This is a genomic window from Sphaerisporangium corydalis, assembly GCF_025506355.1.
GTDB lineage: Bacteria > Actinomycetota > Actinomycetes > Streptosporangiales > Streptosporangiaceae > Sphaerisporangium > Sphaerisporangium corydalis.
Genome location: NZ_JANZYP010000047.1, coordinates 1 through 82,429, shown reverse-complemented (window position 1 = coordinate 82,429; position 82,429 = coordinate 1). Strand labels below are relative to the sequence as shown.

Below are 82,429 nucleotides of genomic sequence, written 5' to 3'. Positions count from 1 at the left end.
TTACCGCCGAGCGGCTGCTGGGTGATCATGGAGTACGGGCCGGTCGACCGGGCGTGGATCTTGTCGTCGACCAGGTGGAGCAACTTCAGGATGTAGATGTAGCCGACCGAGATGGGGTGCGGGAAAGGCTCCCCCGACCGGCCGTCGAACAGCCGTGCCTTGCCGCTGACGCCGACCATGCGCTCGCCGTCGCGGTTGAGCAGCGTGTTGTCGAGCAGGCCGGTGAGCTCCTCCTCGTGGGCACCGTCGAACACCGGGGTGGCGACGTTGGTGCGCGGCGCGACCTGGCCGAAGCCCTTGTCGCGGAGCCGCTCGGCCCAGGCCTCCTGCACGCCGGTGATGTCCCACCCCCTGGCGGCGATCCACCCGAGGTGGGTCTCCAGCACCTGGCCGACGTTCATACGGCCGGGCACGCCCAGGGGGTTGAGGATGATGTCCACCGGAGTGCCGTCCTCGAGGAACGGCATGTCCTCCACCGGGAGGATCTTGGAGATGACGCCCTTGTTGCCGTGACGCCCCGCCAGCTTGTCCCCGTCGGTGATCTTGCGCTTCTGGGCCACGTACACCCGGACCAGCTCGTTCACGCCGGGGGGGAGCTCGTCGCCCTCCTCGCGGCTGAACACGCGGACGCCGATGACCTTGCCCATCTCGCCGTGCGGCACCTTCAGCGAGGTGTCACGCACTTCGCGGGCCTTCTCACCGAAGATCGCGCGCAGCAGGCGCTCCTCGGGGGTCAGCTCGGTCTCGCCCTTGGGCGTGACCTTGCCGACCAGGATGTCGCCGGGCACGACCTCGGCGCCGATGCGGATGATGCCGCGCTCGTCCAGGTCGGCCAGGACCTCCTCGGAGACGTTCGGGATGTCCCGGGTGATCTCCTCAGGGCCCAGCTTGGTGTCGCGGGCGTCGACCTCGTGCTCCTCGATGTGGATCGAGGAGAGCACGTCGTCCTGCACCAGACGCTGCGACAGGATGATCGCGTCCTCGTAGTTGTGCCCCTCCCACGGCATGAACGCCACGAGCAGGTTCTTACCGAGGGCCATCTCACCGGTGTCGGTGCACGGGCCGTCGGCGACGACCTGGTTCACCTCGACGCGGTCGCCCTCGCGGACGATCGGCTTCTGGTTGAAGCAGGTGCCCTGGTTGGAGCGCTTGAACTTCGCCACGCGGTAGGTCGTCCGCGTGCCGTCGTCGTTCATGACGGTGACGTAGTCGGCCGAGACCTCCTCGACGACCCCCGCCTTCTCGGCGGTGATGACGTCGCCGGCGTCGGTCGCGGCGCGGTACTCCATGCCGGTGCCGACCAGCGGGGCCTCGCTCTTGAGCAGCGGCACCGACTGGCGCTGCATGTTGGAGCCCATGAGCGCGCGGTTGGCGTCGTCGTGCTCCAGGAACGGGATCATCGCGGTCGCCACGGACACCATCTGGCGTGCCGAGACGTCCATGTAGTCGACCTCGTTCGGCCGGATGAACTCGACCTCGCCGCCCTTACGGCGGACCAGGACGCGGTCCTCGGCGAACTGGCCGTCGGCCTCGAGCGGGGTGTTCGCCTGGGCGATGACGTGCCTGTCCTCCTCGTCGGCGGTCAGGTAGTCGATGTCCTCGGTGACGCGGCCCGCCACGACCTTGCGGTAGGGGGTCTCGACGAAGCCGAACGAGTTGACGCGGCCGAAGGACGACAGCGAGCCGATCAGGCCGATGTTCGGGCCTTCCGGCGTCTCGATCGGGCACATCCGGCCGTAGTGGGACGGGTGCACGTCGCGGACCTCGAAGCCGGCCCGCTCACGGGACAGACCGCCCGGGCCCAGCGCGGACAGACGCCGCTTGTGCGTCAGGCCGGCCAGCGGGTTGGTCTGGTCCATGAACTGCGACAGCTGGGAGGTGCCGAAGAACTCCTTGATCGACGCCACGACCGGGCGGATGTTGATCAGGGTCTGCGGCGTGATCGCCTCGACGTCCTGGGTGGTCATCCGCTCGCGGACCACGCGCTCCATACGGGCCAGGCCCAGGCGGACCTGGTTCTGGATGAGCTCGCCGACCGTGCGCAGGCGCCGGTTGCCGAAGTGGTCGATGTCGTCGGTCTCGACGACGATCTCGCCGTTCGACCCGGGCATCGAGGTCTCGGCGGCGTGCAGCCGCACGATGTACTCGATGGTGGCGACGATGTCCTCTTCGGTCAGCGTCCCCTGGTTGATCTCGGCGTCGACACCGAGCTTCTTATTGATCTTGTAACGGCCGACCTTGGCCAGGTCGTAGCGCTTGTGGTTGAAGTACAGGTTCTCCAGCAGCGTCTGGGCCGACTCCTTGGTCGGAGGCTCACCCGGGCGCAGCTTGCGGTAGATGTCCAGCAACGCGTCGTCCTGGCCGGAGGTGTGATCCTTCTCCAGGGTGGCGCGCATCGACTCGTACTGGCCGAAACGCTCGAGGATCTGCTCGCTGGTCCAGCCCAGCGCCTTGAGCAGGACCGTGACGGCCTGCTTGCGCTTGCGGTCGATGCGCACACCGACGCTGTCCCGCTTGTCGATCTCGAACTCGAGCCAGGCACCGCGCGAGGGGATCACCTTGCAGCCGTACAGGTCCTTGTCGGAGGTCTTGTCGACCGACCGGTCGAAGTAGACGCCCGGGGAGCGCACCAGCTGCGAGACGACGACACGCTCGGTGCCGTTGATGATGAAGGTGCCCTTCGAGGTCATGAGCGGGAAGTCGCCCATGAACACGGTCTGGCTCTTGATCTCGCCTGTGGTGTTATTGATGAACTCCGCCGTGACGAACATCGGGGCGGAGTAGGTCATGTCCTTGTCTTTGCACTCATCGACTGAGTACTTGGGAGGCTCGAACCGGTGGTCGCGGAACGACAAGGACATCGTTCCGGAGAAGTCCTCGATGGGACTGATCTCCTCAAAGATCTCTTCGAGACCGGACTGGGCCGGAACGTCCTTGCGCCCGGCCTGGCGAGCCGCTTCGACCCGCGACCGCCATTTCTCGTTGCCGAGCAGCCAGTCGAAGGACTCGGTCTGCAGGGCGAGAAGATCGGGAACTTCGAGCGGCTCCTGAATGCGCGCGAAAGATACGCGGCGGGGACCAGCGGGTACGGCGAAGGCGTTGCGCGAGGCTGCCAACAGATGTCCTTCCGAGGGCTCGCGGACTGACTACACGCACGCCAGACGACCATGCATCAAAGTTACCTAGAGAAGCGGGTCGTCAAAGGGCAGCGCAAAGGGGCAGTGTAGCCGATGGGCATACACCTGTCCACTTCAGTCTCGCTCTGCGCTCCACGTTGGACGCAGCATCGCCCGTCAGCGGCGAAACGTCAAGCCCGTGAAGCCGGATTCGAGTGAACCCATGGCCGTCACGCTGGGTTTTCTTCCCCTCGGGAGACTGAGCGGCCAGCCGGATCCAGACGATACCCGCGAAGGTGATCGGCTAACGCTCAGTGACACGGAGGGTCGAAGGCTTACCGCCCCACGACGCTGTCGTGCCGTTTGTCATCCCCTGCACTGCGTTCCGCAAACCCAAGCTTTACTAACAATTTAATAACGCGCCACGCCGGTTCCTGTCCAGAGCCCTGGTCAGGAGATCCTCATCCGTTGGGAGCGTTGCCGATCAGCGTGGACAACTCGGACACCAGCCAGTGGCCTTGGCCTCTGACCAGCACGAACCGGGCGCGGTTCTGAACGACCTGCTTTTGGGGTTGCTTCTCGCCCGGGAACACCTTGGTCGTTCCCATGTTCATGAACAGCAACACCTGAACGCGGTCGGGAGTCGCCGATTCCACCGCCGCGGCGGCCACGACCGCCTGCTGGACGGTCTGCTGCCGCCTCACCTCCGGCGCCAGCACCGTCGCCAGCTCGCGGTAGTGGTCGGCGAGGTCGCCGGTGGCGTATCCTCGCGCCCGCGCGAGGTCGGCGTCGATGGTGCGGTAGTCGTAGGAGAGCATGTCGGGCGCGAACGTGCGGGCGGCCGCCAGGGCCGCCGCCGCCGAGGACTCGCTGTCGCGCAGCTCGCGCAGGCGGAGATGGCCGACCGCCGCCAGAACCGCCAGAACGGCCGCCAGAAGCCCGAGCAGCACGACGGCGGCAATGTGGCCTCGGGAGCGCCGAGGACGCCGCGGACCGCCTTCCAGGGGCTCCAGAGCCCGCTCGCCCGTCATGTGACCTGCTCCAGCTTCGAGACCCACCACGCCGCCCCGAGCTTGGTGACCTGGATGCTCCAGCGGTAGTAGCGGTCCTGGGGAGGGGTTTTGGCGCCGTCCCAGCGGATCACCGAGTCGGCCACCACCAGCACGCGCGCCGAGCGCCGCAGCGCGTCGATCGAGACCAGGCCGGCCGCGCGCACCACCCCGGTCTGCACCGCGTGGTTCAGCCGGGTCGCCGCCTTCAGCCGTTCGGCGTCCCTGGCGTAGTCGACCTTGGCCTCGCCCGTGGAGGTGGCCAGGACCCGGTCCACGTCACGGTCGACCGTGCGGTAGTCCACGGCCATCAGGGTCAGGGCGTAGCGCTCGGCGGCCTGGACGGCGGCCATGCGGTCGCGGGCGGCCGACCGCGCGTCGTCGAGGTCGCCGCCGACGCGGATCCAGGCGGTGCCGAGGACGGCGATCAGCACGAGGAGCAGCACGACGACCAGGGGAAAACGCGATCTCCGAGGGGATCGAGCCGCGTGGAGCGCCACCAGTTCCCCCCAATCGTCCGGTGGCCGCCGCGCGGCGCCACGGGGACACGGGCGCGCTCGGGGGCGGAGGCCAACCGGTCAGCCGGTCGCCGGATCATAACCCGGTATAAAGATCCACATCGGCGATCATCCGCTTTCCGGGCAAACCAAAAGGGACGGCCACCCGGCACCTGGGTGGACCGCCCCTTTTGGTGTGGAGCTTCAGACGCGAGAGGTCACTTGACGGTGACGGTGGCGCCGGCGCCCTCCAGGGCGGCCTTGGCCTTCTCCGCGGCTTCCTTGTTGACCTTCTCCAGCAGCGCCTTGGGGGCACCGTCGACGAGGTCCTTGGCCTCCTTGAGGCCCAGGCTCGTGAGCGCGCGGACCTCCTTGATGACCTGGATCTTCTTGTCGCCTGCGGCCTCGAGGATGACGTCGAACTCGTCCTGCTCCTCGACCTCCTCGGCGGCGGCGCCTCCGCCGGCCGGGCCGGCAGCGGCGACGGCGACCGGGGCGGCGGCCTTGACGTCGAAGGTGTCCTCGAAGAGCTTCACGAAGTCGGAGAGCTCAAGAAGGGTCATCTCCTTGAACGCGTCGAGCAGCTCGTCGGTGCTGAGCTTCGCCATGGTGGTGGTTCCTCCGTATTAAGTGCAAAACTTGGAAACTGACCGCGGTATGCGCCTGAATCCCCTGATGTGGTCGCTTTCGCGCCCGACCTACTCGCCGGCCTCGTCGCTGGGCGCCGCGTCCGCGGGCTCGGCTCCGCCGGTCTCATCGCGCTTGACGCGCAGAGCCTCGACGAGCCGGGCCATGGTGGTGGGCAGCGCGGCGAACGTGGCGGCGGCCTGAGACTGCTTCGCCTTCATCGCGCCGGCCAGCTTCGCCAGCAGGACCTCGCGCGACTCCAGGTCGGCGAGCGTCGAGATCTCAGCCGGGGTCATCGACTTGCCGTCGACGACACCACCCTTGATGATCAGGAGGGGATTGGCCTTGGCGAAGTCACGCAGACCCTTGGCCGCCTCGACCACGTCGCCGTTGACGAACGCGATCGCTGTCGGACCCTGGAACAGGTCGTCCAGGGAGGTGACCCCGGCCTCGTTGGCCGCGATCTTGGACAGCGTGTTCTTCGCCACGGCGAACTTCGCATTCCCACCGAGAGTGGTGCGCAGCTGCTTGAGCTGCGCCACGGTGAGACCGCGGTACTCGGTCAGGACAGCGGCGTTCGAGCTCTCGAAGTTGTCCTTGAGCTCGGCTACCGCGGTCGCCTTTTCCGCCCTCGCCATGGGCCTCCTTCCAGATGTGCCACCGGCGAAGGGCCCAGGGACTCCCGAGAAAGAGAACAAGCCCCGGCGCGGGCGCACGGGGCTCTCATACGGACGAAATCAACCATCCAGATGGAACTCACATCACACCTACGCGGGCCGTCCACTCTGGTGGATCCTTGGGCCACTGAGCCATTAGCAGCTCAGCGACGACCGGCGGTCTTCGGCGTTAACACTGTACGGGTACTTTCCGCCCGGCGCCAAATCGGGGCACCGGACAGGCCGGCGCGTCCCCCGCGATCGGGCCGCGGGGGACGCGCCCCCCCGGCCCCAACCGGGGCCCCCCCCCCCGGGGGGCCCCCCCCCCGGGGGGGGGGGGGGGGGGACGCGCCGGAGGGTCAGCTCGCGGTGCCGGTGGCGCCCAGGCCGTCCAGGCCCTTCATGTCACCGAGGTTGTCGGGCAGGTCGCCCACCTGGTCGGCGGGCGGCGCCGTGACCTCGGCGGACTCGTTGAAGGCGGTGAACAGCGAGGTCAGCTTGAAGGTGCCCTCGCCGGCGCCCCCGTTCATCTCGACCTTGCGCGGCAGGCTCTGCGCGTCGATCCAGGCGTCGAACTTCATGTCCTTGACGTTGGTGAGCTGGCCCTGCAGCTTCTGCTGCAGCTCGGGGGTGAGCTGCTTGACGGCCTCGGCCACGGTGAACGTGCCCTTGTAGTGCGTCGTGCCGACGCCGCCCACGGTCTCCTGGCCCACCTGGACGACGTCCTTGGAGGTGGTCAGCATCTTCACGCTGCTCTGCAGGTCCATCTGCTGGGCCTGGCTGAGGAACTGGCCGACGTCGACGCCGGCGCTCTGGCCCGCCTTGGCGAGGTCGATCTTGATCCACGGCTTGGCGCTGCCCATGAGCTTGGTGAGCAGGTCGACCTTCACGTACGCCGTCTGGCCGAGAAGGATCACCCGCACGCCGCCGGGGACGTTCTGCCCGCTGACGTCGATCTGGTCGAGCGTCACGTCGGAGGCGACCTGGGGCTTCTGGTGGTAGACCATGGTGCCCTTGACCGACCCGGCGCCCTCCTTGGGGGCGGAGAAGTCCAAGGCGAGCTGAGCGGTGTACGAGTCGACGGTCTCGGTGTTCTTGGCGCTCTGCTGCAGCGTCTCGGCCGCCGAGAGCTGCACCGCGCCGAGCGATGTGGTGCCCTGCTGAGTGGTCTGGCCGCATGCTGATACCGCGATCAGCATGGCCGAGCCCACGGCCGCCATCGCGGGTGTCATTCGACGCTTCACTTGGTATCCCTTCGTATCCCCCGGAATTGCTTCCGAGCCTACGTTCCGGCACTACCCCGTGCGGGGGCTTATGCTCATCGGTTCGGCCGCCCCGGGTGCGGCGACATGGGGCAAAACGGCCTCCACCAGCGGAGAACGCGTCGCAAAGGAATGTGAAAAAGGGCCCTCGCCAGGAAGGCGAAGGCCCTTTTCACGATCTGCCGGCCGCCGGGATTCCCGTCGCCCCGCAGGGGGCCGGAACCCCGATGTCCGAAATCAGGCGTCGAGCTCGGCGGTGATGCCCCGCGTCACGTTCGGGTCGACCGGAATGCCGGGGCCCATGGACGTGGAGAACGTCACCTTCTTGAGGTAGCGCCCCTTGGCCGCGGACGGCTTGAGACGGATGACCTCGTCGAGCGCGGCCGCGTAGTTCTCCAGGAGCTGACGCTCGGGGAACGACACCTTGCCGATGATGAAGTGGAGGTTCGCGTGCCGGTCGACCCGGAACTCGATCTTTCCACCCTTGATCTCGGTCACGGCCTTGGCCACGGCCGGCGTGACGGTGCCGGTCTTGGGGTTCGGCATGAGACCACGGGGACCGAGCACGCGGCCGAGGCGGCCGACCTTGCCCATGAGGTCCGGCGTGGCCACGACGGCGTCGAACTCGTTGAGGCGGTTGCCCTTGGCGATCTCTTCGATCAGCTCGTCGGCGCCGACGATGTCGGCGCCCGCGGCGCGGGCCTCCTCGGCACGGTCACCGGTCGCGAAGACCAGGACCCGGGCGGTCTTGCCGGTGCCGTGCGGGAGGTTGACGGTGCCACGGACCATCTGGTCGGCCTTGCGGGGGTCGACGCCCAGCCGCAGTGCCACCTCGACGGTCGCGTCGAACTTGGTGACCGAGGTGCCCTTGGCCAGCTTCGCCGCGTCGACCGGCGCGTACAGCTGCTCGCTGTCGATCGACTCGGCGGCCTTGCGGTAGCCCTTGCTGCGCTTCACGTTTCTCTCCTTGTGGAGTATGTGGTCATGGGCCAGCGCCTGGCCCTCCCACGGTCTGCTTTGGGTCAGTCGGCGATCGTGATGCCCATCGACCGGGCGGTGCCGGCGATGATCTTCTCGGCGGCCTCGATGTCGTTGGCGTTGAGGTCGGGCATCTTGGTCTCGGCGATCTGGCGGAGCTGCTCCTTGGTGAGCTTGCCCACCTTGTCGCGGAGCGGGTTCGCGCTGGCCTTGTCGAGACCCGCGGCCTTCTTGATCAGCTCAGGCGCCGGCGGCGTCTTCGTGATGAAGGTGAAGCTGCGGTCCTCGAAGATGGTGATCTCGACGGGGATGATGTTGCCCCGCTGCGCCTCGGTCGCGGCGTTGTACTGCTTGACGAAGTCCATGATGTTGACGCCGTGGGGACCGAGGGCGGTACCGACCGGCGGCGCGGGCGTGGCCTGACCAGCGGGAAGCTGGACCTTCACCAGGGACGCGATCTTCTTCTTAGGAGGCATTGTCCTACTCCGGGTCCTTAACTCCTACGGAACTCCCACTGAGGTGGGAGCCCCCGGGGCATGCGACGGCCAGGGCGGCCATGCTTTCCCGGGGATACCCCCACAGGCCGCGCTGGGCTGACCCGTGGGGACGACTTATCAGTGTATGCGGGCCACGGGAGCACCGGGACCGGGTTGTCGTCAGATCTTGGAGACCTGGTTGAACGAGAGCTCGACCGGGGTCTCACGGCCGAAGATCGAGACGAGCACCTTGAGCTTCTGCGACTCGGCGCTGATCTCGCTGACCGTGGCGGGCAGGGTGGCGAACGGGCCGTCCATGACCGTGACGGACTCGCCGACCTCGAAGTCGACGGTCGCGGCGGCGGCCTTGGCGGCGGTCGTCTTGGCCTGCTCGGTCGGCTCCGGCGCGAGGAGCTTGGCGACCTCGTCGATGCTCAGCGGGCTGGGCCGGTTGGACAGGCCCACGAACCCGGTCACACCCGGCGTGTTGCGCACCGCGGACCAGGACTCGTCGGTCAGTTCCATGCGCACCAGCACGTACCCGGGGAGCACGCGCTCCTTGACCGGGGTGCGCTTGCCGCCCTTGATCTCGGTGACGGTGTGGACCGGCACCTCGACCTGGAAGAGGTAGTCCTCCATGTTCAGGGACTGGGTGCGGGTCTCGATGTTGGACTTCACGCGGTTCTCGTAACCGGCGTAGGAGTGGATGACGTACCACTCGCCGGGAAGGCCGCGCATCGTCCGCTTGAACTCGTCGACGGGATCGACGTCGGGGATGAGGTCACCGTCTTCGTCAACGGCGGGAGCCTCGGCTACCTCGCCGGACTCCTCGGCATCACCGGAGGCGCCGGCGTCGCCGGACTCGTCGGTCTCACCGGAGACCTCGGCGGTGCCGGGCTCTTCGGTGGTCTCGACCGCCTCTTCCGGCTCGCCCTCCCACTCATCGTGGGATGCGCCAGCCGACAGTGGGGACTCGGACACGGTGACTCTTTCTTCTCTCGTCGATGGGGCGATCTTCTGCCGCCCGGTCGTGGGCGGCTGTCGCGTGGCGGCCGGCTCAGGCTCCGCCGAAGACCGCCAGCACACCCTTCGTGAGCAAGAAGTCTATCCCGGACACGAGCCCGACCATGATCAGGACGAAGACGAGGACCACCGTGGTGTAAGAGATCAGATCCTTGCGCGTCGGCCAGATCACCTTGCGAAGCTCGGCGACCACCTGCCGGTAGAAAAGTGCGGGAGAGGTGCGCTTCTTAACGGCCTGGCCGGACGGCTTGCTCGGCCTGTCAGCGGCCTCGCCGCGCGTGTCGATCGCCACAGTCCTCACCTGATCCGTCGTTCCTACGCAACTTTCGGCGGCATACACGCCATCGGTGCGCGGACCGCACTCCGCAGGGCACGAGGGACTCGAACCCCCAACCGCCGGTTTTGGAGACCGGTGCGCTACCAATTGCGCTAGTGCCCTATGCCGTGAACCACCTTACCCCGAGCAGCCGGGGGCGCGTCGCTCACTAGTTGCAGAAGTGTACGGGGGAATGCGCCTCACGTCGAACCAACTCGTCTGCCACGTCACGGCATTCTCGCCCTTGTCCACATCATGGATATGCGGCGGCAGCGGTCCGAGACGTCTGGAAACATGGAAGGCATGACCCGTCCTCGCATCTCAGCGCGCATATCCGCGATCTCCGAGTCCGCCACTCTGGCCGTGGACGCCAAGGCCAAGGCGATGAAGGCGGACGGTCGCCCGGTCATCGGCTTCGGCGCCGGCGAGCCCGACTTCCCGACGCCCGACTACATCGTCGCCGCCGCCGTCGAGGCCTGCGGGAACCCCAGGTTCCACAAGTACACCCCGGCGGGCGGCCTTCCAGAGCTCAAGCAGGCCATCGCCGACAAGACCCGGCGCGACTCCGGCCTGGAGGTCGAGGCGTCGCAGGTCCTGGTCACCAACGGGGGCAAGCAGGCCGTCTACGAGGCGTTCGCCACCCTGCTCGACCCCGGTGACGAGGTCCTGGTCGTCGCCCCCTACTGGACGACCTATCCCGAGGCCGTCAAGCTCGCCGGCGGCGTCCAGGTCGACGTCGTGACCGACGAGACCACCGGCTACCTCGCCTCTGTCGAGCAGCTGGAGGCGGCGCGCACCGACCGCACCAAGGTCCTGCTGTTCGTCTCCCCGTCCAACCCCACCGGCGCGGTGTACTCCCCCGAGCAGGTCGGGGAGATCGGCCGCTGGGCCGCCGGGCACGGCCTGTGGGTGGTCACCGACGAGATCTACGAGCACCTCGTCTACGGCGAGGCGACCTTCACCAGCATCGCGACCGCCGTGCCCGAGCTGCGGGACCGCGTGGTCATCCTCAACGGCGTCGCCAAGACCTACGCCATGACCGGCTGGCGGGTGGGCTGGATGATCGGGCCCAAGGACGTGATCAAGGCCGCGACCAACCTGCAGTCGCACGCCACCTCCAACGTCTCCAACGTCGCCCAGGCCGCCGCCCTGGCGGCCGTCACGGGCGACCTGTCGGCCGTGGCGGCCATGCGCGAGGCGTTCGACCGGCGCCGCCAGACCATGGTCCGCATGCTGAACGACATCCCCGGCGTGGTCTGCCCCGAGCCGTTCGGCGCCTTCTACGTCTACCCCTCGATCAAGGGAGTCCTGGGCAAGGAGATCCGCGGCAGGCGCCCGGCGACGTCGGCCGAGCTGGCCGAGCTGATCCTGGAGGAGGCCGAGGTCGCGCTGGTCCCGGGCGAGGCGTTCGGCACCCCTGGCTACTTCCGCCTGTCGTACGCGCTCGGCGACGACGACCTCGTCGAGGGCGTCAGCCGCATCGCAAAGCTCCTCGCCGAGGCGCACTGATCCGGGCTCTCCCCGCGATTCCGGCCCTGTCCGGACATCGCGTGAAACGTTCGGACACAGCAGGCCCGGGGCACGCCGCCCCGGGCCTTCTTGTACCGCCGTACCGCCGTACCGCCGTATCGCCGTATCGCCTGGAACCTCCGTGCGCGTCCGACCTCCGTGCGCGCGGACCGACGCGTGGAGCGTCCCGTTCGCGGTCAGTCCGTCACGCCGACCCCGTTGGCGATCTTCTTGAGCTCACGCCGGGTGTCCTTGGCGCCGAGTCTTTCCGCCAGGACCGGGCTGATCATGACCTCGATCGCCAGGTCCCGCTTGGGGAACCACACGATCGTCGGCGTTCCGCTGTTGTCCTCGGTGACCTCCGACCCCTCCCCGAGCGCGGCGAGCGCGCCTTCGGCCCCGTGGACGGAGACGCGGCGCTCAGAGGCGGCGCGGTAGGTCCGCAGCAGGGGCTTGACGCGCTGCGCGGCCTGGCCCTCGAAGACGACGACCTGCACGCCGTACACGCCGTCCTTGGCGCCCGGCTCGTCGAACGTGGTCGTGTAACTGGTCACGCCGAATCCATTTTTGCCCGACCATCCACCCCATTTGAGGAAGTCGGGCAGATAGCCCAGCCGGATGCCGCCGAACTCCCGCCCGTCCCCCAGGTCGCCGAGATCCTGCGGCATGCCCGTCGGCCGGTCGTTCGGGGCGGCGGTGAACGCGTCGCTGGGCATCGGCTCGGGCGAGGCCATGTCCACCCCGTCCGGAGGGCTCTCCGACGGCACCCCCGGAGAGAAGCCGGTCGTCGGATCCCCCGACGGCACCCCCGGGGTGAAGCCGGTCGTCGGGTCCCCCGACGGTGTGACGGGCGGAGCGTCCGAGGGCGGGACGAGCGATGCGTCCGAGGGCGGGACGGCCGGCTCCGTCGGCCCGGCGGCCGGGCCTCCCCCGAGCGAGGACGGCCCTGAGGTCAGCGCCGTGTAGGCGGGGAAGGCGCCCGCGACGACCACGGTGAGCGCCGCCGCGCCCGCCGTGCGGAACCGGACCACGTGCGAGCGGTGCCTGCGGCGTACGGCCGCGCCCATCATCGCGGGCGCGCGCACATCGGCGACGCGGGCCGCCATGGCTTCCTTGAGCTCTTCCTCGATGCTCATACCGACATTCCCTTCAGGGCGCCGACGCGCGCCCGCATCCTGGCCAGACCCCGTGCGGCCTGGCTCTTCACCGTTCCGAGCGAGCACCCGAGCAGGGCGGCCGTCTCGATCTCGGAAAGGTCCTCCCAGTAGCGCAGGACGACGACGGCGCGCATCCGCGCGGGAAGCCGCCGCAGCTCCTCCAGCAGGGCGTCCCGCAGGTCGAGATCGGACTGCGGGGCCTCGGTCTCAGGGGGGCGCGCGAAGGTGATCTCGTTGATCACCTTGCGGCGCCGGGACCGGGAGATCGCGGCGTTGACCACCACCCGCCGCGCGTACGCCTCCGGCGTGCCGGATCCTCGGCCAGTGCCGGTAGACCTTCTCCAGGGCGCCCTGCGCCAGGTCCTCGGCGTCGTGCGCCGACGCGCCGCAGACGAGGATGGCCGTGCGGAGCAGAGCCGTGCTCCGGGCGGCCAGGAACTCGTCGAAGGCCGCTTCGTCTTCTTCCGTCATGGCAGGTCCCCTTTCGCCCCTCCCAACGCACCAAGGTGCGCGGAGGTTGAGTGGCGGAGTCGCCGACGGCGCGCGGATGGCATACGGCAGGATATGGAGATGGCACGCCCGCTCGACGAACTCCCAAAAGCCCACCTCCACCTGCACTTCACCGGATCCATGCGGCATTCGACCCTTCTGGAGCTCGCGCGGGACCAGGGACTGCACCTGCCGGACGCGCTGGTGCAGGACTGGCCGCCCCGGCTGCGGGCGACGGACGAACGGGGCTGGTTCCGCTTCCAGCGGCTGTACGACATCGCGCGCTCGGTCCTGCGGCGCGAGGCGGACGTGTACCGGCTGCTGCGCGAGGCCGCCGAGGACGAGGCGGCCGAGGGGTCGCGGTGGCTGGAGATCCAGGTCGACCCCTCCGGGTACGCCTCGCGCTTCGGCGGGCTCACCGCGACGCTGGAGCTGGTGCTCGACGCGGCGGGCAAGGCGGGCAGGTCGGCGGGCGTCGGCATCGGCGTGGTCGTGGCGGCCAACCGCACCCGGCACCCGCTGGACGCCAAGACCCTCGCCCGCCTGGCCACGCAGTACGCCGACAAGGGCGTCGTCGGCTTCGGGCTGTCCAACGACGAGCGCCGCGGCCGGGCGCGGGACTTCGACGGGGCGTTCCGCATCGCCAAGCGCGCGGGGCTGCTCGCCGTGCCGCACGGCGGCGAGCTGTCGGGGGCGGCGAGCATCGCCGAGTGCGTGGACGACCTGGACGCCGACCGCATCGGCCACGGCATCCGGGCCGCGGAGTCCGAGCGGCTGATGGAACGGCTCGCGGACCGTCAGATCGCCTGCGAGGTGTGCCCGACGTCCAACGTGGGGCTCGGCGTCGCCGAGCGCATCGCCGACGTGCCGGTGAAGCGGCTGTTCGACGCGGGGGTGCCGATCGCGCTCGGCGCCGACGACCCGCTGCTGTTCGGGGCGCGGCTCCTGCCCCAGTACGAGCTGGCGCGCGACGTCTACGGCTTTCGCGACGCGGAGGTGGCCGAGCTGGCCCGCCAGTCGATCCGGGCCTCGACGGCGCCGGAGGCGGCCAAGAAGGAGATGCTGACGGCCATCGACTCCTGGCTCGCCACCGAAAGCTGAGGCCGCTCCGGCGAGACCACGTGGTCCCGCGAGAGCCGAACCGCACCTCACGATCCCCGGAGCCGGGTCCCTGGCCCGGCACCGACAGCGTCCCGCGAGACCCCGGAACGGACGAACGCCCGGCGGAGTGGGGGTTCTCCGCCGGGCGTCCGCCTGGCCGTGGCCGTCCGGTGGGCGGCGCGCCCGCCCACCGGAGGCCGATCACTGGGAGTGGATGTAGACCTCGTCGAAGACCTCGGCGAGCTTGGAGAGGTCCTGCGTGATCCCCTTCTCGGGGTCGCTGGCGTCGAAGGTGACCGACAGGCGGCCGAGTCCCTTGCGCGCCTGCAGTGCCTTCCACATGGTGTTCGTCGCCAGGCCCTGGTCCAGGAGCCGCCAGGTGCTCCCGTCCCACTCCTGCCGGTGGGTCCACAGCATGACCGTCTGCACGCCCGCCTGCAGGGGCAGGTCGACGCGCAGCTTGGCGGCGGCCTCGGCCTGGGCGGCGGTCAGCTTGTTGGCGCCGCTGTGGGCCAGGCCCACCTCTCTGGCCCCGATGTGGACCCGGGTGTCCCAGCCTCGGGCGCGGATCGCGATCCACTGGTTGCGCAGCGCCTTGTCGGCGGTGATCTTGTACTTGGCGTACTCGCTGGCGAACAGGCCGCTGGAGACGTTGACGTGGTCGACGTCGCCGGTCAGCACGTACTTCTCGACGTTGGACCGGGTGATCAGCGGGTACTTGCCGCGCAGCGCGGCCTGGCAGGGCTCCGACACCCCGCAGCCCATCTCGGGCACCACGACGTCGACCGCGAGCTGCTTGCCGGCCGGCATCGCCGCGCGCAGGGCGGCGGAGGAGTCCTTGACGAACTTGCGGACGTCGGTGGCGGACTTGAAGCCCCAGTAGCCGAGGTCCTGGGCGAACTTCACGCCCACGACGCCGGGCCTGCTCGCCTGCGCGGCCATGGAGGCGACCGCGGCGTCGAACTGGTCCTTGCCGGCCGTCCACGCGGGGGCCAGCTCGCTTTCGATCCACACCCGCATGCCGAGCTTGACCGCCGTGGCGGCGGCCTTGCCGGTGGCGTCGTTCGGGGCGGCGATTGGCTTCTTGGAGGCGGTCGGGGTGGCGCTCGGCTCGGGGTCGGCCGGGGCGCTGGGCTCGGGCTCGGCGGACGCGGTCGGCGCGGGGTCGCCGGCGCTGGCGCTCGGGGTGGCGACCTCCTGGGTGCCCTCGGGGGCCGTGGAGGTCTCGACCATCGGGGCCTGGCTGCCCTGCGGTGCGGTGCTCGGCTGTCCGCTTGAGTTGGGCTGGTTACGGCGGTTGGTCTGGTTCTGCGTGGTGTTCTGGTCCTGGTTCTGGCTCACCGGCTGGTCCTCGGCCTGCGGATCACCGACGGTCGAGGGGACCGCGCTGGCGGTGGCCCGCCCGGAATTGGTCGTCGGCGCGGCCGAGGCGCTCGAACCGCCTCCCGAGCAGTCGAACTCACCGCCGAGACAGGCCTTCTCCGGCGGCTTGGTGATGTTGCCGCTGGTGTCCTTGCAGACGTACTTGCCGGCGCTCTGGTCGTACTTGCACAGCACCTGATCCTTGTCGGCGCAGTCCTGCATGCCCGGGCCCTTGTTGCCCGCGTCGGTGCAGAACAGGACCGGCCCCGGGTAGGGCACCGCTTCCTTCAGCTTCTCGCCGTCGTTGCGTGCCCAGAAACGGACGACGTCCAGCGCGTCCTTGGGGGTCTTGGCCATCCAGGAGCAGTACATGAACTCGGGCGTACCGGTGCCTAAGATGTCGTCACACTCGCTGTTGGACACATCTGTGGCGCCAGGGTCGGCGAGTGCCATGCCGGTAGGGATGCCGATGGTCAGGGTGAAGAGCACCGCTATGAGCGCGATGATCCACTCGCGTTTGCGGAGTCGGGGCATTCGCGGTCTCTCCTCGTGAGGGGGGTCGGCTAGCAGGGTTTCGAATAGGAGATGTCCACCCCGATGGTTCCGGAGCCTTTGGTGCCTTGGTTGTCGCCCGACCAGGAGATGGACATGTAGGCCTCGCCCGTTTTGCCGCAGCCCGACACCGTGAACGAGATCGTCGAGCTCTGGCCGCTCCCGGTGCTCCCGCTGCCCGGCGAGACGATGATGTTCCTGCCCACCGCCTTCCAGGTGATCGATCCGGCGCCTGAGCGCACCGAGACCGAGCCCTGGTAGCCGCCGGACGGCACGGTCACCGACGTGCTGGACGCGGCGAAGGACGGCGGCGGCGGGGGTGGCGGAGGCGGCGGCGGCGCCGAGGTCGACTGCTTGGTCTGGGGCTGGGAGCTCTGCTTGGGCGAGGACTTGGGCGAGGAGGACGCCGTCGGGCGCGAGGTCTTGGGCGGCGGCGGCGGGTCCTTGGGCCCGTTGTTGGTCGTCGGCGACTTGGTCTTGCTCTTGGTCGGCGACGCGGTGGGGCGGGAGCTGGTGGGCGGCGGGACCACCGGCACCGAGCTCGTCGGCTGGGCCACGCCCGGCCGGGTGGCGCCAGGCAGCCTCGGCACCGTGCTGACCGGGGCGCTCGTGCCGCCGGGCGGCGGCGGGGGCGGGGAGTCGACCAGGGGCGGCAGCGAGTCGCCCGGCGTCACGACGACCGTGCCCCCCGCGGCCTCGACCTCGACGGGCTTGCCGCCGCTGGGGTTGAACAGCAGCGACCAGATGACCGCCGTCGAGGCGACCGACACCAGCGTCACCAGGCCGACGCGTCCCCATCGGATCCGGCTCTCGGGGTCGTCGGCCTCGGGGTCGGGCTCCCAGAACTCCGGCGGCGGCTTGGCGCCCGCGGGCCGCTCGGGGGTGAAGCCCTCCTCGACCGTCAGCGGCGCCTCCGGCGGGGGCGGGTCCTCAAGGACGTCGGGCTGCACGGGGAACCCGTCGGGGTGCCAGCTCTCGGTGCGCGTCTCGGCGGCGGTGAAGGAGGAGTCGGCGCCGGCGAAGAGGTGTTCCGAGGGCGCGGGGCTGGCGAGGATGGGCATGCGCGTCATCAGGGCGGTCATGGTGACGCTGGGCGGCGCGCCCTGGCAGTCCTTGCACGAACGGACGTGCCGGCTGATGTGGGCGCGCAGCAGCCGGGTCGGCGAGTCGGCCCACGACTTCACCAGGTCGGGCAGGACCGAGCACTTCGGGGTCTCGCCCCGGGCGTCCATGACGGCGGCCAGCCACTGCTCGGCGTGCCGCCGGCCCAGCCGGGCGGCCGACTCCACCCCGTCCACCGAGATGTCCAGCACGCGGGCGACCTCGTCGGACTTCAGGCCGTGCCGCAGGGTCAGGTCGAGGATCTCGCGTTCGCGCGGTTCCAGGCAGGCGAGCACCTCGACCGCCAGCTCCGGCGATCCGCCGCGTCCCTGCCGGGCGTAGGAGCCCTTGTGTGCCACGCCGGCGAGGCGGGATTGGCTCTCCGCCCTGGCCAGGGCGTACAGCCAGGCACGCAGCCGCGTCGCGTCGTACAGCCGGTCGGTGTGGGCGACGGCCCCGTAGAGCGCGCCCACCGTCGCGGAGATAGCGTCGTCGTCGTCCAGCAATGACCGGCAGTAATCGTAGAGATGATCTCCATACTCTCGGCACAGGCGTTCCAGCGCGGCAGGATCATCCCTCCTCGACACGGGGCTCAGCTCTCCTGACATAGTTGCAAATGATAAATCTGGTACTAGCAAAGCAGTCAGAAATATACGGGAGGAAGGGCAAGAGTCTGATATCACTTTTGTTACATAACAAACTTCTATACTGTGTTGACTGCCTAGTGGTCTTTACCCACACATGAATGCACATGCAGTGACGTTCGTGGCGATGTGCACCGAGTAGCAGTCGATCCCGCGCGCACCGAGTAGCAGTCGATCACGCCCCCGGAGACGAGCATCCGTGCCAGACAACTGGGATGATCCACCCTCACCACGACGCCGTCCGCCATATGCGAAGGAATCCCCTGGAAGTGAGCCTCGGGGCGACCGGTGGCGCACGTGGGAGACCTCGATCGACATGGACGATGACGACGACGAGCCGACGCGGCGCCGGCTCGGCTACGACCGTCGCGGTCCGATAGTGGTCGGCCTGGCCCTGCTGGTCGCGGCGGGCGCCGGCCTGTGGTTCGCCTGGCCCAGCCCCTCGGACGAGGGGTCCGACGTGCCGGCGGCGATCCAGTCCCCCACCGGCCCCCGGTCCAAGGCGTCCCCGTCCGGCCTGTCCGCCGGGGTGGAGTCGCCCCCGCCGCCGCCGGCCACCGAGCCCGCGCCGAAGCGCACCAAGAGGACCACGCCTCCGATCGCCCGCCGGACGGCCCTGCCGCCTCCGCCGTCGTCCTCCAAGGCGCCTTCGCCGAAGGCCTCGGTCAAGCCGAGCAAGAGCGCGCGCCCCCAGACGGGCCCGACCGCTCCCCCGCCACCGCCGTCCTCGTCCAAGCCGACGTCCGCCCCCTCGACCAAGCCCCCGGCGAGCGACGACACCCAGACCGGCCCCACCCTTCCCCCGCCCCCGCCGGGCGGCTGACCCGGCGGTGCCACCCGGCACGACGACCGACCCGCCGGACGTTCCGGCGCGGCGGCCGGCCCGGGCGGCGTGCGGCCCTAGCGGAGGGACTCGGCGATCTTCTTGGCCCTGGCGGGGTCGGCCACTCCTTCGAGCCGGTAGCCGACCACGCTCCGCTGCCAGATCAGCGTGGGACCGGCCACCCGCTCGACCGTCTCGGTCTCGCCGCCGCTGGACGGGATGTACGTCAGGCCGTGCGGCCCGGTGATCCACCACCCCGGCGATGAGCCGACCGTGACCTGCTCGGGCCAGGGTTCGCCCAGGTCCTTGCGCCAGACCACCTCCAGCACCCCGTTGTAGGCGTCCATCCGCACGCCGGGCCAGAACAGGGAGACGACGCGTCCCCCGTCGGCCACCCGGACGTCGCGCGGCTCCCCGAGCTCCGCGGGCACCATGATCGGGAAGCCCGCCGTCTCCCGCGCCTTGCTGAGGGAAACGCGGGTCTCGCCGGGCAGCGGCCTCGGCATTCCGGTGGGCAGCGGCCCGGGCTCGTCGATGTGGATCTCGATGCCCGCGAACCGCAGGACGTGCGCCACCGCGGCCTGCCCCTGCGGGGTCAGCCCGACCAGCGCGACGAGGACGGCCGCGACGCCCGTGGTGATCCACCGCCACCTGGGCACCCTCCGCCGCTCAGACCCCGGCCGCCACCATCCGCGCCCCAGCGGCCCGCGCGACGGCGCCGCGTCGCTGACCGGCCCGTGCGACGGCGCCGCGTCGCTGACCGGCCCTGCTTCCTCCAGGCGGGCGCGTACGGCCCTGGCCACGTCGGAGGGCGGCGGCGCGGGAAGGTCGAGGGCCTCGCCGAGTGCGAGCAGCTCGGCCTCGAAGTCGTCAGGAGAGTTCACGGCCCACCTCCTTCCGCAACCTGGCCAGTCCCCGGGACGTCCGGGACTTCACCGAACCGAGAGGGCACCCGAGCACCTCCGCGGTCTCCGCTTCCGACAGTTGTAGGAAGTACCGGCAGACCACCGCCTCGCGTTCCCGCTCGGGCAGGGCCCGCACCGCGTCCAGCAGCCGGGCCCGCCGGTCGGTGGCGATGACGGCGCCTTCGGGATCGTCGGGTACGCGCAGCTCAGGTTGGGCGCCGATCCTCAGCGTCAGCTCCCCGCGGCGCCCGCGCGCGCGGGTCGTCGTATGGGTCTGGTTCGCCACGATGCGCAGGAGCCACGGCTTGAACGCGGCGTCGCGCCGGAAGCCCGCGAGGTGGCGGAAGGCCTTGACGAACGCCTCCTGGACGACGTCCTCGGCCTCGTCACCGGCCCCGAGCAGGGCGGCCGTACGGTGAGCCACCGCGCTGTAGCGCGCGACCAGCACCTCGTAGGCGGCGACGTCACCGGCCAGGGACCGGGTTATCGCCTCGTCGTCGTCCGTCGGGGGCTCCTTGGCTCATCCTTCAGCGACACAACGTAGTTTCCCCGGCTCTTCAGCGCAAAGGGGCGGCAAGCGGGCCGCCGGTTTACCGCACCCCTCCTGGGGAAGTTGGAGCCCTCGCAGAGGACGGGCGGCTAGACTCGGACCCCATCCGTGACCGTGGTTCCCCGAGGACCGCGGTTTTTGAGTGAGCGAAGCTGGGCGGGACGCATGTCTGGGTATGACCGCGTGGTTCAACCGGCGGCCGGTGACGAGGCCTTGGAGAACCACCTTGGTGGCGATGAGGCCAAGAACTACCGGCAGTACGAGTTCGACATGGTCGCCCCGCACGTCGGCCGGTCGATGCTGGAGATCGGGTCGGGCCTCGGCCACTTCGCCGAGCAGTTCCTGCCCCGGCTCGACCGGCTGGTGGTCAGCGACTTCGACCCCTACTGCGTCGAACAGCTCGGAAAGCGTTTCGAGGGCCGGGACGACATCGACGTGCTGCAGTTCGGCCTGCCCACCGACATCCCGCTGGCCGACCCGGTGGACACCGTCGTCATGATGAACGTCCTCGAGCACATCGAGGAGGACGTCGAGGCCCTGCGTTCTTTGGCCAGGGTCACCCAGCCCGGCGGCCGGATCATCATCTGGGTGCCCGGCTACATGCAGCTTTATGGGGACTTCGACCGCAAGGTGGGTCACGTCACCCGCTACACCCCGAAGACCCTGGCCAAGACCGTCGCCGAGGCGGGCCTGACGGCCGACGTGCTCAAGCCGATCAACTTCCTGGGCGGCATCGCCTGGTGGGCGGCCGTGCGTCGCGGCGGCGTCGGCTACCCCGACCCCCGGCTGGTCAAGATCTACGACCGCACGGTGGTGCCGACGACCCGGTTCATCGAGCGGTTCGTCCGGCCCCCCTTCGGCCAGACCGTCTTCTGCGTGGCCCGCGTCCCCCTCTGACCCCCGCCACCCGCCGATCCCACGACCGCCGACCCGGTGCGCGCCGCGTCCGCCGACCCGTCACCCACGGTTTCTCCGGGTTATCCCAGGGTTTCCTCGCCCATCTCCTAGCCGGGGAAGGTGATCTGGAGACATGAGAAACCTATCCAAAGCGGTGATCGGCAGCGCCCTGGCCGGGACCCTGGCCGCGGGAGTCCTCGGCGGCGTCGCCGTGGGCCGCCAGTCACAGTCCGGCGGCGTCCCCTACGAACTGCTGTCCGCGGACTCCGCGGCGGACGAGGCCGTCAGCCTCACCCAGGCGCCGAAGGACAACCCGAAGCTGCGCATCGGGATCCGCCGGGGCCTCATCGGCATCCACGGCGACACCACCGTCCGCGCCCGCGGCGACTTCGCCACCTACACCTGGCAGCGCGGCGCCGTGACCGCCGCGTCCGCCACCTCGCTCACCGTCAAGAGCGCCGACGGCGTGAGCTGGACGTGGACCGTGACCTCCGATACCAAAGTCCGCAAGAATGGTGCGAAGTCGACGTCGTCGGCGGTAGCCACGGGCGACACCGTCTTCGTCCTGGGGCAGCCCAGCGGCGACGCCCGTAAGGCACAGGGGGTCGTGGTCCCCAAGCGCACCAAGGAGTGATCGAAGGACCCATGAGCGACCAGACGGAGAGACCACGGGTCCTCGTCGTCGACGACGAGCGCAACATCCGCGACCTGGTGGGCGTCGCGCTCCGGTTCCACGGCTTCGAGGTGGTGAGCGCCTCGCGCGGGTACGAGGCGCTGGAGATCGCGAGGTCCGGATCGCCCGACCTCCTCGTGCTGGACGTGATGCTCCCCGATCTGGACGGGTTCGAGCTGTGCCGGCGGTTGCGCGCCCAGGGAGACGACGTTCCCGTCATCTTCCTGACGGCGCGCGACGCCCCCGCCGACACCGTGCACGGCCTCACCCTCGGCGGGGACGACTACGTCACCAAGCCGTTCCTGGTGGAGGCCCTGGTCGCCCGCGCGCGGGCCGTACTGCGGCGCAGCGGTACGCGCGGCGGCGCGGGCGAGTCCCCCGCGCCGGACGACCAGGCCGTCCTTGCCGTGGCCGACCTGGAGCTGGACGAGGTCCGCTGGGAGGTGCGGCGGGCCGGCAACCCCGTCGAGCTGTCCCCCACCGAGTTCCGGCTGCTGGCCTTCCTCATGCGGCACCCCGGCCAGGTCCTCACCAAGGCCCAGTTGCTGGAGAACGTCTGGGGGTTCGGCACCCAGTCGCAGGTCGTGGAGACCTACATATCCTACCTGCGGCGCAAGCTCGACCCGCACGGGCCGCCGCTGATCCACACCCAGCGCGGCGTGGGGTACGCGCTGCGGCCCGCGCCCGACCTATGACGCTCAGGGGACGCCTGCTCGCCGGCCTGCTCTCGGTGACCGCCGTGGGCCTCGCCGTGCTGTCGGTCGTCAGCGTCCTCGTCCTGCGCGGGCACATGATCAACCGTACGGACGCGACGCTCGCCGCCGCGGCCAGGGCCTCGGCCGCGCGGCTCGTCCGGTCCTCCGGCGTCGCGCTCGTCAACGCCGGCCCGACGTACGCGGTCGCCATGCTCAACCTCACCACCAGCCGGGGGCGCCTGGTCGACGGTGACGACCCCGAGGCGCCGAACGTCCCCGCCACGCTGGAGCGGATGGGGGCGGTGACGCTCGGGCCGCTCGCCGACAGCGGCCGGCCCTTCGCGCTGACCGACCGCCTGCGCGGCGCGGCGGCGCGGATGAACGTGGGCAACCGCATCGTCGTCGTCGCCGTACCGCTCGACGAGGTCACCGAGGCGGTCCAGCGGCTGGTCCTCACCGAGCTGCTCACCGGCGCCGTGCTGATGGCCCTGCTCGTCCTGCTCGGCCGGTTCCTGATCGGCAAGGGGCTCGCCCCGCTGTCGCGGATGACGAGAACCGCCCAGCTCGTCACCGAAGGCGGTGACCTGTCGGCGCGGATGCCGGAGGGAAAGTCCGAGGCCGGGCGGCTCGGCTCGACGATCAACGTCATGCTGACCCGCATCCAGGACGCCTTCGCGGCGCGGTGGGCGTCGGAGGAACGGGTGCGCCGGTTCGCCGCCGACGCCTCCCACGAGCTGCGCAACCCGCTGACCACCATCCACGGGTACGCCGAGCTGTACCGCCAGGGGGCGATCCCCGAGGAGGAGGTCCCGCAGGTCATGCGCCGCATCGAGGACGAGGCGACCCGCATGACCCGGCTCGTCTCCGAGCTGCTGGAGCTGGCCCGCCTCGACAAGGGCGCGCCGCTCGCCATGTCGCCCGCCGACCTGGCCGCAGTGGCCGTGGAGGTGGCCGACGACTTCAGCGCGCTCAACCCCGGGCACCCGGTGACCGTCCAGGCGCCGGACTCGATGGTCGCCGTGGTCGACGAGGCCAGGATCCGGCAGGTGCTGGTCAACCTCCTGGCCAACGTCCGCGCGCACACCCCGCCGGGCACCACCGCCATGGTGCGGGTGACGCCGCCGGCCGTCCTTGAGGTGGCGGACGACGGGCCGGGCATGACGCCGGAGAACGCGACGCTGGCCTTCGACCGGTTCCACCACGCCTCGCCCGGGGACGGCAGCGGGCTCGGCCTGGCGATCGTCCAGGCCATCGCCACCGCGCACGGCGGCCAGGCGACACTGCGTTCCCTACCGGGCCAGGGCACCCTCGTCCGCGTCGAACTCCCCGCCTTCGCCCCCACGAACGCCTGGCCCCCCGAGAACCGCTGACCCTCGGGCTCCGTTTAATCAGTTGTGCGGCCGGGGGGCGGAATCGTACCTTCGAGGCATGCGCATTTTTCCTTACTGACAGCGCCGATCGGCCGTCCCGGCTGATCGTCCTGGCACTCGGCTCTCTGGTCCCGTCCATCTGACGCGGCGGCTGAGGCTCCGACCGGCATGACTTCCCTGCCGCGTCGTCATCCGTAAGGGAGACCCACCATGCGTGATCGTTCCGGCCAGAAGAAGAGCGGTAATCCCGCCAAGAACACGAAGACCTCGACCCAAGAGCCCGGCCTTCCCCTCACGGGGGTCCAGCCCGGGTTTCCGCAGCCGGTGATCCAGCCGGGCGTCATCCAGGGCTCTTCGCAGCCCGAGCGGCACGACCTGCCTCCGGCGCCGCGCCGGATCCCGGTGCCGCCTACGCCCGTACGGCGTGTCACGCCGCCTCGGCGACAGCCGAAGGGACGCTGACCGGCCGCACCAGGGGTTCTCCAGAACCCCGCGAAAACGGCGGTGCCCCGCCCCACCTTCCCGGGGCGGGCCACCGCCGTCTTCACATCTCACCAACCGGTACCACGCCGACGCCCTCCGCCGGTGCGCGGCTCGCGGCTCGGTCAGAGGCGCTCGATGATCGTGACGTTGGCCTGGCCGCCGCCCTCGCACATCGTCTGCAGGCCGTACCTGCCGCCGGTGCGCTCCAGCTCGTGCAGCAGCTTGGTCATCAGGATGGCGCCGGTGCCGCCGAGCGGGTGGCCGAGCGCGATGGCCCCGCCGTTCGGGTTGGTCTTGTCCGGGTCCGCGCCGATCTCCTTGAGCCAGGCCAGCGGCACCGGGGCGAACGCCTCGTTGATCTCGGTCACGTCGATGTCGCCGATCGACAGTCCCGCCCTCTTGAGCGCCTTGCGCGTCGCCGGGATGGGCGCGGTCAGCATGTACACGGGGTCGTCGCCGGTCAGGGCGAGCGTGACGATGCGCGCCCTCGGGGTCAGGCCGTGGTCCTTGACCGCCTGCTCGGAGGCGATCAGCAGCGCGCCCGAGCCGTCGGAGATCTGCGAGGACGTGGCCGCCGTGATCTGGCCGCCTTCGCGGAGCACCTTGAGCTGGGCCAGCTTCTCCAGCGTGCTGTCCGGCCGTGGGCCCTCGTCGTCCTCGACACCGTTGATCGGGGCGATCTGGTCCTTGAAGTAGCCGTTGGCGATGGCCTTGGCGGCGCGCTGGTGGCTCTCGTACGCGAAACGCTCCAGCTCGTCGCGCTTGAGACCCCACTTCTCGCACATCAGCTCCGCGCCACGGAACTGCGAGATCTCCTGCTTCCCGTACCGCTCGACCCACTTCTCACCGAAGGGGAAGGGCATGCCCTTCTCCAGCGCGGCGGTGATGCTCGACCCCATGGGGACGATGCTCATCGACTCGACACCGGCCGCCACCACGAGGTCCTGGGTGCCCGACAGGACGCCCTGGGCCGCGAAGTGGATCGACTGCTGCGACGAACCGCACTGCCGGTCGATCGTGACGCCCGCGACGGACTCCGGCAGGCCGGCCGACAGCCAGGCGTTGCGCGCGATGTCCATGCTCTGCGGGCCGAACTGCATGACGCAGCCCATGATCACGTCTTCGACCGCCGAGGGGTCGACGCCCGTACGGTCGACCAGGGCCTTGAGGGTGTGAGCGGCCAGGTCCGTGGGGTGGACGGTGGACAGACCGCCTTTTTTCTTGCCGACGGGGGTACGGACCGCCCCGACGATGTACGCCTCTGCCACAGTGCCTCCTGGGTTCCGTCCCACATGAAACCGAGCATTGTTCGGTCTATACGAGGTTATAACAGAATAATCGTCCGCGCAGATGTGAGAGTCCTGTCACGTCCGCCGACGCCGGCCATCTCTTCTGTCACAACACCCGACCGCCACCGGTCCTTCCAGCGGCACCTCGCACAGGTCATCGTCGCGTCGAGGATTCCCGCTACAAATGATCCTCGCGTCGAGTTTCCCCACACGGGTCATCGACGCGTGGAGGAGCCCTTCCGGGTGCTGGTCATCCTCGCGTAGACGATGACGTTGTCCACGTAGTGACCGGTCAGCCGGTTGTAGGTGCCCCCGCAGGTGATCAGGCGCAGTTCCGCCGCGTCGGCGTTGCCGTACACGCGGTTGGTGGGGAAGGTCTTCTTGTCCGCCTGCTCGATGCCGCCGACCGTGAAGACGGCCACGGTGCCGTCCATGCGGGTGACCTCGACGGTGTCGCCGTTCTGCAGCTCGTGCAGCCGCTCGAACACCGCCGCGCGCGTCGTCGTGTCCTTGTGGCCGAGCATCACGGCGGGACCGGCCTGGCCCGCCGTCGGGCCGTACCGGTACCAGCCGACCAGGTTGGGGTTGTTGCCGGGCGGGGTCTGGATGGCGCCCGACTTGTCGGTGCCGACCGACATGATGGGCGCGTTGATGCCGAGCTTCTTGATGACGAGCCGCTTCGGGGTGGACGGCTGCATCGGCGGCGCGGGCGGGAGCGTCGGCACAGGAGCGGGCGCCGTTGGATCCGCCTGGGTCAACGGCTGTCCCGGCCCACCCGGTCCTACCGACGGGGCGAACGCCTGGTTGGCGGGCGGCTGGGCCTGGAGCTTGAGCGGGGTGCGGGCGTCGGTCAGCCCGTACTCCTCCGGCGCGCCGGCCATGAACAGCAGCCCGACGACGACCGTGACCACGCCCGCGACGGCGGCGAGGATGAGGACGGCGCGCATGATCTGCCCGCGATCGGCCTTCTGCTCCGCCCCGTGCCACTGACCGTCCGGTCCCGGGTGCCCGGCGTAAGAACCGGCGTGCGCGGGGTACTGGTAGATCACCTGCGGCATGTACGGCTGGCCGTGCACAGGCTGTGGATAACCTTCATGGCCATCCGAAGGCTGGTACTCGTAGCCCTCCGGCGGGTGCTCGTACCCCTCCGGCACCTGGTCCTCGTACCCCTCCGGCGGCTCGTGTTCGGGTGGCGTCGTCATGCGCGGCCCCCGATCAGCCCCGCTGCGGGCGCCGGCGGCGCATCATCAGCCCGCCGACCCCGGCCCCGGCCACCAGAACCGTACCGACCAGCACGAACGCCCGCCCATCAGGCCCCGCGTCCCCGCCTCCACCAGTGGACGCCCCACCACCAGGCTTCTTCGTCACCTGCTGCGACGGCTTGTTCGTCACCGTCTCGTACACGGTGTGCGTCGGCTTGGGACTCGACCGCGTCGGCGTGGGCGTCGGCGACGTGGGAGTAGGCGAAGGCGACCCCGAATCGGTATCCGTGGGCGACGAGTTTGGTGCGGCGGTCTTGACGGTGATCGTCAGCTTGGCGGGGACAGGCGCACCTGTGGTCGGCAGCGCGCAGGTGTAGATCGCAGTCGGAAGCGTGCCGGCCGTCCCGGTGGGGCCCACCTTGATGATGAAGGATCCCGCCTGAAGCCCCACAACACCCGTTGCAGTAGGAACGATCGTTACGATCCCGCCTTGCAGGGGGAGCGGGAGCGGGCTATTGGCTGAGGCTGTGGCGCCTGCCAGTACCGAAGAGGTCGCCGTGGGGGTGCTACTAAGAAGCGCCGAACTCCCTGGACCAGGAGTGACGATGACCTCACCCTCTACCCAGACATAGTCCGTCGAGGGCACAGTCGAGGGCGCAGGCAACGAGGAGCCGGTCAAAGGCTGCGCGACCTTCAGCGTTGCGGTGACCGTCTGGCTCGGAGTAGGCGTCACATTCGATGCCGTCAGGTCGACAGAGAACGCGTAGCTCGTTCCTTCGCCGCTGCCCGTCGAAGGCTTGCAGTTGTACGTGACGGTCACGGGAGTGGCGAAGGCTCCGATTGCTGGGATACCGACTAACGCAACGCCCGTACCGATGACTCCGGCCACGGCAGCCCTGGTGGCGATGCGACGGCGTGCCTTCGACTTCAGCACGTATCTCTCCATTTCAGCGGCGTTGACCGGTTTGCCAGGCGTATCAGAATCCCAGACCGTGGTCACAGTTCGATACAGATCCTACGGAGCCTTCGTCCCGCCTCGCTGTGCTTTGGGCGCTCCCGTCACCCTTTCGAGACATGTTCGCAGGTCAGCCGATCGCGGTTCGGCCAACATTAATTTGACAAGCCCGTCAGCCCCGCCGGAACCGATTACGTTCCGTACGCGATGTTGTGACCAGTGTGACCAATGGTGCAAGACTCCCAGGGACGACGAGACGAGTCGATTATCATCCGATGGCGTGATCACCGACGAGCTGGCGCGTAACGTCGTGGACGTCTGGGGCGACGACGGCGCCCGATGGCTCGTGGAGCTGCCGTCCATTGTGCGAGAGCTGGCCCGCGACTGGGATCTCACGGTGGGTGCGCCGTACGAGCTGTCCTACCACTACGTCACGGCGGTCACCTGCGGGGACGGGACGCCGGCCGTGCTCAAGCTGGGGGTCCCGACCGGTACGTCGCTGGCCGCGGAGGTTCCCGCCCTGGCGGCGTTCCAGGGCCGTGGGGCGGCTCGGGTGCTGCGGGCGGAGCTCGATCGCGGCGCGCTGCTGCTGGAACGCATCACGCCCGGATGGCGCGCACGAGACCTGGTTCCCCATCGGGACGACGAGGCGACGTCGGCGGCGGTCGGCGTGATGCGGCGCCTGCGCGTGCCACCGCCGCCCGGCTGCACGATGCCTGACGTCCTGTCGCTGGTCGCGGCGTTCGACGACTACGTGGCCGTCCACGGGCCAGCCGGGCCGCTGCCTGTGGATCTCGTCGTGCGCGCCGGCGGGTTGATGCGCGAACTGTGCGCCTCGGCCACCGAACGCGTCGTCCTGCACGGCGATCTGCACCACGACAACATCCTGCGCGCGACGCGCGAGCCGTGGCTGGCCATCGACCCGCACGGCATGGTCGGCGATCCCGGTTACGAGGTCGGTGCGTTGCTGTACAACCCGGCTCCGGACGACCGCGACGAGACGTTGACCGCGCTCGCGCCGTCACGGGTCGAGCAGCTCGCGGACGAGCTCGCGATGCCGGTCGACCGCGTTGTCGCGTGGGGATTCGTCAAGGCAGTGCTGTCGGATGTGTGGTCGGCCGAGAGCTGGTCGTCGCCCACCGACAGGTCCCCCGTCAGCCGCGCCCTCGACGTCGCCCACCTGTTACTTCCCCGACTGCCATAACTTCCCGACATCGCCACCTGCTGCCTCCCCGACTGCCATAACTCCCGACGTCGCCTACCTGCTACTTCCCCGGCTGCCGTAACTTCCTGACGTCGCCGGCCTGCCGCTTTCCACCACCCGAGATCCGCTTGGTTCCTTGCCTCATCTCGACCGGTCGAGACTCCCTCCTTCAGGCGTCAATTTAGGTTGACACCTCCTTGGGTGTCAACCTAGGTTGGCAAGCGTGAGAAACGCATCGGCTCCTGGGTTCACGTCCCCCGAAAGCTCGCCGAGGTCGGATCAGGTGAGCGCGACGACGAGAAGGCTCCTCCTCTGTGGCGCGGTCGCCGGCCCGCTGTTCGTGGTCGCGTTCCTCGTCGAGGGTGCGACTCGCGCCAACTACAACCCGCTGCGTCATCCCGTCAGCTCGCTCGAACTCGGCGACTCCGGGTGGACGCAAAGCGCCAACTTCATCGTCGTCGGCCTGTTGACGCTGGCCTTCGCCGTCGGACTGTGGCGAGCGCTGCGGCCTTTCGGCGGTTCGACCCTGGGGCCCGTGCTCGTCGGCGCCCACGCGCTCGGGCTCGTCGGCGCCGGGCTCTTCATCACGGACCCCGTCAGTGGCTACCCCCTGGGGACCCCCGACAAGATCCTCCAGGCCACCACCCACGGCACACTGCACGACCTGGTCTCCATTCCCACCTTCGTGGGATGGCCGATCGCCTGCATCGTGCTGGCCGTGCATTTCCTGCGATGGAGGAAGCCCGGCTGGGCGGTCTACTCGGCGGCCACCGCCCTGGTGTTCATGGGCGCGTTCGTGCTGGCCAGCATGGGGTTCTCCCAAGTCGCGGCCCTGGTCGACCTCGGTGGCCTCTTCCAGCGGACCGCGATCATCGCTGGGTTCACCTGGATCACCCTCCTGGCCGTCCACCTGTTGACGACTACTCGCGATTGAAGTCGCTGGCCTTGACGCCGTCGAGGAAGGCATCCCACTCGGCCGGGGTGAAGTACAGCTTGGGTCCCTCAGGGTTCTTGGAGTCACGGACGGCGATCCAAGTAGTCGACGTGGTCCCGGGACTGGACTGGTCGGCTACCGCCGACAGTTCCGCCACCTCCACGCAGTTGCCGCCGTTGTCGCCGGTCCACGTTGACTTACGCCACTTCGCCGCGCTCAGGTCCATTTTTCGACTGCCGTCCTTTTGATGAGGTCCAACGACATGCTCAGAGGCAACGCTTCGGTCCTTATGGACTCGAACCTGTGTACAGCCTGGTCAACCTCGTCCTGTTCACTGACGGTGAACCCACGTAGAGCCGTGTCCACGTAGGCCACATCGGTTCCACCCTCCAGCGTCGCGATAGCGAAGCCACTAAGCAAGCCCGGATGCATGCCGTGCGGCACGATCTGGATACTCAGCCTCGGACCCACTATGGAAACTAAATGGTCGAGCTGCTCTCTCATGTCCTCGGCACTTCCTATTGGCCGGGACAGCACGGCTTCATCCAAGATGCAACGGAGGATCGGGGGCTGTGGATCATGGCGAGTGAGAAGAGCTTGACGCTCTAGGCGAGCGACCAGCGCGATTTCGTCACCACGCAGAACCACACGGGCGTACGCCTCTGTCTGAAGCAGGCCCGGAACCAAGAGCGGCTCGTAAGCACGCAGGACCGTGGCGCTTTGCTCTTTATCCCTCCACTTCCCGAACCACAGGGGGAATCGCTGAGCGCGCCGCCAGTCGAGGAGGCGGTGGAGGGCGCCGCCTGTGCCGAGGGTGGTGTCGCAGGCTTGGGCGAAGTCGGGGCTCGCGGGCAGTTGACCTGTCTCGATGCCGCTGATGAGCGACTCACTGAAATGGATCTTCTGCGCCATCTGAGCCTGGGTGAGCCCTGCCGCCTGTCGATAATGACGCAGCTCCCTGCCCCAGATCGCCTGAGGTGTGTACTGATCCACCATGGTGCCCCAATCACCGAGGTTCAGCGGATCGAGGCCGACCTTCAAAGCCTCGAATTAGTGACCGTTCGCCTACCAAGCGTAGTCATGGCCCGGCACCCTTGGCATGCGATTCCGCTGCGAGGAGAAAGATCATGACTGGGGCAATCGGAGCACATCTCACACCGTCCGAATACGAATACGAGTTGGGCGGCCAGGTCGCCATGCTGGGGCAGAAGTGGATACCGCGCGATCGGAAATGCGTCGCCTCCGCTCGTCGCTTCGTCCGGGACATCGCCGCCGACTGGAACGCGGTGAACGACGTACCTGATATCGCGGAGCTTCTCACGTCCGAGGTCGTCACCAACGCGCTCATTCACGGCATGCCCCACCCTCCCGTCTCAAGCGCGATCCGGATCACGGTGGTCCGCGAGGGGCGGTTCATGACGGTGGACGTCTACGACTCCTGCGTCGCCGTCCCGCAATTGCGCGCGGCCGCCTCGATGGAGACATCGGGAAGGGGGCTGACCATTGTGGAGACCCTGGCCGGCGAATGGGGCTGGAACCTGCACCGTCACGGAAAGTCGGTGTGGTTCCAACTCACGGCCTGGCCCTAGCCGCCTGTCAGCCAGGGTCAAGGGAGAGCGTTACGGCCACGCGGGAGTTCGTGCGGGTCAGCCGCGTCCTGAGGCGGTCAAGGTCGCGTAGACGATGATGTTGTCGGTGTAGCTGCGCGTCCGAGGGTTGAACACTCCCCCACAAGTGATCAGCCGGAGGCTCGGGCGGTCGACGTGCCCGTACACCCGCTTTGTCGGGAAACGGTTCTTGCTCGCCTGCTCGGCGCCGTCGACCGTGAACACGGCCTTGGAGCCGTTCGCCCGCACGACCGTGATCTTGTCACCGCGTCCCAGCTCGCGGAGCCGGCTGAACACCGCAGGACCGCTCCGGGTGTTCACATGGCCGAGGATCACCGCCGGGCCCATCTCGCCGGGCGCCGGGCCGAGCCGGTACCAGCCCGCGAGCCTGGGCCTGCTGAGCGGCGGCACCTCGATCTCGCCGGACTTCTCCACGCCGACGGACGTCAGCGGCGCGTCAACGCCGATCTTGGCGATGCGGACCCGCGTGGGCGCCGACTTGCCCAGCGGTGCCACCGGGACGGCCACCGGAGAGGGGGGCGCCGCCGTGGCGACGGCCTCCACGAGCGGGACGTTCACCCCGCCAGGACCCACCGTCGCCGGTCCGGCCGCGCCGGAGTCCGTGGCGGGGTCCGCGGCGGGATCTGTACCGGGCGATCCGGCGGTGGACGGGCCGCCCGTCGCGTCCACGGGGGCCATCCGGGCGACCATCGGCTTCGGCTCCGGGCCCGCGGCGGACGACGCGGTCTCCTGCGACGGCGAGAGGTACAGCAGCAGACCGGCCATCACGGCCCCGACCCCGGCCAGCGACCCGACCGTCAGCAGCACAGGCAGCATGGCGGCCCGTGGCTTCCCGCCGCTCAAGCCGCGCGTCCTCGACCAGCGCCTCCGTGGACGGCCTGGCGGCGCCTGAGCGCGAGCCCGCCGAGCACCCCGCCCAGGGCCAGCACGGTGCCGTACCCGATCAGCAGCGGTGCGGAGGTGTCACGGTCCGGCGCCTCACCGGTGTGCGCGCCGCCCTTGGGTGTGACGCGCACCTGGGGGGTGGACCTGGCCTTGGAGGTCTTCTTCGGCGTCGGCTTCACGGTCGTCGTGGCGGTAGCCGTAGGAGCCCCATGCCCCAGCCCCCCACCCGAAAGCACCACAACCCCCCGAACCGAATCATCCCCATCCGAGATATGCCCGTACCCATCGTCATCATCGTCATCGTCCGACCCGTTGCCGCCGTTGGAGGCCGCTGGAAGGACATCGACCGCGACCGTTGCCGGAGTACCGGTGTAGGAACAGACCGCCGAGAACATCGATGGAGGACTTTGCAGGGTGCTCGTGGTGAGGTCGAAGGCATCGACCGCCATGTGTGTCCCAGGAGGCGCGACGTTCTTGAAAGTCACCGTGTGGTCCCCGTAGTTCAGCTTCTTGGACCACAGGACCTCTTGGGCCTTCGGCTTTTCCGCCGGAACCGACGCGTCCTTCGCATCGATCTTGTCTATGGGGTCGGCCGATCCGTCAACATAGATCTCCACCTCGCCCACGGTCTCGACGCGTTCTCCGATGTACTGGATACCGTCCCCGAGGAACTTCACCTCAGCCGAGGCGCCATTCGTCTTTGTCGCGTGCAGATCCCCCTGGTAGTCGTTGTACTTCGCTCGATCGGCCGCGTAGAACCAGTCGCCAACGTAAGCGATCGGGCCGTGCAGATGAGGATCGGCGTCATGTCGCGCGTTGGGATCGTTCGTGTCGTTGACGCGAACCGTGCTGGCGGGCGGCGTGAAGGTCAGGGTCAGAAGCCGGGGCGTGATAAAAAGTCTGCCCTCTTTGGTGGTGGACACCGAGCCCGAGATCGCCGTCGGCAGCTCAAGAGTCGTACCCGCGTTGAGCTCTGCCTGTTCCTTGGTGCCGGTGGAGTCCAACTTCCCCTGCCACAGCCCGGCCACGTCCACGGTGGCGGTCGCTGAGAATCTGCCGCCTGCCGGGAAATGAGCGGACGACACCAGCGGGGACTCACTCATCGTCCAGTCCACTGCGATCCGCTCCCCGACGCGAACGCTCTTGGGGATCGCTATCTGCACCTGGATGGGTCGCGGCTGCTGCCGTGGGATGAAGGCACCGTTCATGCAGGTGTACTGGTAGTAGTGGTAGCCGGTCTCCGCCGCGCTCGGCGTGGCGGGCAGTAGGACGATGCTTGTGCAGGTGCCGAGGAGTGTTGCTGTCAGCAGTCTGCGGACCTTGGGGCCCCACCCGTTCAAGATCGCCTCCGATCGACCGGCATCTGATGACGATCGAAGATTGATCGTATGACTTTCTCCTCTTATGCCGACCTTATGGATATGCCTCCGGTACGGAACGTAGCTGATTTGTTACGTATATCGGTCCGACTGGATTACCCGGGCGAGGTGTCCCCCTGGTGACCAGAATCGTATTCTGTTGGGCGACCCCCAAGGAGGGACCGAATGCAGCGAGACCTCTTCGAGGAAGAGCACCTGCTCTTCCGTGAGACCGTGCGCGAGTTCATGACCCGTGAGGTCGTCCCGCACCACGCGCAGTGGGAGAAGGACGGCATCGTCCCCCGCGAGCTGTGGAAGAAGGCCGGCGAGATCGGGATGTTCGGCTTCACGGTCCCCGAGGAGTACGGCGGCGCCGGGATCACCGACTTCCGCTTCAACACGGTCATCGTCGAAGAGATCATCAGGATCGGCGCGAGCGGCCTCGGGTTCGGCCTGCACAACGACATCATGGCCCCCTACATGGTCGACCTCACCAACGAGGAGCAGAAGCAGCGCTGGCTGCCCGGCTTCGTGTCCGGCGAGCTGATCACCGCGATCGGGATGACCGAGCCAGGGGCGGGCAGCGACCTCCAGGGCATCAGGACGTCGGCCGTCCGGGAGGACGACCACTACCTCGTCAACGGGCAGAAGACGTTCATCACGAACGGCATCAACTCCGACCTGGTGGTGGTCGTCACCAAGACCGACCCGTCGGCGGGCGCGCGGGGCACGACGCTCCTGGTCGTCGAGCGGGGCATGGACGGCTTCAGTCGTGGCCGCAACCTGGAGAAGATCGGCATGCACGCCCAGGACACGGCGGAGCTGTTCTTCGAGAACGTGCGCGTTCCGGTGGCCAACCGGCTCGGCGACGACGAGGGCCAGGGCTTCTTCCAGCTCATGAACAACCTGCCGCAGGAGCGCCTGTCGATCGCGGTGGCGGCGGTGGCGGCGGCCGAGTCGGTGCTGGAGTCGACCATCGAGTACTGCAAGAACCGCACGGCGTTCGGCCGGAACCTCGGCGCCTTCCAGAACACCCGGTTCGTCATCGCCGAACTGTCGACCGAAGTAGAGATCGCCCGTCACTACGTCGACAAATGTATTCGTGCGCTCAACGCCAAGCAGCTCACCGTCGTGGACGCGGCCAAGGCGAAGTGGTGGACGACCGAACTACAGCAGAAGGTGATCGACCGCTGCCTCCAGCTTCACGGCGGGTACGGGTACATGGTGGAGTACCCGGTGGCCAAGGCCTGGATGGACAGCCGCGTCCAGACCATCTACGGCGGGACCACCGAAATCATGAAGGAGATCATCGGCCGCTCCTTCGGCTTCTGACCCCGCCACGGCCCGCGTTCCCCGCGCGTGGCGGCGATCCGCCGCATACTTGTCAGCGGAGGGTCCCGAAGGCGGGCCCCCGCAGGGCCGGCGAGCACGGGCCTCGGGGGCGGGCCGCCGAGGGCGCGGTTCGAGAAGAGCGGGCTCCCGGAGGCGGTGGCGATGGAAAACGGTGGACTGATCCTGCTGATCTTCCTGGCGTTCTTGTTCGCGTGGGTGCTGAACCGCGTGCGCAAGGCGTTGCGGTTCGGCCCGGTCGCCTACGCCGGGGTGATGATCACCTTCGCCATCGTCATGCTCGCCCTCTACACCCAGACCCAACGCTGACCGTCCCCGGCGGCCACCGCCGGCCAAGCCCGTCCCGACGCGCCCGACCCGACGGGCTCGACCCGACGGGCTCGACCCGACGCTCCGACCTGACGATCCCGACAGGGGCGTGCGGACGGGGCGCTCGGACAGGGCGTGCTCGGACAGGATGCCCCGCAAGGGCGGGTCAGCGTGAGCTGCCCTCCAGCAGGACGCGGGCGACCAGTTCGGGATCGTCGCTCATGGGAACGTGGCCGCATCCCCTGAGCAGGATGACCCGGTGCTCCGCCCACCGCGCGGCCCGTACGGCCTGGCGGCGGAGCAGCAGCCGGTCGTGCTCCCCCCAGGCGATCGTGATCGGCACCTTCGGGCGGCCGGGCGGCGTGATCGAGGAGAAGGAGTCCAGCGTCTCGTCGAAGCCGGTCGCCTCCCTCAGCGCCCTGACGCCCGCGATCACCGCCTCGGGTTTCGTCCGCGCGGGGCGCGCGACGATCAGGCCCATCGTCAGCACGCGCCCCGCCACCGTGTAGGCGGCAGGGTCGGTACGCGCGGCGGGCAGCGAACGGCTGGACCATCTCATGAAGCGCAGAAGGGACCGCGCCCAGACGGTCTCGGCGCCGAACCAGAAGCCCGCGGGCGACAGGGCGGTGGCCGTGCGGACCGTGCCCCGCGCGGCGAGCGTCAGCGCGACGTACCCGCCGAGCGAGTTGCCCGCGACGTGGGGCTCGTCCACGCCGAGCTTGGCGCAGAACGCCTCGACCGCGTCCGCGAGCGTCTCCGGGTTGTACGGCGTGCCGGGCGGCAGCGGGGGCGAGGCGCCGAACCCGGGGAAGTCCACCGCGATGACGTCACGAGACGCGGCGAGCAGGTCGAGGACGGGTTCCCAGGCCTGCCAGTGGTGTCCTATGCCGTGCAGCAGCACCAGAGGCGGTCCGGCGCCGCGCCGTTCGTAGGCCAGTTCCATGCGCTTGAGTCAAGCACCCGGCGCCGGACCTGTCACCAGACGCGACCGCCACTGATCGCCCCCAGGTCGAACCGCCCACCGCCGGGTGACGCGGGTGGACGTCACTGGTGTGGTGCGGCGCCCGCTCGTCTGACCGGGATGAAGGTGGGCACGGGATCCTTGGTCAGGAAGTCGGCGACGATCCGGGTGCACAGTTCCGGCTTCTCGTGCAGGAGCACGTGGGAGGTGCCGGGCACGACGGCCAGCTCGGATTCGTGTAGGGCCCGGTAGAGCGCCAGCGTGTGCTCCAGGTGGATGATGTCGTCGTCGGCGGCCATCACCAGCGTCCTGCTGCCGATGGCGGCCAGATCCTCCTCGGTCAGGGCCACGGGCGTGGCCGTGACCGCCTCGACGATCTTGGCGACCACGACGGGGAAGTGGTCGCGGCCGTCCGGCGACACCTCGGCGTACGCGGCGACGACCTGCTCGGGCATCTCGCCGCCGGCCGTGGGGGTGAAGATCCAGCCCTCGCCGGCGAAGCCGCCGCTGATGAGCACGAGCCCGCGTACGAGGTCGGGGCGGCGCAGGGCGACCAGCATCGCGACGGTCGCGCCGGCGCTGTATCCGGCCAGGTGGACGGGCTCGCCGACGACCTTGTCGATGAAGGCGATCATGTCGTCGGCCATGAGGCCGAGGGTGATGGGCCCCGGGACGTCGGGGGTGTGCCCATGGCCCCGGCGCTCGGGGGTGAGGACCCGGAAGCGGTCGGCGAGCGTGCCGAGGTTCCCGGCGAAGTCCCGCGCGTCGCTGAAGCCGCCGTGCAGCAGCACCAGCGGCTCGCCCTGCCCGGTCTCGTCGTACCACGTGCGCACGCCGTCGATCTCGATGTGGTCGGCCACAGTGATCGTTTCCTCTCGATGTCATCTAGCTGTCGAGAGGTGGTACGACACGACCCCCCGAAACTAATCGCGGGACGGCGACACGAACCCGACGCGGAAGACGCCGCTCAGAACATCACAGGGTCGTCGGCGGCTCGGAGCCGGAGTTCATCGCGGGGAAGGCGGCAGCTCGGAATCCGAACTCAACGCGGGGAAGCCGCAGCTCGGAACCGGAACTCATCGCGGGGAAAGCGGTAGCTCGAATAGGGTGAATAGGCGGGGGTCGTTGAGGTAGGAGGTCAGGCCGGTGAGCCGGTCTCCGGTGGTCTCGATGATCTGGAGGGCGAACAGGCGGTGCCCGCCCGCGCCGTCCGGCAGGTAGTGCGCGAACGCGGGCGTGCCGCTGGCCACCGTGGGGACGAGCCGCGACCCCGCGCAGGGGCCTGCCGACTCCGACAGCGCCCGCCAGATGTCCTTGCGGCCGTGCAACCACCACTCGAACGGGGGCATCGTCATCGTGGCGTCCTCGTGGAGCAGCGCCACGAGCGCCGCCACGTCGTACCGCTCGAACGCGTCGACGTAGCGGGCCAGTAGTGCCCGCTGCCCGCCGTCCAGGGGACGGTAGGGATCGGCGGCGGGCGGGCGTGCCCCGCCGAGCGTCACGCGGGCGCGTCGCAGGGCGCTGTTGACCGAGGGGACGGTGGCGCCGATGAGCCCGGCCACCTCGGTGGCCCGCCAGCACAGCACGTCGCGCAGGATCAGCACCGCGCGCTGGCGCGGCGGGAGGTGCTGCAACGCGGCGACGAAGGCCAGGCTGATCGTCTCGCGGGAGACGGCCAGCTCGGCGGGGTCGCCGTCCTCGGCCAGGACGCGGCCGTCCGGGATCGGCAGCACCCAGGCGCTCTCGGGCAGGGGCGCGCCGAGGTCGGGCCCGGCGGACGTCGCGGGGCCGAGGTCCATGGCGCGGGCGCGCCGCCGGGCGCCCTTGAGCATGTCGAGGCAGATGTTGGTCGCGATGTGGTACAGCCAGGTGCGCAGGGATCCCTTGCGCTCGTCGAAGCGGCCGAGTGCGTTCCACGCGCGCAGGAACGTCTCCTGGACCGCGTCCTCCGCCTCGAACGCCGACCCGAGCATCCGGTAGCAGTACCCGGTCAGCTCCCGCCGGTACCCCTCCAGCCCCGCCCCGTCCACCGACACCACCGCCCACCCCGGCTCGGTGAGATCGCCCACTCCCACCCCCGGCCCATCGCGAAGGAGCCCAGGATCACTCTCGCTCACGCGTCCCCCGGCCCGTGCTGAGAAAGGATCGCCTGGCCCCGGGATCCGGCTCTCGCTCTGGGCTCGGTGTGCTCTCGTCGGCGGTCACGCGTCCCCAGAGGTCAGCGGCCTCGGGTGGGGATTTCGAACCAGACGGCCTTGCCTTCCTTGGTGGGGCGGGAGCCCCAGCGGCGGGCGAGCTGGTCGACGAGGTACAGGCCTCGGCCGCCCTCGTCGTTCTCGCCGGCGCTGCGGATGCGGGGCAGCCGGAGGTCCTGGTCGAAGACCTCGACCCAGATGGACTCCTCGCCCCGCCGGAGCCGGAGCGTGAACTCCTTCTCGTTGACGATCTCGTTGTCGAAGCCGGGCACGTCCCACGACTCGTCGAACGGCAGCGGCGGGCCGTCGAGCACCAGTTCCCTGCGCGGGACGCTGGCGCTGGCGGCGTGCAGCACGACGTTGGTCGCGACCTCGGAGACCAGCAGGCAGGCCAGCTCGGACCGCTCCTCGGGCACCCCCCAGTTCGCGAACGCCTCCGACGCCATGCGCCGGGCCTCCCCCACCATGATCGGCTGGGCGGGGAAGGTGCGCTCCTCGTACTTGAGCTCCTTGCCCGCCGACCGGATCACCAGGATCGCCATGTCGTCGTCGATCTCGCCGGGGACCGCGACCGTGGCGGCGTCGGCGATGCGCTCGACGGTCTCCGAGGAGGCCTTGGCGACCTTCTCGCACAGGATGCTGAGGGTCTCGTCGTCGGTCAGCGGCGTCTCGCCCGACTCGCGCACCGGGCGCCGGTCGACCAGGCCGTCGGTGTAGAGCAGGAGCGCGGCGCCGGGCGGCAGGACGCGGTTCTCCTCCTTGTAGACCAGGTCGGCGTGCATGCCCTTGGCGTTGACGCCGAGCGGCTGGCCGACCTCCAGGATGTCGAGCTCGGTGACCATGCCGTCGACGATGAGCAGCGGCGGCGCGTGGCCGGCGTTGGCGAACGAGAGCTGCCGCGACCACGCGTCGTACACGAGGTACTGGCAGGTGACGATCGGCGGGGTGCTGACGTCGGCGCCGTAGTCGTCGTGCTCGGGCGCGGCGATGATGCGCGTCCACTCGTTGAGCCGGGCCAGGATGTCGGCCGGGGACTTGTCGTCCTGGGCGAAGGCGCGCAGCGCGGCCCTGAGCTGGCCCATGACCGCAGCTGCCTTGGCGCCCCTGCCCTCGACGTCGCCGATCACGATGCCGACCCGGCCGGCGGACAGCGGGATCACGTCGTACCAGTCGCCACCGACCTGGGTCTGGATGCCCTGGCCGTGCGAGGCGAGCGGGGCGGCGGGGTAGTAGCGGACCGCGATCTCCAGGCCGTCGAGCTGGGGGAGCTCGCGCGGGAGCAGGTACTTCTGGAAGGACTCGGCGGTGTGCCGTTCCTCCTCGAACAGCAGGGCGTTGTCCACCGCTATCGCGACACGGGTGGCGATGGCGCCGACGAAGTCGCGGTCGAAGGCGTCGTAGTGCGGCGAGCGCCGGTCGGTGAGGTTGGACATGCCGAGGTACATCAAGCCGAGCGTCTCGCCGCGCGCGCACAGCGGGGCCACGATGGCGGAGGTCATGCCGATCTCGCCGCACAGCCGGCTGCTCTCCTCGCTGGGCGAGGGGTAGCTCATCTGCGCGAAGTCCTCGACGATGATCGTCTCCTGGCGGCGCAGGGCGATCTCGGCGTAGTGGCCCGCGGGGTAGCGGATCTCCGAGCCGACCGGGCGCCAGGTGCCGGGCGGGGGCGTCCAGCCCTGGACGTGGGTGGAGACCTTGCGGACCAGCCGGTCGCCCTCGGTCAGCTCGATGAAGCAGTGGTCGGCGAACTGGGGCACCAGCATCTCGGCGACCCGGTTGAGCGTCTCCTCGACGTACAGCGAGCTGGCGAGCCGCTCGCCGATGCGCTCAAGCAGGCCGAAGCGGTCCTTCTCCCGCTCGTTGCTGCGCATCGCCTCGCGGGCGGTGATCACGATGCCGGTGACCGCGCCGGACGGGTGACGCAGGGGGACCGCCTGGGCGCGGACGTAGATGATCGTGCCGTCGGCGCGCGCGACGTCGAAGGTGCCCTCCCAGACCCCGCCCTTGAGCACGTGCTTGGCGAGCTCGACGGCGAGGGGGTGGTCCTTCTCCATGATGCCTAAGGACAGGACGGTCTGGTCGGCGCCCACGGGCCGGTCGGGGCGCCCGAACAGGCGCTCGGCGAACGGGTTCCAATAGAGCACGTTGCTGAAGCGGTCGGTGACGACGACGGCCATCTCGGCATGATCGAGGACATTGCCCGCCGTCATGTGGTCGGCGGAGTCTTGCGAAAGGTCCCCCCATCGCTTCATCTGGGGGCCACCCCTCGACGAGGGTCGTTCGAAAAGAGGACCACGTGCGCTCCTGCGGCAGCCTCGACGGCTAGGCGGCGTCCACCCGGAGGCTCCGAGAAGGCCGGGGTGTCGAAGTAGGGAAGGGGAGACCCCTCGGTGGGAACCAACCAAGCACGCCCTGGATCGTCAGCGTCTGGCCACGAAGACGTGCGCGGCGACATCACGCGAGAAGTCCGCGGGAATGTTGTGCGCTTCATCGTCACCCGTCACCCGTACACCGTCGTCGCTCGCCGCGAGCGTCACCTCGCGTCCGGGTTGTATCCCAACTTGCTTGAGTTTAAGCATCACAGCGGGATCACTTTGCACTTGTTCGCTAATTCGGCGGACCACCACGGGTATATCTCCGGGTCCGGCCAGATCGGCCATGGCGGAGATCACCTCATGGGCGGACAGATCAGGCTCCTTCACCCCCAGCTCGTCGAGCCCGGGGATGGGATTGCCGTGCGGGCACTCCTGCGGGTTGCCGAGCAGGCTGACCAGCCGGGCCTCCACCGACTCGGACATGACGTGCTCCCAGCGGCAGGCCTCGACATGGACCTCCTCCCACGGGAGCCCGATGACCTGGGTGAGGAGGCACTCCGCCAGGCGGTGCTTGCGCATCACCCGGGTCGCCAGCGTGCGGCCGAGGTCGGTCATGGTCAGATGGCGGTCACCCTCGACGCGGACGAGTCCGTCGCGCTCCATGCGGGCCACCGTCTGGCTGACCGTCGGGCCGCTCTGCTGCAGGCGCTCGGCGATGCGGGCCCGCAGAGGAGTGATCCCCTCCTCTTCCAGCTCGAAGATGGTGCGGAGATACATTTCGGTGGTGTCGATAAGGCCGTGTGCGGTCAAAGCCCCTCCCCTCCAACTATCGATGCTACGTCCGGCTCCTGGGCTTCGGGGCCGCGTCCGAACAGGCCGGGAACGTTCCCCGCAAGGGCGCGGATCCGGCGTCTGAGCAGAGCTTACGCAGACCTACTGACAGAACGGCCCGGGATTGCGGACGACCGCGAGCAGTGGGAGGACGTGACTCCTCCACCAGGATCTCACTCTTTACCGACCGCGTCGCGCGAACGCCCATAACGTGATCTTTCGCCCCTCGTCGTCCAGAGCGGGGTGATCTCACCGCTTGAGGCGCTCCGCCACCGCGTCGTACCTCCTGAAGGCCGGCACGGCGAGGCCGGTGGCCACCACGATCACCGCGCAGAGCAGCCCGCCGCCCGCCCAGGCGGGGACGAGCCCGAAGGCGCTGGCCGTCGCCCCCGCCCGCAGGTCGCCGATCCTGGGCCCGCCCGCGACCACGACCATGAACACCCCCTGCATGCGCCCGCGCATCTCGTCGGGGGCGTAGGTCTGCAGGATCGTCTGCCGCCAGACGGCCGACACCAGGTCGATGGCGCCGCCGACCGCCAGCAGAGCGACGATCAGCCACAGCGGCTGCGCGAACGCGGCCCCGGCGACCGTCAGGCCCCAGAGCGCGATGACGACGGTGAGCGCCATCCCCTGGCGGCGCACCCGCCCGACCCACCCCGACAGCAGCCCGGCCACGACCGCGCCGATGGCCAGGCTGGCCGACAGCCAGCCGAACGCGATGGCCGACCCGCCGAAGCGCTCGGCGGCGATCTGCGGGTAGAGGGCCCGGGGCATCGCGAACGCCATGGCGATGATGTCCACCACGAAGGACATCATCACGATCGGCTGGCCCGCGATGTACCGGAGCCCGTCGACCACCGACCGCAGGCCGGGCCGGGAGATCTCCCCGAGGGGCCGCAGGCGCGGCAGTCGCGCGGCCGCGTAGAAGCCGGCGCCGAACAGGAGCACGTCGATGAGGTACGCCATGGTGTACCCGTGCTTGGCGAGCACGATGCCGGCCAGCAGCGGCCCGAGGACGGTGCCGACGCTGCTCACCAGGAAGTTCAGGGTGTTGGCCGCGGCGACGCGCTCGGCGGGCACGAGCCTTGGGATGATCGCGCCGCGCACCGGGGAGGTGATCGCGAACCCGGTCGACTGCACGGCCACGATGGCCAGGACCAGGTAGACGTTCCGCATGTCCGTCCAGGCATGGACGAGCAGGGCCAGGGTAGCGGTCCAGGCGACCAACGAGCCCCAGAGCAGCAGCCTGCGACGGTCGACCGCGTCGGCGACGGCGCCGCCCCACAGCCCGAAGACGACCAGCGGGATGAGGTTCGCCGGGCCCAGCAGCCCCACCCACAGCGAGGACCCGGTGATGTCGTACACCTGGGCGCTGACCGCCACCGAGGTGAGCTGGAAGCCGATGAACGAGACGCCCTGGCCCAGCAGCAGCCGCCGGTACGCGGGCACGCGCAACGGCCGGGTGTCCACGGCGACGCGTCTCAGGCCTGACTGGACCCCCGGCATTCCCCTCCTCGGCAGAACCGCGCATCTCGCACGTATCCGGGCACCCTACCCACGGGTGTCAGGTGACCTGTCAGGGGGCCAGGCGTTCCACCACCCAGGCGTCACCCGACCGGCGGTAGCGCAGCCGGTCGTGCATGCGGTCGACCTGCCCCTGCCAGAACTCCACCTCCGACGGCACGACACGGAAGCCGCCCCAGAAGTCGGGCATCGGCGGTTCCTCGGGCCAGCGCTCGGCCAGCTCGCGGTAGCGCTCGTCCAGCGACTCCCGGGACGGCACGACCGCCGACTGCCGCGAGGCCCACGCCCCGATGCGCGACCCGTACGGGCGGGAGTGGAAGTAGGCGGCGGAGTCCTCTCTCGGGAGCCGCACCACCTGGCCCTCCACGCGCACCTGGCGCCGCAGCGGGTGCCACGGGAACACCAGCCCGGCCCTCGGGTTCTCGGTGAGGTCGCGGCCCTTGCGCGACTCGTAGTTGGTGAAGAAGACGAATCCCTCCTGGTCGAAGGCCTTGAGCAGCACGGTCCTGGCGGTCGGCCTGCCCCCGGCGGAGGCGGTCGCCAGCACCAGGGCGTTCGGCTCGGGAAGCCCGGCCTCGACGGCGTCGGCGAACCAGGCGGAGAACTGCGTCACAGGATCGGCGGCGAGGTCGGCCTCTCTCAGAGGCTGTCCCTCGTATGTACGGCGAAGCCCGGCGAAGGACGGCGGGCTCGGAGCGGCATCCACGAGCGGTATTCTTCCGCGTTCGGCACCACCACCGGAGCGGCGCCCCCCACCAGGGCGGATCGTGTTCCGGCGGGTCCGGAGGCGGAGCACTTCCGCCGAGGGGGTTGAATATGACCCGCCGGTATCTCGACATCAAGGCTTTGACTTCAAGAAAGGGAGGCGGCCGAGAATGTCCGACTTCAAACCCGGGCTGGAAGGCGTAGTAGCGTTCGAGACCGAGATCGCGGAACCGGACAAAGAAGGGGGCGCCCTTCGCTACCGGGGCGTCGACATCGAAGAGCTGGTCGGGCGCGTCTCGTACGGACACGTCTGGGGCCTGCTGGTCGACAACAAGTTCAAGCCGGGCCTCCCCCCGGCCGAGCCTTACCCCATTCCTGTCCATTCCGGTGACATCCGCGTCGACGTCCAGAGCGCCCTGGCCATGCTGGCCCCGGCCTACGGCTTCCGCCAGCTCCTCGACATCGACGAGGACCAGGCCCGCGACGACCTCGCGCGCGCCTCGGTCACCGCGCTCTCGTTCGTCGCCCAGTCCGCGCGCGGCCTCGGCCTGCCGATGGTGCCGCAGGCGCGCGTCGACGAGGCGTCCACGATCGTCGAGCGCTTCATGGTCCGCTGGCGCGGTGAGCCCGATCCCAATCACGTCAAGGCCATCGACGCGTACTGGACCTCCGCCGCCGAGCACGGCATGAACGCCTCCACGTTCACCGCCCGCGTCATCGCCTCCACCGGCGCCGACGTGGCCGCCGCCCTCTCGGGCGCGGTGGGCGCCATGTCCGGCCCGCTGCACGGCGGGGCCCCCGCCCGCGTGTTGCACATGATCGAGGAGGTCGAGCGCATCGGGGACGCCGAGACCTACGTCAAGAAGGCGCTCGACAGCGGCGAGCGGCTCATGGGCTTCGGCCACCGCGTCTACCGCGCCGAGGACCCCCGCGCGCGCGTGCTCCGCCGCACCGCCCAGGAGCTGAACGCGCCGCGCTACGAGGCGGCCTGCGCGCTGGAGACCGCCGCGCTGGAGGAGCTGCACGCCCGCAAGCCCGACCGGGTCCTCGCCACCAACGTGGAGTTCTGGGCGGCGATCATGCTGGACTTCGCCGAGGTCCCCCCGCACATGTTCACCTCGATGTTCACCTGTGCGCGCACCGCAGGCTGGGCGGCGCACATCCTGGAGCAGAAGCGCACGGGCAGGCTCGTCCGCCCCAGCGCCCAGTACGTGGGTCCCCCGCAGCGTTCGGTCAACGACGTCCCCGGAGCCGACGAGGTCGTCGGCAAGCACTGATCCGGCGGCTGCCGCACCCCGTCGGGGCCGGTCCCGGCGGATCATCCCCACCCGGGCCGCCCGCCGGCCCGGCGCCGCACGGACATCGGCCCCCGTACCGGGCCCGCAACCCCCAGTTGCGGGCCTTTCGCGTTTCCGGCATCACTCCGGACGGGTGCGCGTGTATCTCACGATCCGGACCCGGGGCGTGAGCGCGGGGGCGGCTCACTACGCTTGTTACGTGGCTGACATCGAGATTCCCGCTGAACTCAAGCCCGCCGACGGCCGTTTCGGCTGCGGGCCTTCGAAGGTGCGCCCCGAGCAGCTCGCGGCCCTGGCGTCCGCCGGCGCGAGCCTGATGGGCACCTCCCACCGCCAGAAGCCGGTCAAGCAGCTCGTACGCCGGGTCCGCGAGGGCTTCGCCGACCTGTTCTCCCTCCCCGAGGGGTACGAGGTGGTGCTGGGCAACGGCGGCACGACGGCGTTCTGGGACATCGCGTCCTTCGGGCTCATCAAGGAGAAGTCCCAGCACCTCAACTTCGGCGAGTTCTCGTCGAAGTTCGCCACCGTCGCCACGCGGGCGCCGTGGCTGGGCGAGCCGACCGTGATCAAGTCCGAGGCGGGCACCCACCCGGCGGCGATGCCCGAGGCCGGCGTGGACGTCTACGCGCTGACCCACAACGAGACCTCCACCGGCGTGGCCATGCCGATCAAGCGGGTGGGCGGTGACGACTCGCTGGTCCTGGTCGACGCCACCTCCGCCGCGGGCGGGCTGCAGGTCGACGTGAGCGAGACCGACGTCTACTACTTCGCGCCGCAGAAGAACTTCGCCTCCGACGGCGGCCTGTGGATCGCGCTGTTCTCGCCCCGCGCGCTGGCCCGGGTCGACGAGATCGCGGCCACCGACCGGTTCGTCCCCGAGTTCTTCAGCCTGCCGACGGCGATCGACAACTCCTCCAAGGACCAGACCTACAACACCCCGAGCCTGGCCACGCTCTTCCTGCTGGCCGACCAGCTCGACTGGATGAACGGCAACGGCGGCCTGGCCTGGACGACCGCGCGCACCACCGACTCGGCGACCCGGCTCTACACCTGGGCCGAGAAGACCACCTACACCACGCCCTTCGTCGCCGACCCCGCCCAGCGGTCCAACGTCGTCGGCACGATCGACTTCTCCGACGAGGTGGACGCGGCCGAAGTGGCGAAGGTCCTGCGGGCCAACGGCATCGTCGACACCGAGCCGTACCGCAAGCTGGGCAAGAACCAGCTCCGCGTCGCGATGTTCCCGGCGATCGACCCGGCCGACGTCGAGGCGCTCACGGCCTGCGTCGACCACGTGGTCGAGCGTCTCTGACCTGGGGCGACCCCCGGTCTAGGACGAGGGCGGCGGCACCCATCCGGGGCCGCCGGGGTGCCTGTGCCCGCCCGTGCGGCGGGCCAGCTCCTCCAGCAGCCGCAGCGCGTCGTCGAGTTCGACGCTCTGGGCGAAGCAGGAGAGCACCGGCGCCCGGTCCTGGCTCTCCGCCAGGGCCTCCAGCATGACCGCTGTGACGTGTTCGCCGCGCGAGCGGCTGGCGGAGTACCGGAAGGCCTTACGGTCGGTCGTGCGGCTCAGCAGGCCCTTCCTGACCAGTCGCTCGGCGACGGTCTGCACCGTCGTGTACGCGAGCGGCCGGCCGCCGCCGTCGTTCAGCACCCCCTGAAGCTCGCGGACGAGCAGGGGTACTGGGGAATCCCAGAGCACTTCCATGATGGCGCGCTCCAAAGATCCCAGATTGTTCACGCCGACATTCTCTCCCAGTGACCCCGGTCACGACTAGTTAAGGATCTTTAACGGTGTGCTTTCTGAAATAATGGGCTGTTCACCCATTCTGTGATCAATTAGGGGGCGGGGCGAATTTCAACCCGGCGCGCACGCCGTCGCCGCCGTAGCGCCCAGGCCGCGAACACACCGCCCACCAGCCCGAACAGATGCCCCTGCCAGGAAATGCCGGGCTGGCCCGGCAGCACTCCCCAGATCAGTGAGTAGTACAGGACGGCCACCCCGATGCCGAGCACGATGTCGAACAGGTGTCTGTCGAACATACCGCGCGTCACGACATAGCCGAAATATCCGAATACCAGGCCGCTGGCGCCGACCGTCAGCCCCGGCGGGCTGAAGAACCATACCCCGAGCCCGCTCACCACGATGATGATCAGGCTGGCCACGAAGAACCGCCCGAGACCGCGCAGCGCGGCGAGGAACCCCAGGATGGCCAGGGGGACGGTGTTGGCCATCAGGTGGGCGAACCCCGCGTGCAGGAACGGGGCGAGCAGGATGCCCCGCAGGCCGTTCACCTCGTGGGAGGCGATGCCGTACTGGTCGAAGTCCTGCGGCAGGACGTAGTCGACGACCTCCACGGCCCACTCGACGGCCACGAGCAGGAAGATGACGATGGCGGCGCCGAGGGCTCCGGTGACCAGGCCCACCACGCGCCGCTTGACCACGTCTCCCGACGACGGCCCGGCCGGTGGTGCGACTCCGGTCGCGTGCTCGCTCATCGCTCTCCTTTTGTGACGTGCCGTGGAACGTGCTTGGTCCTCCCTTTACCGTACGCAACGCCGGTTTAACCCGCGATTTCGCCGGAGACACGAATAAGGCGCATGTTGCACCCGGTGGTGGCATCATGCGCCCTACTCGCGGCGGCCCTCGGCGTCATCCGAGGGGCGCGGTCACTCTCCCGCCCAGTTGGGGGCCCGCTTCTCGGCGAACGCCACGGCGCCCTCGGTCGCGTCCTTGGAGCCGAACACCGGGTTGATGATCTCCCCCTGCTTGGCGAACATCTCCTCGCGCGACCAGTCGGCCGACTCCACCATGACGCGCTTGGTCGCCAGCAGCGCCATGGGGGCGTTGGCCGCGATCCTGGCCGCGATCTCCTTGGCCGCCGCCAGCGCCTCCCCTGGCGGGGTGATCTTGTTGACCAGCCCGACCTCGTACAGCCGCGCCGCCGGGAAGTGGTCGCCGGTCAGGGCGATCTCCATCGCGACGTGGTAGGGGATCCGGCGCGGCAGCCGCATCACCCCGCCCGCCCCCGCGACCAGGCCGCGCTTGGGCTCGGGCAGGCCGAACTTCGCCTCCTCCGAGGCGACGACGATGTCACAGGCCAGCACCAGCTCGAACCCGCCGGCCAGCGCGTAGCCCTCCACCGCCGCGACGATGGGCTTCTTCGGCGGCGTCTCGGTGAGACCGCCGAAGCCCCGGCCAGGGACCAGCGGCACGTCCCCGGTCAGGAACCCCTTCAGGTCCATGCCCGCGGAGAAGGTGCCGCCCGCGCCGGTCAGGACGTACGCGGAGACGTCCTTGCGCTCCTCCAGCTCGTCCAGGGCCGCGACGACCGCGCGGGCGACGGCGCCGTTGATCGCGTTCCTGGCCTTCGGCCTGTTGATCGTGATGACGGCGATGCCGCCCTCCACCTCGACGAGAACCTCGTCAGACACCTTTACCTCCGGTTCGCGGGTCTCACTAGGGCTGGAAGCGGGCGTGCCTCACTTGGGCTGGAAGCGGATGCCGCCGTCGAAGCGGATGACCTCGCCGTTCATGTAGTCGTTCTCGACCAGGGCGCGCACCAGGTGGCCGAACTCCGACGCACGGCCCATCCGCTTGGGGAACGGCACCGGCGCGGACAGCTTGGCCTTGAACGCCTCGGACTCCGGGCCCGAGCCGTAGATCGGCGTGTCGATGATGCCCGGCGCGATCGTCAGCACCCGCACGCCGACCGCCGCGAGGTCGCGCGCGGCCGGCAGGGTCATGCCGATGATGCCGCCCTTGGAGGCCGAGTACGCCACCTGGCCGGTCTGGCCCTCGATGCCCGCCACCGACGCGGTGTTGATGACGACGCCGCGGGCCCCGTCGGCGTCGGCGGCCTCGGTCCTGGCCATCGCCGCAGCGCCGATGCGCATGAGGTTGAAGGTGCCGATCAGGTTGACGTCGATCACCTTGCGGTAGCTGGCCAGGTCGTGCGGGGAGCCGTCCCGGCCCACCGTGCGGGAGGCCCAGCCGATGCCCGCGCTGTTGACGACGGCGCGGAGCGGCTTGCCCGTGGCGACGGCGGCGTCCACGGCCGCCTGGACCGAGGCCTCGTCGGAGACGTCGGTCTGCACGAACACGCCGCCCAGCTCGTCGGCGAGGGCCTTGCCGCGCTCGGCGTTGAGGTCGGCGATGACGACGGTGGCGCCCGCGCCGGCGAGTTCGCGTGCGGTGGCCTCACCGAGGCCGCTGGCACCGCCTGAGATGATTGCTGCTGCTCCGTTCAGGTCCATATCCCGGACCCTAACGTGGCTACCGAATGAAGTTCTACAAGGGGGGCTCAAATCTCCCCGGAAATGGCCGTGTCGACGTCGGGGTAGACCTTGATGCGCCGGTCGAGCCCGGTCGTGCGCAGGATGCGGGCCACGGGCGCCTGCGGGGCCGCCAGGGAGACGCCGCCGCCCTCGCCGGTCGCCAGCCGCCACGCCTCGATCAGCACCGACAGCCCGCTCGAATCCATGAAGGACAGGGCGGCGAGATCGAGCACCAGGCGGTTGCTGTCCTGCTTGATGGCGTCGCGCACCTCGTCGCGGAGGAACGGCGCGGTGAACAGGTCGAGCTCACCCTCGACAGCCACGACGACGGCGTCACCGAACGCCCGCCGCGCCAGCCGCAGCTTCATGTGAACCTCCTCGCGGGCCCACTTTACTTCGCAATCACCTCGGCCGGTCGCCTCCCGGCCCAGCGCCGGGCGGTCACCTACGGCCGCCTCCTGATGTCAGCGGCGCCGGTCGGTCACCACGTAGCCGTACGGCAGCTCCAGGCGGTGCGCGGCCAGCAGGTCGCCGTCGGCGAGGATCTCGTGGGTCGGGCCGTCCGCCGCGATGACGCCGCCCGACAGGATGAGCGAGCGCTCGCACAGCTCCAGGGCGTACGGCAGGTCGTGCGTGACCATCAGCACCGTCACCTCCAGGGAGCGCAGTACCTCGGCGAGCTCGCGCCGGGAGGCCGGGTCGAGGTTCGACGACGGCTCGTCCAGCACGAGGATCTCCGGCCGCATCGCCAGGACGGTGGCCACGGCCACCCTGCGGCGCTGCCCGAACGACAGGTGGTGCGGCGGGCGGTCGATGACCTCGGGCAGCCCGACCTGGTCGAGCGCCTCCCTTACCCGGTGTTCCAGCTCGGCGCCGCGCACGCCGAGGTTCGCCGGCCCGAACGCGACGTCCTCGCGGACCGTGGGCATGAAGAGCTGGTCGTCGGGATCCTGGAACACCAGCCCGACCCTGCGGCGGATCTCCGGCAGGGTGTCCTTGCGCACCGGCAGCCCGGCCACCTCGACCGTGCCGTGCCCGGCGGTCAGGATGCCGTTGAGGTGCATGACCAGGGTCGTCTTGCCCGCGCCGTTCGGCCCGAGCAGCGCCACCCGCTCACCGGCCCCGATGGTCAGGTCGACGCCGAACAGCGCCTGGGTGCCGTCGGGGTAGGCGTAGGCCAGCTCGCCGACGCGCAGGGACGGCGGCGGCTGCGGTGACGCGGTCACAGAGGACTCCAGGAGAGGGCGGCCGTCACGGGACGGGCCGGGAGAGCGGGGCGCCGAGCGATCGGCGTCACGAGAGGCTCCACGAGAGCGCGGCCGTCACGAGCGCCGCGACCGGCAGGAGGACGGCGGTGGCCCAGTCTCCCGCCGAGGCGCCACCCTCGTGGATCACCGGCATCGTACCGGTGTACCCCCTGCTCAGCATCGCCAGGTGCACCCGCTCGCCGCGCTCGTAGGAGCGGATGAACAGCGCGCCCGCCGACTTGGCCAGCACCGGGAGGTGCCGCAGGTCGCGGCCGGCGAACCCGCGCGACTCGCGGGCGATGCGCATCCTGCGCATCTCGTCCAGGATCACGTCCATGTAGCGGAGCATGAACATGGCGATCTGCACCAGCAGCGGCGGCAGCCTGAGCCGCCGCGCGCCCTGCAGCATCGCGCGCGGCTCGGTGGTGGCGGCCAGCAGGACGCTCGCCACGACGCCGAGGGTGGCCTTGGCCAGGATGTTCCACGCCGCCCACAGGCCTTCGGCGCTCAGCGACATCCCGAGCACCTCGACCCGCGCGCCCAGCCCGATGACCGGAAGCGCGACGGCGAACACCACGAACGGCAGCTCGATCACCATGCGCCGCAGCACGAACGCGGGCGGGACGCGGGCGACCGCCGCCACCACCGCCAGCAGCAGGACGTGGACCCCGAAAGCCCAGAAGGCCTCGCGCGGGGTGGCCACGACGACCACGGCGAAACACGCGACCGCCAGGAGCTTGCACTGCGGCGGAAGGCGGTGGACCAGCGTGTCGCCGGGCCGGTAGAGCTGCCGTTGGTGGCCCGCGCCCACTAGGCGTGCGCCTCGTCGGCCGAGCGGCCCCGGCGGCGCACGGCGTAGAAGATCGCCCCGCCGGCCAGGACGGTGATGCCGACTCCGGCGACGCCGGCCAGCCCGACGGCCAGGCGCTCGCTGCCGACCCCCTTGACGCCGTATCCGGCCAGTGGCGACTCGCCGAGCGGGTGGCTCGCCTCGTGGGTGTTCAGGCCCTTGTCGGCGGCGACCTTCTCCAGCCCGTCGGGGCTGCTGGAGGCGTAGAAGGACACCACACCGGCCAGCACGACGGCGACCAGCGCGCCGCCGGCGAGCAGGGGGCGCGCGCTCCGGTGCGGACGCGGGGCCGGGCCGGTGGCCACCTCGGTGGTCCCCCCGGGCGTGCGCAGCAGCAGCGGAGCGGTCAGGCCCCGCGCGCCGTACACCAGGTCGGGACGTACGGCCAGCACGCTGCTGACGGTGAGCGCGGTGATCAGCCCTTCGCCGAGGCCGATCAGGACGTGCACGCCGCCCATGGTGACCGCGACGGACGACACGTCGATCGGGGCGGTGCCGCCGATCCAGAACAGCGCGGTGAACGCCAGCGAGGCGACCGGCACCGAGACGGCCGCGCCGAAGAAGGCCGCGATGGGGACCACGCTCCGGCCGCGCGGGGCGGCCCGGACGATCAGGCGGAACACCGTCCAGCCCACGACGGTCGTGACGATCGCCATCAGGGTGATGTTGACGCCCAGCGCGGTGAGCCCGCCGTCCGCGAAGAAGAAGCCCTGGACGAGCAGCACCACCGAGACGCATAAAACGGCGGTGTACGGGCCGACCAGCACCGCGGCGAGCGTGCCGCCGAGCAGGTGGCCGCTGGTGCCGGCCGCGACGGGGAAGTTCAGCATCTGCACGGCGAAGATGAAGGCCGCCACCAGGCCCGCCATGGGGGCGGTGCGGTCGTCGAGCTCGCGCCGCGCGCCGCGCAGGCACACGCCGAGCCCCGTGGCCGCGAACGCTCCTGCGGCGACGGACACCGGGGCGTTGAAGAAACCATCAGGTACGTGCACCAGGAGCCTCCGAGCGGTCGAACTGAGGCAACTCTAGGCCATACCTATGTAGTTGCAAAGAACAGGCATTAAGGCGGCCGGGCGAACAAGGAGTGTCCCGACGGCGCGGACGTACGGCCGATTCGGTTACCGGAGGGCCTGGGGTGGCCGTCCGAAGGAGGGCGTCAGCGGCCGATGCGGATGGAGCGGCGGACGACGGCCTTGGGGCCCCTGGCCAGCACGGTGACCACGAGCTTGCGCCGGATCTTGGACGCCCGCGCCATCGCCGTCCAGCGCCGCCGCCCCCGCCACCACGCCACGCCCGGCCCGAGCTCGGCGTCCCCGACCTGGACGGGGTAGCGCACGGGCGGGCCGCCGAGGTTGAGCTCCAGGTTGGCCTCCCAGATGCCCGGGACGTCCAGAGTGGCCGTCGCGACGAACACCCGGTCGCCGACGGGGGCGGCGGGCGCCCGGCGCTCGTTCCCCGACGACCGCTCGCGCCAGACCACCTGCCTGACGCACCGCGCCGCCGGGCACTCGGCGCCGACCGTGACGGTGCCCTCGATGGTCAGCGCGCCCTTGCCGCCCCAGGCGGCGCGGGTCAGCCGCACGGCCCCAGGGACCGCGACGACGTGACCGCCCACGTCGATGCTGAGGTTGCCGTGCGGGCGGGTGAAGTACGGGACGGTGACCGCGGCCATCAGGCGCGGGCCGGGACGGCCGACCTCCGGCTCGCGGTCGGCGCCGAACCGCGCCACGCGGCGCATGCCCTCGCAGGCGATCACGACGTACATGTCCCAGACGCCGGGCGGCAGGCGGGACACCTCGACGCTCCCGGCGAAGACGTCCGCCACGGCGGTCACCGGGACCCGGCGCTCGGTGGCGGTGGAACGCTCCCGCAGGAGCAGGCCGACCGCGACGCCGTTCCAGGAGTCGGTGAGGAACGCGCGGCCCGACACCTCCAGCCGGTCGCCCGCCCAGTCGAGCGCGGTGAGGCGGCGGTGCAGCGCCGCGGCCTCCAGGCGGGCGAGCCGGACGAGGCGGCCGACGTCGCCGGTGGAGGCGGCCCTGAGCCGGTCGATCGGCCGCAGCCGGTCGAGTACCCCGTCGGTCAGCCAGGTCGCGCACAGGTCGGACACCTCGCGCGCGATCTCCTGGCGGCCCACCGGGTCGGCCGCCAGGAAGGGCGCGCCGAGCTGGCCGAGGATGTCGAAGCGGAAGTGCCGGCGCAGGAGGTGGTCGCGCAGCGGGCCCTCGGGGATGTGCCGGGCCATCAGCTCGATGGGGACGCGGATCATCCGGAGCCACGCCAGGGGGTCGCGGCTGCCCGGTTCCTGCATGATGCTGCTGCCGTCGGGGCGGCAGACCAGGTGGTAGCAGTCGTGGTCGGCGACCACCGAGATCGTCCGGGCGTGGCAGTAGGCGTGGACGGAGAAGACGATGTCCTCGCCGACCCGGAGCGACTCATCGAAGCGGATGTGATGACGGGTGAGCATCTCGCGGCGGAAGAGCTTGAAACAGGTGAGCGTGTTGTAGACGGTGGTCTCGCCGAGGGGGGCGCGGTCGCGGTTCTCCCGGAACATGGAGGTGGGGACGCGGCGGCCGTGACCGACCATCTTCCCGAGCACGATGTCGGAGTCGTTGCGGTCGGCCATCGCGAGCATGCGTTGCAGCGCCTCGGGGCCGAGATGGTCGTCGGCGTCACAGAAGAAGACGTACCGGCCGCTGGCCTGGGCCATCGCGTGATTCCTGGGCCGCCCGGCGCCGCCGGAGGCCTGCTGAAAAGACACCCGTATTTCCGGAAATTTCGCCGCATAGTCGGCGAGGAGATCTCGGCTGCCGTCGGTGGAGCCGTCATCCACGATGACGATCTCCTTGCTGACGGGCTGCTGGAGCAGCGAGGTGAGGCACCTGTCGAGATAGGGGCGGCAGTTGTGGACGGGCACCACGATGCTCACGTCGACACGCCGACTACTTTCCGTCTTCATTGCGATTCATTATGTAACCGCTGACTCGCGCCCGAAGGCCATTCACCGCCTTGGCGACACCCCGTCCCACCTGCTTATTTGGCTATGTGGGCTTATTACCTTTTTGTCAGGGTAACGAGTCGGCAACGGAGGTGACAGTCATGAGCTACCCGGCACGCGAGTCAGGGTTGGTGATTCGTGAGAGGCAGGAGGGCCCCTGCGTGATCGTCGAGATCGTCGGCGAACTCGACATGAACGCGGTCCCCCTGCTGCGCTCCGAACTGGACGTCGCGATCGAGGAGAAACGCCCGCCGTGCCTGGTGCTGGACCTCACCCAGACCTCGTTCTGCGACTCGCTCGGCCTCGGGCTCCTGGTCCACACCTACAACAGGGTCCGTGAGATGAACGGCCGGCTGGCGCTGGCGGTGGCACCCGGGATGATCTCCAGGCTTCTGATGATCACCAACCTGGACCACCATTTCGAGACCTTCCCCACCCTTGAGGACGCCCTCTCCGCGATGCCCCAGAACGCGTAGGGGCACTTCAGGCGGCGGGGCCGGGTACTCCGGCGCGGTGTATACGCCGGGCCGGGGAAGGTGTGGGTACGGGCGAATCGTGATGCGCTGCGGGATGCCTGACAGGAGCGGGACTGTTACGCTCAACTGTTTGGCATCCTAAAGCTTCATTACAACACTGCCCGTAAGGAGTATACCACACCGATGGAGCGTCGCGCATCCGAAACCGCCAGGACGGAAGCCCTGCGAGCCGAGCAAGCCCATGTCTCCATGCTGTACGACCGCCTCGACACCGTACGCGAGCGCGCCGAACGGGCACTCGGCGAGGAGTACGCGCGCGGCACGCCCGGCGGCACCCACCAGGCCCGCTTCGAGCGGGACGTGTCCTCCCACGAGTACGCCCGCCGCGTCACGCAGCTCTCCGGGGTGGAACGCGGGCTCTGCTTCGGCCGGGTCGACGACACCGGCGGCGACACGTACTACATCGGCAGGGTCGGCCTGCGCGACGCCCACGACGAGCTGGTGCTCATCGACTGGCGCGCCCCCGCCGCCCGCCCGTTCTACACCGCCACACCCGGCGACCCCGGGCCGCTGGTCCGCCGCCGCCACCTGCACACCCGCGGCCGTACGGTCGTGGACCTGGACGACGAGGTGTTCGACCTCGCCAGGATGAGCGAGCCCGACCGCCGCACCCTGGTCGGCGAGGCCGCCCTCATGGCCGCGCTGCGACGCGGCCGCACCGGGCGGATGGGCGACGTGGTCGCCACCATCCAGACCGAGCAGGACCAGGTGATCCGCTCGGGCCTGCCCGGCGCGCTCGTCGTCCAGGGCGGCCCCGGCACGGGCAAGACCGTCGCCGCGCTGCACCGGGCCGCGTACCTGCTGTACGCGCACCGCGAGACGCTCCAGCGCCGGGGCGTCCTGGTCGTCGGGCCGAACGCACTGTACCTGCGGTACATCGGCCACGTGCTCCCCTCGCTCGGCGAGACCGACGTCGTGCTGACCACCGCGGGCGAGCTGTACCCGGGCGTCCGGGCCACCGCCTCCGACGAGCCCGGGGCGGCGGCCGTCAAGGGCGACCTGCGGATGGTCGAGGTGATCAAAGGCGCCGTCCGGGACCGCCAGCGGGTGCCCTCCGGCGACCTGGAGGTCCTCATCGACGTCAAGACGTCGCTGCGCGACGGCGTCGAGGTCGTGGTCGAGCGGATGGCGCTGCGGGTGGACCACGCCACCTGTGTGCGCGCCCGCGAGCGCGCCAGGGCCGTGCGCGGCCCGCACAACGTCGCGCGCAAGCTCTTCGTCGACTCGGCGCTCACCGCGCTGGCCCTGGACGAGGCGCGTCAGCTCGACCAGCCGCTCGACGAGGAGGACCTGCGGTACGCCAAGGCCGCGCTGTGGCGGATGGCCTCCGTCCGCACGGCGCTGAACGACCTGTGGCCCCCGCTCACGCCCGAGCGGCTGGTCGCCGAACTGCTCGCCGACCCCGGCCTGCTCGCCTCGGCGGCCGGGTCCCATCTCGGCCCCGGCGAGCTCGCGGCGCTGGCGCGGCCGGCGGGCGCGCCGTGGACGACGGGCGACGTCCCGCTGCTCGACGAGGCCGCCGAACTGCTCGGTGAGGACTCCTCAGCCGCCCGTGCGGCCGAACGGGCGGCGCGGCGGGCGCGGCGCGACGACGAGCTGTACGCCCAGGGCGTGCTGGAGATCGCGGACGTCACCGAGATGCTCGACGCCAGGGCCCTGGCCGACCGCCACGACTCGGGCGGCACCGCGCTGACGACCGCTGAGCGCGCGGCGCGCGACCGGCACTGGGTGTACGGGCACGTGATCGTGGACGAGGCGCAGGAACTGTCGGCGATGGCCTGGCGTACGGTCATGCGCCGGATCCCGACGCGCTCGCTGACCGTGGTCGGCGACGTGGCGCAGACCGGCTCGGCGGCGGGCGCGCGGTCGTGGGGCGAGATGCTCGACCCGTACCTTAAGGGCCGGTGGCGGGAGGCGCGGCTGCTGGTCAACTACCGGACCCCGGCGGAGATCATGGAGGTGGCCGCCGACGTGCTGAAGGCGGTCGCGCCTGACCAGGAGCCGCCGACCTCCGTCCGCGACGGGGAGGCCCCGCCGCGCGCTCTGCGCGTCCGCCGCGCGGACCTTCCCCGGGCGCTTCCTGAGCTGGTGATGTCGGAGCTGGCGGAGGTAGGGGAAGGGCGGACGGCGGTGCTGACCCCGGACGCGCGGCACCGCGAGATCGCCGCCCTGGTACCGGACGCGGCGTCCGCTTTGACGGCCGACGCGTTGGACTCGCCCGCGGTGGTGCTGACCGTCACCCAGTCGAAGGGGCTGGAGTTCGACTCGGTGGTGGTCGTGGCACCCGAGGAGATCCTCACCCAGTCCCCCAAGGGCGGCCAGGACCTGTACGTGGCGATCACCCGCGCCACCAGACGCCTGACCGTGATCCACGAGGGCGAACTGCCGTCCGTCCTGGCCCGGCTCGCATGACCAGCTGACCAGACGTCCGACCAGGGCGGGTTGCCGTCCGTCCTGGTCCGGCTCGGCTGACCACGAGGGCGGGCGGCCGTCCTGGTCCGGGTCGCATGACCAGCGCGACCACCCGCGCCACCCAGCGGCGGACCGCCCGTTCCCTTTCTTGCCCACCCGCTCTGATTACATGATTACGTGCTAATCTCTGGACCGGCTGACGTCCCCCACCGCAAGGCGGCCATCTCATGATCGTGGAATACATCCGCTACCGGATACCGGTCGGCGGATCGGACGCCTTCGAGGCGGCGTACCAGACCGCGGCGCTCTCCCTCGCGGCGGCGCCGCAGTGCGTGGACTACGAGCTCAGCCGATGCGTCGACGACCCGGCCTGCTACGTGCTACGGATCACCTGGACGTCGGCGAAGGATCACCTGGAAGGGTTCAGGGGCGGCGAGCTGTTCCCCGCGTTCCTGGCCCAGATCAGCCCCTACATCGACGCCATCGAGGAGATGCGCCACTACGAGCGCACGGCCGTACGGGGCCGGGGCGGGTCCACGCCCAAGCTGTACGAGTGGGCGGGCGGCGCCGAGGCGTTCGAGCGGCTGACCGAGCGGTTCTACGAACTGGTCAAGGGGGACGACCTGGTCGGCCCGCTGTTCGCGGGCATGGATCCGGATCATCCCCGCTATGTGGCGATGTGGCTGTCCGAGGTCTTCGGCGGGCCCGCCCGCTACACCGGCGAGCGGGGCGGATACCCGCACATGCTGCGCATGCACCTGGGCAAGGCGATCACCGAAGAGCGACGCAGGCGGTGGGCCAGTCTGCTGATGGACGCCGCCGATGATGTCGGCCTGCCGGACGACCCGGAGTTCCGCGCAGCCTTCACCGGCTACATCGAATGGGGCACCCGCCTCGCCCTCGCCAACTCCCAACCCAACGCCACCCCACCCCCCACAGCCCCCGTCCCCCACTGGGACTGGGGCATAGCACCCCCCTACCGCCCCTAACCCCCCTTCCAGCCCCACCCTCCCGTCCCACTCTCCATCCACCGCTCCGCCCCACCACTCCATCCCTCCACCCCTCCACCCCTCCGTCCCTCCACCACTTCGGCCTCCATCGGGCGCCGACGCGGCGGGAAGTGAGACGGCGAATCCGGCGCCTCATACGGGGGCAAACCCATCCGAAGTAGAACGGCGAATCCGGCGCCCTTCTAATGACGCCAAACCTGCCTGAAAAGGTCCTCGCCTTCGGCTCGGGCGATTTTCCAAAGGCCTACCGGCCCTACCGATCCCCCACCACACCAAGGACCTATCGGCCTAGTCAGCCCTCCGACACTCCTAGGGCTTACCTACCACCGGCCAAGCCCGCCGGTTTGCCCCCGTATGAGGCGCCGGATTCGCCGTCCTACCTCCCGCCGAGTCGGCGCCGAAGAGGAGTCCCTCTATGGCGAAGCGGGGGTAAGCGCGAGTGAGCGGGGTCGGGGGGCACTTCGCTGGGCGCCGACGCCGAACGCGGCACCGGGTCCCCCTCAGTCCACCCTGATCTCCCGACCCCCACCACCCCTTCGCCACGACGGCCTTCACCAGGCGCCGACATGGCGGAAAGTGGGACGGCGAATCCAGCGCCTCGTACAGGGGCAAACTTCTCACGTCGCCCACCCGGCCAGGCGTCGCGGAGTAGCATCGGCGATCGTGGAGGAGTCCGGTACCTCACCGAAGGAGAAGGCGGCGCCACCCGCGCCGCCCGCCTCACCCACTCCCGAATCAACGGTACAAACCGCACATCCCACGCGCACCGCCACCCCACCGACGGAAACGGCCGCCCCCACCCCGTCGAAGACGAACGCCGCTCCCGCCCCCTCGGAGACGAATACCGCCCTCGCCCCGTCGGAGACGAATGCCACTCCCTCGGAGAAGAAGGCGGCGTCGCGGCGGAGGACGCTCCTGCTCGCCCCCGGCTTTCTGATCACCGGGATCGTCGCCGTACTGTCCCTCGCGCTGATCATCGTTCTGATCGTCGGCGTGACGGCCTCCGCGTGGCATGTCGCGATCCTGCTCGCCGCGAGCGTGGGTGTCGCCGTGGTGGTGGTCCGGCTCCCCGCCTCCGTGCGCACGCGCTTCAGCCTGCTCGTCGCCGCGTTCGTCGCGACGATCGGCGTCATCCCCGCCCTGTCGAGCGACGACAAACCCGCCGAACCGCTGAAGCAGGCGAACGTGTCCTACCTCGCGGACCTGGTGCGCAAGGGCCCGTTCACCGAGAAGCTGCCGCCGCCGATCACCACGAGCGGCTTCAAGGACGTCATGGTCTCCGACGCGCCGGACAAGGTGGACGCCGTCGCGCTGGAACTGTCGTGGCCGGACAGCTACGACCCCTTCCCCGACTTCGACGGCCCCGAGGCGCACATCGAGATCTACTCCACCCCGCAGAAGGCCGCCGAGCGGGCGCGCCGCCGCCTCGAAACGCTCAAGATGCAGTACCAGGACTCCGGCTCCGCCCGGGGGACCGCGACCGGGTTCGCCGTATCCAACACCACCGACACCACCGCCGGCGGCACCCGGGGGTACGCCTACGTGGAGGCCTACGCCTTCGGCCCCAGCAACGCGGACATCGCCCTGGCCACCAGCACCATCACCGCCATCCTCCGCTACACCGACCGCCTGACCGCCCAGGCCACGACCTGACACCCACGCCCGGCGGTCAGACCCGACGGCCCGCACCCGGTAGGTCAGACCCCAGCGGCCCGCCCAGTAGTTCAGATCCAAAGGCCCGCGCGGTAGGTCAGAGCCAGAGGCAGAAGGGATGGCCGGCGGGATCCAGGCAGACGCGCACGTCGTCCTGCGGCTGGTACTCCGCGACGGTCGCGCCCAAGGCCGTCGCATGGGCCACGGCGGCGTCGAGGTCGTCGACCTGGATCTCCAGGTGCATCATCATCTGCTGGTCGCCCGGCCCGGCCGGCCAGGTCGGCCGCACGTACTCCACTTCGGTCTGGAACGACAGCCCGGTCCCGCCATCCGGAGACTTGAGCGTCACCCAGTCGTCCTCGTCGTGCTCGATGGCCCAGCCCAGCAGCTCGGAGTAGAACTCCGCCAACGCCCGCGCGTGCGGCGCGCCGATGTTCGTACCGGTCAACGTCAAGGTCGGCTGTCGCGTCACAATGTCTCCTCGTGTACCGGCGGCGAAGTCACCGCGTCTCCTCCCCGTACGAACGGCGAATTCACCACCGCACCTCCCGCACGAGCCGCGAAGTCACCACTGTTCCTCCCGCACGAACGGTGAAGTCACCACCGCACCTCCCGCACGAACGGCGAAGTCACCGCTGCTCGTCCTGTTCGGACGGCGAAGGGTTCGTCATCAGGAAATCGGGCCTCGAGTCATCCCAGGCTGGGACGCCCATCGCGTTCAGGGCGGCGACGATCCGTTTCTCCTCGTAGACGAAGTGCGACTCCAGCAACGCCGCCAGGCCGTCCAGCTCGGCCCGCACGCCCCGCACCACGTCCGCGTGTCCCCCACGCCCGTCACCCTCGGCCCGCACGCCCCGCCCCACCTCCGGGTGAGTGCGCGTCCCGAGGCCGTCCACCAACTCCTCCACCCTGCGCAGGATCCCGGTCACGATGTGGTGATCGCGCGACAGTTCCTCCAGCACGGGCCGCAGCGGCGGGAACCGCTCCCCGAGGACGAGGAACGCGCCGCCGTCCTCGCCGAGATGATGCCGGTTCAGCGCCGAACAGAAGGCCAGGCAGTGCGCCCGCAGCTCCGTCGGCCGCTGACCGAGCCCGTCGAAGGGGGTATCGAGGGACGGGTCCAGGTGGGAATCGACGTTCTCCCGGAGCCGGGCGAGCTCCTCGCGGAGCCAGATGTGCACTTCGATGAGCTGGTTGCCGAACGCCGTGAGGCGGTCCGCCGGCTCGGTGGGTGTTTCCATGGTCGTCCCGTGCTTCGGCGCCTCCATGCCCACGACGATCTCCTTGCCGGGCGCACCGCGACGCTGACGCGAAATTCGATCACTCTTCCCCCCGGCCGTCAAGCACGACCGGAACCCGTCGAACCCGCACGACCGGAACGTCGAACCGCACGACCGGAACCCGGACGGGCCACGCTCGCCTATCTCGCGGAGGCCGTGTAGGAAGGCACGATGACGATCCACCTCCATGCCGACGCCACCCCCGGGTTTCCCGCGCTCGACCTCCGGCCATGGGAAACAGACGACATACCCGCCTTGATCGAGATTTATCGTGATCCGGTGCTGCGCCGCTGGACGAGGTTCCCGGTGAACGACGAGAACGACGCCAAGGAGTGGCTGGAGACGCAGCGTCGCGGCTGGGCGGACAGGGAACGGTGCGGTTTCGCCGTGCTGGAGGCCGGGCGGCCGGTGGCCCACATCCTGTTGAAGAAGCTCGTCCCGGGCGAGCCGTCGGCCGAGGTGGGCTACTGGACGGCCGCGGAGGCCCGTGGCCGGGGCATCGCCGTACGCGCCCTGGACGCCGTCTCCCGCTGGGCCTTCACGACCTTGAACCTGGAACGCCTTGACCTCCTCCACCAGGTGGACAATCTCGCGTCCTGCCGGGTGGCCCAGAAATGCGGCTACACCCTGGAAGCGGTGCTCCCGCCCCACCCCCCGTTCCCCAACCCCGGCCACCTTCACACCCGCCCCGCCTCACGAGAACTCCATGTGACCGCCCAGCGGTGAAACACCCGGCGGACGTGGCCGATCACCGGCTCCGTCTTTTCGCCGACACACGATTCCTCCTCGCCTGCCTCGGCCGAGAGCCCGTATTTCACAGATCGTGTTCGAGTATTGACGCTCCGGCGCTGACGTGTTCAGCTCAACATGCGATCTAACCCTTTGAGATCGGATGGACACGTCGTGCGACCTGCCGCAGGCACCCTCCCGTCGAGTCCGGCGACGCCATTGCCCGTGAATTGCCCACCTCGGCCGACCACCTGTCCGCCCATGTCTTCCCGGCCACCGCCCACCCCTCGCCGTCCAGGCGCGAGAGGCCCCAGAAACGGAAGACGGGCCCGGCGCCGGCCCACTTCCCGATATTGACACCTCCCCCTACGCAAATCGAAAACGGCCCTTTACCCCACCCCGGCGGCCCCGAACAACGATGTCCGCCTCTTCACCATGCCCATTTTCCCTGGAATCTCCACCCACCGCACCGCACCTCGAAAGCCGCTCCGCAGGCACAAAAGCCGAATATCCAGAGACCGAATCAATTCCGGTTTCCCCTACGGCCCCGCATTCCGGGTCGGTCCTTGCCGAATAGAAGGAACCAGGTAAAAGATTGGCCGAGAAATCCACGGTCGGCAGAGATCGTGGTCCGGCCGGCGCACAAAGTGCCGTTTGAGGAAACCCGATGCCAGGAACCCGTCCCGCACTCCCCGACACCACGACCGCCGATTTCCAGGCCGAAGCCCTCGCCGAGGCCAACGCCTTCCGGGCCAAGCACCACGCACCGCCCCTGGTCCTGGACCCCGCGCTCAACGCCTACGCCCAATCCCGCGCCACCTCACGCTCCGAGCAGGAGGCACTCGGCGCCGGCCACACCGGTCTACGGGCGGGCACGGGCGAGAACATCTTCTGGGGCGGCGGCTCAGAAGCGCTCCCCGGCTCGGAAGCGGTCAAGAGCTGGTACAGCGAGATCGACGCCTACGATTTCTCCGCCGCCAAGTTCAGTGGCAGCAGCGGCCACTTCACCCAGCTCGTCTGGAAAGGCAGCACAAAGGTCGGCATCGGCCGCGCCTCCGGCCAGGGCAGCGAATACTTCGAAACCTACATAGTCTTCGTCTTCGAACCCCCAGGCAACATGCAGGGCGCCTTCGCGGAAAACGTCCTCCCCGCCTGAACCGACACCTCTGCCTGAACCATCGAGAACCAGGATGCGGTATCCGGCCGGCGTCGCCCATTCCTGGGCGGCGCCGGTATCATGGAACAATTCCTGGACGCACAAAGTATTCCCCGTCTGCGTGCACCGCGCCTCGCCACCACTTTCCAGACCGGCGCCTCATGGACCGTGAAAAATCGGTGGACACCATGCGTTCGTGTGGTGATCGTGGGAGGCATGCGACAGGAAGAGATCTGGGACGCTGACACGGCCCGGCGTTATGACACCCCGGGGACCGGTATGTTCGCGGCCGAGGTTCTGGGGCCGGCCGTGGAACGTCTCGCCGAGCTCGCCGGTGACGGGCGGGCGCTCGAGTTCGCCATCGGGACCGGGCGGGTGGCCGTTCCGCTCGCCGGGCGTGGGGTGCCGGTGACCGGTATCGAGTTGTCGCCTCCGATGCTCGCTCAGCTGCGGACGAAGGCGGACGAAGCGACGATCCCAGTCGTCGTCGGCGACATGGCCACCGCCGTCGCCTCGGGCGAATTCACACTCGTCTACCTCGTCTACAACACGATCGCGAACCTGCTCACCCAGGCCGAGCAGGTCGCGTGCTTCCGGAATGCCGCCCGCCACCTCACGCCCGGCGGCCGGTTCGTGATCGAGCTCTGGGTGCCCGAGCTTCGCAAGCTCCCACCGGGCCAGCAGGCCACGGTGTGGCATTCCGAGCCCGGCCACATCGGCCTGGACACCTACGACACCCTGCGCCAGCACGTCGTGTCGCATCACTTCGTCTTCGACGACAGCAGGCAGGCCCAGCTGTTCCGCACCCCGCACCGGTACATCTGGCCGTCCGAGCTCGACCTCATGGCCCAGCTGGCCGGGTTCGAGCTGGAGGCCAGGCATGGGGACTGGGCCGGAGCCGAGTTCACCGCCGAAACACGTTCCCACGTGTCCGTCTACCGCCTCCCCCTGGACCGCTGACGTCGTGCCCACGAGTCCAGGGGGCCGGCCTCACGGTGCTCGGACGCAGGTGGCCGTGGGCGGGTCAGGAGCCGGCCTCACGGTGTCCGGACGCAGGTGGCCGTGGGCGGGTCGCCGGTGCCGCTCGCCAGGAAGCCGAACGTGGTGGCCGCGGCGGGGGCCAGCGTCCCGTTGTAGCTCTCGTTCGCGATCACGTACGGGCTGGCGGTGCCGTCGGTGCGGGCACCCCAGATCTGGGTGATCCGCTGGCCGCTGGAGAAGGTCAGCGTCACCGTCCACCCGGTGGTCGTGGTGGTGCCGGTGTTGGTCACGGTCACCTGCCCCTGGAACGCCCCGGGCCAGCCGCCGACCTGGCTGTACACGGCCGTGCACGCGCCGGTCCCCGGGCAGGCCGTGACGGTGACCGTGACGGCGGAGGAGAAGGAGGAGGTGTTCCCGGCGGCGTCACGTGCCCGGATCTGGTACCGGAAGGTCCCCGCGCCGGACTGCGTGAACGACGTGGTCGCCGAAGTGCCGGCGGAGACGAACGTGCCACCCGTGGTGCCGGGCGCACGCCAGATGTCGTAGCCGGTGACCCCCACGTCGTCCGTCGACGCGGCCCAGGTCAGCCTTACCGAACCGCAGGTGACGCTCGCGGTCGGCGTACCCGGCGCGGTGGGCGGTCGCGTGTCCTGCGGCGGGTTGGTCGGGCACGGCGGCGGCGCGGCAGTGACCGGCGCCGTGAAGGCCGAGGCGTTGCCGGCGGCGTCGCGTGCCCGGACCTCGTACCTGTAGACGCCTGCGAGGGGTTCGGTGAACGAGGTGGTCGTGGTCGTCCCGACCGAGGTGAACGGGCCGCTGTTGGACGAGCGGTAGACGTCGTAGCCGGTGACGCCGACGTTGTCGGTGGAGGCGGTCCAGTTCAGCGTCACCTTCGCCGGGCAGCCGACCGTGACCGTCAGCCCGGCCGGGACCGTCGGCGCGGTGGTGTCGGTGGGAGGGGCGCCGCCGAGGAGGGGGGTCAGCGCCGGGTACCAGCGGTCGGACATCTTCTGGAAGCCCGAATCGTCCGGGTGTACCCCGTCGCCGTTCGTGTCGGCCACCGTGTCGAAGCCGGTGAACTGGTCGACCACCGTGATCGGCGACTGGGCGGTGGTCTTACCCGCGGCCCAGCCGGGGATGGCGTCGTCGAGCGCCGCCACGCCCGACGGGCACCAGGTGCACCCGCTCGGGGTCATCGGAATGATCCGGGCCACGACGATCTTCATGCCGGCGTTGCTCGCGCGCATCTGGTCGACCAGCTTGCCGTACGCGGCGAGGATGCTCGCGGTCGGAAGGTTGTTCCAGACGTCGTTGGTGCCCAGGTGCATGAGCACGATGTCCGGCCGGGTGGCGGCGAGCCACGGCGGCAGCTGGTCCTGATTCGCGATGCCGGTGGCCAGAAACCCCCCGTGCCCCTCGTTGTCACCATCGTGCGCCACCGAACACCCGCCGCCCGGCAGGGTCCCGACGAAGTCGATGTTGGTGAAGCCCGTACGCTGCAGCCGATCCCACAGCAGCGCCCGCCAGCACCCGGGCCCACCCGTGATGGAGTCACCCAGCGGCATGATCCTCACGGGCGCCGCCGCGGACGACGCGGGCGAGGCCACCACGGCCGCGGAGAGCGCGGGCATGGTCACCACGAGCCCGGCCAACGCGACGAGCGCCGCGAGGAGAGCGTAGACCAGTCGCCGTCGCATGGTGACTCCCTTACGGACGGGGTGCGGGCGGTGGCCGACCGGCTTCGCCCTGCCGATCATTCGGTGTGCGGACGGTAGACGCGTACGTCGGCCCATGTCGAGGCGGCGGCCGGGCGGGGCCGCGAAGTACCAGGTCACTCGTGGAAATTTCAGCGGCGCACGGCGGCACGCGGGCGGTGGACGCCGGAGCCCGCCGTCCACCACGACCCCGGTCCCGGCGCCGTCGATCGGAACCCCCGGCTCATGCCCAGCGCATCTTCGTCCGGCTCACGCCCACATCTTCGTCCGGCTCATGCCAGGCGCGTCTTCGTCCTGCTCACGGCGGGCGTATCTCGAGCGTACGGCCCACGAAGCGCGCGTACCCTTCGAACGCCTGCTCGATCTTCGCCAGGTCGTCCGTGCCCAGCGGCACGAGGGGACGGACCACGACCTGCACCTTGGTCTTGAGGAGTGACCGCTTCCACGTGCCGACGACCCGGCCGTCGCGGACCACGGTCGCCTGGAACACGCCGTTGTTGCCGGGGATGATGGCCGGTTTGTGCTCGTCGGCGAGCATGAGTGAGCGGTCCTTGTAGCCCAGCAGGTACTCGTCGAACCCGGGCAGGACGCGGAACTCGCCGCCGTCCGTCGTGGCCGGCGTGGTGTCGAGCGGTCTCGGGTGCGGCTCGGACGGCGCGGTGGCGAGCAGTGCCGGTTCCAGGTACATCTCGACGCCTTCGACGGTCACGCCGGTCAACCGGTCGCCCGCCGCCGCGATGCCGCGCTTGGCGTCGGCGGCGGTCAGCCCGGTCCAGCCGGCGAAATCCTGCCTGGTCGCCGGCCCACGGCCGCGGAAGAACCGCAGCGCCAGGGTGGCCAGCGCCTCCTCGCGATCGGGCCGGTGCGGGTCGGGGACCCACTCGTCCAGCAGCACGAAACTCTGCTCGTTGCCGATGTTCGGGGCGATGCACAGTACGCCGCGCTGGCTGGCGTACCACAGCAGGTGGTAGCCGAACTGGCCGGCGCCCTCGATGCCCTTGTCGGCGAGCACGGCGAGGCACTGCGACCGGGTCAATCGGCCGCCTCCGGCCAGCTCCGCGCCCAGCACCTCCAGCGCCCGTTCGGCGAGCTCCTCGCTCAACCCCAGGAACTCGCGCCGCTTGGCCGCGCCCGCCAGCGCCCGCGGACCCATCAGGTCGAGCATCCAGTGGGCGTCTCGCGACGGAACGAAGTGGACGGTGCCGCGCATCGGCCAGGTGCGCAGCGCCTCGCGCCGCTCCAGCGCGGCGGTCACGTCGCCGACGGTGTGGTCAGGCAGGCGGACACCGAACGACCACAGGCCGCTGGCCAGGTCCTGCGCCTGCATCGCACCGAGCCAGGTCACCACCCCGGCCACGTCGGCCGGCCGGTCCGTCCCGTCATGCCGGTCCGCACCGTGATGCCCGTCGGCGTGCCGCCGTTCGGGCAGCAGCAGGGCCGCCATCCGCAGGGTGAGCGCCTGGGCCTGGGTGATCCGCAGCATTACCGCCTCCTCGCAGGCAGCGTATCGGCGGCCTACGACAACTCCGGGCCCGCCGAAGCCGACCCCCGTCCGCCAGGTCACGGACCTCCGGCCGCTGGGAGTCGCGGGCCTCCGGCCGCTAGGAGTCGCGGACCTCCGCGACCGCGTCCGCGAGGATGTCGACGCCCTGGATGATGGTGCGTTCGGACAGGGTGGCGTAACCGAAGAGCAGCCCGCCCGGGCCGCCGGGACGCAGGCGGTACCGGGCGACGCCGTACATGCCGAGGCCGCGCCGGGCGGCGGCGGCCACGACGGCGGCCTCGTCCAGGTCAGGCGGCAGCCAGGCCACGACATGCTGGCCGGCCGCGACCCCGGCCGGTACGAAGTCGGGCAGGCGCCCGCGTAACGCGGCGAGCAGGACGTCCCGGTGCCGCCGGTAGATCGGCCGCATACGGCGCAGATGCCGGTCGAACTCGCCCCGGTTGAGGAAGTCGGCGAAGGTCAGCTGATCGATCACCGACGAGCCTCGGTCGGCGACCAGCTTGGCCGCCGCGACGTCGTCCACCAGGTGCGGCGGCACCAGCAGCCAGCCGAGGCGCAGCCCGGGGGCGAGCGTCTTGCTCGCCGTGCCGCAGTACACGACGTGCTCCGGCGCCAGGCCTTGGATCGCGCCGACGGGTGCGCGGTCGTAGCGGTACTCGGCGTCGTAGTCGTCCTCGATCACGACGGCCCCGCGCCCCCTCGCCCAGCGGATCACCTGGGCACGGGCCCTGGCCGAGAGGACCCCGCCGGTGGGCCACTGGTGCGACGGCGTCAGCACGACGGCGTCGGCGTCGGCCTTCTCGAGTTCCTCGACGAGGATGCCGTCCGGCCCGACCGGAATGCCGACGACGTCGAGCCCGGCGGACCTGGCGACCAGGCGGGCGTCATCCTCCGGCGAGGGGTCCTCGACGGCGAGCCGCCGCGCGCCGCGCGCGGCGAGCACCTGGATCAGCAGCGCGACGCCCTGCCCGTACCCGCTGGAGATCACCATGTTCTCCGGGCTCGCCGAGGTGCCGCGGACCCGGTTGAGGTAGTCGGTGAGGGCGTCGCGCAGTTCGGGGACGCCGCGCCCGTCGAGGTAGGCGAACCGGTCGTTGGGCGTGGTGGTGAGCACGGTGCGCACCGAGCGCAGCCAGGCCGCCCGGGGGAACGCCGACACGTCCGTGCGCCCGTACCCGAAGTCGATCGTGAAGGCCGTGCGGCCCGTGGTGACCCCGGCCACCGGAGCCGGCTCGGGAACGGATTCGGCCGTGACCTGGGTGTAGCCGCCGGAGCGGCTCGTGAGGTAGCCCTCGGCTACCAGTTGCTGGTACGCCTCCACCACCACGCCGCGCGACACCCCGAGGCCGGTGGCGAGCGTGCGGGTGGGCGGCAGCGACGCGCCCGGCCGCAACCGGCCCGCCCGGACGCCGGCCCGGATCGCGGCCTCGAGCTGCCGGTGCAGGGGTTCGGTCCCGGTGCGGTCCAGTTCGATGAGCAGGTCTTCGGCGGTGCTGGAATTGGTCCTTGTTCGGCCCATGTGATCGGACCTTACCGGGTGTACCGATTTCCGGCAGGCTAAAACACATGACGACGACAACCGCTCCGCACCTCGACGGCCGGCTCCTCACCCCCGGCGACGCCGGTTACGACACCGCCCGCTCCATCTGGAACGCCATGATCGACCGCCGGCCGAGGATGATCGTGTCGGCCGCGAGCGTCGCCGACGTGGTGGCCGCGGTGCGCCTGGCCCGCGAGCTCGACCTGGAGATCGGTGTCCGCTGCGGTGGGCACAACGTGGCCGGCTTCGCCGTGCCCGAGGACGGCCTGATGATCGACCTGACCCCGCTGAACGGCGTACGGGTCGACCCCGTCCGGCGGCGCGCCTGGGTACAGGGAGGCGCGCTGCTCGGCGCGCTCGACCGGGCGACGCAGCCCTACGGCCTGGCCACCACCGCCGGCAACGTCTCGCACACCGGCGTCGGCGGCCTGACCCTCGGCGGCGGCATGGGATGGCTGGCCCGCCGGTACGGCCTGGCCTGCGACAACGTGGTGTCCTACACGATGGTCACGGCCGAAGGTGAGGTCGTGACCGCGAGCCGCACCGAGAACCCGGACCTGTACTGGGGCCTGCGCGGCGGCGGCGGCAACTTCGGCATCGTCACCGAGTTCGAGTTCCAGCTCCACCGCACCGGCACGCGGACGCTCGTCGCCCAGTTCGACTTCCGTGCCGAGGACGCCGTGCCGGTGCTCGAAGGCTGGCGGGACCTGTCCGCCGTCGCGCCGCGCCAGGCGACGTTCACGGCGGACGTCGGCGACACGACCGGCGGCCCGATCGCCACCGTCGGGTTCGTCTGGGTCGGTGACCCCGTGCGGGGCCGCCGGTTGCTGCCGGCGATGCGCGCGCTCGGACGTCCGGTCGCGGAGCGGGTCACGACGCCGTCGTACCTCGAACTGCAGCGGCGGGACGACTCCAGCGGCGGCCACACGTACCGCAGGTATTCCAGCGCCCACTATCTGAACCGGTTCCCCACCTCGGCGATCGAGGCGTTCCTCCTGCGCGGCGCGACGGATCTGAGCTCTGGCACGCACCTGCCCGGCGTCGGGCTGCAGGCGCACGGCGGTGCGATCGCCGACGTCGCCGAGTCCGACGCCGCGTTCAGCCACCGGGGCACGATGTTCGAGTTCGGCGCCGGTTCCCGCTGGACCGACGCGGCCGAGGACGCCGCCAGGATGGCCGCCGCCCGCGCCGCCGGCGCCGCGCTCGATCCGTACGCGGGCGGCGTCTACGTCAACTCCCTCACCGCCGACGACGGCCAGCGCGGCATCCGCCGCGCCTATCCCGCCGCCAAGCTGGCCAGATTGTCCGCCCTGAAGACGACGTGGGACCGCCAGAACATCTTCCACCTGAACCAGAACATCAAACCGGCGACCTCCCTCTGACCAGGGCCCTACCGGCCCGCCGGGGCGAAGCCGTACAGCAGGGACCGGACGATCTCGTCGGGGTCGGGGAGGTCGAGGCTGAGCAGGCCCCGGTAAGCCACGAGACCGGCGAACAGGTCGGTCAGCAGCCACAGGTCGCTGTCCGGGCGGAGCTCGCCCCGCTCGATCGCCCGGTCGTAGACCGCCCAGGTTCGGGCCATCCGGTCGCGCATGCTCGTGCGCACGAGGTCGGCCACGGCCGGGTCGCGTCCGGTCTCGCCCAGGATCTGGCGGCTCAGCGCGGCGACCCGGTCGTCCTGCCAGGCGGCCAGCGTGTCGACGACCACCTGCCGCAGGTCGCCGGTCAGTGAGCCGGTGTCGGGGATGGCGATCTGGATGTCGAACATCTGGGCCAGCGCGTCCAGCAGCATGTCCCGCTTGGTCGCATAGCGCCGGAACACGCTGGCACGGCCCACTCCGGCGTGTGCGGCCACCTCGTCCATCGTCACCTCCAGGCCGCGCTGGAGCAGCAGGTCCATGACGGCGGAGCGGATCTTCGCGTCGACGGCCGGATCGGGCCGCCGGCCCCTCGGGGACGGGCTACTCGGCATATATGATACTTTCAGTATCAGATACTTGGGGTATCGGAAATAGGGTGACGTGAATGAGAGTACTGGTCGTCGGCGCGGGCGTCGCCGGACTCGCCGCCGCGCGCGGCCTGATCAGGTCGGGGCACGAGGTCGAGGTGTACGAGCGGGCGCCGGGGCTGCGAACGGTGGGCGGATCCGTGACGCTCTGGAGCGGCAGCACCGGCATCCTGCGCGACCTCGACGTCGACCTCACCGGTGTCGGACGGCGCATCGACGCGATGGAGTCGCGGTCGTCCGGCGGGCGGCTGCTGGTCACCGTCGACGTCGCCGCCGTGGCCCGGCGCTACGGCACACCGAACGTGCACCTGCCCCGGCAACGGCTGGTCGAGCGCCTCTCCGACGGCCTGCCCGACGGCGTGCTGCGCTTCGGCCACACCTGCGCGCACGTGGACCACGAGCGGGGCGAGATCACCTTCGCCGACGGGAGCACGGCGCGCGGCGACGTCATCGTGGGGGCCGACGGGCGCTCCTCGGTGGTACGCGATCACCTGTGGGGTGCCGACCCCGGCCGGCTCACGGAGTGGGTCACCTGGCAGGGGTTCGTCAGGGGACCGCTCGACCTCGTCTCCTCCCACCGGGTCGTCATGATGATCGGGCGCGAAGGGCTCTGCGGCCTGATCCCCGCCGGGGAGGGGCAGCTTTTGTGGTGGTTCGACCATCGGACCGACCACCGCGCGCCGCTGCCCACCTCGCCCGTCGAAGCGCTGACCGAACGCTTCGGACACTGGGCCGCGCCCGTCCCCGAGGTGCTCGCCTCGATCGGGCAGATCGACCGCTTCACCCACCACCGCCACCGCGTACCGAAGATCTGGGGCAGAGGCCGCACCACACTTGCCGGCGACGCCGCCCACTCCATGCCACCGACGATGGCCCAGGGCGCGAACCAGGCACTAGAAGACGGCTGGACCCTGACCCGCGAACTCACCGCCCCCGGCCTACTGCTCACCGACCTCGGCCGGGCGCCCGACGGCCCCGGCCCGGCCTTGGACGACCCCAGCCCGGCCCTCGACCGCCCCGACCAGGTTCTCGACGGCCCCGGCCTGGCCTTGGACGGCCCTGGCCAGGTGCTCGACGGCCCCGGCTCGGTGACGGAGCGGCTGCGCCGCTACGAGCGGATCCGCTCCCGGCAGTCCGCCCGCGCCGCGAACCTGGCCGCCACCGAAAGCACCAACAAGTACCGCCCCCAGTTCTTGACACGCCTGCTCCCCGACACCCTGGTCACCACCGGCTACACCACCTGGCTCCGCCACGTCAGCAACTACCTCAGCACGACCGACTTGCCCAACGGGAAGCCCGCTCATCTGCGGTGATGGATACTCGCGCGGGTCCCCCGTGAGCGCCCATGGCGCTTCCCACAGTCTGCCGAAGCCGGCTCGCAGCACGGCGGCCGGCCACACCGAGAGCTCGAGCCGATGACAACGGTATCGGGATGCACATACGCCGAGGGGTGTACGACCGGCTCGTGGTCCCCCAACGCGAACAGCGCCGATACCGTCAGACGACGTACTCGGCTCCGCACGCCTCGGCCAGGGACGGGCCGAACAACGCGGCCGGGGTGAACGCCCCCGGCTTGCCCTCGCCCGCCAGCAGCCGCCGCACCACCTCGGCCGGCACCGCGCCGGTCCACTCCTGGGCCTCGCCGAGCCGCAGCCAGCCCTCGCGCGTAGTGCCGTCGGACCAGCGCACGACCGCGTGCCCCCACGAGTGCTCACGCGGCTTCGGCTTGGCCGCGACCTTCACCGCGGCCAGCCGCCGGATCGCGAACTCCCGCACCGGGCGGATGCCCAGCACCGCCGTGGCCACCGGCAGGATCGCCCGGACCACCGGCGAGGACGGCGCCTCGCTCGACGCGGCGACCACATTCGGCGCGCCGCTGGCGCGCTGGGCCGCCATCAGCTCGCCGAGGGGCATACCGGCCGTGGTGACCACGCCGCCATCGGGCAGCGTCAGCCGCATCGGGTCACCGCCGATCGGTGCCGCCACCAGCCGTCCGTCGCGGTATCGCCGTCCCTGGAACCGGCCGCCGCCCTCGACGCCCGGGATCCCGTCGAGAATGGTGGCGGCGAGCGCCTCACCGACCACGCCCGCCTGGGTGTCGAGCGACGGCACCATGTCGACCCTCACCCGCTCGGGCGCGATGCGCCCCTCGCAGAGCTTCACGACCACGCTTTCTGTCGCGGTGACACCGAATCCGGCACCGGTCACGACCGTACGCCCGGAGGCCGCGACCGAATCGCCCAACGCGAGCGTCGTGGCCACCGCGGACAGATCGTTGGCCAGATCGAGGTAGTCGCCGCCCCCGTGAAGGCAGGCCCGGATCACCGGCGTCGCGGTACGGGTGAACGGGCCGACCGTGTTGACGACCGCGGCCGGGCGCCGCCGACGGATCTCGGCCGCCATCGCCTCGACCGACCCGGCCACCACCATGCCATCGCCCCCGGCCACCGCGACCAGGCGCGCGGCGTCCCGCCCGACCAGCACCGGCCGGATGCCCCGCGCACGCAACTGGGCGGCGATCGCCCTGCCGCTGCGACCGGTCCCACCCAGGATCCACACGTCCGCCATATCTCTGCTCCACTCTCTGTGATGACACGCCGTGTCATCACACTAGCTGACCACGACACGGCATGTCATCACTAGACTGGCGACGTGAGCAGATGGCGGCCCGACGCGCGTGAACGCCTTCAGCAGGCTGCGCTGGAGCTCTTCGCCGAGCAGGGCTTCGCCGCCACGACCGTCCCTGAGATCACCGCCCGGGCCGGGCTGACCACGCGCACCTTCTTCCGGCACTTCGCCGACAAGCGCGAGGTCCTCTACGCCGACGACGCCGAGGTGCCGGCCATGGTCGCCACGATGATGGCCGAGGCTCCCCCGTCGGCCGAGCCGCTGGCCCTGATCGTCGAGGGCCTGCGCACAGTCGCCGAAACCCGCTTCGAGCCCCGCAAAGCAGCCCTGCTGGCCCGCCGCGAACTGGTACGCGCCGACACCGGCTTGCAGGAACGCGACCTGCGCAAGCGAGCGGCCATGTCCGAAGCGATCCGCGAAGGCTTCCAGACCCGAGGCATCGACCCACCCCGAGCGGCCCTCCTCGCCGAAACGTCGGTGACCCTGATCTACGTCTCCCTATCCGAGTGGCTCGACACCCCCAACGACCGCAAGCTCTACGACATCATCCTCAAAACCCTGGCAACACTCCGAAACGCACTCGGCTGATCAGTCGACCGCCATCAGCACGAAGAATGGGCATGATGCGGGGACCAACGCCCATGCACCGCAACCGATTGGGAGCCGACCTCAACTTCTGACGGCCTCTGCGATTTGCAGAGCGACCTGGGCGGGCGTTAGGTGCGTGGTGTCGACGACCTCGGCCTCGGCGTGTAGCCATGTGCGGGCCGCCTCGGCGTAGGGCTCAAGGTATTTGAGCCGGAAGGGGGAGGGGCCAAGAAGAGTGTCCCCCTCGATCCGCCCGAGGAGGGTGTCTTGGTCAGCGTGAAGGACGAAGTGCCGTACTGGAATGGCATGCTGGGCGAGGCCCGTGCTGATCTCGCGCCAGTACTGCTCGACCAGGACGGTCATAGGCATCACCAGAGTGCCGCCGGTGTAGTCGAGTACGCGGCGGGCGGTTTCGACTACGAGTGGCCGCCAAGGTGGCCAGTGCTGGAAGTTGTCCGTCGCGGGCAGTCCTGGCGTGATGTCCATAAGCGTCTCGCCAACCTTCTCGGCGTCGAACACTCGTGAATCCGGGATCAGTCGCCGCACGACTGCGCTGGTCGTCGTCTTACCTGCGCCGTGGGTGCCGTTAAGCCATACGATCACGGGACCCGATGCTAGTGCGAGTGGTGCAGGCTGATCTGACTCTTGGGGCTTGGAAGAACGCCTTCACGGCCCAGTGGGCGCCCGCGATGCGTGCCAGGCTATCAAGGGGTTTCGTGCTGGAACGGTGACGGCGGCAGAAGGCCGGCTCTGCACTAATGGGATAGCGCCGGATGAGCTGCCGACGAGATTTTCGTTCCTGACTGAGAAGCACCATGATCATGAATTAGCCTGCATGAATCGTGGCGGGCGACTGACCAGCCGTCCGCCACCGGTGTCCGCGCATTACCGACTACGCAGTTGCGGAGCTGCCGAAATGCCTGATGACCATCAGCCGCCCCCATCGTTCATGACCCACTCCCTGTGCTTGACCTGGTGCGATGGCCTTGACTCCGAGGAGGCGTTGCTTCGGATCGGTGGCCTGCCTCAGACGATCAGCCGTCGCAGCCTCCCCGAGACCGTCACAGCGGCCCACGATGCGCTCCCGCAATATTCTGGCTCCGCTCTCACCGGAAAGCTGGGGCAGTGGAACCTCATCGTCGAACCCAACGGGTTCCAGGGCTCACGCCTGCCGGTGCTGGCCGATTTGTCAAGCGATGGCCAGGCCATGAGCGTTTTCTGGAACGTGAATGGCGATGCTCAGATCGCTTACGCCGAACGCGGACGCATCATCGCCGTCATCGACCCGTTCGACCCGGAGGAAGGGGACGATGACGAGGCATTTCTGCTGCGCTGGGAGAGCGTCGCCGAATTGGACGAGGACTGGCGGGTCGGTGCGCTGAGGCTGGCGGAGACCGTCATGGGGCAACATCTTGGCGCGGACTGGTTCAGCGAGCCCCGGCTCAGCGCGATCATCCAGGCGCTTCCGGACCCCCCCGACTCCGAAACCGATGATGAACGGGATGCGTATCTGCGGGAGCAGCGCGCCCTTCTGGCCGAGGACCCTCAATTGGCGGCGCTGGTAGAGGATCCTGCGCGGGAGAAGCTCAGGGCTATGGCGGCATACGTCGCGGAATTGGTGGGAGATCGGGCTGGGTTGTCGAGACCGTTGGTCGAAGAAGCTCTTGCGGCGTTGAGAGCGCAGGGTGAGGTTGCTCAGCAGGTGAAGACGCGCTTGGAAGATGTCGAACGCGATCTCCTTGCTGAGGCCGCGGCCGTGCATGATTCCGGGCCCGTGGAGCCGGGTTCGCCGGCTCATCGGCTTGTGGTCGAGAGTCGGGCGGTCAGGGTCATGATCGCGGCCCTGAACGAGAGCCCTGCAACAGCCCTTTGGGAAGCCTTATGGTACGCGGAGATGCTCCGGCTAGACGGTCCGGACCGTATCCGTCTCACTGTCCTGCGAGCTGGTTACGACGAGATCGAGCGGCGAGGGGAGGGCCAGGGTTAGCGTCGCCGTAACCTATGCCGGGGAGTTTGAGGGGCGGAGCCCCTCATTGGGGGTCGAAGGGGGCGGAGCCCCTTGGGAAACTGCCCGGAGCGAAGCGGAGGACCTTGTTTTCGGGGATGACGGTTCTGAGCGTTAGCAGGGTTGTTAGCGAAAGGCCCCTCGCGAGGGTTGCGAGGGGCCTTTGGGCTGGGAGCCGACGAGGGGAATCGAACCCCTGACCTACGGTTTACAAGACCGTTGCTCTGCCGATTGAGCTACGTCGGCCTGCGGTGCGGTACGAGTTTAGTCGTATCGTGCGGGCGACGTCACCGATCGTTGGCACCAGTGGAGGGCGAAGGTCGGATCGGCGAGGGCGGTGGTGGCGGGGGTCAGGCGCGGCGGAGGCGGGAGATTTCGTAGAGGGCTATGCCTGCGGCCACGCCGGCGTTCAGAGACTCGGCGGCGGGGCTCATGGGGATGCGGGCGATCACGTCGCAGGCCTCGCGGACGAGGCGGGACAGGCCCTTGCCCTCGGAGCCGACCACGACGACCAGCGGCGAGGTGGCCAGGTTGATGTCGCCGATGTCGGTGGAGCTGTCGCCGTCGAGGCCGACGACGAACAGGCCCTGCTCGCGGTACTCGCGGAGCGTGCTCGTCAGGTTGGCGGCCCGGGCCACGGGGAGGTGGGCGAGGGTGCCCGCCGAGGTCTTCCAGGCGCCCGCCGTGACCCCGGCCGAGCGGCGGGACGGCACGAGGATGCCGTGGGCGCCGAAGGCGGTGGCGGAGCGGGCGATTGCGCCGAGGTTGCGCGGGTCGGTGACGCTGTCGAGGGCGATGATCAGCGGGATCTGGGCCGCGTCCCGCGCCCTTTCGACCAGGTCCTCGGGGTGAGCGTAGTCGTACGGCGGGAGCTGGAGCGCCAGGCCTTGGTGGACCGCGCCGTCGGTCAGCCTGTCGAGCTTGTCGCGGCTGACCTCGAGCAGCGCGATGCCGCGGTTGGCCGCCATTTTGATCGCGTCGCGGATGCGGTCGTCGCTCTCGACGCGCTGCGCCACGTAGAGCACGTTGGCGGGCACTTCGGCGCGGAGCGCCTCGACCACCGGGTTACGGCCGCCGATGACCTCGGGAGAGTCGTCGCGCTTGCCACGGGTCGTCGGCCGCGCGGGCCGGTCTCCGCCGCGCGGGGCCGCCGAGGCGGCGCCTGCCGCGCCCGGGGCGCGTTGCTTGTCCTTGAACCAGTGCCGCTCATGGGCGGGCGGGGTCGCGCCCCTGCCCTGGAGAGCGCTACGGCCCTGCCCACCGGTGCCCCGCGTGGGGCCCTTCTTCTTCGCGGGCCTACCGGACCCTTTACTACCCCCACCAGCCATGGTCCCAGCCTACCGGCGCGATCAGCGCGCCAGTTCCCATCGAGGGCCCTGGGGGGTGTCCTCGACGACCACGCCCGCGTCGGCGAGCTGGTCGCGGATGGCGTCGGCGGCCGCGTAGTCCTTGCGGGCCCGCGCGGCCTGGCGCTGCTCCAAAGCCACCCTGACCAGGGCGTCCACCGTGTCACGGAGGCCGGCGTCGCCCTTGGACTCGCGCCACTGAGGTGATCGGGGATCGAGCCCGAGGACGTCGAGCATGGTCTGGGTCTCGGCGAGAAGTCGTGCCACCTGTTCCTTGTTGCCGTGCGCGAGAGCGACGTTGCCCTCGCGGACGACCTCGTGGACCACCGCGAGGGCCTGCGGCACGCCCAGGTCGTCGTCCATCGCGTCCACGAACGCCTGCGGGAGCGGCGCCGCCGCGTCGACGTCGTGGATCACCTCGGCGGCGCGGGTGACGAAACCCTCGATGCGCTGGTATCCGACGGCGGCCTCGGCCAGCGCCTCGTCGGAGTAGTCGATCGAGGAGCGGTAGTGGGCCGCAACCAGGTAGTAGCGCAGCTCGACGGCGCGCACCTTGCCGAGCATGGCGGGCACGAGCAGCGAGTTGCCGAGAGACTTGCTCATCTTCTCGGCGCCGATCTTGAGCATGCCGTTGTGCAGCCAGTAGCGCGCGAAGCCGTCTCCGGCCGCCTGCGACTGGGCGATCTCGTTCTCGTGGTGCGGGAAGATCAGGTCGACGCCGCCGCCGTGGATGTCGAAGGTCTCGCCGAGGTACTTGGTGGCCATGGCCGAGCATTCGAGATGCCAGCCGGGACGCCCCGCGCCCCAGGGCGTCGGCCACGTGGGCTCGCCGGGCTTGGCGCCCTTCCACAGGGCGAAGTCGCGGCCGTCGCGCTTGGCCGAGTCGGTGTCGGTGTCCCCGGCCGCCCGCATGTTCTCCGGGCGCTGGTTGGACAGCCTGCCGTAACGCTCGGCGTAGGACATCACGTCGAAGTAGACGTCGCCGCCGGAGGCGTAGGCGTGGCCCTTGTCGATCAGCCGGTGGATCAGCTCGACCATCTCGGGGATGTGGCCCATCGCCCTGGGCTCGACCGTGGGCGGCAGGCAGCCGAGGACGTCATAGGCCCACGTGAAGGCGCGCTGGTTGCGCTCGGCGATCACGAACCACGGCACGCCCTCCTGAGCCGCGACGCGGATGATCTTGTCGTCGAGATCGGTCACGTTGCGGCAGAACGACACCTCGTAATCGGACCGCGTGAGCCATCGCCGCAGGACGTCGAAGTTGACCCCCGAGCGGATGTGACCGATATGCGGCGGAGCCTGGACAGTGGCCCCGCAGAGGTAAATCGAGACCCGGCCCGGCTGGATGGGGACGAAGTCGCGGACCGCACGGGTGCTGGTGTCGTATAGGCGCAGACTCACGAACGCAAGGCTAATGCCTCGCACGCCGTGGCAGGACTGGTTGCCCGACCTCACAAGCCGTCAAATCGAATGTGAATCCGATGACCTTTCGGCGAGGGCTAGGGGATTGGGGGCCTTCTCCCTAATGGAACACCTTGTCCGTGACCTTATGCATAGGTATGCACAACCTTGTCGCCAGGTTCGGGCGAACCGCCTTTGAGCACGCCCGATTCCCGGAAATCGGGCCCGGACCCCCGCCGGGCGGAGGCGAGGGGGCACGGACGGGGCAGGGTCCGATGTGGCGGATCACCGCGTGGCGTCGGCGTACGCGCCGGTTACGGGATCCCCGATTCTGTAGGCTCGAAGGGCCATGGACGTCACTCCCCCCTTGGCGGCAGGTCAGTCCTCCCGCCGGCCCGAGACCCAGCCCGCCACCGCCCAGCCGAGCGGAGCGGCGCTCGTACTGCGCCGCCTCGGGACCGCCGTCGCGGCCCTCGGGGTCGCCGCACTGGCCGCCGCCGCCTGCGTGCTGTCCTTCGACGCGCTGCGCGCCCTCGCGGAGAAGGGCGGGGCGCGGGTCGACTTCACCTACCTGTACCCCGCCGGCTTCGACGCGCTCCTCGCGATCGCGCTGATCAGCGTGCTCCTGCTGCGCCCCGCGCGCCTGCTCGTGCGGGTCCAGGCCGTGCTGATCCTCGCCCTGCTCATCGTGGGGGCGGCCACGGCCAACGTCGCGATCGTGACGGGCGTCTCGATCGGCGCGCGGCAGGCGGCGGTGGCCGTCGCCGTGGCCCCGTGGGTGATGCTGGTCGTCGGACTGTGGCTCTTCATGCTCCCGGCGAGGCGCCTCCCGGTCCGTACGTACGACGATCTTGAGGGCGCGCCGGGGGACGTTCCTGGGCGTGCGCCGCGCGGTGACATCGTCCCCTTCGGGGGAGAAGAGCGGGACCCCGATCTGGCCCCGCCGCTCGACACCGGTCACACGAGCCATACGGGTCACGTTTCCCCGCTGGAGCGGGACTTCGCGCCGCACCTGGACCGGCCGCATGTGCCCGACCAGGAGATCGCCCCTGTCGTGCCGCCGACTCCGGCGCCCGAGACGCCGACCGTGGACGAGCTGCCGCCCCTGCCGGACGAGGATCCGCTCGATGACGCGGGCCGAAGCGCAGACGCGGACCGGCACGCAGACGCGGACCGGCACGCAGACGCGGGCCGGACCGAGGACACGGACCGGATCAGGGACACAGGGCGGATCAGGGACACAGGGCGGATCGGGGACGCCGATTCTGGAGGGCATGCCAAGCCGGCCGATCCGGGCGTTCCGGTCGGGGATGCCGTACCCGAGCGTGCCGGGGGCGAGCACCCTTCGCCCAGGCATGCCGCGCCCGAGCCCGGCGCGACCGGGCATCATCCCGAGGCGACCGCACAGCAGCCTGGTGAAGCCGTACAACAATCTGGCGCGGCCGAGGCCGGACATCATTCGGGCGGGAGCGAGGATCAGCATCTCGGGGGCGAGGGTCAGCCTGTCGGGGGCGAGCAGGAGGCCGCCGCGCCTGAGCAGCAGCACTCCGTGCCCGTGCCGGAGCCGGAGCAGCGGCTGGTGCCCAAGCCGCGAGGCCGTACGGCGCCGCCCGTGCGACCGCGTGATCCCGACATGCCGCTCCGCTGGGGGGACCTGGTCAGGCCCTCCACGGGGGACGTACTCGTCCATCCGCTGCCCAAGCCGGTCCGCGACCGCAAGCCCGGCGACACCCAGCCGTACCCACAGGTCACCGACCAGCCCGGACGGCCGTCCTCCGACGCGCCCGCCGAGCCCGGCGAGGAGGGGGCGGTGGACACCCAGCCCTATCCGCACCTCCGCGAGGACGCCACCCCGTTGCGGGCCGGCACGGATGCCGCGGACGCCGTCCCCGACCCCGCTCACGGCCCCGACAGCGCCGACGAGGACGAGGTGTCCGCGGAGAGGCGGCAGGCGTACGCGAGCGAGCCCACGGCACCCCCGAGCGGCCGGATGCGCAGCACCCCGCTGCCGCCTGAGGAGTAGCCCGCCACCCCAAGGAGTGGCCAAGCGAGGGTCCTGCGTACGCCGCTGGATCACCGGCGGGTCCTTGGGGCTGTTCGGCGGGTCGCTGGTGGTTCCTTGGACCGTTCGGAGATCGCTGTGGTGCGTCGCGAGACCGTTCCGAGGTCACTGATGAGGTCCTTGAGAACCGTTCGGACGGTCGCTCGGGGTCCTTGAGCACCGTTTGTACGGTCGCTGAGGGTCCTGAGGTCCGTTCGGGGGGATCTCTGATGGCGCTCCTGAGAACGCTTGAGGGATCTCTTCTCATGTACGTACTGAGAACGCTAAAGGGATCTTGGGTTGTGGGTCTGAGAACGGTTCGTGGACCGCTGACGGGGGCGGTCGCGCCGGGAATGCAAAAGATCCGCCTGGCTGGGCCAGGCGGATCTTCGAAGGTGCCGGCGAAGCTGGCACCGTTTGGGTGATCGCCGCGCTTCAGGGCCTTACGGCCATGAGTTCGTCTTGGCGAATCGGGCGGCGAAGATCACCGGGTGGTGCGCTTCGCCAAGGGTCAGACCCTGGTTCGGCCGCGGAGGCCCGCCACGAGGGCGACACCGATCACGGCCAGGACCACCTGCATGACGAGTTCGATCCAGTCGATGCCGTTGGTCGTCGCGACACCGAGGACCTGGGCGAGCGCCGTACCGATCAGCGCGGCGACGATGCCGACGACGATCGTGAGGATCCAGCCGATGGGCTGACGGCCCGGGAGAACGAGCCGACCGAGAGCACCGACGATGGCACCGATGACGATCGCGCCGAGAATGGTTTGAATGGACATATTGAGCCTCCCCTTGAGGTTCGCACCTTCACGCTGAAGTGATGGCTACCCGGATTTGGGGGCCTAATCCTTGAAAGTAAAAAATCCCTGGTCAGGCGGCCAAAAAAGAGGACGGCGTCCCTCACCGCGCCGCGAGGGGCCGCCGTCCTCAGGTTCGCGAGCAGTTCGACCCACCCGCCTTTTGGGATCCCGCTTATAAGACGTGCCTGCCCGCCCGGCGGTTGGCGACCGGACCCGGCTTGTTGCGAAATTTCGGGGGATGGGGGCGTTGGGAGGGCCGGGGAGGTGGCTCGGCGGGACTGCTGTGACCTGGTGAGACAGGTGATGACCATGAGACGCATGAGGGTCACCGGCCACTCGCCGTACGAGGCGCCGAGTCCGCCGTACCCCGTCCCACCGCGTCGGCGCCCACTGCATGGCAGCGGGTGCGAGGAGATAGCCGGGGGCGGCGGGACCGGGGGCGGGACCGGGGGCGGGGGTAACCGGTG

Annotated in this window: 77 protein-coding genes and 2 tRNA genes; 26 read left to right on the top strand and 53 right to left on the bottom strand. The window is 70.0% G+C overall.

Annotation, left to right across the window (positions count from 1 at the left end):
• The 11 genes from rpoB to NYZ98_RS27900 form a co-directional block, all read right to left on the bottom strand.
• Positions 1 to 3,116, bottom strand: a 3,116-nt coding sequence (gene rpoB, locus NYZ98_RS27950; protein ID WP_262846535.1) for a DNA-directed RNA polymerase subunit beta, incomplete at its 3' end; no start/stop codon positions are given.
• A gap of 461 nt (positions 3,117 to 3,577) precedes the next feature.
• Positions 3,578 to 4,066 carry a hypothetical protein gene (locus tag NYZ98_RS27945; protein WP_262846534.1) on the bottom strand — a complete coding sequence of 163 codons (489 nt, stop codon included), beginning with the start codon at positions 4,064 to 4,066 and terminating at the stop codon, positions 3,578 to 3,580.
• A gap of 77 nt (positions 4,067 to 4,143) precedes the next feature.
• On the bottom strand, positions 4,144 to 4,611 hold the full coding sequence (locus NYZ98_RS27940; protein ID WP_262846533.1) for a hypothetical protein: 468 nt from the start codon (positions 4,609 to 4,611) through the stop codon (positions 4,144 to 4,146).
• A gap of 269 nt (positions 4,612 to 4,880) precedes the next feature.
• Positions 4,881 to 5,270, bottom strand: a complete 390-nt coding sequence (gene rplL / locus NYZ98_RS27935) for a 50S ribosomal protein L7/L12 (RefSeq protein ID WP_262846532.1) — start codon at positions 5,268 to 5,270, stop codon at positions 4,881 to 4,883.
• A 90-nt stretch (positions 5,271 to 5,360) separates the two neighbouring features.
• Positions 5,361 to 5,927, bottom strand: coding sequence for a 50S ribosomal protein L10 (rplJ, locus tag NYZ98_RS27930; RefSeq protein ID WP_262846531.1), 567 nt, complete (start codon positions 5,925 to 5,927; stop codon positions 5,361 to 5,363).
• A gap of 377 nt (positions 5,928 to 6,304) precedes the next feature.
• Positions 6,305 to 7,189 (bottom strand): LolA-like protein, encoded by an 885-nt coding sequence (locus tag NYZ98_RS27925; protein ID WP_262846530.1) that lies wholly within the window; start codon positions 7,187 to 7,189, stop codon positions 6,305 to 6,307.
• 255 nt (positions 7,190 to 7,444) lie between these two features.
• Positions 7,445 to 8,164 (bottom strand): 50S ribosomal protein L1, encoded by a 720-nt coding sequence (rplA, locus tag NYZ98_RS27920; RefSeq protein ID WP_262846529.1) that lies wholly within the window; start codon positions 8,162 to 8,164, stop codon positions 7,445 to 7,447.
• A 65-nt stretch (positions 8,165 to 8,229) separates the two neighbouring features.
• Positions 8,230 to 8,661 carry a 50S ribosomal protein L11 gene (gene rplK, locus NYZ98_RS27915; protein WP_262846528.1) on the bottom strand — a complete coding sequence of 144 codons (432 nt, stop codon included), beginning with the start codon at positions 8,659 to 8,661 and terminating at the stop codon, positions 8,230 to 8,232.
• Between the two features lie 180 nt (positions 8,662 to 8,841).
• Entirely contained in the window at positions 8,842 to 9,642 is an 801-nt protein-coding gene (gene nusG, locus NYZ98_RS27910) for a transcription termination/antitermination protein NusG (RefSeq protein ID WP_262846527.1), read from the bottom strand.
• A gap of 76 nt (positions 9,643 to 9,718) precedes the next feature.
• A complete protein-coding gene (gene secE / locus NYZ98_RS27905; protein ID WP_262846526.1) occupies positions 9,719 to 9,976 on the bottom strand; it encodes a preprotein translocase subunit SecE in 258 nt (85 codons plus the stop codon).
• Positions 9,977 to 10,050: 74 nt separating this feature from the next.
• Positions 10,051 to 10,123: transfer RNA gene (locus NYZ98_RS27900), tRNA-Trp, on the bottom strand.
• Positions 10,124 to 10,303: 180 nt separating this feature from the next.
• Between NYZ98_RS27900 and NYZ98_RS27895 the strand changes: the two genes are divergently transcribed.
• Complete coding sequence (locus tag NYZ98_RS27895; protein ID WP_262846525.1) at positions 10,304 to 11,509, top strand: pyridoxal phosphate-dependent aminotransferase; 1,206 nt, start codon at positions 10,304 to 10,306, stop codon at positions 11,507 to 11,509.
• Between the two features lie 197 nt (positions 11,510 to 11,706).
• Here NYZ98_RS27895 and NYZ98_RS27890 read toward each other — a convergent pair whose 3' ends face one another.
• Genes NYZ98_RS27890 through NYZ98_RS27880 form a run of 3 tightly spaced genes read right to left on the bottom strand, consistent with a single transcriptional unit; the run spans position 11,707 to position 13,137 of the window.
• Positions 11,707 to 12,645, bottom strand: coding sequence for a hypothetical protein (locus tag NYZ98_RS27890; RefSeq protein ID WP_262846524.1), 939 nt, complete (start codon positions 12,643 to 12,645; stop codon positions 11,707 to 11,709).
• Positions 12,642 to 12,950: a sigma-70 family RNA polymerase sigma factor gene (locus tag NYZ98_RS27885; protein ID WP_262846523.1), complete on the bottom strand. Its 309-nt coding sequence runs from the start codon at positions 12,948 to 12,950 to the stop codon at positions 12,642 to 12,644. The genes NYZ98_RS27890 and NYZ98_RS27885 overlap by 4 nt, the downstream gene beginning before the upstream one ends.
• The gene (locus NYZ98_RS27880; protein WP_262846522.1) at positions 12,874 to 13,137 is read right to left on the bottom strand and encodes a SigE family RNA polymerase sigma factor; all 264 of its coding nucleotides are present in this window, start codon (positions 13,135 to 13,137) and stop codon (positions 12,874 to 12,876) included. Before NYZ98_RS27880 ends, NYZ98_RS27885 begins: the two co-directional genes overlap by 77 nt.
• A gap of 99 nt (positions 13,138 to 13,236) precedes the next feature.
• Here NYZ98_RS27880 and NYZ98_RS27875 point away from each other — a divergent pair, with 99 nt between their 5' ends.
• Positions 13,237 to 14,256: an adenosine deaminase gene (locus NYZ98_RS27875; RefSeq protein ID WP_262846521.1), complete on the top strand. Its 1,020-nt coding sequence runs from the start codon at positions 13,237 to 13,239 to the stop codon at positions 14,254 to 14,256.
• 201 nt (positions 14,257 to 14,457) lie between these two features.
• Here the strand turns inward: NYZ98_RS27875 and NYZ98_RS27870 are convergent, their stop codons facing one another.
• Both NYZ98_RS27870 and NYZ98_RS27865 read right to left on the bottom strand, forming a co-directional pair.
• Positions 14,458 to 16,152, bottom strand: coding sequence for a hypothetical protein (locus NYZ98_RS27870; RefSeq protein WP_262846520.1), 1,695 nt, complete (start codon positions 16,150 to 16,152; stop codon positions 14,458 to 14,460).
• 29 nt (positions 16,153 to 16,181) lie between these two features.
• A complete protein-coding gene (locus tag NYZ98_RS27865) occupies positions 16,182 to 17,777 on the bottom strand; it encodes an RNA polymerase sigma factor (protein WP_262846519.1) in 1,596 nt (531 codons plus the stop codon).
• Positions 17,778 to 18,231: 454 nt separating this feature from the next.
• Here NYZ98_RS27865 and NYZ98_RS27860 point away from each other — a divergent pair, with 454 nt between their 5' ends.
• Entirely contained in the window at positions 18,232 to 18,738 is a 507-nt protein-coding gene (locus NYZ98_RS27860) for a hypothetical protein (protein WP_262846518.1), read from the top strand.
• A 77-nt stretch (positions 18,739 to 18,815) separates the two neighbouring features.
• Here NYZ98_RS27860 and NYZ98_RS27855 read toward each other — a convergent pair whose 3' ends face one another.
• Positions 18,816 to 19,622, bottom strand: coding sequence for a hypothetical protein (locus NYZ98_RS27855; protein ID WP_262846517.1), 807 nt, complete (start codon positions 19,620 to 19,622; stop codon positions 18,816 to 18,818).
• On the bottom strand, positions 19,609 to 20,091 hold the full coding sequence (locus NYZ98_RS27850; protein ID WP_262846516.1) for an RNA polymerase sigma factor: 483 nt from the start codon (positions 20,089 to 20,091) through the stop codon (positions 19,609 to 19,611). The genes NYZ98_RS27855 and NYZ98_RS27850 overlap by 14 nt, the downstream gene beginning before the upstream one ends.
• Before the next feature lie 285 nt (positions 20,092 to 20,376).
• On the opposite strand from NYZ98_RS27850, the gene NYZ98_RS27845 reads away from it, so the two are divergent.
• The 4 genes from NYZ98_RS27845 (at position 20,377) to NYZ98_RS27830 (ending at position 23,828) form a co-directional block, all read left to right on the top strand.
• Positions 20,377 to 21,090, top strand: a complete 714-nt coding sequence (locus NYZ98_RS27845; RefSeq protein ID WP_262846515.1) for a class I SAM-dependent methyltransferase — start codon at positions 20,377 to 20,379, stop codon at positions 21,088 to 21,090.
• Between the two features lie 133 nt (positions 21,091 to 21,223).
• On the top strand, positions 21,224 to 21,724 hold the full coding sequence (locus tag NYZ98_RS27840; RefSeq protein WP_262846514.1) for a DUF5666 domain-containing protein: 501 nt from the start codon (positions 21,224 to 21,226) through the stop codon (positions 21,722 to 21,724).
• An 11-nt stretch (positions 21,725 to 21,735) separates the two neighbouring features.
• Positions 21,736 to 22,458: a response regulator transcription factor gene (locus tag NYZ98_RS27835; protein ID WP_262846513.1), complete on the top strand. Its 723-nt coding sequence runs from the start codon at positions 21,736 to 21,738 to the stop codon at positions 22,456 to 22,458.
• Entirely contained in the window at positions 22,455 to 23,828 is a 1,374-nt protein-coding gene (locus NYZ98_RS27830) for a sensor histidine kinase (protein ID WP_262846512.1), read from the top strand. Before NYZ98_RS27835 ends, NYZ98_RS27830 begins: the two co-directional genes overlap by 4 nt.
• 605 nt (positions 23,829 to 24,433) lie before the next feature.
• Here the strand turns inward: NYZ98_RS27830 and NYZ98_RS27825 are convergent.
• The 3 genes from NYZ98_RS27825 to NYZ98_RS27815 all read right to left on the bottom strand — a co-directional run bounded on the left by NYZ98_RS27825 (position 24,434) and on the right by NYZ98_RS27815 (position 27,802).
• Positions 24,434 to 25,579 (bottom strand): acetyl-CoA C-acetyltransferase, encoded by a 1,146-nt coding sequence (locus NYZ98_RS27825; protein ID WP_262846511.1) that lies wholly within the window; start codon positions 25,577 to 25,579, stop codon positions 24,434 to 24,436.
• Between the two features lie 236 nt (positions 25,580 to 25,815).
• On the bottom strand, positions 25,816 to 26,802 hold the full coding sequence (locus NYZ98_RS27820; protein ID WP_262846510.1) for a class F sortase: 987 nt from the start codon (positions 26,800 to 26,802) through the stop codon (positions 25,816 to 25,818).
• 13 nt (positions 26,803 to 26,815) lie between these two features.
• Entirely contained in the window at positions 26,816 to 27,802 is a 987-nt protein-coding gene (locus NYZ98_RS27815; RefSeq protein ID WP_262846509.1) for a hypothetical protein, read from the bottom strand.
• A gap of 235 nt (positions 27,803 to 28,037) precedes the next feature.
• Here NYZ98_RS27815 and NYZ98_RS27810 point away from each other — a divergent pair, with 235 nt between their 5' ends.
• Entirely contained in the window at positions 28,038 to 28,961 is a 924-nt protein-coding gene (locus NYZ98_RS27810; RefSeq protein WP_262846508.1) for an aminoglycoside phosphotransferase family protein, read from the top strand.
• 283 nt (positions 28,962 to 29,244) lie between these two features.
• The gene (locus tag NYZ98_RS27805) at positions 29,245 to 29,895 is read left to right on the top strand and encodes a DUF998 domain-containing protein (RefSeq protein WP_262846507.1); all 651 of its coding nucleotides are present in this window, start codon (positions 29,245 to 29,247) and stop codon (positions 29,893 to 29,895) included.
• Here NYZ98_RS27805 and NYZ98_RS27800 read toward each other — a convergent pair.
• A complete protein-coding gene (locus NYZ98_RS27800; protein WP_262846506.1) occupies positions 29,882 to 30,121 on the bottom strand; it encodes a DUF397 domain-containing protein in 240 nt (79 codons plus the stop codon). The genes NYZ98_RS27805 and NYZ98_RS27800 overlap by 14 nt on opposite strands.
• Positions 30,112 to 30,936, bottom strand: a complete 825-nt coding sequence (locus NYZ98_RS27795) for a helix-turn-helix domain-containing protein (protein ID WP_262846505.1) — start codon at positions 30,934 to 30,936, stop codon at positions 30,112 to 30,114. Before NYZ98_RS27795 ends, NYZ98_RS27800 begins: the two co-directional genes overlap by 10 nt.
• An 86-nt stretch (positions 30,937 to 31,022) precedes the next feature.
• Here NYZ98_RS27795 and NYZ98_RS27790 point away from each other — a divergent pair, with 86 nt between their 5' ends.
• On the top strand, positions 31,023 to 31,484 hold the full coding sequence (locus NYZ98_RS27790) for an ATP-binding protein (RefSeq protein WP_262846504.1): 462 nt from the start codon (positions 31,023 to 31,025) through the stop codon (positions 31,482 to 31,484).
• 57 nt (positions 31,485 to 31,541) lie between these two features.
• Here NYZ98_RS27790 and NYZ98_RS27785 read toward each other — a convergent pair whose 3' ends face one another.
• Entirely contained in the window at positions 31,542 to 32,366 is an 825-nt protein-coding gene (locus tag NYZ98_RS27785) for a class F sortase (RefSeq protein WP_262846503.1), read from the bottom strand.
• Positions 32,363 to 33,748, bottom strand: a complete 1,386-nt coding sequence (locus NYZ98_RS27780) for a hypothetical protein (RefSeq protein ID WP_262846502.1) — start codon at positions 33,746 to 33,748, stop codon at positions 32,363 to 32,365. The genes NYZ98_RS27785 and NYZ98_RS27780 overlap by 4 nt, the downstream gene beginning before the upstream one ends.
• Positions 33,749 to 33,952: 204 nt before the next feature.
• On the opposite strand from NYZ98_RS27780, the gene NYZ98_RS27775 reads away from it, so the two are divergent.
• Positions 33,953 to 35,098, top strand: a complete 1,146-nt coding sequence (locus NYZ98_RS27775) for an acyl-CoA dehydrogenase family protein (protein WP_262846501.1) — start codon at positions 33,953 to 33,955, stop codon at positions 35,096 to 35,098.
• A gap of 162 nt (positions 35,099 to 35,260) precedes the next feature.
• The gene (locus NYZ98_RS27770; protein WP_262846500.1) at positions 35,261 to 35,425 is read left to right on the top strand and encodes a hypothetical protein; all 165 of its coding nucleotides are present in this window, start codon (positions 35,261 to 35,263) and stop codon (positions 35,423 to 35,425) included.
• Between the two features lie 166 nt (positions 35,426 to 35,591).
• Here NYZ98_RS27770 and NYZ98_RS27765 read toward each other — a convergent pair whose 3' ends face one another.
• From NYZ98_RS27765 to pdxH, 7 genes are all read right to left on the bottom strand, one after another.
• Positions 35,592 to 36,368: an alpha/beta fold hydrolase gene (locus tag NYZ98_RS27765; RefSeq protein WP_262846499.1), complete on the bottom strand. Its 777-nt coding sequence runs from the start codon at positions 36,366 to 36,368 to the stop codon at positions 35,592 to 35,594.
• Positions 36,369 to 36,469: 101 nt separating this feature from the next.
• A complete protein-coding gene (locus NYZ98_RS27760; protein ID WP_262846498.1) occupies positions 36,470 to 37,246 on the bottom strand; it encodes an alpha/beta fold hydrolase in 777 nt (258 codons plus the stop codon).
• A 216-nt stretch (positions 37,247 to 37,462) separates the two neighbouring features.
• Entirely contained in the window at positions 37,463 to 38,455 is a 993-nt protein-coding gene (locus NYZ98_RS27755) for a sigma-70 family RNA polymerase sigma factor (protein WP_262846497.1), read from the bottom strand.
• Positions 38,456 to 38,604: 149 nt separating this feature from the next.
• Entirely contained in the window at positions 38,605 to 40,833 is a 2,229-nt protein-coding gene (locus NYZ98_RS27750; protein WP_262846496.1) for an ATP-binding SpoIIE family protein phosphatase, read from the bottom strand.
• Between the two features lie 168 nt (positions 40,834 to 41,001).
• Entirely contained in the window at positions 41,002 to 41,706 is a 705-nt protein-coding gene (locus NYZ98_RS27745) for a metal-dependent transcriptional regulator (protein ID WP_262846495.1), read from the bottom strand.
• Positions 41,707 to 41,976: 270 nt separating this feature from the next.
• Entirely contained in the window at positions 41,977 to 43,233 is a 1,257-nt protein-coding gene (locus tag NYZ98_RS27740; protein ID WP_262846494.1) for an MFS transporter, read from the bottom strand.
• 70 nt (positions 43,234 to 43,303) lie between these two features.
• On the bottom strand, positions 43,304 to 43,957 hold the full coding sequence (pdxH, locus tag NYZ98_RS27735; RefSeq protein WP_262846493.1) for a pyridoxamine 5'-phosphate oxidase: 654 nt from the start codon (positions 43,955 to 43,957) through the stop codon (positions 43,304 to 43,306).
• 169 nt (positions 43,958 to 44,126) lie between these two features.
• Between pdxH and NYZ98_RS27730 the strand changes: the two genes are divergently transcribed.
• Both NYZ98_RS27730 and serC read left to right on the top strand, forming a co-directional pair.
• Positions 44,127 to 45,233, top strand: a complete 1,107-nt coding sequence (locus tag NYZ98_RS27730) for a citrate synthase 2 (RefSeq protein ID WP_262846492.1) — start codon at positions 44,127 to 44,129, stop codon at positions 45,231 to 45,233.
• Between the two features lie 220 nt (positions 45,234 to 45,453).
• Positions 45,454 to 46,566 (top strand): phosphoserine transaminase, encoded by a 1,113-nt coding sequence (gene serC, locus NYZ98_RS27725; RefSeq protein ID WP_262846491.1) that lies wholly within the window; start codon positions 45,454 to 45,456, stop codon positions 46,564 to 46,566.
• Between the two features lie 18 nt (positions 46,567 to 46,584).
• Here the strand turns inward: serC and NYZ98_RS27720 are convergent, their stop codons facing one another.
• The 9 genes from NYZ98_RS27720 to NYZ98_RS27680 all read right to left on the bottom strand — a co-directional run bounded on the left by NYZ98_RS27720 (position 46,585) and on the right by NYZ98_RS27680 (position 54,558).
• Positions 46,585 to 46,995, bottom strand: coding sequence for a BlaI/MecI/CopY family transcriptional regulator (locus NYZ98_RS27720; protein WP_262846490.1), 411 nt, complete (start codon positions 46,993 to 46,995; stop codon positions 46,585 to 46,587).
• Between the two features lie 98 nt (positions 46,996 to 47,093).
• Complete coding sequence (locus tag NYZ98_RS27715; RefSeq protein ID WP_262846489.1) at positions 47,094 to 47,753, bottom strand: rhomboid family intramembrane serine protease; 660 nt, start codon at positions 47,751 to 47,753, stop codon at positions 47,094 to 47,096.
• A gap of 171 nt (positions 47,754 to 47,924) precedes the next feature.
• Complete coding sequence (locus NYZ98_RS27710; protein WP_262846488.1) at positions 47,925 to 48,689, bottom strand: crotonase/enoyl-CoA hydratase family protein; 765 nt, start codon at positions 48,687 to 48,689, stop codon at positions 47,925 to 47,927.
• A 48-nt stretch (positions 48,690 to 48,737) separates the two neighbouring features.
• Positions 48,738 to 49,511, bottom strand: a complete 774-nt coding sequence (locus NYZ98_RS27705; protein WP_262846487.1) for an SDR family NAD(P)-dependent oxidoreductase — start codon at positions 49,509 to 49,511, stop codon at positions 48,738 to 48,740.
• Positions 49,512 to 49,558: 47 nt separating this feature from the next.
• On the bottom strand, positions 49,559 to 49,900 hold the full coding sequence (locus NYZ98_RS27700) for an STAS domain-containing protein (protein ID WP_262846486.1): 342 nt from the start codon (positions 49,898 to 49,900) through the stop codon (positions 49,559 to 49,561).
• A 96-nt stretch (positions 49,901 to 49,996) separates the two neighbouring features.
• Positions 49,997 to 50,758, bottom strand: coding sequence for an energy-coupling factor ABC transporter ATP-binding protein (locus NYZ98_RS27695; RefSeq protein WP_262846485.1), 762 nt, complete (start codon positions 50,756 to 50,758; stop codon positions 49,997 to 49,999).
• A 67-nt stretch (positions 50,759 to 50,825) separates the two neighbouring features.
• Positions 50,826 to 51,590 carry a cobalt ECF transporter T component CbiQ gene (cbiQ, locus tag NYZ98_RS27690; protein WP_262846484.1) on the bottom strand — a complete coding sequence of 255 codons (765 nt, stop codon included), beginning with the start codon at positions 51,588 to 51,590 and terminating at the stop codon, positions 50,826 to 50,828.
• Positions 51,590 to 52,621, bottom strand: a complete 1,032-nt coding sequence (locus NYZ98_RS27685; RefSeq protein ID WP_262846483.1) for an energy-coupling factor ABC transporter permease — start codon at positions 52,619 to 52,621, stop codon at positions 51,590 to 51,592. The genes cbiQ and NYZ98_RS27685 overlap by 1 nt, the downstream gene beginning before the upstream one ends.
• Before the next feature lie 164 nt (positions 52,622 to 52,785).
• Positions 52,786 to 54,558 (bottom strand): glycosyltransferase family 2 protein, encoded by a 1,773-nt coding sequence (locus NYZ98_RS27680; RefSeq protein WP_262846482.1) that lies wholly within the window; start codon positions 54,556 to 54,558, stop codon positions 52,786 to 52,788.
• Between the two features lie 170 nt (positions 54,559 to 54,728).
• Between NYZ98_RS27680 and NYZ98_RS27675 the strand changes: the two genes are divergently transcribed.
• From NYZ98_RS27675 to NYZ98_RS27660, 4 genes are all read left to right on the top strand, one after another.
• Positions 54,729 to 55,103, top strand: coding sequence for an STAS domain-containing protein (locus tag NYZ98_RS27675; RefSeq protein WP_262846481.1), 375 nt, complete (start codon positions 54,729 to 54,731; stop codon positions 55,101 to 55,103).
• 183 nt (positions 55,104 to 55,286) lie between these two features.
• Positions 55,287 to 57,575: a HelD family protein gene (locus NYZ98_RS27670; protein WP_262846480.1), complete on the top strand. Its 2,289-nt coding sequence runs from the start codon at positions 55,287 to 55,289 to the stop codon at positions 57,573 to 57,575.
• A 227-nt stretch (positions 57,576 to 57,802) separates the two neighbouring features.
• The gene (locus NYZ98_RS27665; RefSeq protein ID WP_262846479.1) at positions 57,803 to 58,564 is read left to right on the top strand and encodes a group II truncated hemoglobin; all 762 of its coding nucleotides are present in this window, start codon (positions 57,803 to 57,805) and stop codon (positions 58,562 to 58,564) included.
• Positions 58,565 to 59,248: 684 nt separating this feature from the next.
• Entirely contained in the window at positions 59,249 to 60,238 is a 990-nt protein-coding gene (locus NYZ98_RS27660; protein ID WP_262846478.1) for a hypothetical protein, read from the top strand.
• Between the two features lie 97 nt (positions 60,239 to 60,335).
• Here the strand turns inward: NYZ98_RS27660 and NYZ98_RS27655 are convergent, their stop codons facing one another.
• Positions 60,336 to 60,710 (bottom strand): VOC family protein, encoded by a 375-nt coding sequence (locus NYZ98_RS27655; RefSeq protein WP_262846477.1) that lies wholly within the window; start codon positions 60,708 to 60,710, stop codon positions 60,336 to 60,338.
• Between the two features lie 157 nt (positions 60,711 to 60,867).
• Positions 60,868 to 61,506 carry a hemerythrin domain-containing protein gene (locus NYZ98_RS27650; RefSeq protein WP_262846536.1) on the bottom strand — a complete coding sequence of 213 codons (639 nt, stop codon included), beginning with the start codon at positions 61,504 to 61,506 and terminating at the stop codon, positions 60,868 to 60,870.
• Positions 61,507 to 61,689: 183 nt separating this feature from the next.
• Here NYZ98_RS27650 and NYZ98_RS27645 point away from each other — a divergent pair, with 183 nt between their 5' ends.
• The 3 genes from NYZ98_RS27645 to NYZ98_RS27635 all read left to right on the top strand — a co-directional run bounded on the left by NYZ98_RS27645 (position 61,690) and on the right by NYZ98_RS27635 (position 64,363).
• Positions 61,690 to 62,244 (top strand): GNAT family N-acetyltransferase, encoded by a 555-nt coding sequence (locus tag NYZ98_RS27645; RefSeq protein ID WP_262846476.1) that lies wholly within the window; start codon positions 61,690 to 61,692, stop codon positions 62,242 to 62,244.
• A 670-nt stretch (positions 62,245 to 62,914) separates the two neighbouring features.
• Complete coding sequence (locus tag NYZ98_RS27640; protein WP_262846475.1) at positions 62,915 to 63,403, top strand: CAP family protein; 489 nt, start codon at positions 62,915 to 62,917, stop codon at positions 63,401 to 63,403.
• A 216-nt stretch (positions 63,404 to 63,619) separates the two neighbouring features.
• Positions 63,620 to 64,363, top strand: coding sequence for a class I SAM-dependent DNA methyltransferase (locus NYZ98_RS27635; protein WP_262846474.1), 744 nt, complete (start codon positions 63,620 to 63,622; stop codon positions 64,361 to 64,363).
• 77 nt (positions 64,364 to 64,440) lie between these two features.
• Here the strand turns inward: NYZ98_RS27635 and NYZ98_RS27630 are convergent, their stop codons facing one another.
• The 3 genes from NYZ98_RS27630 to pdxR all read right to left on the bottom strand — a co-directional run bounded on the left by NYZ98_RS27630 (position 64,441) and on the right by pdxR (position 69,122).
• Positions 64,441 to 66,081 (bottom strand): cellulose binding domain-containing protein, encoded by a 1,641-nt coding sequence (locus NYZ98_RS27630; protein ID WP_262846473.1) that lies wholly within the window; start codon positions 66,079 to 66,081, stop codon positions 64,441 to 64,443.
• A gap of 316 nt (positions 66,082 to 66,397) precedes the next feature.
• Positions 66,398 to 67,582, bottom strand: a complete 1,185-nt coding sequence (locus tag NYZ98_RS27625; protein WP_262846472.1) for a winged helix DNA-binding domain-containing protein — start codon at positions 67,580 to 67,582, stop codon at positions 66,398 to 66,400.
• Positions 67,583 to 67,700: 118 nt separating this feature from the next.
• Positions 67,701 to 69,122 (bottom strand): MocR-like pyridoxine biosynthesis transcription factor PdxR, encoded by a 1,422-nt coding sequence (pdxR, locus tag NYZ98_RS27620; RefSeq protein ID WP_262846471.1) that lies wholly within the window; start codon positions 69,120 to 69,122, stop codon positions 67,701 to 67,703.
• 47 nt (positions 69,123 to 69,169) lie between these two features.
• Here pdxR and NYZ98_RS27615 point away from each other — a divergent pair, with 47 nt between their 5' ends.
• Entirely contained in the window at positions 69,170 to 70,525 is a 1,356-nt protein-coding gene (locus tag NYZ98_RS27615) for an FAD-binding oxidoreductase (RefSeq protein WP_262846470.1), read from the top strand.
• 8 nt (positions 70,526 to 70,533) lie between these two features.
• Here the strand turns inward: NYZ98_RS27615 and NYZ98_RS27610 are convergent, their stop codons facing one another.
• Positions 70,534 to 71,115, bottom strand: a complete 582-nt coding sequence (locus NYZ98_RS27610) for a TetR/AcrR family transcriptional regulator (protein ID WP_262846469.1) — start codon at positions 71,113 to 71,115, stop codon at positions 70,534 to 70,536.
• A gap of 53 nt (positions 71,116 to 71,168) precedes the next feature.
• Between NYZ98_RS27610 and NYZ98_RS27605 the strand changes: the two genes are divergently transcribed.
• Positions 71,169 to 72,464 (top strand): FAD-dependent oxidoreductase, encoded by a 1,296-nt coding sequence (locus tag NYZ98_RS27605; RefSeq protein ID WP_262846468.1) that lies wholly within the window; start codon positions 71,169 to 71,171, stop codon positions 72,462 to 72,464.
• A gap of 184 nt (positions 72,465 to 72,648) precedes the next feature.
• Here NYZ98_RS27605 and NYZ98_RS27600 read toward each other — a convergent pair whose 3' ends face one another.
• Complete coding sequence (locus NYZ98_RS27600; RefSeq protein ID WP_262846467.1) at positions 72,649 to 73,719, bottom strand: saccharopine dehydrogenase family protein; 1,071 nt, start codon at positions 73,717 to 73,719, stop codon at positions 72,649 to 72,651.
• Between the two features lie 84 nt (positions 73,720 to 73,803).
• Here NYZ98_RS27600 and NYZ98_RS27595 point away from each other — a divergent pair, with 84 nt between their 5' ends.
• Positions 73,804 to 74,367 carry a TetR/AcrR family transcriptional regulator gene (locus NYZ98_RS27595; protein ID WP_262846466.1) on the top strand — a complete coding sequence of 188 codons (564 nt, stop codon included), beginning with the start codon at positions 73,804 to 73,806 and terminating at the stop codon, positions 74,365 to 74,367.
• An 81-nt stretch (positions 74,368 to 74,448) separates the two neighbouring features.
• Here the strand turns inward: NYZ98_RS27595 and NYZ98_RS27590 are convergent, their stop codons facing one another.
• The gene (locus NYZ98_RS27590) at positions 74,449 to 74,970 is read right to left on the bottom strand and encodes an AAA family ATPase (protein ID WP_262846465.1); all 522 of its coding nucleotides are present in this window, start codon (positions 74,968 to 74,970) and stop codon (positions 74,449 to 74,451) included.
• A gap of 313 nt (positions 74,971 to 75,283) precedes the next feature.
• Between NYZ98_RS27590 and NYZ98_RS27585 the strand changes: the two genes are divergently transcribed.
• Positions 75,284 to 76,354, top strand: coding sequence for a DUF6461 domain-containing protein (locus NYZ98_RS27585; RefSeq protein ID WP_262846464.1), 1,071 nt, complete (start codon positions 75,284 to 75,286; stop codon positions 76,352 to 76,354).
• A 191-nt stretch (positions 76,355 to 76,545) separates the two neighbouring features.
• Here the strand turns inward: NYZ98_RS27585 and NYZ98_RS27580 are convergent.
• From NYZ98_RS27580 to cysS, 3 genes are all read right to left on the bottom strand, one after another.
• Positions 76,546 to 76,618: transfer RNA gene (locus NYZ98_RS27580), tRNA-Thr, on the bottom strand.
• 104 nt (positions 76,619 to 76,722) lie between these two features.
• Entirely contained in the window at positions 76,723 to 77,700 is a 978-nt protein-coding gene (gene rlmB / locus NYZ98_RS27575) for a 23S rRNA (guanosine(2251)-2'-O)-methyltransferase RlmB (RefSeq protein ID WP_262846463.1), read from the bottom strand.
• A gap of 21 nt (positions 77,701 to 77,721) precedes the next feature.
• A complete protein-coding gene (gene cysS, locus NYZ98_RS27570; protein WP_262846462.1) occupies positions 77,722 to 79,119 on the bottom strand; it encodes a cysteine--tRNA ligase in 1,398 nt (465 codons plus the stop codon).
• Between the two features lie 349 nt (positions 79,120 to 79,468).
• Between cysS and NYZ98_RS27565 the strand changes: the two genes are divergently transcribed.
• Positions 79,469 to 81,142 carry a DUF2637 domain-containing protein gene (locus NYZ98_RS27565; protein ID WP_262846461.1) on the top strand — a complete coding sequence of 558 codons (1,674 nt, stop codon included), beginning with the start codon at positions 79,469 to 79,471 and terminating at the stop codon, positions 81,140 to 81,142.
• 529 nt (positions 81,143 to 81,671) lie between these two features.
• Here NYZ98_RS27565 and NYZ98_RS27560 read toward each other — a convergent pair.
• Complete coding sequence (locus NYZ98_RS27560) at positions 81,672 to 81,941, bottom strand: GlsB/YeaQ/YmgE family stress response membrane protein (RefSeq protein ID WP_262846460.1); 270 nt, start codon at positions 81,939 to 81,941, stop codon at positions 81,672 to 81,674.
• Positions 81,942 to 82,429: the final 488 nt, after the last annotated feature.

Bases quoted from the DNA above. Each gene is read 5' to 3' on its own strand.
- rplL (WP_262846532.1), bottom strand. From the start codon at position 5,270: ATGGCGAAGCTCAGCACCGACGAGCTGCTCGACGCGTTCAAGGAGATG.
- rplJ (WP_262846531.1), bottom strand. From the start codon at position 5,927: ATGGCGAGGGCGGAAAAGGCGACCGCGGTAGCCGAGCTCAAGGACAAC.
- rplK (WP_262846528.1), bottom strand. From the start codon at position 8,661: ATGCCTCCTAAGAAGAAGATCGCGTCCCTGGTGAAGGTCCAGCTTCCC.
- NYZ98_RS27895 (WP_262846525.1), top strand. From the start codon at position 10,304: ATGACCCGTCCTCGCATCTCAGCGCGCATATCCGCGATCTCCGAGTCC.
- NYZ98_RS27890 (WP_262846524.1), bottom strand. From the start codon at position 12,645: ATGAGCATCGAGGAAGAGCTCAAGGAAGCCATGGCGGCCCGCGTCGCC.
- NYZ98_RS27880 (WP_262846522.1), bottom strand. From the start codon at position 13,137: ATGACGGAAGAAGACGAAGCGGCCTTCGACGAGTTCCTGGCCGCCCGG.
- NYZ98_RS27875 (WP_262846521.1), top strand. From the start codon at position 13,237: ATGGCACGCCCGCTCGACGAACTCCCAAAAGCCCACCTCCACCTGCAC.
- NYZ98_RS27870 (WP_262846520.1), bottom strand. From the start codon at position 16,152: ATGCCCCGACTCCGCAAACGCGAGTGGATCATCGCGCTCATAGCGGTG.
- NYZ98_RS27860 (WP_262846518.1), top strand. From the start codon at position 18,232: ATGGACGATGACGACGACGAGCCGACGCGGCGCCGGCTCGGCTACGAC.
- NYZ98_RS27840 (WP_262846514.1), top strand. From the start codon at position 21,224: ATGAGAAACCTATCCAAAGCGGTGATCGGCAGCGCCCTGGCCGGGACC.
- NYZ98_RS27835 (WP_262846513.1), top strand. From the start codon at position 21,736: ATGAGCGACCAGACGGAGAGACCACGGGTCCTCGTCGTCGACGACGAG.
- NYZ98_RS27830 (WP_262846512.1), top strand. From the start codon at position 22,455: ATGACGCTCAGGGGACGCCTGCTCGCCGGCCTGCTCTCGGTGACCGCC.
- NYZ98_RS27820 (WP_262846510.1), bottom strand. From the start codon at position 26,802: ATGACGACGCCACCCGAACACGAGCCGCCGGAGGGGTACGAGGACCAG.
- NYZ98_RS27800 (WP_262846506.1), bottom strand. From the start codon at position 30,121: ATGGACCTGAGCGCGGCGAAGTGGCGTAAGTCAACGTGGACCGGCGAC.
- NYZ98_RS27790 (WP_262846504.1), top strand. From the start codon at position 31,023: ATGACTGGGGCAATCGGAGCACATCTCACACCGTCCGAATACGAATAC.
- NYZ98_RS27775 (WP_262846501.1), top strand. From the start codon at position 33,953: ATGCAGCGAGACCTCTTCGAGGAAGAGCACCTGCTCTTCCGTGAGACC.
- NYZ98_RS27770 (WP_262846500.1), top strand. From the start codon at position 35,261: ATGGAAAACGGTGGACTGATCCTGCTGATCTTCCTGGCGTTCTTGTTC.
- NYZ98_RS27765 (WP_262846499.1), bottom strand. From the start codon at position 36,368: ATGGAACTGGCCTACGAACGGCGCGGCGCCGGACCGCCTCTGGTGCTG.
- NYZ98_RS27750 (WP_262846496.1), bottom strand. From the start codon at position 40,833: ATGAAGCGATGGGGGGACCTTTCGCAAGACTCCGCCGACCACATGACG.
- NYZ98_RS27740 (WP_262846494.1), bottom strand. From the start codon at position 43,233: ATGCCGGGGGTCCAGTCAGGCCTGAGACGCGTCGCCGTGGACACCCGG.
- NYZ98_RS27730 (WP_262846492.1), top strand. From the start codon at position 44,127: ATGTCCGACTTCAAACCCGGGCTGGAAGGCGTAGTAGCGTTCGAGACC.
- NYZ98_RS27715 (WP_262846489.1), bottom strand. From the start codon at position 47,753: ATGAGCGAGCACGCGACCGGAGTCGCACCACCGGCCGGGCCGTCGTCG.
- NYZ98_RS27705 (WP_262846487.1), bottom strand. From the start codon at position 49,511: ATGGACCTGAACGGAGCAGCAGCAATCATCTCAGGCGGTGCCAGCGGC.
- NYZ98_RS27700 (WP_262846486.1), bottom strand. From the start codon at position 49,900: ATGAAGCTGCGGCTGGCGCGGCGGGCGTTCGGTGACGCCGTCGTCGTG.
- NYZ98_RS27675 (WP_262846481.1), top strand. From the start codon at position 54,729: ATGAGCTACCCGGCACGCGAGTCAGGGTTGGTGATTCGTGAGAGGCAG.
- NYZ98_RS27670 (WP_262846480.1), top strand. From the start codon at position 55,287: ATGGAGCGTCGCGCATCCGAAACCGCCAGGACGGAAGCCCTGCGAGCC.
- NYZ98_RS27665 (WP_262846479.1), top strand. From the start codon at position 57,803: ATGATCGTGGAATACATCCGCTACCGGATACCGGTCGGCGGATCGGAC.
- NYZ98_RS27650 (WP_262846536.1), bottom strand. From the start codon at position 61,506: ATGGAGGCGCCGAAGCACGGGACGACCATGGAAACACCCACCGAGCCG.
- NYZ98_RS27645 (WP_262846476.1), top strand. From the start codon at position 61,690: ATGACGATCCACCTCCATGCCGACGCCACCCCCGGGTTTCCCGCGCTC.
- NYZ98_RS27640 (WP_262846475.1), top strand. From the start codon at position 62,915: ATGCCAGGAACCCGTCCCGCACTCCCCGACACCACGACCGCCGATTTC.
- NYZ98_RS27635 (WP_262846474.1), top strand. From the start codon at position 63,620: ATGCGACAGGAAGAGATCTGGGACGCTGACACGGCCCGGCGTTATGAC.
- NYZ98_RS27630 (WP_262846473.1), bottom strand. From the start codon at position 66,081: ATGCGACGGCGACTGGTCTACGCTCTCCTCGCGGCGCTCGTCGCGTTG.
- NYZ98_RS27625 (WP_262846472.1), bottom strand. From the start codon at position 67,582: ATGCTGCGGATCACCCAGGCCCAGGCGCTCACCCTGCGGATGGCGGCC.
- pdxR (WP_262846471.1), bottom strand. From the start codon at position 69,122: ATGGGCCGAACAAGGACCAATTCCAGCACCGCCGAAGACCTGCTCATC.
- NYZ98_RS27615 (WP_262846470.1), top strand. From the start codon at position 69,170: ATGACGACGACAACCGCTCCGCACCTCGACGGCCGGCTCCTCACCCCC.
- NYZ98_RS27610 (WP_262846469.1), bottom strand. From the start codon at position 71,115: ATGCCGAGTAGCCCGTCCCCGAGGGGCCGGCGGCCCGATCCGGCCGTC.
- NYZ98_RS27605 (WP_262846468.1), top strand. From the start codon at position 71,169: ATGAGAGTACTGGTCGTCGGCGCGGGCGTCGCCGGACTCGCCGCCGCG.
- NYZ98_RS27600 (WP_262846467.1), bottom strand. From the start codon at position 73,719: ATGGCGGACGTGTGGATCCTGGGTGGGACCGGTCGCAGCGGCAGGGCG.
- NYZ98_RS27585 (WP_262846464.1), top strand. From the start codon at position 75,284: ATGCCTGATGACCATCAGCCGCCCCCATCGTTCATGACCCACTCCCTG.
- rlmB (WP_262846463.1), bottom strand. From the start codon at position 77,700: ATGGCTGGTGGGGGTAGTAAAGGGTCCGGTAGGCCCGCGAAGAAGAAG.
- NYZ98_RS27565 (WP_262846461.1), top strand. From the start codon at position 79,469: ATGGACGTCACTCCCCCCTTGGCGGCAGGTCAGTCCTCCCGCCGGCCC.
- NYZ98_RS27560 (WP_262846460.1), bottom strand. From the start codon at position 81,941: ATGTCCATTCAAACCATTCTCGGCGCGATCGTCATCGGTGCCATCGTC.